This window comes from Streptomyces sp. NPDC002181 (assembly GCF_042890485.1).
Lineage (GTDB): Bacteria > Actinomycetota > Actinomycetes > Streptomycetales > Streptomycetaceae > Streptomyces.
Genome location: NZ_JBIASC010000008.1, coordinates 169,992 through 281,315 on the forward strand (window position 1 = coordinate 169,992; position 111,324 = coordinate 281,315).

The window sequence follows — 111,324 nt, forward strand, 5'->3', positions numbered from 1 at the left end:
CGACCGGGTCGCCGAGATCCGGCTGCTGGACGAGCGGGCCGAGCCGCCCGCCATCGAGCCGCGCGATCTGTCCGAGGGGCTCGTCCAGCCGGCCGCGGAGGACCCGGAGGTCGTGGTCGAGGTGGGGCCGGGCGGCCGCTGGGTCGCCGAGTACTACCCGCACGACAGCGCCGAGGAGCTGTCCGACGGCGGCCTGCGGATCACGCTGCGCAGCCCGGACCCGGCCTCGCTGCGACGGCTCGCGCTGCGGCTGGGCCGCGAGGGCCGGATCGTGGCGCCCGCGGAGCTGGCCGGCAGTGCGCGGCAGGCGGCGCGGGAGGCGCTGGCCGGCTACGGGGAACAGGGCTGAAGAAGCGGTACGAGCAGGGCTGGGCAAGGGGAGGCGGCGGGGCCGGGCGGTACGGGCCCCCTGCCGCATGGGAGCCGCGCCGTCCGCCAGGGACGGGACGGTCTGAGGGGAGCGCCGAGCGATGTCGCCAATGTCCGGGTCACGGAAGGTGCAGGCCGCGGCGGGGCCGCCGGTCTCCTTCAAAGCCGCCTGTTCGGACTGCCGGGCCCGCTTCGAACTGGACGCGGGGGCCCTGCGGCTGGTGATCGGCGGGAGCCGGCGCACCACGTTCTACTCGTTCACCTGTCCCGCCTGCGGAGCCTCGGTGCGCAAACCGGCCGGTGAGCGCATCGTGGAACTGCTGACCGGCGGCGGCGTGAGCACCCTGCGCAGCGTCTGAGGAGGCCGGTGGCCTAGGCTCGACCCATGCTGTGGCCGATGCTCGCAATCGCCCTGGGTTTCCTCGGGCTCGCCGTTCTCGCCGTCCTCGCCGTACGGGTCTTCGTGGAGGTGCGGCGGCTGGCCGGCCAGGTCGAGCTGGCCAGCCGGCGGATCGCGGACGCCTCGGGGGACCTGGAGCGCGCGGCGGGCGACCTGGCGCGTGCGGGCGGCGCCGCCCGACCGTGAAACCGGTACAACCCGCTACAAGTCACAGCATCGTGACCCGGCACATCTCTGGAAAGTGCGGGTCGGGACCCGTACCGTCGGTCCCAGCCGCACGCAAGGCGGGATACCCCCGGGGATTGCCGGGCGTTAACCCCCGGGGGTTACGATCCTTGCCTGGGTGGTCACGGATCAGCATCCGAGGCCGCCGACCCCACAACCAGCCGTTTCGGTGAGAAGGAAGTCAGACATGATCGGCAATCTGAAGCCTCTTGAGATCCTCCTGATCATCGCCGTGATCTTCCTGCTGTTCGGTGCCAAGAAGCTCCCCGACATGGCGCGCTCCCTCGGCAAGTCGGCCCGCATCCTCAAGAGCGAGGCCAAGGCCATGAAGGCGGAGAGCGCCGCGGAGGACAACGCCACCGCCGCGACGGTCGCCGACCAGGCCCCGCAGCAGGCCGCCGCCCCGCGCACCATCAAGGCCGCCCCCGGCGACGTGACCAGCTCGCGTCCGGTCAGCGAGCCGAACCACACCGCCCAGGGCTGATCGCCCGGCCGCCGGGCTGACCGCCCGCGGCCCGGATCACGCCGGTCATCTGCAACGAGACAAGGGACGTGGGTTGCTCAAGTCTGCCCGCAAGCAGGAGAAGCAAGGCAAGCAGGGCAAGGACGCCGAAGGGCGGATGCCTCTTGTCGAGCACCTGCGTGAGCTGAGAAACCGCCTGCTGAAGTCGGTCCTGGCGATCCTCGTGATCACCATCGTGGCGGCGTTCTACTACAAGGACCTGATCGACTTCATGCTGAAGCCGATGCTGGACTCCGTCGGCTGTACCAACGGGGTGGTCTCGCAGCGCAACGGCCGGCCCTGCGCCGACATGACCGTGAACGGCCTCATCGCCCCGTTCTCGATCGCCCTCAAGGTTTCGCTCACCGCCGGTGTGGTGCTCTCGGCGCCGGTGTGGCTCTACCAGCTGTGGGCCTTCGTCGCCCCGGGCCTGCACAACCACGAGAAGCGCTACGCGGTCGGTTTCGTGGCCGTCGGCGCTCCGCTGTTCGCCGCCGGCGGGGTGCTCGCCTACAAGCTGCTGCCGCAGACGGCGACGATCCTCCTCGAATTCACCCCGGACAACGCGCGCAACCTGCTGCCGGTCGACGACTACCTCGACCTGGTCACGCGCATGGTCATCGTCTTCGGCCTCGCCTTCGAGCTGCCGCTGCTGCTGATCCTCCTCAACTTCACCGGAGTCCTGACCGCGAAGCGGCTGGCGAGCTGGTGGCGGGCCATGGTGCTGGGCATCACGATCTTCGCCGCGTTCGCCACGCCCACCGGCGACCCGCTGACCATGATCTCGCTGGCCGCGCCGATCGTCGCCCTCTACTTCATCGCCCTCGGGATCTGCCTGGTCAACGACCGAAGGCGGCGCCGCGGCAACCCGGACGCGCTGCTCGACGACGACGAGGCCTCCGAGCTGGACCTCACGCCCGCGCCGATCGGCGAGATGGAGCCCGTCCAGGCCCCGACCGCCCTGCCCGAGCAGGCTGACGGCGGCCGCCGGCAGATCAACGGTTACGACGACGCGACCTGACAGGTACATTCCCCGGGTGAGTGCTGAGATCACCCTCTTCGTCAATCCCACCGCGGGACGCGGCCGGGGCGCGCACGCCGCGCAGCCGGCCGCTTCCGCGCTCCGGGCCGCCGGGTTCTCCGTACGGACGGTGCTCGGCGCCGATGCCGCGGACGCACTGTCGCGGCTGCGCGCCGCCGTCCGGGAGGGCACCGGGGCGGTGATCGCCGTCGGCGGCGACGGCGTGGTCTCCCTGGCCCTGCAGGCGCTGGCCGGGACGCTGGTGCCGCTCGGGGTGGTCGCCGCGGGCACCGGGAACGATTTCGCGCGGGCCATGGGGCTGCCCGTACGGGAGCCCGCCCGGGCGGGGCGGCTGGCCGCCGAGGCGCTCAAGGAGGGCCGGATCCGCGAGGTCGACCTCGGCCGGCTGGCGGCGGCCCCCGGGCGGGCGGAGGCCTGGTACGGGACCGTGCTGTGCTCCGGCTTCGATTCACGGGTCAACGACCGCGGCAACCGGATGCGGCTCCCGGCCGGCCGGTTCAAGTACGACCTGGCGATCCTGGCGGAGCTGGCCTCCTTCCGGCCGTTCCCGTACCGGATCACCCTCGACGACGGCCCGGTGATCGAGACCGAGGCCACGCTGGTGGCCGTCGGCAACAGCTCCTCGTACGGCGGGGGCATGCGCATCTGCGCGGACGCCGTCCCGGACGACGGGCTCTTCGACGTCGTGGTCGTGGGCGACTGCAGCCGGACCACCCTGCTGAAGGTGTTTCCGCAGGTCTACAAGGGGACGCACCTCGGCCACCCGAAGGTGACCGTCCACCGGGCCGCGAAGGTCACGCTGGAGGCCGCCGGGATCACCGCGTACGCCGACGGCGAGCCGCTGGGAGCGCTGCCGGTGACCGCGCGGTGCGTCCCCGGGGCCCTGCGGCTTCTGGTGTAGCGGCGGCCGCGCGGTCCGTATAAATGATCGCGACTGTTGTCAGGGGCGGCGGGTAGGCTCGAAGACAAGATGACCGAAGAACTCTCACCGGCGGAGCGGTACGCCGCTGCCCGGATCCGCGCCGCCGAAGAAGCCACCGCGCTGGCCCCCTTCCGCGAGATGTACGAATTCGACCTGGACGCGTACCAGGTCGAGGCCTGCAAGGCACTGGAGGCCGGCAAGGGCGTCCTCGTCGCCGCCCCGACCGGCTCGGGCAAGACGATCGTCGGCGAGTTCGCCGTGCACCTCGCCCTCGGCCAGGGCCGCAAGTGCTTCTACACGACGCCCATCAAGGCCCTGTCGAACCAGAAGTACGCCGACCTCGTCAAGCGCTACGGCGCCGACAAGGTGGGCCTGCTGACCGGTGACAACAGCGTCAACTCCGAGGCGCCCGTGGTCGTGATGACCACCGAGGTGCTCCGCAACATGCTCTACGCGGGCTCGCAGTCGCTGCGCGGCCTCGGCTACGTCGTGATGGACGAGGTGCACTACCTCTCCGACCGGTTCCGCGGAGCCGTCTGGGAGGAAGTGATCATCCACCTCCCCGAGTCGGTCACGCTGGTGTCCCTGTCGGCCACCGTGTCCAACGCCGAGGAGTTCGGCGACTGGCTCGACACCGTGCGCGGCGACACCGAGGTGATCGTCTCCGAGGAGCGGCCCGTCCCGCTGTGGCAGCACGTCATGGCCGGCCGCAGGATCTACGACCTCTTCGAGGAGGAGTCCGACCACGGAGGCCGCGGTTCCGCGCGCCGGGAGGTCAACCCCGACCTGCTGCGCATGGCGCGCGAGGAGAACACCCGTACGTACAGTCCGAAGGACCGGCGGCGCGGCAAGATGGTCCGCGAGGCCGACCGCGAGCGCGAGCGGCGCTCCCGCGGCCGGATCTGGACCCCGAGCCGGCCCGAGGTCATCGCCCGGCTCGACGGCGACGGGCTGCTGCCCGCCATCAACTTCATCTTCAGCCGGGCCGGCTGCGAGGCCGCCGTCCAGCAGTGCCTGTTCGCGGGCCTGCGGCTCAACGACGACACGGCCCGCCTGAGGGTGCGTGAGATCGTCGAGGAGCGGACCGCCTCCATCCCCGCCGAGGACCTGCACGTCCTCGGGTACTACGAGTGGCTGGAAGGCCTGGAGCGGGGCATCGCCGCGCACCACGCCGGCATGCTGCCCACCTTCAAGGAGGTCGTGGAGGAGCTGTTCGTCCGCGGCCTGGTCAAGGCCGTCTTCGCCACCGAGACCCTGGCGCTGGGCATCAACATGCCCGCGCGCACGGTGATCCTGGAGAAGCTGGTCAAGTGGAACGGCGAGCAGCACGCCGACATCACCCCCGGCGAGTACACGCAGCTCACCGGCCGGGCCGGGCGGCGCGGCATCGACGTCGAGGGCCACGCCGTGGTGCTGTGGCAGCGCGGCATGGACCCGGCGGGGCTCGCCGGGCTCGCGGGCACCCGTACGTATCCGCTGCGCTCCAGCTTCAAGCCCTCCTACAACATGGCCGTGAACCTGGTCAGCCAGTTCGGGCGGCACCGCTCGCGCGAACTGCTGGAGACCTCCTTCGCGCAGTTCCAGGCCGACCGCTCGGTCGTCGGGATCTCCCGGCAGGTGCAGCGCAACGAGGAGGGCCTGGAGGGCTACCGGGAGGGCATGACCTGCCACCTCGGAAACTTCGAGGAGTACGCGCAGCTGCGCCGCGACCTCAAGGACCGCGAGACCGACCTGGCCAAGCAGGGCGCGGCCCAGCGCCGGGTGCAGGCGGCCAGTTCGCTGGAGAAGCTCAAGCCGGGCGACATCATCCACGTGCCGACCGGCAAGTTCGCCGGGCTCGCCCTCGTCCTGGACCCGGGCGTGCCGGCCGGGCGGGTCAACGGGCACCGCGGGTACGAGTACGCCGAGGGCCCGCGCCCGCTGGTGCTGACCGCGGAGCGGCAGGTCAAGCGGCTCGCCGCGATCGACTTCCCGGTCCCGGTCGAGGCCATCGAGCGGATGCGGATCCCCAAGACGTTCAACGCGCGCTCGCCGCAGTCCCGTCGGGACCTGGCCTCCCAACTGCGGTCCAAGGCCGGGCACATCGCGCCGGAGCGGCGCGGGCGGGGCCGGGCCGCGGCCGCCGACGACCGCGAGATCGCCCGGCTGCGCGCCGAGCTGCGGGCGCACCCCTGCCACGGCTGCGACGAGCGGGAGGACCACGCCCGCTGGGCGGAGCGCTACCACCGGCTCAAGCGGGACACCCAGCAGCTGGAGCGGCGGATCGAGGGCCGGACGAACACGATCGCCCGCACCTTCGACCGGATCCACGCGCTGCTCACCGAGCTGGACTACCTGCGCGAGGACGAGGTCACCGTGCACGGCAAGCGGCTCGCCCGGCTGTACGGGGAGCTGGACCTGCTGGCGTCGGAGTGCCTGCGCGAGGGCGTCTGGGAAGGGCTCTCCCCGGCGGAACTGGCGGCCTGCGTCTCGGCGCTGGTGTTCGAGGCGCGGCAGTCCGACGACGCGGTGGCGCCGAAGGTGCCGGGCGGCGCGGCCAAGGCCGCGCTGGGCGAGATGGTCCGGATCTGGGGCCGCCTCGACGCGCTGGAGGAGGAGCACCGCATCAACCAGGCGGAGGGCGTGGGCCAGCGCGAGCCGGACCTCGGCTTCGCGTGGGCGGCCTACCAGTGGGCCTCCGACAAGAGCCTGGACGAGGTGCTGCGGGAGGCGGAGATGCCGGCCGGCGACTTCGTGCGCTGGTGCAAGCAGGTCATCGACGTGCTGGGGCAGATCGCGGCCGCGGCCCCCTCGGCCTCCGGTGACAGCGGGAGCACCGTGGCCCGCAACGCCCGCAAGGCCGTCGACGCGCTGCTGCGCGGCGTGGTGGCCTACAGCTCGGTCGGCTGACGGCTGACGGCTGACGGCTGTCGGTCTAGAGGTCCTCGGGGCCCCCGGGACCCCGCCATCCGGCGAGGTCCTCCCAGGCCCCGAGGCTCAGGCCGCTCTCGAAGCGGCGCTGGACCCCGGTGACCGGGTCGGTGAACGACACCGTACGGGCCAGGAGCTGGAGCGGCCTGCGGTAGTCGTCCGGGGCCGGATCGGTGACCCGCGGGTAGAGCGGGTCGCCCAGGATGGGCAGACCGAGGCCGTTCATGTGCACCCGCAGCTGGTGGGTGCGGCCGGTGTGCGGGGTCAGCCGGTAGCGGCCCAGCTCCCCTTTGGTGTCGAGGAGTTCGACCAGGCTCTCCGCGTTGGGCTCGGCGCCGGGGACCTCGGCCGCGGCCATCACCCCGCGGGTCTTCTCGATGTGGCTGCGGACGGTGCGCGGGAGTTCGACCGCCGGATCGTGGCGGGCCAGGGCCTCGTACCGCTTGAGCACGCGCCGCTCCTGGAACAGCAGCTGGTACGGGCCGCGGTCCTCGGGGCGGATGCTGAACATCACCAGTCCGGCGGTCAGCCGGTCCAGCCGGTGCGCCGGGCTGAGCTCGGGCAGCCCGAGCTCGGTGCGCAGCCGGGCCAGGGCGGTCTGCGTGATGTGGCTGCCGCGCGGGGTGGTGGCGAGGAAGTGCGGCTTGTCCACGACGAGCAGGTGCGCGTCGCGGTGGACGACGCGGATCGGGAACGGCACCACGGGCTCCGGCTCCATGTCCCGGTGGAACCACAGGTAGGCGCCCGGCTCGTACGGGTCCTTCGGACTCAGGACCCGCCCGCCGGGGCCGAACACCCGCCCGGCGCCGAGCAGGTGCGCGATGGACTCGGCGCCGCGGGTGCCGGCGTAGCGCGCGGCGAGGTAGCCGCCGAGATCGGGCCAGCGTCCGTCGGGGTCGGCGGGCAGCCGCAGCCGGACGGGGTCGATGCCGTCGACCTGGGGCAGGGGCGAGGGGGGTGCCTGGGTTCTGCGTCTCATCGGGTCCAGGCTATGTGCCGGTGGCTACTGCTTGGTGAAGGTGCCCAGGTGGTTGGCGTCCAGGTACTCGATGCGGACCGTACCGTCCTTGAAGACCACCCCGGTGCGGCCGACGGCGTTCTCGCCGGTGGTCACGTAGCTGAAGGTGTCCCCGTCGTAGTGGGTGAGCGGGAAGCGCATCGGCTTCGGGCCGAGGGAGAGGGTGAGACCGCCCTTGCCGCCCGTGTCCGCCGTCACGGTCAGCTTCCCGTAGTAGGGGCTCACGTAGGTGCCGGTGTACGCGCTGTCGGCGCGGGCTGGCTTGGCGCCCGCGGGCGGGTGCGCGTAGTCGGTGGCGGAGCGGCCGGTGTCGAGGGCCTGGGCGTACAGCTGGGCGAAGAGGGGGAGCCACTCGGTGGTCGGTTTGCCGTGCTCGGCGGTGTCGAAGAAGTCCATCGCGATGGCGTCGGCGACGCCGACCGGGGCGCCGTTGGTGAGGACGACGATGCCGAGCTTCTCCAGCGGGAGCATCGTGACGTTGGTGTTGGCGCCGAGTTCGAAGGCGCCGCTGTGGCTCAGGCGCAGCCGGCCGGCGTCGTCGTACGAGACGTTCCAGCCGAGCCCGTAGAAGCCGGTGTGGTCCAGGGGCGGGGTCGGGGGCTGCGACAGGATCTGCGGGAGGTGGGTGGTGGCGAGGGTGTCGGCGGGGATGATCCGCTTCCCGTCGAGGGTGCCGCCGGACAGTTGGAGGCGCAGCCAGCGGGCCATGTCGGTGGCGGTGGAGCTCACGCCGCCGGCCGGGGCCTGGGCGTCGGGGTCGCGCACGAAGCGGGGCGACCAGGTGCCGTCCGGGTTCTTGACGTGGGTGGCGGCGTGGTCGGGGGCGTCGGCGAAGGCCGAGAACCGGGTGCTGGTGCGGGTCATCCCGGCGGGCTTGAACAGTACGTCCTGGTTGAGCTTCTCCCAGGTCGTGCCGTGCTGCCGGGCGACGGCCTCGGCGGCCGCGGTGAGGCCGAAGTTGGTGTAGGCGTAGCTGGCGCGGAACGGGGAGAGGGGCTCCAGGCGCAGGTGGTCGAGGATGTACGCCTGGTCGTAGCCGAGGTCTTCGAGGAGGTCCCCGGCGTGGTCGGGGAGGCCGCTGCGGTGCGAGAACAGGTCGGCGGTGGTGACGTGGCCGGTGACCCAGGGGTCCTTCAGGGCGAAGCCGGGGAGTTCGGTGCGGCGGTCCCAGTCGGCAGGGTCCTTCAGGGTGCCCGCCACCACCGTGGAGGAGACCGGCTTGGAGAGCGAGGCGATCTGGAAGACGGTGTCGGGGCCGATGGCGCCGGGCGCGTCGGCGCGCCGGACGCCGAAGCCCTTGAGGTAGACGACCTTGTCGTCGTGGACGACGGCCACGGCGGCCCCGGGGACTCCGGTGCTGCGCATGGCGTCGGTGATGAACCCGGGCAGGCGCTTCAGCGCGGCGTCCACTTCCGCGTCGGTGATCTGGGGCTTCGGCGCGGGCGGTGGGCTGGGCGCGGCGGCGGCGCCGGTCGCGGCCGTCGCGGCGAAGACGACGGCGGCCCCGGCCGCAACGAGCATGCGGAGCGTGCGCATGGAGACATTGTCACGCCGAACGGGTGACCCCGCCCTGCGGGGGCGGGGCGGGGCGGCCCGGTGCGGTCAGGCCGCGGATTCCTGCTCGGCCAGGACCCTGGCGTTCCAGTCGCGCTTGATCGCCCGCCAGCCCTCGTCGGTCTCGCCGAGGCGCCAGTAACCGGAGATCGACAGGCGCTCCTTGGGGATGCCCCGCTCCAGACGCAGGTGGCTGCGGAGGTCCTTCACGAAACCCGCCTCGCCGTGCACGAAGGCGTGGACGTCGCGGGAGGGGAACTCCAGCGACTTGACCGCCTCGACGAGTTTTTCGCCGACCGGGCCGGAACCGCGGTGCAGCCAGACCGGGACGACGCCGTCCGGGGTGGCGACCTTCTGCTCGTCGTCCGGGCCCTCGACCTCGACGAACGCGCGCACCCGCGCGCCCACCGGCATCTGCTCCATCGCGGCCGCGATGGCCGGCAGGGCGCTCTCGTCGCCCACCAGCAGGTGCCAGTCGGCCGCCGGATCCGGAGCGTAGGCGCCGCCGGGCCCGAGGAAGCGGACGAGTTCACCCGGCTGGACGCGGGCCGCCCAGGGGCCGGCCAGCCCCTCGTCCCCGTGGACGACGAAGTCGAGCGACAGCTCCAGGTGCACCGGGTCCCACGCGCGGACCGTGTACGCCCGCTGGCGCGGCCAGGCGTCCCGCGCGTACTCGGCGCGGATCCGGTCCAGGTCCCACGGCGAGGGGTAGGTGACGCCTTCGGGGGCGAACAGGAGTTTGATGTAGTGGTCCGTGAACTCGCCCGCACTGAACCGGACCAGTCCGGCGCCGCCCAGCACGACGCGCACCATGTGCGGCGTCAGCCGCTCTGTGCGCACGACGACTGCGGTGCCGATGTTGCGGGCGCGTCCTTCTGCCACGGCGTCTCCTGTTGCTCCCCTGAAACTTAGGATTACCTAAGTTAGCACCTCAAGGGTGCAGCGCGCTGCTGAGGCGCGACACGGCTCCGCCCAGACCCCACCGGTGCGCCAGCGCTCCGACGAGTTCCGGCTGCGCCGGCGCCGCGGGAAGGGCCGGGTCGAACTCCGGAAGGGGGACGTCCGAAGCCACCTGGACCACCTTCGGGGCCACCGCCAGATACGGCCGGGATTCGTCCAGCCGCTTGCGCTGCGTGGGCGTCAGCTTCGACTTCGGGTCGTCGATCGCCGCGATGATCCCGGCCAGCGAGCCGTACGCGTCCAGCAGCTTCGCCGCCGTCTTCTCGCCGATCCCCGGCACCCCGGGCAGCCCGTCGCTCGGGTCCCCCCGCAGCAGCGCCAGGTCCGCGTACCCCGAGCCGTCCACCCCGTACTTCTCGCGCAGCCAGGCCTCGTCCGTCAGCTGGAGCGTGCCGACGCCCTTGAGCGGGTACAGCACGCGCCGCTGCCGGGCGTCGTCGACCAGCTGGTACAGGTCCCGGTCGCCGGTGACGATGTCCACGGGGCCCGTGGCGCGTGCCGTGAGCGTGCCGATCACGTCGTCGGCCTCGTACCCGGCGACGCCCACGCGGGCGATCCCGAACGCGTCCAGCGCCGCCTCGATGATCGGCACCTGCGGGGACAGGGTGTCGGGGGTCTCCTCCACGTCCGGACCGCTCTCGGTCTCCTCGGCGACCCGGTGCGCCTTGTACGAGGGGATCAGCTCCACCCGCCACGCCGGACGCCAGTCGGCGTCCATGCACGCCACCAGATCGTCGGGGCGGTGGTCCTGGACGAGGCGCCCGATGAAGTCGAGCAGCCCGCGCACCGCGTTGACCGGGGTGCCGTCCGGGGCCTTCACGGAGTCCGGTACGCCGAAGTACGCGCGGTAGTAGAGGGAGGCGGTGTCCAGCAGCATCAGGCGTCGAGTCGTCGTCACGGTGACGATGATGCCGCACCCCGGGCGGGCGCCCGCAGCCGACGGTTACGCCCGGGGGCACGGAAAGTGGCCGCAAGAGCGATCGGAAATGGCACGGGAGTTTCACCCGGGGCGTACCCTTGTCGGCTCTTGCACGCGAAACCGGGGGCGGTTGCTGCGTAAGGTGCTTACAGCACTCCGATGTGCGCCGGACGCCGACGTACGCCGACGGACCAGACAAGGGGAGGGCAGCCCCGCCATGGACGACAGGGACGGCTCGGACGACAAGGAACGGGACAAGGACGCCAAGGAACCGCTCCGGGTGGGCGTGGCCGTGCGCAAGCGGCGCCGGGCGCTCCACCTGACCCTCGCCGCGGTATCGGCGCGCAGCGGTCTGTCGGTGCCCTTCCTCAGCCAGATAGAGAACGAACGGGCCCGCCCCAGCATGCGCTCCCTGGAACGGGTCGCGGACGCGCTGGAGACCACGGCCGTCGAACTGCTGGCCGCCTCCGACACCGCGCGCACGGTCGACCTCGTACGGGCCGGCGACGACTCCGGGCTCACGCCGCTCCCCGGCGTGCGTCCCCTCGTACGCGGGCACCACCAGCTGCACGCGCTGGAGTTCACCGGGGACCAGGACGCGGGCCGCGAGTACCAGCACCGCAACGACGAGCTGATGTACGTGGTCTCGGGCGCCTGCCAGGTGGAGGCCGAGGGGCGGGCGTACCGGCTGGAGAGCGGGGACGCGCTGTTCCTGTCCGGCGGTGTGCGCCACCGCTGGCGGGCCGTCTCCGAGGACACCCGGCTCCTGGTCGTGGCGGTCGGCGAGCACATCCACGCGACCTCCGAGCCGCCCTCTCCCGGGCAGTGAGCCGCACCCGTCCGCGCGTCGTCTCGCTCGTGCCCTCGCTGACCGAGGCGGTGGCCGTGAGCGCTCCCGGGCTGCTCGTCGGGGTGACCGACTGGTGCACGCACCCCGGCGACCTCGACGGGCGCGGCGCGGTGCGCGTCGGGGGTACGAAGAACCCCGACGTGGAGCGGATCACGGCGCTGCGCCCCGACCTGGTGATCGCCAACGAGGAGGAGAACCGGGCCCCGGACCTGGCGGCGCTGCGCGCGGCCGGGGTGGAGGTGCTGGTCACCGAGGTGCGGGAGCTGCCGCAGGCGCTGACCGAGCTGTCCCGGGTGCTGGTGGGGGCCCTGGGGCTGACGCGGCCGCGGTGGCTGGACGAGGCGGAGTCCGCCTGGGCGGCCGTGGAGCCCCTCGGCTCCCTGACGGCGTTCGTGCCGATCTGGCGGCGGCCCTGGATGGTGCTCGGCCGGGACACGTTCGCCGGCGACCTCCTCGCCCGGCTGGGGATCCGCAACGCCTACGCGGACGACCCCGAGCGGTATCCGAAGGTGCCGCTCGCCGAGCTGGCGGCGAGCGGCTGCGATCTGGTGGTGCTTCCCGACGAGCCGTACGCCTTCGGCGCGGAGGACGGCCCGGAGGCCTTCCCGGGCCTCCCGGCCGCCCTGGTGAGCGGACGCCACCTGACCTGGTACGGACCCTCGCTGGCCGAGGCCCCGGCCGTCCTGTCGGAGGCGATCAGGCGGTCTTCGGCAGCAGCCGGCCGCTGAACAGCCCGCGCAGGGTGTGGAAGGCGGCCACGAGCCAGGCGGTGACCAGCCCGAGGAAGAGGGCGGCGGCGAGCCAGGCGAAGGCGTCGAGACCGGTGTGGCGGGCCAGGCCCGCGGCTCCGGTGACGCAGGTGCCGATGGGGAAGGTCAGCGCCCACCAGGTCATCGCGAACCCCATGCCGCCCCGGGCCGCCCGCAGCAGCATCGCGGCCGCGAGGGCCAGCCACAGCAGGGCGAACCCCATCACCGGCACTCCGTAGACGACCGCGAAGGCGCCGAGGGCGTGGGCGTAAGGGGCGTCGATGGCGCCGGGCGCCACGTCGGCCAGCTGGTTGACGGCGGTGGTGGACTGCCCGAGGGGGCCCAGCACCAGGAACAGCGCCGGGGTCAGGGCCAGGGGCAGGGGACCGTTCAGGATCAGCCGCCCGAAGATCAGGGGCAGCATCAGCAGGATCGCCATCAGGCTCATGCCGAACATGGCGTAGCAGGCCAGCAGCAGCGCCTCGCGGGGCTGGCCCGCGGGCAGGTGGGGTATCAGCAGGGGGCCCAGGGCGGCGGAGACCATCGGGGCGACCAGGGGCAGCAGCCACACGGGGGTGGCCTGCGCCGCCTCGACCTTGTGCCGGACCACCATCAGGTAGGGCACCACCACGGCCATGATCAGGCCGATCGCGGTGCCGGCGGTGAAGAGCACGGCGTCGGCGGCGACGGCGGCGGGTACGCCGATGAGGTCCTTGCCGACGATCAGCGTGCCGCCGCCGACGGCCAGCAGGGCCATCGACAGGCATCCGTAGAAGGGGGCCACGGCGGGGTCGAGGAGATGGGCGCGGGCCTGGTCGCGGTGGTGCAGCCAGTGTCCGGCGCGGGCGGTGAGCAGCAGGGCGAGGGCCACCGCGGACAGTGCCCAGACGATCTGGCAGGCCACGCGCTGGCCGGGCACCTGGTACGGGAGGGTCGCGCCGGCGTTGGCGATGATCGCCGTGCCCATGACGGAGGCGTACCAGTTGGGGCCGAGGTGACGGAGCGCCGGGAAGGCCTTGTGGGTCCGGGGCGCGAGGGGGGTGACGGTGCTGGGTCGCACGGTGGTGGTGACCATGGATACAGCGTCGTCCCAGGTGGAAGGGGGTGGCAGAGGGCATCCTCCTATGAGGTCATAAACTGATGTTATGGCTGATGAGGAGACGGTCCCGCTGGCGCACCGCGTACCGGACCTGGGCGCGCTGGAACTGCTGCTCGCGGTGGCCCGGGTGGGGAGCCTGAGCGGCGCCGCACGGCACCTGGGCATCACCCAGCCGGCGGCGAGCAGCCGGATCCGGGCGATGGAGACCCGGCTCGGGGTGGCCCTCGTCGACCGCTCCCCGCGGGGCTCGACCCTGACGGCCGAGGGGGCGCTCGTCACGGACTGGGCCCGCCGGGTGGTGGAGGCGGCCGAGGCCTTCGACGCGGGCGCGCAGGCGCTGCGGGGCCGCCGCGACTCGCGGCTGCGGGTGGCGGCCAGCATGACCATCGCGGAGTACCTGCTGCCCGGCTGGCTGATCGCCCTGCGCGGGGAGCGCCCGGACACGGCGGTCTCCCTGCACGCGGGGAACTCGGCGGACGTGGCCCAGCGGGTGCTCACCCACGAGGCGGACCTCGGCTTCGTGGAGGGGCTGCGGGTGCCGGAAGGCCTGGACTCGGCCGTCATCGCCCAGGACCGCCTGGTGGTGGCGGTGGCCCCGACGCACCCGTGGGCTCGGCGCTCGAAGGGGGTCGAGGCGGCGGAACTGGCCGCGGCCCCGCTGATCCTGCGGGAGCGGGGCTCGGGCACCCGCCAGGTCCTGGACGCCGCGCTCGCCCCGTCCGGAGGTCTGGCGGCGCCCCTGCTGGAACTGGCCTCGACCACGGCGGTGAAGGCGGCCGCGCTGAGCGGTGCGGGGCCGTGCGTCCTTTCGGAGCTGGCGCTGGTCGACGAGCTGGCGGGCCGCCGCCTGGTCGAGGTCCCGGTGCCGGGCGCCGCGCTGGGCCGGGCCCTGCGCGCGGTCTGGCCGTCGGGCGCCCGCCCGGCTGGCCCGGCGCGGGACCTGCTGTCGCTGACCCGGCGGCGTCCGTAGGCCGCCGTCAGCCGACCTGGGCCAGGAACGCCTCCCAGGCCCCGGCGGGCACGGCGAACGTCGGCCCGTACCCCGAGTGGAACGCGATGCACTCGGCCTCCGCGGCCACGAACTCCCCGTACCGCTGTCCGCCCGGCCCATGGAGTGCCACTTCGTCCGCAGCCCGCGCGGCGTCCGCCTCGCGCGGGCGCTGTTCGCCGTACAGGCCCGCGAGGTCTGGATGCGGGCCGAGTGGGAGGACGGCCGGCTGCGGCATCGGGAAGGTGGTGCGGTTCGAGCTGCGGACCGGGGCTCAGCGCCCGCGCCGGGTCGGGTCCTCGGTGTCCTGGGGCCGGCCGTAGCCGGTGCGCGGCATCCGCGGGGCCTCGCCGAGCGCGACCAGGTTCCGGTCGGCGGCGCGGGAGAGCAGGCCGGCCAGGTCGCGCATGGCCCGGCTCGCCGCGAGCTCGTCACCGATCGCGGCGACCTCCACGTCCTCGGGGTCGCAGCGGGCGAGGCCGCGCCCGACCAGCTGCCCCGATCCCGTGTCCAGCACGGCCCGTGCCCGGGTGGTGCCGCCCTCCTCGGTCAGCCAGACCCCGACCTTCCACTCCGCGGTGTGTGTCATGGCAGCACCCCGTCATCCGGCGATCTCGGTCCGTTCCCACCACTCGAACGTGCGCCGTGAGCCCAGCGGGCCGTCCTGGACCCGCGCCGTGGGCCGGTAGTGCTCGTACCCGCCGCGGAACGGGATCTTCAGGTCCTCGCCGGAGGACGGGGCGTCGACCACCCGGTCGGGCAGGTCGGCCGGTCCGCCCTCCAGCACGGCTTTGTCCCTCATGCCTCCAGTCTTCCGAGCCGGAGGGCGGCCCGCACGTCGGCGCGGTCAGACCCGTACGGCCGGGGCCATCGCGGCCGCTTCGACCAGCGCGGACATCACGCGGGTGTCCTTGTCGCGCTCCGGGTGCCATTGGACGCCGAGGACCCAGTGGGCGGGGTCGGGGAGTTCGATGGCCTCGACCGTTCCGTCGACCGCGTGCGCCGAGGCGATCAGGCCCTCGCCGAGCCGGTCGACGGCCTGGTGGTGGTAGGTCGGCACCTCCGCCTCCTCCGGGACCAGGGCCGCGTACCGGGTGCCCTCGACCGGCCGGACCGGGTGCCAGGACATGACGCCCGGGCCGACCGCATGGCCGTCGATGTGCTGGATCAGCGTGCCGCCGAGGGCCACGTTCAGCGCCTGCATGCCCCGGCAGATGCCCAGGACCGGCAGGCCCGCCGCCAGGGCCGCCCCGATCAGGGAGAGTTCCCACTCGTCCCGCCGGGTCGCGGGAGCGCCCGTACGCGGGTCGCGGTCGGCCCCGTAGCGGACCGGGTCCACATCGGGGCCGCCCGCGACGACCAGGCCGTCCAGCCGGCTCAGCACCTCCGCCGCCGAACCGGGTTCGTCCGGCGGGAGCAGCACGGCCGCGCCGCCCGCCGCCTGGACGAGTTCGTAGTACCCGGTGGGTACGAGGGACGCGGGGACGTCCCACACCCCGTAGCGGGTGGATTCCTCCACGTAGGTCGTGATGCCGATGAGCGGCCTGGGCACGGTTGTTACCTCCAGGGGATGGGGAACGGCGGTCAGTCCCGGGTGAGTTCGGCCTCGGCCTGGGCCAGCGCCGCGAACTCCTCCTCCGGTGCGGAGGCCACGAGGTGGTGCCGACTGTAGAACGCGAAATAGGCGAGGGCGACGGCGTACACACCGAGGGCGATGAACGCCGCGTCCTTGTCCACCAGGAAGGTGGCGACGAGGGCGGAGAGGGCGAGGACGAAGGCCACCGAGGAGGTGGCGATGCCGCCGGGCGTGCGGTACGGGCGCTCCAGCCCCGGCTCCCGCTTGCGGAGCACGATGTGGGAGAGGGCCATCAGCGCGTACGAGATCGTCGCGCCGAACACCGCGATGTTGAGCATGCGCGGGCCGTTCCCGGTGGCCGCGGCCAGCGCGAAGCCGATCGCGCCGGGGATGAGCAGGCCCAGGTACGGGGCCTTGCGCTTCGAGGTGAGCGAGAGGAAGCGCGGCAGGTAGCCGGCCCGGGAGAGGGCGAAGAGCTGCCGGGAGCCGGCGTAGATGAGGGAGAAGAAGGAGGCCACGAGGCCCGCGAGACCGGCGTAGTTGACGAAGGTCTTCAGCCAGGAGAGGCCCGGATCGCCGTCGAGGGCGACGACCAGCGGGTTGTCCGCGGCCTTGATCGCGTCGGCTCCGTGCGCCCCGGTCGAGGCGAGGAAGGTGATCAGGGCGAGCAGGACGAGGACCCCCATGGAGATCGACAGGGCGCGCGGTACGGAGCGGACCGGGTCCTTGGCCTCCTCGGCGGCCAGCGGCACGCCCTCGACGCCGAGGAAGAACCACATGCCGAAGGGGAAGGCGGCCCAGATGCCGAGGAAGCCCATCGGCAGCCAGGAGCTCGCGCCGGCGGCGGTGGTGTCGACGGCGATGTCGTTCAGGTTGGCCGGGTCGAACTCGGTGAACGCGCCGACCGCGAAGACGATCAGCGCGAACACGGCGATGGCGGTGACGACGAGGGAGAAGCTCAGGGCCTCGCCGACGCCCCACAGGTGGATCCCGATGAAGATCACGAAGCAGGCGAGGTAGACCGGCCAGCCGGAGGTGAGGCCGAAGAGGTGGAGCGACTCGACGTAGGCGCCGATGAAGATGGAGATGGCGGCCGGGGCCAGGATGTACTCGATCAGGATCGCGGCGCCGGTGAGGAAGCCGCCCCAGGTGCCGAGCGCCCGGCGGGCGAAGCCGTAACCGCCGCCCGCCGTGGGCAGGATCGCGGAGAGTTCCGCGAGGGAGAAGACGAGGCAGGCGTACATGGCGCCCATCAAGGCGGTGGCGACGGCGAGCCCGCCGAAACCGCCCTGGGCGAGGCCGCCGTTCCAGCCGGAGAAGTCGCCGGAGACGACGTACGCGACGCCGAGGCCGGTCAGCAGCAGCCAGCCGGCGCTGCCGCGGCGCAGCGTACGCCGCTCCAGATAGCCGTCGCCGCCCTCTGGCGATGTGGTGGGTTCGGGTACGGCTGCGAGCCGTGCCTCGGTGTCGTCGGCCATGTGCGCTCCTGCCTAGGGCAATGGTTGTGGGGCGTACCTTTGCCGTAGGGGAGTGGAGTGCGCAAGACCCCTGCGTTAAACAGGGGTTACGAAAAGCTCACGGGCCGCTCCGGACGCACCGCTCAGGCCAGGAATCCGCGCAGCAGGGCGGCCGTTCCGCAGCAGTGCTCGCGCATCACCTCGCGCGCCGCGTCGGCGTGGTGCTCCAGCACCGCCTCCACGAGCGCGCTGTGCTGCTGCTGGGAGTGCTCCAGGTTGCGCACCAGCAGCGGGATGCAGTCCAGCAGGTCGTTCACGGTGGCCCGGACGGCGGCGTACTGGGCCGTGAGCGTGGCCGATCCGGCGAGCTCGCACAAGGTGAGGTGGAACAGGGTGTCCTGGCGGCGGTAGTCGGTCAGGGGGGCGTCGTGGGTGGCGGCCAGGGCTCCGAGCAGCCGCTCGGAGCCCTCTTCGGTCAGCCCCTGGGAGGCGCACAGTCCGGCCGCGCCCACCTCCAGGACCTCGCGGAACCGCAGGACGTCCTCGATGTCCACCCCCACCACGCGCCGGCGAAGCTCGTCCTCGGTGCCGCCGGCCGGGGTGTCGGGGCGGGCGAGCACGAACGTTCCGCCGTACCGCCCGCGCCGGGCCTCCACCAGGCCCTGGTCCTGGAGCACCTTCAGCACCTCGCGCAGGGTGACCCGGCTGATCCCCATCCGCTCCGCCAGCTCCCGCTCGGGCGGCAGCCGTTCGCCGCCCGGCACCAGGCCCAGCCGGACCACCTGGAGGATCTGCTCCAGGGCCTCCTCGAAACCGTTGCCCGCCCGCACCTGCCGCAGTACCGGATTCAGCCGCGCGATCGCGCCGCCTTCGCTCGCCGTGTCGGTCATCTCGGCTCCTCCCCTTCCCAAGCAATGGTTCTGTTCAATACCTTAGGCCTTCTCGGCTCACCGAAGGAGAGATTCCAGTGGTAGACCGCAAGCCGCCGCTCGCGCCCGAAGAGCTCCGCGCTCTCGTGGCGAGCGGCGAGATCGACACCGTCGTCCTGGCCTTCCCCGACATGCAGGGGCGGCTCCAGGGCAAGCGGTTCGCCGCACAGTTCTTCCTCGACGAGGTCCTCGCCCACGGCACCGAGGGCTGCAACTACCTCCTCGCCGTCGACACGGACATGAACACCGTCGACGGATACGAGATGTCCTCCTGGGACCGCGGCTACGGCGACTTCGCCATGCACCCCGACCTCGCCACCCTGCGCCGGATCCCCTGGAACCCGGGCAGCGCCTTCCTCCTGGCCGACCTCGCCTGGAACGACGGCTCGCCCGTGGTCGCCGCGCCCCGCCAGATCCTGCGCCGCCAGCTGGAACGGCTCGCCGAGCACGGGTACACGGCCATGGTCGGCACCGAGCTGGAGTTCATGGTCTTCCAGGACACCTACGAGCAGGCCTGGAACTCGGGCTACCGCGGGCTGACCCCCGCCAACCAGTACAACATCGACTACTCGGTCCTCGGGACCGGCCGCATCGAACCCCTGCTGCGCCGGATCCGCAACGAGATGCAGGCCGCGGGGCTGACCGTCGAGTCCGCCAAGGGCGAGTGCAACCTGGGCCAGCACGAGATCGCCTTCCGCTACGACGAGGCGCTGACCACCTGCGACCAGCACGCCGTCTACAAGACGGGCGCCAAGGAGATCGCCTCCCAGGAGGGCGTCTCGCTCACCTTCATGGCCAAGTTCGACGAGCGCGAGGGCAACTCCTGTCATATCCACCTCTCGCTGGGCGACTCCGACGGGCACAACGCGATGGCCGGTGACGGTCCAGGCGGAATGTCACCTGTGATGCGGCACTTCCTGGCCGGCCAGCTGGCCGCGCTGCGCGACTTCTCCCTTCTCTACGCCCCGAACATCAATTCGTACAAGCGTTTCCGGCCGGGATCCTTCGCCCCGACCGCCGTCGCCTGGGGCGTGGACAACCGGACCTGCGCGCTGCGAGTCGTCGGCCACGGCCGCTCCATGCGCTTCGAGAACCGCCTCCCCGGCGGCGACGTCAACCCGTACCTGGCCGTCGCCGGCCTGGTCGCGGCCGGGCTGTACGGCATCGAGCACCGCCTCGAACTGCCCGAGGCCTGCGCGGGCAACGCGTACACCGCCGACTTCGCGCACGTTCCCACCACCCTGCGCGAGGCGGCGGAGCTCTGGGAGAACAGCGAGATCGCGAAGGCCGCCTTCGGGCCCGAAGTGGTCGCCCACTACCGCAACATGGCCCGCGTGGAACTGGACGCCTACGACTCCGCCGTCACCGACTGGGAGCTGCGGCGCTCCTTCGAACGCCTGTAGCCATCCGGTCATCCGGCCGACACCCGGCCGACCGGTCACCGCCAACCCTGCCCCCGAACATCTGTGAGGCAATACGTGTCCGATGTGCTGGCCCCCGACAAGCTGACAGTCTTGAACCCGGCCACCGAGGAGGTCGTCGCCATCGTCCCGGCCGCCACACGGGACGATGTCGACGCCGCCGTCGCGCGGGCCGCGGCGGCCCAGCGCGGCTGGGCGGCGGCCGCCCCCGCCGACCGGGCCCGGCTGCTGCGCCGCTTCGCCGCGGTCGTCGACGGGCACATCGAGGAACTCGCCCGACTGGAGGTCCGCGAGGCCGGGCACACCATCGGCAACGCCCGCTGGGAAGCCGGCAACGTCCGCGACCTGCTCGAATTCGCCGCCGGGGGAGTGGAACGGCTCTCCGGGCGGCAGATCCCCGTCGCCGGCGGCATCGACGTCACCTTCCTCGAACCCCTCGGCGTCATCGGCGTGATCGCCCCGTGGAACTTCCCCATGCCGATCGCCGCCTGGGGCCTGGCCCCGGCCCTCGCCGCCGGCAACGCCGTCCTGCTCAAGCCCGCCGAGACCACCCCGCTCACCGCGCTGCGCCTCGCCGAACTCGCCCTCGAAGCCGGGATCCCCGAGCACCTCTTCCAGGTGCTCCCCGGCCGCGGGGACGTCGCCGGAGACGCGCTCGTCGAGCACCCCGGCGTCGCGAAGATCGTCTTCACCGGGTCCACCCCGGTCGGCAAGCGGATCATGGCCAAGTGCGCCGACCGGGTGAAGCGCGTCACCCTCGAACTCGGCGGCAAGAGCCCCAACATCGTCTTCGCCGACGCCGACCTCGAAGCCGCCGCCGCGGCCGCGCCGATGTCCTTCCTCGACAACACCGGCCAGGACTGCTGCGCCCGTACGCGGATCCTCGTCCAGCGGTCCGCCTACGACCGGTTCCTGGAGCTGGTCGCCCCCGGCGTCGAGGGCGTCGTCGTCGGCGACCCCGCCGACGAGAAGACCCAGATGGGCCCGCTGATCTCCCGGGTGCAACTGGACCGCGTACGGTCCTACGTCACCGACGACCTCACCGCGATCCGCGGCACCGCCCCCGCGGGCCCCGGCTTCTGGTACCCCCCGACCCTCGTCACGGACGTCGCCCCCACCGCGCCCGTGGCGGCCGCGGAGGTCTTCGGCCCCGTCGCCGTCGTCCTCCCCTTCGAGGACGAGGAGGACGCCGTACGCCTGGCCAACGCGACCGAGTACGGGCTCTCCGGCTCCCTCTGGACCCGCGACATCGGCCGCGCGCTGCGCGTCTCGCGCGCCGTCGCCGCGGGCAACCTGTCCGTCAACTCCCACAGCAGCGTCCGCTACTGGACCCCCTTCGGCGGCTACAAGCAGTCCGGACTCGGCCGCGAGCTCGGACCCGACGCCCTCACCGCATTCACCGAGACCAAGAACGTCTTCATCAGCACGGAGGCCTGAGCCCATCATGACCACTTCTGACACCGAGATCGTCTGCCGCCGCCTGGTCGGCCGCACCGCCGTCATCACCGGAGCCGGCAGCGGCATCGGCCTCGCCACCGCCCGCCGCCTGGCCTCCGAGGGCGCCAACGTGGTCTGCGCCGACATCGACGAGAGCGCTGGCAAGGCCGCCGCCGAAGAGGTCGGCGGACTCTTCGTGAAGGTCGACGTCACCAGCCCGGAGGAGGTCGAGGCCCTCTTCAAGACCGCCTTCGACACCTACGGCTCCGTCGACATCGCCTTCAACAACGCGGGCATCTCGCCCCCGGACGACGACTCGATCCTCACCACCGGCCTGGAGGCCTGGAAGCGGGTCCAGGACGTCAACCTCACCTCCGTCTACCTGTGCTGCAAGGCCGCCCTGCCGTACATGCAGCGCCAGGGCCGCGGCTCCATCATCAACACCGCCTCCTTCGTGGCCGTCATGGGCGCCGCCACCTCGCAGATCTCGTACACCGCCTCCAAGGGCGGCGTGCTCGCGATGTCGCGCGAGCTCGGCGTGCAGTTCGCCCGCGAGGGCATCCGCGTCAACGCCCTGTGCCCGGGGCCGGTCAACACCCCGCTGCTGCAAGAGCTGTTCGCCAAGGACCCGGAGCGCGCGGCCCGGCGCCTCGTGCACATCCCGCTGGGCCGGTTCGCCGAGCCCACCGAGATCGCCGCCGCCGTCGCCTTCCTCGCGAGCGACGACTCCTCGTTCATCAACGCCACCGACTTCCTGGTCGACGGCGGCATCTCGGGCGCGTACGTGACGCCGCTGTAAGCGTTCACCCGGACTCCACCCTCCCGTCGGCCGGGCGTCGCACGACGCCCGGCCGACGTGCTCTACCGTCCGAAACGATCTTCGTAGGAACGTCAGGAAGAGTTCACCCCAGTGACCCCACGCAGCACCGTACGACGGCTCCAGGCCGTCGGCGCCGCCGCCGCCATCGCCGCCGGCACCCTCGTCGCCACCGCGCCCGCCGCCCAGGCGGCCCATTGCGCCACCCCCCGGCTCGCGGCCGGCTGGTACGGGGACAACCAGGCCCGCCTCCAGCAGCTGATCGACCAGTACGGCAAGTGCAACCCGTACCGGCCCGGCCGGGCCAAGCCCGTCGCCGTCTTCGACTGGGACAACACCGTCGTCAAGAACGACGTCGGTGACGCCACCATGTTCTGGCTGCTGCGCAACGGCAAGATACGCCAGCCCGCCCGGGGCGACTGGGCCACCACCAGCCGCTACCTGACCCCGGCCGCCGCCAAGGCGCTCGCCGACGCCTGCGGTCCGCTCGCCCGCCCCGGCTCCCCGCTGCCCACCGGCACCCCCGAGGGCACCGGCTGCGCCGACGAGCTGAGCGCCGTCTACGGCACCGCCGCCACCAAGGCCGGCGCCGCCGCCTTCGCCGGCTGGGACCACCGCACCATCGAGCCCGCGTACGCCTGGCTGCCCCAGCTGATGCAGGGGTGGACCGCCCGCGAGGTACGCGGCTTCGCGGCCGCCGCGCGCGCCGAGAACCTGACCGCGCCGATCGGCGCCACGCAGCGGGTCGGCAGCGCCTCCGTCACCGGCTGGGTCCGGTACTACGACCAGCAGAAGGACCTCGTCGACGGCTTGCGGAAGGCCGGCTTCGACGTCTGGATCAGCTCGGCCTCGCCGCAGCCGGTCGTCGAGGTCTGGGCCGAGGGCGTCGGCATCGCCGCGGACCACGTCATCGGCATCCGCAACACGACCGCGTCCGGCGGGAGGTTCACGGCGCACCTGAAGGGCTGCGGGTCGGTGAAGGACGGCGCCGACACGATGATCACGTACGTCGACGGCAAGCGCTGCTGGATCAACCAGGAGGTCTTCGGCGTGCGCGGAGCGGCCGCCGAGAAGGTCCAGCCGGCCGCCCGCCGCCAGGTGTTCGCCGCGGGCGACTCCGACACCGACGTCTCGTTCCTGCGGGACGCGACCGCGCTGCGGCTGGTCGTCAACCGGAACAAGAACGAGCTGATGTGCCGCGCGTACGACGACAGCGACGGCAAGTGGATCGTGAACCCGATGTTCATCGAGCCGAAGAAGCAGAAGACCACGCCCTACCCGTGCTCGACCACGGGCTACGTCGACCACGACGGTACGGCGGGACCCGTCCGCCGGGGCGACACGAGCGTCGTCCCCGACCAGACGGACTCCGTGTTCTAGCCGGTCACAGGAAGGTGCGGCCCTCGCCCCGGTAGGTCGGGACGGTGGCCGTCACCCGGTCGCCCTCCACGAGGTGCAACGCGTCGAAGCGCTCGCACAGTTCCCCCGCCTTGGCGTGGCGGAACCAGACCCGGTCGCCGATCAGCAGATCGTCGGCCGGGCCGCCGAGCAGCGGCGTCTGCACCTCGCCGGCCCCCTCCTGGGGGTCGTAGCGCAGGCCCTGCGGGAGGTACGGGACCGGCAGCCGGTCCGCGCCGGCCGCGCCGGAGGCGGGGTACCCGCCGCCGAGGACGGTGACCACGCCGACGCCGGGCCTGCGGACCACCGGCTGGGCGAAGAGCGCCGCCGGGCGGCCGCGGAAGGACGTGTAGTTGTCGAACAGCCGCGGCACGTAGAGCCCCGAGCCGGCGGCGATCTCCGTGACCGCATCCTCCGCGGCCGTCTGCTGGACGCTGCCGGTGCCGCCGCCGTTGACGAACTCCAGGTCCGGCACGACCGCGCGGACGGCCCGTACGGCCTCCGCGCGGCGGGCCGCGAGCTCCTTGCGGGCGGCGGCCTGCATGAGCCGGATGGCGCGGGAGCGGAAGGGCCGCCCGGCGAGGGCGTCCCCCACGCCGGCGACGTGGCCCTCGTAGCCCATGATCCCGACGACCCGGAAGCCGGGTCGGGCACGGACGGCACGGGCGAGGTCCGCGAGCTGGGCGGGCTCGCGCAGCGGCGAACGGCGGGCGCCGACGCGGAACCTGCCGCCGAGGAGGTGGAGGGCCGTGTCCAGCTCCAGGCAGACACGGATCTCCTGCGTCCCGCCTTCGCGCGCCCCGTCGATCAGCTCCAGCTGGGCGGGGTCGTCCACCATCACGGTGACGGCCGCCGCCAGTTTGGGGTCGCCGGCCAGCTCGGCGAAGCCGGTGCGGTCGGCGGAGGGGTAGGCCAGGAGCACGTCCTCGAACCCGGAGCGGGCCAGCCAGATGCTCTCCGCGAGGGTGTACGACATGATCCCGGCGAAACCGGGCCGGGCGAGGACCCGTTCGAGGAGCGCGCGACAGCGGACGGACTTGCTGGCGACCCGGATCGGCTTGCCGGCCGCGCGGCGGACGAGGTCGTCGGCGTTGGCGTCGAACGCGGCGAGATCGACGATGGCCAGGGGCGCGTCGAGGTGCGCGGTGGCCCGGTCGTAGCGGGCGCGGTCTCCACCGGCGGGAAGATTCATGGGCGGCAGCCTGCCAGAAGCTCTTACCGGTGGGTAGGGGTCCGCGGCCCCGGCCCGGTCCCGGTCCGGGCCCCGGGGCACGATCCCGGCTCGCGCCCCGGGGCACGATCCCGGCCCGGAGCCGGGGCGTTGAGGGCGCGTAGAGTACGGGGTGGCAGCCGGACGGAACGGGGGGCGGAGCCGCCGGATGAGTGCGTCTACACCGCAGACCGCGGCCTGGTCCGAGCCCGTGGCCGAATCCGGATCAGCGCGGCGCGGGACCGGCCGCGGCGTCGCCGTGGTGGTGTGCGCCGTACTGGGGGTCGCCCTGCTCGGCGGAGCCGGGGTCGGCGGATGGGCCCAGCAGCGCGACGCCCAGCGGCCCCTGGCCGCCGCGGCCGCCTACCGCGAAGCCGGGTCCCTGTGGCGCGAGACGCCCGTGGACACCCTGATCCCGCCCGTCCTGGACGGCGCCGACACCGGCCCCGGCGGGGCCGACCGGACCTGGATCCGGGTCGCGCTCGCCCCCGACTCCGACTGCGGGCCCGCGCTCGCCGCCGACTGGCAGGCGGCCCTCGCCGCCACCGGCTGCACCCGCGTCCTGCGCGCCACCTACAGCGACGCCACCCGCAGTTCCCTCGTCACCGTCGGCCTGGTCTTCACCCCCGCCGACGCCGCCGCGATGGCGACCCTGCGCGGACGCCTTCCCGCCCCTCCCGGCTACGGCTTCGCCGACAGCCAGCGCGCCGCCTGGACCACGTCCGTGGTTCCCGACGCCCCCGTCGTCGTCTACACCGTCTCCGCGTTCACCGACGGCCGCACGCTCGACTCCCCCCGGCCCGCCGAGGACATGATGCGCAAGGGCGCCACCGGAGCCGTCGCCCAGGCCGGCCTCGGCCACGAGGCCAAGGCCGTCGCCGAGCGCATGGAGCGCGCCGTACGCACCCTCGCCGCACCGCCCGCCCCCGCCGGACACCCGCGATGACCGCCTTGCGGACCGCCGCGCCCGCAACCGGCGCCCGCCCCGCCGCGGCCCGACCTGCCCGCCCGGCCCGGCCCGCCGCGCGGACCCGTTCCCGGGCCGCCGCCGCCCTCGTGCTCGGGGCCCTGTTCGCCGGCGTCGGCGCCGCCCCGGCCGCCGCCGACAACATCCGCGACCGGCAGTGGGGCCTCACCGCACTGCGGGCCGAAGAGGCCTGGGGGACCACCCGGGGCGCCGGGGTCACCGTCGCCGTACTCGACACCGGGGTCGACGCCACCCACCCCGACCTCGCCGGGCAAGTCCTCGAAGGGGCCGACCTCATCGGCATGGGCGCCGGGCGCGGCGACCGCGCCTGGGCCCGGCACGGGACGGCCATGGCCGGGATCATCGCCGGGCACGGCCACGGCGGCAATCGCCGCCAAGGCGTCTTCGGGATCGCCCCCCAGGCCAGGATCCTCCCCGTCCGCGTGATCCTCGAAGAGGGCGACCCCGGCCGGGCCAAGGCCCGCGAGAGCAAGGGCGGCGCGCTCGCCGAGGGCATCCGCTGGGCCGCCGACCACGGCGCGAACGTGATCAACCTCTCCCTGGGCGACGACAGCGACTCCGCCCACCACGAGGCCGCCGAGGACGAGGCCGTCCAGTACGCCCTCGCCAAGGGCGTGGTCGTCGTGGCGTCGGCGGGCAACGGCGGCCGGCAGGGCGACCACGCCTCCTATCCGGCGGCCTACCCCGGGGTGATCGCCGTCACCGCCGTCGACCGCGGCGGCCGCAAGGCCGACTTCTCCACCAGCAACTGGTACGCCACCGTCAGCGCCCCCGGCGTCGACGTCGTCATCGCCGACCCCGACCGCGCCTACTACGAGGGCTGGGGCACCAGCGCGGCCTCCGCCTTCGTCTCCGGCGCCGTGGCCCTCGTCAAGGCGGCCCACCCGGACCTCTCCCCGGCGCAGATCAAGAGGCTCCTGGAGGAGACCGCCTCCGACGCCCCGCCCGGCGGGCGCGACGACTCCCGCGGCCACGGCCTCGTGGATCCCGTCGCCGCCCTCCAGGCCGCCGACGCACTGCGCGCCGAGCCGCCCGTCCCCGCGCCCGTCGCCGCCGGGCAGCCGTACTTCGGCCCCGGCCCCGAGCCGGTACGGGCCGCCGACCGCGGCGCCCGCCTCGGGGTCCCGGTGGCCGCGGCCGCCGGGCTGGCCCTGCTCGTCCTGGCCGCCGTACTGGCCCGGCGCCCGCGGGGCGCCCGGCGGGACCGGGACCGGGACCGGGATAGGGTCGGGTAACTGTGGCGAACAAAAACATTCCCGACCCCGGCTTCTCCGACGACGACGGCTCCGCCGACCCCCGGCTGAGCGCGGCCCTGGCCGCCTGGTCCGAGGACCGGGCGAAGGAGCCGGAGCTGCTGGCCGCCCTCAAGGACGCCCGCCTGCTGGTCCCGGTCGTCGCCGTGCTCGGCGAGGTCGAGACCGACCCGGAGACCGGGCTGAAGCACGAGAAGACCAGCGACATGGCCGTGCCGACCCTGCGGGCGGGGGACCGGCGGGCGCTGCCCGCGTTCACCTCCATCGCCTCGCTGGCCCTCTGGGACCCGGCCGCCCGGCCGGTCGCCGTGCCGCTGCACCAGGCCCTGGCCGCCGCGGCGCACGAGAAGGCCGACACGGTGGTCCTGGACCTGGCCGGTCCCGTCACCTACCAGCTGACCGGTCCCGCCCTGCTCGCGCTCGCCGAGGGCCGCACCGACGCCGGCCCGCTGGCCGACCCCGCGGTGCGGGAAGCCGTACGGTCCGCCGTGTCCGCGGAGCCCGCCGTGCTCCGCGCCCACCTCGGCCCGGGCGGAGCGGACGCCGACGGAACCCTCGCCATCGTGCTGGCCGCCGGGGCGCAGGCCTCCGCCGCCGCCCGCCGCGTCGCCGAGGCCCTGGCAGCCGACGAGACCCTGCGGGCCCGCCTCGTACGCGGACTCGACCTGGCACTGCTTCCGCAGGAGGCCCCGGCCCCGGCCGGGGAGCCGCTCTTCACCCGCTGAGCGCCGGGAACGCGGGAAGGGCCGGGGCGGTTGCCCCGGCCCTTCGCCGTGTCGTGCGTGTGGCTCAGCGCGGCTCGGCGCGGCTCGGGCAGCTCAGCCGAAGACCGGGCCCGTGAACTTCTCGCCCGGACCCTGGCCCGGCTCGTCCGGGACGATCGAGGCCTCGCGGAAGGCGAGCTGGAGCGACTTCAGGCCGTCGCGCAGCGGGGCCGCGTGGAAGGAGCTGATCTCGGTGGCGCTCGCCGTGACCAGGCCGGCCAGGGCCGTGATCAGCTTGCGGGCCTCGTCGAGGTCCTTGTGCTCCGAGTCCGGCTTGTCCAGGCCCAGGTTGACCGCCGCGGCGCTCAGCAGGTGCACGGCCACCGTGGTGATCACCTCGACGGCGGGCACGTCCGCGATGTCGCGGGTCATGGCGTCGTAGTCGGGGGCGTCCGGCGTGCTGCCGGCCTCGGTGGCGGGGGTGGGGGTCGCGTCAGTCATGCCTCACACGATAAGCCGGGCCGCGCGGGCCGCTGACCGGGCCCTGTGCCGGGCACGGCCGTCCGCGCCGGGTGAGCGGACCCGGCGCGGAATGCTATATTGGACTGACGACCGGCCGGAGACGCATGTCCCCGGCCCACAAGTGGAGGCTCCGCTCTCCCACCCGACCACCCTCCGGGGCGGCGGGTCACCGGTCAGGTGGCATCCATCGTTCCGTACGGACGATGGAAAGCTGCCCGAGTCTGCGCCCCGCGATCGCATGCGGCGGTGCTCCGGTTGTATTGGAGCCCCTGCCTGTGCCTCGGCGGGGCATTTTTCATGTTCCGCCGCGGTTGGTCTGACGACATCAGACGTCAGCGGCTGTCTGCCAGACAGTCGTGTGGTGCTACCGAGGAGGATCCATCAGCACCGAGCCCCGCATCAACGACCGGATTCGCGTTCCCGAGGTACGACTCGTCGGTCCCAGCGGTGAGCAGGTCGGCATCGTGCCGCTTGCCAAGGCCCTTGAGCTGGCGCAGGAGTACGACCTCGACCTGGTCGAGGTCGCGGCGTCCGCACGCCCGCCGGTCTGCAAGCTCATGGACTACGGCAAGTTCAAGTACGAGTCGGCCATGAAGGCCCGTGAGGCGCGCAAGAACCAGGCGCACACGGTCATCAAGGAAATGAAGCTCCGGCCGAAGATCGACCCGCACGACTATGACACCAAGAAGGGTCACGTCGTTCGGTTCCTCAAGCAGGGCGACAAGGTCAAGATCACGATCATGTTCCGTGGTCGCGAGCAGTCCCGGCCGGAACTCGGCTACCGACTGCTGCAGCGTCTCGCTTCGGACGTCGAGGACCTCGGGTTCATCGAGTCGAACCCGAAGCAGGACGGCCGCAACATGATCATGGTCCTCGGTCCGCACAAGAAGAAGACCGAGGCGATGGCCGAAGCCCGCGAGGCGCAGGCCGCCCGCAAGGCCGAGCGCCAGGGTGTCGCCGCCGACGAGGCTCCTTCCGAGGAAGCCCCCGTCGAGGAGGGCACCGAGGTCGTCTCTGCCGAGGCCGAGGCCGAAGCCGAGACCCCTGAGGCCGCCTCTCCCGAGGCACCGGCCGAAGCCTGATTCCGAGGCAGCCTGTCTCGGATCACCGACACAACATGACGCTCCCTGGCGCCGGTCCCCAACCGGACCGGCGGGGGCGCCACCGACGAGGAGATAACGGCGCTATGCCGAAGAACAAGACGCACAGCGGTACCAAGAAGCGCTTCAAGATCACCGGCTCCGGCAAGGTGCTCCGTGAGCGCGCCGGCAAGCGCCACCTGCTCGAGCACAAGTCGTCCCGTGTCACCCGCCGCCTGACCGGCACCGCGGAGATGGCCCCCGGCGACGCCGCGAAGATCAAGAAGCTTCTCGGCAAGTGATGTTCTCCGCTCCCGCGTCAGGGAGCGGATGAGCGTCAAGACCGGGACCCCATCGAATTCGGGCCGTGTGAAGACACCCACGGCCCCGCTACAAGGAGTTAAAAAGTGGCACGCGTCAAGCGGGCAGTAAACGCCCACAAGAAGCGCCGGGCGATCCTCGAGGCGGCCTCCGGCTACCGCGGTCAGCGTTCGCGCCTGTACCGCAAGGCCAAGGAGCAGGTCACCCACTCGCTGGTCTACAACTTCAACGACCGCAAGAAGCGCAAGGGCGACTTCCGTCAGCTGTGGATCCAGCGCATCAACGCCGCTGCCCGTCAGAACGGCATGACGTACAACCGCCTCATCCAGGGTCTGAAGGCCGCCAACATCGAGGTGGACCGCAAGATCCTCGCGGAGCTGGCCGTCAACGACGCCAACGCTTTCGCCGCGCTCGTCGAGGTTGCGCAGAAGGCGCTTCCGGCCGACGTGAACGCCCCGAAGGCCGCTGCCGCCGCCTAAGCAGCGAGCAGCAAGCCCTTCACAGGCTTCAGCCCGGACCCGCAGGCCCTGTGCCTGCGGGTCCGGTGCGTTGTGGCCGATCCACCTGTTTCGACCCGCAGTACGTACGGAAGCGAGCCGACCGCCATGGGTACCCCCGCCCCCGCCGAGCTGATCTCCCCCCGATCCCCGCGGGTGGCCGCCGCCAGGCGCCTGGCGCGGCGCAACTTCCGCACCAAAGAGCGCCGGTTCATCGCCGAGGGCCCGCAGGCCGTCCGCGAGGCCGTCGAGCACCGGGGCGCGGGCGGCGCGTCGACCCTGATCGAGCTGTTCGCGACCGTGGAGGCCGCCGAGCGGTACGACGGGATCATCGAGGCGGCGCTGGACGCCGGCGCGCGCGTCCACTACGCCTCCGACGAGGTGCTCGCCGAGGTCTCGCAGACCGTCACCCCGCAGGGGCTCGTCGGCGTCTGCCACTTCCTGGACTCCCCCTTCGAGGAGATCCTGGCGGCCCGGCCCCGGCTGGTCGCCGTCCTCGCGCACGTGCGCGACCCCGGGAACGCCGGCACGGTGCTGCGCTGCGCCGACGCCGCCGGCGCGGACGCGGTCGTCCTGACCGACGCCTCGGTGGACCTGTACAACCCGAAGTCCGTACGGGCCTCCGTGGGCTCCCTGTTCCACCTGCCGGTGGCGGTGGGCGTCCCCGTGGAGCAGGCCGTCGAGGGGCTCCGGGCGGCCGGCGTACGGATCCTGGCCGCCGACGGGGCCGGCGAGGACGACCTGGACGCGGAGCTCGACGCGGGCACGATGGGCACCCCCTCGGCCTGGGTCTTCGGCAACGAGGCGTGGGGCCTGCCCGAGGAGACCCGGGCGCTCGCGGACGCCGTCGTACGCGTCCCGATCCACGGCAAGGCGGAGAGTCTGAACCTCGCCACGGCCGCCGCGGTGTGCCTCTACGCGTCCGCGCGTGCACAGCGGGCTCCCGGAGGGTGCCGCTCCGTGACCCCCAGCTAGTAGTGTGGCGGCCCGGGGGGCCCACTGCGCTACTCGGAGATGTGGGGTACGGGGACATGACCGTCGGTACGAACAGCTCGCCAGGGGCCGCGACGGCGTCCGGGACGCCGTCCCTGGCGGCCGTGCCCCCACAGGGCTCGGGCCGCGCCGCACCGGCCGCGCCCGGGGCGCACGAGCCCCGCGGGCCGCACGACCCCCGCGAGCCCCGTGAGCCGGCCGTGCTTCCGGAGTTCGAGGCCCTCGGCATCGACCCCGACGACCTCCCCGACGGGCTCGTCGTCGCCGACGCCACCGGTCGCGTGATCTGCTTCAACTCCGCCGCCGCCCGGATCACCGCTCTGGTACCCGGTGAGGCGCTCGGCGTACGGATCGACCGGGCGCTGCCGCTGGAGGACCTCGACGGCCGCCGCTGGTGGGCGCTGACCGATCCGTACGGGGGCCTCGCCACCCGGCGCGGCCAGCCCGAGCGGAACCTCCTGCTGCCCGGCGGCCGCGAGGTGCTCGTCTCCGCCCGCTACGTACGCACCCATCCCACGGGCCCGCTGCGCCACCTCGTCGTCACCCTGCGCGGCACCGAGGCGCGCCGGCGCACCGAGCGCAGCCACGCCGAGCTGATCGCCACCGTCGCCCACGAGCTGCGCTCGCCGCTGACCTCCGTCAAGGGCTTCACCGCCACCCTGCTCGCCAAGTGGGAGCGGTTCACCGACGACCAGAAGCGGCTGATGCTGGAGACCGTCGACGCCGACGCCAACCGTGTCACCCGCCTCATCGCCGAGCTCCTCGACATCTCCCGCATCGACTCCGGCCGCCTGGAGGTGCGCCGCCAGCCGGTGGACATCGCGACCGCCGTGGGCCGCCACGTCCAGGCGCTCACCGCGAACGGTCAGGCGCCCGACCGGTTCCTCGTACGGGTCGGCTGCTCGCTCCCCGATCTGTGGGCCGATCCGGACAAGATCGACCAGATCCTCGGCAACCTGCTGGAAAATGCGGTGCGCCACGGAGAGGGAACGGTCACCATCGAGGTATCGCCGACCAGCCTGACGAACGCAGCGGGCAAGACCGAGAAGGGAACCGCCGTCACCGTGACCGATGAGGGCCCCGGTATCCCCGAGGAGTCGATGGGCCGCGTCTTCACCCGCTTCTGGCGGGGCAGCAAGCGCGGCGGCACCGGTCTGGGCCTGTACATCGTCAAGGGGATCGTCGAGGCCCACGGCGGCACCATCACGGTCGGCCGCGGCCCCGGAGGCGGCGCGGAGTTCCGATTTATCCTGCCCGTGGGCGCGCCTGCCTACCTCACGCAGTAGTCCTGCGGAGCGTCTCGCCAGGCGGCCCACGGGCTCCTTCACCCCCAGCGACCTTTAGACTCGTCCTTTGGCACCTTTGTGTCCTTGTGCCGAGCGCGCCCTGCGTGTCGCGCGGGGACCCACCAGCCAGCCATCGGAAGTACGGGAAGAGATGTCGGCACCGAACAAGTCGTACGACCCTGTCGAGGTCGAGGCACTGAAACCGGAAGAGATCGAGCGCATGCGGGACGAGGCGCTCGCGGCCTTCGCCGCCGCCGGCGACCTCGACGCGCTGCGTGAGGCGAAGACCGCGCACATGGGCGACCGCTCGCCCCTGGCGCTCGCCAACCGCGAGATCGGCGCCCTGCCGCCGCAGGCCAAGGCCGAGGCGGGCAAGCGCGTGGGCCAGGCCCGCGGCGCCGTGAACAAGGCCTTCGGGGCCCGCACGGTCGAGCTCGAAGCCGAGCGCGACGAGCGGGTGCTGGTCGAGGAGGCGGTGGACGTCACGCTGCCCCACGACCGCGTCCCCGCCGGTGCCCGGCACCCCCTGACCACGCTGATGGACCGCATCGCGGACGTCTTCACGGCCATGGGCTACGAGGTGGCCGAGGGCCCCGAGGTCGAGGCGGAGTGGTTCAACTTCGACGCCCTCAACTTCACGCCCGACCACCCGGCGCGCCAGATGCAGGACACCTTCTTCGTCCAGGGCCCCGAGGGCACCGAGGGCGACGAGTCCGGCGTCGTGCTGCGCACCCACACCTCCCCGGTGCAGGCGCGCTCGCTGCTCGACCGGGAGCCGCCCGTGTACGTGGTGTGCCCGGGCCGGGTGTTCCGCACCGACGAGCTCGACGCGACGCACACCCCGGTCTTCCACCAGGTCGAGCTGCTCGCCGTCGACGAGGGCCTGACCATGGCCGACCTCAAGGGCACCCTGGACCACATGGTCCAGGCGCTCTTCGGCAAGGACATGACCACCCGGCTGCGCCCGAACTTCTTCCCGTTCACCGAGCCGTCCGCCGAGATGGACATGCAGTGCTACGTGTGCCGCGGCGAGTCGGTGGGCAACCCCGACCGCCCGTGCCGCACCTGTTCCAGCGAGGGCTGGATCGAGCTCGGCGGCTGCGGGATGGTCAACCCCAAGGTGCTCGTCGCCTGCGGTGTGGACCCGGAGAAGTACAGCGGGTTCGCCTTCGGGTTCGGCATCGAGCGGATGCTGATGTTCCGCCACAACGTCGAAGACATGCGAGACATGGTCGAGGGTGACGTCCGGTTCACCCGGCCGTTCGGGATGGAGATCTGATGCGGGTCCCGCTTTCTTGGCTGCGGGAGTACGTCGACCTGCCCGCGGGCGAAACCGGTCGTGACGTGCAGGCCAAGCTCGTAGACGCCGGCCTTGAGGTCGAGAGGGTCGAGCAGCTCGGCGCCGGCCTCAAGGGCCCCCTGGTCGTCGGCCAGGTCCTGACCATCGAGGAGCTCGAAGGCTTCCGCAAGCCGATCCGCTTCTGCACGGTCGACGTCGGCCGGGCCAACGGCACCGGGGAGCCGCAGGAGATCGTCTGCGGCGCCCGGAACTTCTCCGTCGGCGACAAGGTCGTCGTGGTCCTGCCCGGCGCCGTCCTGCCCGGCGACTTCGCGATCGCCTCGCGCAAGACGTACGGCAGGACCTCCCACGGCATGATCTGCTCCGGCGAGGAGCTGGGCATGGGCGACGACGGCACGCACGGCATCATCGTGCTGCCGCCGGAGCACGAGGTCGGCACCGACGCGATCGAGCTGCTCCAGCTCGTCGACGAGGTCCTCGACATCGCCGTCACCCCGGACCGCGGCTACTGCCTGTCGTTGCGCGGTGTGGCCCGTGAGACCGCCACCGCGTACGGCCTGCCGCTGCGCGACCCGGCGCTGCTCGACGTGCCCGCGCCGAACTCGTACGGCTACCTGGTCAAGATCGACGACCCGGCCGGCTGCGACCGCTTCACCGCCCGGACGGTGACCGGCCTCGACCCCGAGGCGAAGTCCCCGATCTGGCTGACGCGGCGCCTGCAGAAGGCCGGCATGCGCCCGATCTCGCTCGCCGTCGACGTCACCAACTACGTGATGCTCGAACTCGGCCAGCCGCTGCACGCGTACGACCGCTCCCGCCTGGACGGTGCCATCGGCGTGCGCCGCGCCGAGCAGGGCGAGAAGTTCACCACCCTCGACGGGGTCAAGCGCACGCTCGACGCCGAGGACCTGGTGATCACCGACAACAGCGGGCCGATCGGCCTCGCCGGTGTCATGGGCGGCGCCAACACCGAGATCGCCGACTCCGTGACCGACCCCGAGACCGGCGCCGTCACCGGCACCACGGACGTCGTCATCGAGGCCGCGCACTTCGACGCGCTGACGATCTCGCGCAGCGCCCGCCGCCACAAGCTGGCCTCCGAGGCCTCCAAGCGCTTCGAGCGCGGCGTCGACCCGCAGGCGGCCTCCGCGGCCGCGCAGCGGACCGTCGACCTGCTCGTGCTGCTCGCGGGCGGCACCGCCGAGGCCGGCGTCACCGAGCTCACGGCCCCGGGCGCCCCGCGCACCATCGCGATGCGCGCGGACCACCCGGACCGGGTCGCGGGCATGGACTACGGCCGCGAGACCGTCGTCCGCCGCCTCCAGGAGGTCGGCTGCGACGTCTACGGCCAGGACGAGCTCGTCGTGACCGTCCCCTCGTGGCGGCCCGACCTCGCCGAGCCCAACGACCTCGCCGAAGAGGTCATCCGGCTGGAGGGCTACGGGAACCTCCCGTCGACCCTGCCGAAGCTGCCTTCCGGACGCGGTCTGACCGCCCGGCAGCAGCTGCACCGCCGGGTCGGCCGCGCGCTGGCCGGCGCGGGCTACGTCGAGGCGCTCAGCTACCCGTTCGTCGGCGAGGGCGTCTTCGACCAGCTCCAGCTGCCCGCGCACGACGCGGCCCGCCAGGTCGTCAAGCTGGTCAACCCGCTCTCCGACGAGGAGCCGGCGCTGCGCACCACGCTGCTGCCGGGTCTGCTGGGCGCGCTGCGCCGCAACGACAGCCGGGGCAGCCACGACCTCGCCCTCTTCGAGACGGGCTCGGTCTTCCGGGCCGGCCCGCGGCCGGGTGTCGCCGTACGGCTGCCCGTCGACCGGCGTCCCACGGCCGAGGAGATCGCCACGCTGAACGCCGCCCTGCCGGCCCAGCCGCGGTACGCCGCGGTCGTGCTGGCCGGTGCGCGCGAGCAGGCCGGCTGGTGGGGCAAGGGCCGCCCGGCCGACTGGGCGGACGCGGTCCAGGCCGCGCGCTCGCTGGCCGCCGAGGCCGGTGTCGACCTCGTCGTGCGCCAGGGCCAGTACGGGCCGTGGCACCCGGGTCGCTGCGCCGAGCTGATCGTCACCCTGAACGGGGTGGAGACGGTCATCGGGCACGCCGGCGAGCTGCACCCGCGCGTCGTCAAGGCGATGGGCCTGCCGGCCCGCACCAGCGCCATGGAGCTCGACCTGGACCGCCTCGCGGCGGCCGGCGGCGAGGCCGTGGAGGCGCCCCGGATCTCCACCTTCCCGGTGGCGACCCAGGACGTCGCGCTGATCGTCGACGCATCGGTCCCGGCGGCCGACGTCGAGACCGCGCTGCGCAAGGGAGCCGGCGAACTGCTGGAGTCCCTGCGGCTGTTCGACGTGTTCACCGGCGAGCAGGTCGGCGAGGGCAAGAAGTCCCTGGCGTACGCGCTGCGCTTCCGCGCGGCCGACCGCACGCTGACCGCGGAGGAGTCCACGGCCGCGCGCGACGCGGCGGTGGCGCTGGCGGGCGAGCGCACGGGCGCGGTGCTGCGCGGGGCGTGACCGCGCAACCGGTCCGCCGCTGAGGCGGATTGAGGCACTGAGGGGCGTATCCGGTGGTCCGGATACGCCCCTCACTCATTAGGGTGAGAAGCCCGGTGACCCGTGTCCATGGATGCGGCCGGTCGACAGAATCGTGGCGGCCCAGGGCGTCCGATCCCGATCCGTCGGACGCCCCCGAGGGGAGGCCGGAGCGATGATCACGTGCGGGGAGATGTCCCGGGTGCGCCGGGTGTGCGTCCTCGCATGGGGCGGCGCCGCGGTGTCCTGGGAGCTGTCCACCCCCGGGCGGCTCGGTGCCAGCCTGGCCAGCTGTGCGGCGTTCCTCTTACTGGCCACCGGGTGTGCGCTGCACATCCGGCACGCCCTGATGGCCGAGTTGCGGCGCATGCGGGAGATCGCGGGCGCGGCGCAGCGGGCCCTGTTGCGGCCGCCGCCGGGACGGATCGGGGGCCTGACGCTGGCCGCGGCGCAGCTGTCGGCGAGCCGCGGCGCGGTGGTGGGCGGGGACCTGTACGAGGCCGTGCCGACGGGGTACGGGGTGCGGGTGGTCATCGGGGACGTACGGGGCCACGGGCTGCCGGCGCTGGGCGCGGCGGCGGCGGTCCTCGGGGCCTTCCGTGAGGCGGCGTACGACGAACCCGCGCTGGGCGGGGTGCTGGTCCGCATGGAACGCGCCCTGGCCCGGCACGTCCTGGCACAGGACGCCGCCGAGGAGTTCGTGACGGTGCTGCTCCTCCAGATCGGGGAGGACGGCACCGTACTGGCCCTGAACTGCGGGCATCCGTGGCCGTACCTCCTGCGCGAACCGCGGCCGCTGGAACCCTGCGGGGCGCCGCCCCGCCCCGCCCTCTCGGCGCCCGCGGTACGGAGAAGGGGCGGAGCGGGGAGGGACCGCGTTCGGCGGGGCTCGGAGGTGCGGACCCTCGACGGGGGCGAGACGTTCCCGCCGCTCGGGGTGGTGCCCGTACGGCCGGACGTCCAGCCACAGGACTGCGGGCAACTGTGGCCCGGCGACGTCCTGTTCCTGCACACCGACGGCGCCGAGGACGCCCGCGACGCCGCAGGGCGGTTCTTCCCCCTGCGCAGCGTGCTCGCGGAGCGGGGGGCCGACACGCCCGCGCGGCTGGTCGCGGGCGTGCACGCCGAACTGCTGCGTCATACCGGCGGGCAACTCACCGACGACGTCGCCCTGTTGGTGCTGCGCAGCGACCGCAGCCCCTGAACCGGAGGGGACCGCACACCGGGCCCGGTGGGAGGGCCCGGCGCGCGTTCCACGGCCCCTGCCGGGGCCCGGCGACCAACCGGGCGCCGGCGGAGCCGGAGCGCGCCGCCCGCCTGCCATGGAGTGTCGGGCAGACAGCAAGGCGGGCGGCGCGGTGCGGGTCGTCGCACTGTACGAGGGGGAGCCGACGACCCGGGCTGCCTCTTTGGCGAGGCCCTTAAGTGAAGCGTCCCAGGGGCTCGTTGCGGCAGGGTGCGTATCGCATTTATGCGCGTTCTCGATTCACACCCTGTGTGAATCGAAAGGAGTACACCCCGTGTGAACCGCGCACCCACTAGCCTGAGACCGAAGAGCCCTTGGAGGGGCCCATGCAGCCCAACGCCCTTCTCGACGCCCTCCTCGCCGAGGCGGGCATGTCCCACGCCGGACTCGCGGCGCATGTCAACCAGGCGGGCCGCTCCCGCGGACTGGCCCTGCGCTACGAACACACCGCCGTCACCCGGTGGTTGAAGGGGCAGCGGCCGCGTGGCCAGGTGCCCGACCTGATCTGCGAAGTGCTCGGCGGCCGGCTCCGGCGCCCGGTGTCGCTGGACGACGTCGGGCTCGGCCTGCCCGGCCAGCCGGGGTCCCCGCACGGCTCCCCGCTCAGCGGTTTCGTCGACCGGGCCGCCGCCCTGTGGCGCTCCGACGAGCAGGGCCGCGTCCAGCTCCTCACCGCCGAGGCCGTCACCGGGACTCCCGCCGTGATCCCGGTCTGGGAGTGGGAGAACCCGCCCGAGGACGCCGACGTCTCCCGTGACGGGCCCAACCGGATCGGCCCCGAGCACATCGAGATCCTGCGGGCGGCCCGCGCCCACTACGAGCTGATGTACCGCCGGGCCGGCGGGGTGGCCACCCGGGCCCGGATCATTCGCTTCCTCGGCAGCGAGACCGCGCCGATGCTCCGGGGCGGATACCCCGACGGCCTCGGCCGCCAGCTGCACCGGGCCACCGGGTCCCTGGTGGCGGTGGCCGGGATCTGCGCGTACGACTCGGACGCCCACGGGCTCGCCCAGCGCTACTTCCACCAGGCGCTGCGGCTGGCGAAGGCCAGCGGGGACCGGGGGCTCGGCGCGTACGTCATCGCGCTGATCGTCAACCAGTCCCTGCACCTGCGGGAGTACCGCCAGGCCGTCGCCTTCGCCGAGGCCGCGCTGCGCGCCGCGGGCCCGCAGACCACCCCGGCCCTGACCGCCGACCTGTACGCCATGCAGGCCAAGGCCTACGCCCAACTCGGGGACACCGCCGCCGCGCTGGCCTGCATCCGCCGTGCCGAGGCGGCCGCCGAGCGGATCCGGCCCGGCAAGGAGCCGGACGAGACGGGGTACGTGCAGCCGGGGCTGGTCAACGTACAGGTGGCCGAGGCGCTCCTCAGCCTCGGCGACCTGCGCGCCGCCCACGAGCAGGCGACGGCGGCGGTGGGGACTCCGGCGCACGACCGCGGGCGGGTCCACCGGCTGGCGATGCTGTGCGAGATCCAGCTGCGCCAGGGCGAGGCGGACCGGGCGGTGGCGGCCGCCGCCGAGATGGCCGAGCGGGCCAAGGGCATGGAGTCGCTGCGACTGCGGGACCGGCTCCGGGCGGTCCGCGAACAGCTGCTGACCAGCGGATGTTCCGGCGCGGAGGAGACCGCGCAGCTGATCGAAGGGGCGCTGCGCGTTCCCCTGTGAGCGCGTGAACTGCTGCCATGTTGCCACCTACTCGAACGGAAGGTGGCACAACCGTGCAGTGGACGAACCTGAGTGAGCAGACCGTGTACAAGAACCGCTGGTTCGATGTGAACCTCGCCGATGTGGAACTTCCCGACGGCCGGCACCTGGACCATTTCGTGATCCGGCTGCGGCCGGTCGCCGTCGCCACGGCCGTCAACGAGGCCAACGAGGTGCTGCTGCTGTGGCGGCACCGGTTCATCACCGACAGCTGGGGCTGGGAACTGCCCGCCGGCGTGGTCGAGGACGGCGAGGACATCGCGGCGGCAGCGGCCCGGGAGATGGAGGAGGAGTCGGGCTGGCGGCCCGGGCCCCTCCACCACCTGATGACCGTCGAGCCGGCCAACGGGCTGACCGATGCCCGCCACCACCTCTACTGGGCGGACGGTGCGACGTACATCGGACATCCCGAGGACGACTTCGAGTCCTCGCGCCGCGAGTGGGTGCCGCTCAAACTCGTGCCGGACATGATCGCGCGCGGCGAGATCCCGGCCGCCAACATGGCGGCCGGGCTGCTGCTCCTGCACCATCTGCGGCTCGGCTGACCGCGTCGGCCGCGGGCCGCGGCGGTACGGGACCGGCCGCAGGGGCGGATCAGCCGTAGGGGTAGAAGCCCGAGCCGGTCTTGCGGCCGAGGCGGCCGGCGTCGACCATCCGCTGGAGCAGCGGGGGCGCGGCGTACAGCGGCTCCTTGTACTCCGCGTACATCGAATCGGCGATCGAGGCGATCGTGTCGAGGCCGATCAGGTCGGAGAGCTTGAGCGGACCCATCGGGTGGGCGCAGCCCAGCTCCATGCCGTTGTCGATGTCCTCGCGGCTCGCGATGCCGGACTCGAACATCCGGATCGCCGACAGGAGGTAGGGGACCAGGAGCGCGTTGACGACGAAGCCGGACCGGTCCTGGGCGCGGATCGCGTGCTTGCCCAGGACCTTCCCCACCAGGGCCTCGGCCCGCTTGATGGTCTCCTCGCTCGTGGTCAGCGCCGGGATCAGCTCGACGAGCTGCTGCACCGGCGCCGGGTTGAAGAAGTGGATGCCGATGACCTGGTCGGGCCGCGAGGTCGTGACGGCCAGCTTGACCAGCGGGATCGAGGAGGTGTTGGAGGCGAGGATCGCGTCCGGCCGGGTGATCACCTGGTCGAGGACCTGGAAGATCTCCGTCTTGACCTGCTCGTTCTCGACGACGGCCTCGATGACGAGGTCGCGGTCGGCGAACTCGCCGAGATCGGTGGTGAAGGTGAGGCGGGCCAGGGTCGCGTCCCGCTCCTCCTCGCTGATCTTGCCGCGTTCGGCGGCCTTGGTCAGGGAGTTGTGCAGCCGGGTGCGCCCGATCTCCAGGGCCTCGCCGGTGGTCTCGGCGACCTTCACCTCAAGGCCGCTGCGCGCGCACACCTCGGCGATGCCCGCGCCCATCTGGCCACAGCCCACTACGCCGACCCGGGTGATGTCGGAAGGGAGGTCAGTCACTTCGTGCCTTTCGCTGCATCCGTCGGCGGGTCCCCCGTGCTGCGCAGTGTCACTGCGTCCCGGCGCCCGCCACGCCCCACGACGTTACCCCCGACCTTCACCCCGGCGGGGGGCCGGGGCGGGCATGCTGTCAGATGCAGGGGACTGTCACGCAAAGGAACGGAGTCGTCACATGGCGTACATCGGGCGTCGGGGGCTGCTGGCGGGGGCCGCCGGGCTGCTGGCCGCGACGGGCGGAGCGGCCCCCGCGCGGGCGGCGCGCGGGCGCGGTCCGCGCGGGAAGGCGGCCGCCGAGTTCCGCGCGATGTGGATCGCCTCTGTGGAGAACGTCGACTGGCCCTCCGAGAGCGGGCTGGACGCCGGGGACCAGCGCGACGAGCTGATCCGGCTCCTCGACACCGCCGTCGCCCGCCGCCTGAACGCCGTGATCCTCCAGGTCCGGCCGGCCGCCGACGCGATGTGGCCCGGGGCCCGCGAGCCCTGGTCGCAGTGGCTGACGGGGGAACAGGGGGAGGACCCGGGCTGGGACCCGCTGGGCACGGCGGTCACCGAGGCCCATGCCCGCGGGCTGGAGCTGCACGCCTGGTTCAACCCCTACCGGGTGGCCAACCACACCGATCCCGACCGGCTGGCCGCGACCCATCCGGCCCGGCGCAATCCCGGCTGGACGGTCGCGTACAACAAGAAGCTGTACTACAACCCCGGGCTGCCCGAGGTGCGCGCCTTCGTGCAGGAGGCCATGCTCGACGCGGTCTCCCGGTACGAGGTGGACGGGGTGCACTGGGACGACTACTTCTACCCGTACCCCGTCGAGGGGGAGGCGTTCGACGACGACGACGCGTACGCACGTCACGGCGCCGGCTTCGCCTCCCGCGCGGACTGGCGGCGCGCGAACACCGACGCGCTGGTCCGCGAGATGTCCGAGCGGGTGCGGACGGTCCGCCCGGCGGCGCGGTTCGGCATCAGCCCGTTCGCGGTCTGGCGCAACAGCGGGCGGGACCCGCTGGGTTCGCCGACGCAGGCCGGGGTGGAAACGTACGACGACCTGTACGCCGACACCCGCAAGTGGGTGCGGGAGGGCTGGATCGACTACATCGTGCCGCAGGTGTACTGGCAGATCGGCCATCCGACCGCCGATTACGCCAAGCTCGTTCCCTGGTGGGCGAAGACGGTGGCCGGCACCGGCGTGGCGCTGTACGTGGGCGAGGCGCTGTACCGCTGCGACCGGAACAGCGCGACCGCCGCCTGGCGCGATCCCAAGGAGCTGTCCAAGCACCTGACGTTCGCCCGCGATTACCCCGAGGTCCGCGGCCACGTCTACTTCTCGGCGAAGCAGGTGGTCGCGGACCCCAATGGTGCGATGGCCAGGGTCGTCGCCGACCATTACCCGACGGCCGTGCCGCCGAGGTGACGCGGGGCCCCGCGGTGCCGGGGCGGCCGCGTCGTGCGGGTGCGGTCAGTGCGTGGGCTCCGACGGGTGCTTGACGACGCAGTCGGGGCCCGGGGACATGACTGCCTCGTGACCGTCGGCGAAGCGGACCCGGTAGGGCGGGGTGCCGTTGTCGCCGAGTACCTGAGTGATTTCACCGACCTTGTCGTGCTGGCCCACGATCCTGCCGTGCTGCACCAGCTGGTCGCCCTCGGTCGCGCGCATGGTTGACCTCCTCGGAGGCGGTCCGTATCGGTGACAGCAGTTTACGGCGGTTTGCCCGCTTTAGGCCCGCTGGGTCACGGCGATGCAGACCAGGACCGCGCAGGCGGCGGCCGGGGCGGCGGGGGAGAGGTGCTCGCCGAGCAGCGCCACGGACCAGACCAGGGTCAGCAGCGGCTGGGCGAGCTGGAGCTGACTGGCCCGCGGTGCGCCGATCTCCGCCATCCCGCGGTACCAGACGTACAGTCCGAGGAAGGTGGAGCCGGCCGCCGCCCAGACGAGCCCGGCCACCCCGTGGCCGCTCAGGTGGACCGGCTCGTACGCGAGCCCCAGCGCGGAGCCGGCCAGGCTGAGCGGCAGGCAGAGCACCAGCGCCCAGCCGATGACCTGCCAGCCGGGCAGGACGCGGGCCAGGCGCCCGCCCTCGGTGTACCCGGCCGCGCAGACCAGCAGGGCCCCGAAGAGGTACCCGTCGCCGGCCGAGAGGGCGCCGCCGCTCTGGGTCAGGGTGAAGCCGAGCACGACGGCGGCCCCGGCGACGGCCGCGCCCCAGAACCGGCGCGAAGGGCGGGCGCCCGTGCGCAGCGCCGACACGGCGGCCGTGGTCAGTGGGAGCAGGCCCACCACGACGGCGGCGTGCGAGGTGGTGGAGGTGGTCAGCGCCAGGGTGGTGAGCAGCGGGAAGCCGACGACGACTCCGGCGGCGACCACGGCGAGGCCGGCCCAGTGCGCGCGGGCGGGCAGCGGCACGCGCCCGGCCAGCAGGAAGGCCCCGGCGATGAGCGCGGCGAGGAGGCTGCGCACGGCGACGAAGGACCAGGGGCCGAAGCTCTCCAGGCCCCAGGCGGTGGCGGGGAAGGTCAGGGAGAAGGCGATGACGCCGAGCCCGGCGAGTGCGGTACCGCCGGTGGCCCGGCCGCCGAGACCGCCGCGGCGCCCGCTGGTGGCGGACCGGTCGGCAGGATCCCCGACCGCTATCGCCCTGTGGGTAGTAGCGCTATTCTGTGCTGTCATGTACGAGCGTAGCAGCGTGGCGGAACTGGCGGAATCCTTGCGGTCGGAGCTCGACCGCTACTCGGAGGGTGGAAAGCTCCCGTCGAGCCGGGCCCTGGTCGAGCGCTACCGGGTCAGCCCCGTCACCGTCTCCCGCGCCCTCGCGCAGCTGGCCGCCGAGGGGCTCGTCGTCACCCGGCCCGGCGCCGGGGTGTTCCGGGCCCGGCCCCGTGCGGCGGTGCCCGTGCCCGGGGACACCTCCTGGCAGGAGGTCGCCCTGAGCGCGGAGGGCGCGGGCGAGGTGGTCCCGCGTTCGGTGGACGCCTCCGGGGTGCTGGCCTGCCTGGCCGCGCCGCCGCCCGGGGTGATCGGGCTCAACAGCGGCTACCTGCACCCCTCCATCCAGCCCGAGCGGGCCATGGCCGCCGCGCTGGCCCGGGCCGGGCGGCGCCCCGGGGCATGGGAGCGGCCGCCCATGGAGGGGCTGCCCGAGCTGCGCGACTGGTTCGCCCGGGAGATCGGCGGGGCGGCCGGGGCCGTCGGAGCCGCCGACGTCCTGATCACCGCGGGCGGGCAGAGCGCCCTCACCACCGCCCTGCGGGCGCTGGCCCCGCCCGGGGCGCCGATCCTCGTGGAGTCCCCGACCTACCCCGGGCTGCTCGCCATCGCCCGCGCCTCCGGATGCCGCCCGGTGCCCGTCCCGGTGGATGCCGAGGGGGTCCGGCCGGAACTGCTGGCCGCCGCCTTCGAAGCGACGGGCGCGCGGGTGTTCGTATGCCAGCCGCTGTTCCAGAACCCGACGGGTGCGGTGCTGGCTCCCGGGCGGCGGGCCGAGGTGCTGCGGATCGCCCGGTCCGCCGGGGCCTTCGTGGTGGAGGACGACTACGCCCGGGCCCTCGCCCACGAGGACGCCGGCCCGCTGCCCCCGGCGCTGGCCGCCGAGGACCGGGACGGGGTCGTCGTCCACGTCCGCTCCCTGACCAAAGCCACCTCGCCCAGCCTGCGGGTGGGCGCGCTCGCCGCCCGCGGCCCGGTGCTGGACCGGCTGCGGGCGATTCAGGTCGTGGACTCCTTCTTCGTGTCCCGGCCGCTCCAGGAAGCCGCCCTGGAGCTGGTCGGCGCCCCCGCCTGGCCCCGCCACCTGCGCTCCGTCGCCGCCGAGCTGCGTCACCGGCGGGACCTGCTCGCCGGCGCCCTGCGGCGGGAACTGCCCTGGCTGACCCTGCCCCATCTGCCCGCGGGCGGCTACCAGCTGTGGGTGCGCATGGCCGAGGGCGAGGACGACGCGGGCTTCGCGGCGGCGGCCCTGCGCGCGGGGGTCGCGGTCGCCGGGGGCCGCCCGTACTTCTGCGCGGAACCGCCCGGTCCGTACGTACGGCTCAGCTTCGCCGGGGTCTCGGGCGCGGCGGAACTGGGCGAGGCCGTACACCGGCTGCGCTCGCTCGCGACCCCCTAGCGGGTGCCCCCCAAAACCGGTGGAGCCGCGCCGCCGCGCCGCCCTACCCTGCGGCCATGGACGGCATCGAGATCACCACGCTCGCGCAGCGCCCCGAACTGGCCGGGCGGCTCTGGGACATGAAGGACACCTGGCCCGAGTTCGCGCGGTACGACTCGACGGCAACGCTCCTCTACCCCCGCATGGTCGAGGAACTGGCCGACCACGTCCTCGTCGCCACCGACGGCGATGCGGTGATCGCCCGCGGGTTCAGCGTGCCGTTCGCGCAGCACGAGCCCGGCCGCGACGGGAAGCTGCCCGCGCGGGGCTGGGACCAGGTCCTCCTGTGGGCCTTCTCCGACCTGCGGCGCGGGATCGCCCCCGACACGGTGAGCGCCATCGAGATCACCATCGCCGCCGACCGCCTCGGCCAGGGCCTGTCCGGGCGGATGCTGGGCGCGATGCGGGACGACGCCCGCGCCCGCGGCTTCGCCGAGGTGGTGGCTCCCGTGCGGCCCAGCGGCAAGCCGGCCGAGCCGCAGACCCCGATGGAGGAGTACGCGTACCGCACGCGCGGGGACGGGCTGCCGTACGACCCGTGGCTGCGGGTCCACGTCCGCGCGGGGGCGGTGATCGACTCGGTGGCCCCGCTGTCGATGACGATCACCGGCTCGCTCGCGGAGTGGCGGGAGTGGACCGGGCTGCCGTTCGACACGACGGGTCCGGTGCTGGTCGAGGGGGCCCTGGCGCCCGTCCGCTGCGAGGCCGCACAGGGTTACGCGGCGTACGTGGAACCGAACGTCTGGGTCCGCCACGCGCTGGACACCCCCTAAGGAGCGCCTCAGGGCGTGACGATCGCGAAGTCGGGGTCGGGCTCGGTGAGGTGGGCGGTCAGCTCGGCGAGCCGGGCCGGGTCGCCCGAGACCTCGGCCCGGCCCCGGGCCACCAGGTCCGCGAGCGCGGCCCGGCCGAGCAGGAGGGCGCGCAGGGCCGGCTCGTCCAGGGAGATTTCGACGTCCGGTTCGCCGGCGGCCGGGCCGAGCCCCCGGACATGGGTGAGCACGCCGTTCTTCAGGCGCAGGGTGCTGGGATCGCGGCCGTCGGTGAACCGCCACCGGACGGTGACGTCCGCGTCCCAGCTGCTCGGGCCGTCGACGCGGATCGCCAGGGAGTCGAAGAGCTGGTCGAGGGTCAGGGTGTTGATCAGGTCCTCGGAGGCGGTGGTCGCGGAGGTGCCGACCGGGCCGTGGCGCAGTTCGTGGGCGCCGGTGAGGAAGAAGTTGCGCCAGGTGCCGTTCTCGCTGCCGTAGCCGAGCTGCTCCAGGGCGTCGGCCTGGAGGGCGCGGGCCTCGGCGTGGCCGGGGTCGGCGAACACGACGTGGCCGACGACCTCCGCCACCCAGCGGAAATCGCCCTGCGCGTAGGACTGGCGGGCACGGCGCAGCACCTCGTCCGCGCCGCCCATGAAGTCCACGTAGCGGGTGGCGGCCTCCGTGGGCGGGTGGGCCCACAGACGGGCCGGGTTGCCGTCGAACCAGCCCATGTACCGCTGGTAGACGGCCTTGGCGTTGTGGCTGACGGAGCCGTAGTAGCCGTGGGTGTGCCAGGCGCGTTCCAGCGCGGGCGGCAGCCGCATCTCCTCGGCGATCTCCGGACCGGTCAGCCCCTGGTTGATCATGCGCAGCGTCTGGTCGTGCAGGTAGGCGTACAGGTCGCGCTGCTCGGAGAGGAAGGCGAGCGCGTCCTCGCGGCCCCAGACCGGCCAGTGGTGCGAGGCGAAGACGACGTCGGTGGCGGCGCCGAAGAGCTGGACCGTCTCGGTCAGGTACCGGGCCCACGCGTGAGGGTCGCGGACCTGGGCGCCGCGCAGCGTGAGCAGGTTGTGCAGGGTGTGGGTGGCGTTCTCGGCGGTGCACAGGGCGGCGTGGTCGGGGAAGTGGATGTTGAGTTCCGCCGGGGCCTCGGTGCCCGGGGTCAGCTGGAACACCATGCGGATGCCGTCGACGGTTTCGCACTGCCCGGTGCGGGTGACGGAAAGGGTCGGCGGGATGAGGGTGACCGTGCCGGTCGACGTCGTGGGGCCCAGCCCCGAGCCGATCTGCCCGCGGGGTCCCTTGGGCAGGGCGGACCCGTACATGTACGTGGCGCGCCGGCTCATGGCGGTGCCGGCGTACACGTTCTCGCTGACGGCGTGCTCCAGGAAACCCTCCGGGGCGAGCACGGGCACCCCGGCCGCGGCCTCATCGACGCTGATCACGCCCTTGACCCCGCCGAAGTGGTCGGCGTGGCTGTGGGTGTAGAGGACGCCGGTGACGGGGCGCTCGCCGCGGTGGCGGCGGTACAGCGCGAGCGCGGCGGCGGCGGTCTCCGTGGAGATCAGCGGGTCGATGACCAGGATGCCGCGCTCGCCCTCGACCACCGTCATGTTGGACAGGTCGAAGCCGCGCACCTGGTAGATCCCCGGGACCACCTCGAACAGTCCGTGGCCCCGGGCCAGTCTGCTCTGGCGCCACAGGCCCGGATGGGCGGTGGGCGGGCAGTCCCGGTCGAGGAACCCGTACGCGTCCAGGTCCCACACCACGCGGCCCTCCGCGTCCCGGACGGCTCCTTCCCCGACCGTGCCGAGGAAGCCGCGGCGCTCGTTCTCCAGATCGCGGGTGTCCTCGAAGGCGGCGCCCCGCCGCACGGCGCCGTTGGCCTCCGCCACGACGGCTTCGGCGTCTGCGGAACCGGCATTCATCCTGTTGCCTCCCCATCGGGACGCGGGACCACCCCTCACCGCCATCCTCCCGTGCACCGGCGGGGCCCGCAGCGCGGCCCTCCCGCAGCTTTGCATAAAACTGCGGGAGTACGTATAGTCATGCCATCGAGGAGGAGGGTCCGATGGTGGTACGTGTAGCGGTGGCAGGAGCGAGCGGGTACGCGGGCGGAGAAGTCCTGCGCCTGCTGCTGTCCCACCCCGAGGTGGAGATCGGCGCGCTGACCGGCAACTCCAACGCCGGACAGCTCTTCGGCGGCCTCCAGCCGCACCTGGTGCCGCTCGCCGGCCGGACCCTTGAGGCGACCACGCCCGAGGTCCTCGCCGGCCGGGGCCGTCGGCACGACGTGGTCTTCCTGGCACTGCCCCACGGACAGTCCGCCGCCGTCGCCGCCGAGCTCGGCGAGGACGTCCTCGTCATCGACATGGGCGCCGACCACCGGCTCAAGGACTCCGCCGACTGGGACGCCTTCTACGGAGCCCCGCACGCCGGCACCTGGCCGTACGGGCTCCCCGAGCTGCCCGGCGGCCGCGCCGCGCTGGAGGGGGCCAAGCGCATCGCGGTTCCGGGATGCTTCCCGACCGCCGTCACCCTCGCCCTCTTCCCGGCGTACGCCGCGCAGCTGGCCGAGCCCGAGGCCGTGATCGTCGCCGCGACCGGCACCTCGGGCGCGGGCAAGGCGCTCAAGCCGCACCTGCTCGGCTCCGAGGTCATGGGCTCCGTCAGCCCGTACGGGGTGGGCGGCGGGCACCGGCACACCCCCGAGATGGTGCAGAACCTGAGCCCGATCGCCGGGCAGAAGGTCTCCGTCTCCTTCACGCCCACCCTCGTGCCGATGTCCCGCGGCATCCTGGCCACCTGCTCGGCCAAGGCCCTGCCCGGCACCACCGCCGACGCGGTGCGCGCCGCGTACGAGAAGGCGTACGCGGACGAGCCCTTCGTGCACCTGCTGCCCGAGGGGCAGTGGCCCGCGACCTCGTCCGTCCACGGTTCCAACGCCGTTCAGATCCAGGTCGCGTACGACGGGTCCGCGCAGCGGATCATCGCGATCAGCGCCATCGACAACCTGACCAAGGGCACCGCCGGTGGCGCGGTGCAGAGCATGAACATCGCCCTCGGGCTCCCCGAAGAACTCGGGCTTTCCACGATCGGAGTCGCGCCGTGACCGTTACGGCAGCACAGGGGTTCACGGCCGCCGGCATCGCGGCCGGGATCAAGGCCAACGGCAATCCGGACCTGGCCCTCGTGGTCAACAACGGTCCGCGGCTGGCCGCCGCCGGCGTCTTCACCTCCAACCGCGTCAAGGCGGCGCCCGTGCTCTGGTCCGAGCAGGTCCTGCGCGGCTCCGCCGTCAGCGCGGTCGTCCTCAACTCCGGCGGCGCCAACGCCTGCACCGGCCCCAAGGGCTTCCAGGACACCCACGCCACCGCCGAGAAGGTGGCCGAGGCCCTCGGCGGCGAGCACAACGCGGGCGAGGTCGCCGTCGCCTCCACCGGCCTGATCGGCGTCCTGCTCCCCATGGACAAGCTGCTGCCCGGCATCGACACCGCCGTCGCCGCCCTCTCCGCCGACGGCGGCGAGGACGCGGCCATCGCCATCAAGACCACCGACACCGTGCACAAGACGTCCGTCGTGGCGCAGGACGGCTGGACGGTCGGCGGCATGGCCAAGGGCGCGGGCATGCTCGCCCCGGGCCTGGCCACCATGCTCGTGGTCCTCACCACCGACGCCGACGTGGACGGCGCCACCCTCGACCAGGCGCTGCGCTCCGCCACCCGCACCACCTTCGACCGGGTCGACTCCGACGGCTGCATGTCCACCAACGACACCGTCCTGCTGCTCGCCTCCGGGGCCTCCGGCCGGGTGCCGTCGTACGAGGCCTTCGCGGAGGCCGTACGGACCGTCTGCGACGACCTCGCCCGCCAGCTGATCGGCGATGCCGAGGGCGCCAGCAAGGACATCCGCATCGAGGTCGTCGGCGCGCTCACCGAGGGCGACGCGGTCGAGGTCGGCCGGTCCATCGCCCGCAACAACCTGCTCAAGTGCGCCATCCACGGCGAGGACCCCAACTGGGGCCGGGTGCTCTCCGCGATCGGCACCACCCGGGCCGCCTTCGACCCGGACCGGCTGAACGTGGCCATCAACGGCGTCTGGGTCTGCAAGAACGGCTCGGTCGGCGAGGACCGCGACCTGGTCTCCATGAAGGACCGCGAGGTCCGCATCACCGCCGACCTGGCCACCGGCTCCGAGTCCGCCGTGATCTGGGCGAACGACCTGACCGCCGAGTACGTCCACGAGAACAGCGCGTACAGCTCATGAGCGACGAGAAGGCCGGCCAGCCCGGCACCGGGACCGCGCGCAAGCACACCGCGCTGCCCAAGGCGCAGATCCTCATCGAGGCCCTGCCCTGGCTCACCCGCCACAACGGCAAGGTCGTCGTCGTCAAGTTCGGCGGCAACGCCATGATCGACGAGGACCTCAAGGCCGCCTTCGCCCAGGACGTGGTCTTCCTGCGCCAGGCGGGCCTCAAGCCCGTCGTGGTGCACGGCGGCGGCCCCCAGATCAATGCCCAGCTCGACAAGCAGGGCCTGGTCAGCGAGTTCAAGGCCGGCCTGCGCGTCACGACCCCCGAGGCGATGGACGTCGTACGGATGGTCCTGGCGGGCCAGGTCCAGCGCGAGCTGGTCGGGCTGCTCAACCAGCACGGGCCGCTGGCCGTCGGCATGACCGGCGAGGACGCCCACACCATCACCGCCACCCGGCACACCCCGGAGATCGAGGGTGAGCTCGTCGACATCGGCCGGGTCGGCGAGATCACCGCCATCGACACCGGCGCGATCGAGGCGCTGCTGGCGGACGGCCGGATCCCGGTCATCTCCTCCATCGCGCGCAGCGCCGACGACCACCACGTGTACAACGTCAACGCCGACACGGCCGCCGCGGCGCTCGCCGCCGCGCTGGGCGCCGAGACGCTGATGGTGCTCACGGACGTCGAGGGCCTCTACGCGGACTGGCCGAGCAGCGACGAGGTCATCAGCCGGCTCACCGTCAGCGAGCTGGAGAAGCTGCTGCCCGAGCTGTCCAGCGGCATGGTGCCCAAGATGGAGGGCTGCCTGCACGCCGTACGGGGCGGGGTGAGCACGGCCCGCGTGATCGACGGCCGGGTGCCGCACTCGATCCTGCTGGAGATCTTCACCGACGAGGGAATCGGCACGATGGTCGTGCCCGACGCACAGGGAGGGGAACCCGCGTGACCGGCAACCAGGAGACGGCCAGTCAGGAGACGGCCAACCAGCGGTACGCGGCCCGCTGGCAGGGTGCGCTGACCGACAACTACGGCACCCCCGCGCTGGCCCTCGTACGCGGCGAAGGCGCCCGGGTCTGGGACGCGGACGGCAAGCAGTACACCGACTTCGTCGGGGGCATCGCGGTCAACGCCCTCGGCCACGCCCATCCGGCGATCGTCGGGGCCGTGACCGCGCAGATCTCCACCCTCGGCCACGTCTCGAACCTCTACGCCTCCGAGCCGGTCCTCGCGCTCGGCGAGCGGCTGCTCCAGCTCTTCGGCCGCCCCGGCCGGGTCTTCTTCTGCAACTCCGGCGCCGAGGCCGTCGAGGCCGCCTTCAAGATCGGCCGGCTGACCGGGCGGACCCACATGGTGTCCACCGACGGCGGTTTCCACGGCCGGACGATGGGCGCCCTCGCGCTCACCGGCCAGCCGAAGAAGCAGGATCCGTTCCTGCCCCTGCCCGGCGAGGTCACGCACGTGCCGTACGGCGACGTCGAGGCCCTGCGGGCCGCCGTGACCGAGGAGACGGCCCTCGTGATCATCGAGCCGATCCAGGGCGAGAACGGCGTCGTCGTGCCCCCGGCCGGATACCTGACGGCCGCCCGCGAGATCACCCGGGCCACCGGCACCCTGCTCGTCCTGGACGAGGTGCAGACCGGGATCGGGCGCTGCGGCCACTGGTTCGAGCACCAGGCCCACGAGGGCGTCGAGCCCGATCTCGTCACGCTCGCGAAGGGCCTGGGAGGCGGTCTGCCGATCGGCGCCGTGGCCGCCTTCGGGCCGGCCGCGGAGCTGCTCCGGCCCGGCCAGCACGGCACCACCTTCGGCGGGAACCCCGTCGCGTGCGCCGCCGGCCTCGCCGTCATCGACACCATCGCCGCCGAGGGCCTGCTCGATCGGGTCAAGGCGCGCGGGGAGCGGCTGCGCTCCGGAATCGAGGCTTCCGGGCACCCGCTGGTCTCCCGTGTCCGTGGTGAGGGCCTTCTCCTGGGTATCGTGCTGACCGGGCCGCTCGCACCGCAGGTGCAGCAGGCGGCCCAGGACGCCGGCTTCCTGGTCAACGCGCCCGCCCCCGACGTCGTACGGCTGATGCCCCCGTACGTACTCTCCGAGGCCGAGGCGGACGCGTTCGTCCGGGCCCTGCCCGGCATCCTCGACGCAGCCAATGGGGACGGACACACCGGGGAATGAGACGACGATGAGCCAGGCGCAGGACCACGAGGAGTGGGGCTCCCCCCGGACCGAGTCCGGGGGCGGGCCGTCCGTTCCGCAGACCCGCACCGCCCGCCACCGCCGGATCGTGGACATCCTCAACCGGCAGCCGGTCCGCTCGCAGAGCCAGCTGGCGAAGCTGCTGGCCGACGACGGGCTGAGCGTCACCCAGGCGACGCTCTCCCGCGACCTCGACGAGCTGGGCGCGGTGAAGATCCGCAACACCGGCGGCGAGCTGATCTACGCGGTACCCAGCGAGGGCGGTTTCCGCACCCCGCAGGCGCCGCTCGGCGAGTCGGCGAAGGAGGAGCGCATGCGGCGCCTCTCCGGGGAGCTGCTGATCTCGGCGGAGGCCTCCGCGAACCTCGTCGTCCTGCGCACCCCGCCGGGCGCGGCCCAGTTCCTCGCCTCCGCGATCGACCAGGCCGAACTCCGCGAGATCCTCGGCACGATCGCCGGGGACGACACGCTGATGCTGATCAGCCGTGACCCCTCGGGCGGCCAGGCCCTCGCGGACCACCTGCTGAGGCTGGCCCAGAAGGAGGGCTGACCGCCCCCCGGCGCGCTCCACGGCCCGTCAGGTCCCGTGCGGCGGGGCGGATATCCGCTGTACCGCCCGCGGCGGAGCCGCCTAGGCTCGGCGCGTGCATGCCCACACCCTCGCCAGTGTCGCCGTGCCCGTCACAGCCGCGCTGTACGGGGGCTGCGTCGTGCTCCGGCGCCGCACCGCGGCCCGGCACCGCCGCGCCCTCGACCGGTGGGCCGCCGCCCTGGCCGACCCGTACCAGGCCGCCGCGGGGCGCTGGTGGCCGGACGACGCGGTCCAGGCCGCAGCCGCCCGGCTGGTCCTGGACGGGCTCGTCACCGTCAACCACCGCGGCAACCTGAGCCCCGCCCCGGCCGCCGCCGACCCCGCCCGCAGCCCCGGGCATCCGCTGCCCGAGGCGCTGCTGGCCGCCCTGCTGCGCCGCACCGCCCCCGCCACCCTCGGCGGCATCGTGCTGCGGGACGCGGAGTTCGAGGCGGCCCGCCGGGAGTTCGGCAAGGCCCGCCCGGAACTCCTCACGGTCGGCGAACCCGCCGGCCCGGCAAGACTCGTGCTGTACCTGGTCATGGCCGAGATGCTCTTCTGCGTCTTCGGCCTGATGTCGGCGCAGCCGGACGGCGGCGCCGAACGGGCGGCCGCCTGGGCCGCGTGGACCGCGGTGATCGCCCAGATCTTCTGGTTCCCCGTCTACGACCGGGCCCGCGGGGCCGGCTGGAAGGGGGATGCCGACGTGGTGGCGGCCACGCACCACGCGGCCCCCCATCCGGCGCTCCAGGCCCTGGACGTCCGCGATCCGGAAGCCTTCCGCCGGCTGCGCGTGAGCCGCCTGCGGACCCGGCGCGGCCGCAACCGGGGCCGTCCGCGCCGGCGGACACCCGCCGGGAGCGGCCCGCCCGTCAGTAGCGGGTGACGGCGAGCGGTCCCTCCTGTGTCCCGATGGCGATGTGCGGGCGGCGGCGCGGGTCCGCCCAGCGCAGGATCGCGCGCATCGACCGCTCCGGCACGGACACGCAACCGGCCGTCGCGCCCTTGCCGTTGACGTGCAGGAAGATGCCCGCGCCCCGGCCCCGGACGGGCTGCTCGTAGTTGAACCCGATGACCAGCGCGTGCGCGTACTGCTTGTCGTACGTGACCAGGTGCTCCGCCTCGCCCGGTGCGCAGTGCGCCGGCAGCGGCTCGGTCCACCGGTTGTACGCGGGCGACGCGTTGTCCTGGCACCACCAGGAATCGGCGGTCACCCGGCGGTAGCGGAACTCCGTCCCGGCCGGTGCGCGGCGGATCCCGAAGGCGTACGGGAGCTCGTACAGGCCGGACGGGGTCGTGTTCGTGCCCTGGGTGCGGCTCGCGCCCTCGGTCAGGCCGTTCGAGCCGAAGCGGGCCTCGGCGCTGCCGGCCTCGTACCAGCGCCCCGCCCGGCGGTCCCACCAGGTCAGCCGCCCGGTGGTGGAACCGGGCGCGGGGGCGACGGCCGTGATGAGCTGGCTGCCGCCGCCGGTGTCGGCGAGGCGGGCCGGCAGCGGATCGGACCCGTACGGGCCCTGCGCGAGCAGGCTGGTGACGATCAGTGAGCCGGTGACGAGAGCGGTACGCAGCACATGTCAGACGGTACGGGGTGGAAGGGGCGGCGGCAGCGCAGGCAGGCCGTCAAGGCTCGCGGGGGTCGTCGCGGAAGACGGCCTCGCCCTCGCCGTGGATGCGCACGATCATCCGGCGGGGTCGGAGGGCGCACGGGGAATTCCGAGCCGTGAGCGCATCCGCCCCATGACGTACTCGCTGAACAGCCCGGTGCAGCGGTCCAGCAGGGTGCCCACCTCGGGGTCGCGCACCGGCAGCGCGGGCGGCCGGTCGGGGGACCACAGGCTCTGCACGCGCCGGGCGGAGATGCGGCGCAGTGCCGGGTCGGCGTCCGTCAGCAGCTCGGTGGAGGCGCGCAGCCCGACGACCCCGCCGCGGGCGTGCAGCACCCGGTAGGCGGCCCGGCGGGTGTGCGCGGGGCGGTCGGGGGCGATCCGCTCCAGCAGCCACTCGGCGGGCAGCCGGCCGGCGACCCCGGCCAGGCTCAGGGAGACCTCCCGGGCCACCGCGGCCGACGGGTCGTCGAGCAGGGGCCGCAGCAGGTCCACGTCGGTGGAGTCCAGCCCGCGCAGCCCGGCGACCGCCGCCGCCCGCACGGCCCCGGCGGGGTGGTCCAGCAGCGCGCGCACCAGCGGCGCGTCCGCCCGCCGGGCACACTCGGCGAAACCGGTGACGGCGTACGGGGTCACCCGGGCCGGGTCCCCGACCAGGGCGCGGTAGTGCTCGTAGGGGTCGCCCCCGTCCTGCCTGACGAGCCAGCGCGCGCAGGCCCGGACCAGCCCGGAGCGGTCGGTCAGGTGGCCGGGCGCCTCGGCGAAGCGCCCGGCCCGGCGCAGCGCCGTGACCCCGCCGGCCCGGACCACGGGCAGGTGTCCGTGCAGCAGGGCGTCGATCGCGTCGTCGTCGGGCCCGTCGCAGGCCATCGCGGCCAGTGCCGCGTCGGCCCACAGCCGGGCCGTCGCGGGATCGTGCTCCCGGGCCGCCCGCCGGGCCAGCTCCCGTACGCCGAGCAGCCCGCGGGAGAGGGTGATGCGGGTGGCGAACCGCCGGGTGGGCAGGTCCGCGCTGCGCCGCAGCCAGCCGAGTACGGTGTCGGGCTGCTCGCCGGTCATCGAGACCGCCTCCCGGGCCGGGCGCCACCACTGGGCGTCCCGCGCCGGGCGCCACCACGGGGTGAGGACCGGGTCCTCGGCGGCGAGGGCCTCCTCGAACAGGCCGCTCGCCCAGCCGCCCTGCTCGCGCCGGGCCAGCCGCAGGACGAGCGGGGTGAGGTCGATCAGCGTCCGCGCCGGGTCGGCGGCCAAGGCGTCCGCGAGCACCTGCCGGGCGCGCTCGCGCACGGCGGGCACCCAGTCGGTGCAGCGGATCGCGACGAGCGGGAGCGGCGGCTTCGGATCCCGCAGCGCGGCCTCGCGGACCCGGCCGTCGGGGTGGCACAGGCGCTCTTCGACGCGCCCGGCGCCGCGGGGCCCCGAGAACCAGAGGAGGTGACTGCGGCGGATCTCCGCGTCGAAGGCCATCCACGAGACGGGCAGGACGGGGCGGCGGGCGCCGCCGATCCCGAAACGTCCGCCGCGCAGCAGGGCGACCGCCGCGGCGCGCCCCTCCTCGGCCTGCCGCTGTGCCTCGACTCCCATGTGCCCCCCCCCGATACGGCGCAGGCCAACGATCGTAGGCTGCCGCCGCCCGGAGGCGCCCCTCATATTCGCGCTGGTCAGCGGGGCACACCCGCGCTTCAATTGACGAAACATACGGACCAGTGCATAGTTATGCCAAGACGCGGCCTGTGGTTCCCCCCGCTCAAGCGGGCCCCGGACGGCTTCGTGGACGGGTCCGCCGCGACCTGGCCCGAGCCCGGCTCGTTGAGCCGGTACCACGTCGGCCTCCCCGTGACCTCCGCGACGGGGAGGCCGAAGCACATCCACGCACACGTTCATGAGGAGCAGCAGCTGTGAGCAGCAACAACGGTGGCGACGTCCGGCTCTGGGGCGGCCGGTTCGCCGACGGCCCCGCCGAGGCCCTCGCGAAGCTGTCCGCGTCGGTCCACTTCGACTGGCGCCTCGCGCCGTACGACATCGCCGGATCCCGTGCCCACGCCCGGGTGCTCGCCAAGGCGGGCCTGCTCACGGCGGACGAGCTCGACCGCATGATCGCGGGTCTGGACCGGCTCGAAGCCGACGTCGCAGACGGCTCCTTCACCGGGACCATCGCCGACGAGGACGTGCACACCGCCCTGGAGCGGGGCCTGCTGGAGCGGCTCGGCGCCGACCTCGGCGGCAAGCTGCGCGCCGGCCGGTCCCGCAACGACCAGGTGGCCACCCTCTTCCGCATGTACCTGCGCGACCACGCCCGGATCGTCGGCGGCCTGATCGCGGAGCTCCAGGACGCGCTGGTCGGCCTCGCCGAAACGCACCACGACGTGGCCATGCCGGGCCGGACCCACCTCCAGCACGCGCAGCCGGTGCTCTTCGCCCACCACGTACTCGCCCACGTGCAGGCGCTGTCCCGGGACGCCGAGCGGCTGCGGCAGTGGGACACCCGGACCGCGGTCTCCCCGTACGGCTCGGGCGCGCTGGCCGGCTCCTCGCTGGGGCTGGACCCGGAGGCGGTCGCCGCCGACCTCGGCTTCGAGCGGGGCTCGGCGGGCAACTCGATCGACGGCACGGCCTCGCGCGACTTCGTCGCCGAGTTCGCCTTCATCACGGCGATGATCGGGATCAACCTGTCCCGGATCGCCGAGGAGATCATCATCTGGAACACGAAGGAGTTCTCCTTCGTGACCCTGCACGACGCCTTCTCCACCGGCTCGTCGATCATGCCGCAGAAGAAGAACCCGGACATCGCCGAACTGGCGCGCGGAAAGTCGGGCCGGCTCATCGGCAACCTGACGGGCCTCCTCGCCACGCTGAAGGCGCTGCCCCTGGCCTACAACCGGGACCTCCAGGAGGACAAGGAGCCGGTCTTCGACTCCTGCGACACCCTCGAAGTCCTGCTCCCGGCCTTCACCGGGATGATGGCCACCCTCACGGTCAACCGGGAGCGGATGGAGGAGCTGGCCCCGGCCGGGTTCTCCCTCGCCACGGACATCGCGGAGTGGCTGGTCAAGCAGGGCGTGCCGTTCCGCGTCGCGCACGAGGTGGCCGGCGAGTGCGTCAAGGAGTGCGAGGCGCTCGGGATCGAGCTGGACGAGCTCACGGACGAGCAGTTCGCGAAGATCTCGGAGCACCTGACCCCCGAGGTCCGCACCGTCCTCAACGTGCCGGGCGCCCTCGCCTCCCGCAACGGCCGCGGCGGCACCGCCCCCTCGGCGGTCGCGAAGCAGCTCGCGGAGCTGAAGGCGGACCTGGTCATCCAGCACGCCTGGGCCACCCACAAGCAGTAGCCGCACGGCGCTGCCCACCCACGTCCGCGGCCTTGCGGCCCGCACGCCCGAGCCCTCCGGGGCCCGGGCCCTGCACCTCCGCACGCCGCGGGACGCCCGCAGGGGCGGCCGGAGCCCACGCTCCGGCCGCCCCTTCGTCGTTCACCCCGCCCAGCGGGCCAGTGCGTCGAAGTCCGGGCGGGTCAGGCCGATCTGCTCGTCGACGCGCATCAGCAGGGCCCGCGCCGGGTGGCGCTGGTCCGCGTACTCCCGGTCCGGTTCCCCGATGTCGTCGTCGATCCAGGCGAACTCGCGGGTGCCCGCGTACTCCAGGACGTACTGCGTCTTCCAGAAGGTGCCGCGCGGGGCCCGGCCGTGCATCTGCGGCCAGTCGACGTAGGGCAGCCGCGGCAGGCCCAGGTGCGGTCCTATCCAGTCGTTCGCCTCGTCCTTCCAGGTGGTGGCCCACACCAGCTCGTACGCGTCCGCCAGCGCGAGCAGCTCCGTGCCGTGGGAAGGGTTCAGCCACACCCGCAGCGGCTTGCGGCTCTCGGCCTCCGTCCAGCCGGTCGGGCGCATCCGGTGGGTGGTGTACCCCTGCGGGCGGCGCTGGGCCCGGGCGGCGTACGGGTTCAGCGGACCGTCCACGTCGATCAGCAGCAGTGGCTTCATGGGCTGAGGATTCCTCTCCGGCTGCCCTTCGGCAGCTCATTTTTGCCCCGCGTGAGACATTGGCGTCTCATTCGGGGTATGCTTGTCTCATGGCCATGGATCGTGACCAGGTGCTCCGCGACGCCGCGGCCCTTCTCTCCCGCAAATCGACCGCCACGATGGACGAGGTCGCCCGCGCCGCAGGCATCGGGCGCGCGACCCTCCACCGGCACTTCGCCGGGCGCGACGCCCTCGTACGGGCCCTCGAAGAGCTCGGCATCCGCCGGTTCGAGGCGGCCTTCGACAACGCCCGTCTCGACGAGGGCACCGCGGTCGAGGCCCTGCGCCGGCTCGTCGCCGAGGCCGAGCGCGACGCCCAGCTGCTGGCCTTCCTCGTCACCGAGAACCAGCTCTTCGAGGGCGACCAGGTCAACGAGGGATGGGCCCGGCTCGACGCCCGGGTGGGCGCGCTCTTCCGGCGCGGCCAAGCGGAGGGCGACATCCGGATCGACCTGAGCCCCGCCTGGCTCACCGAGGCCCTCTACGGGCTCATCGGCACCTGCGCCTGGGCCGTCATGGACGGCCGGGTGGCCGCGAAGGACTTCCAGTACATGATCATCGAGCTGCTGCTCGGTGGCGCACGACGGAGCGTGGAGAAATGAGCCGCACAGCACAGCTGACCAAGGGACAGGGGACGGAGGCGAGCGGGGCCAAGGGGAGCAAGGGGCGCTGGCTGGCGCTCTCGGTGCTCGTCCTGGCGGTCCTGCTGGTCGCGGTGGACGCCACCGTACTCGGTCTCGCCACACCCTCCATCAGTGAAGACCTCAAGCCGTCCGGCACCCAGCTGCTGTGGATCGGCGACATCTACTCGTTCGTCATCGCCGGCCTGCTCGTCTCCATGGGCTCGCTCGGCGACCGCATAGGCCGCAAGAAGCTGCTCCTGGTCGGCGCCACCGCCTTCGGCGCCGTCTCCGTCCTCAACGCCTACGCCACCAGCCCCGAGATGATGATCGTGGCCCGGGCCCTGCTCGGCGTGGCCGGCGCGACGCTGATGCCCTCGACCCTCGCGCTGATCCGGAACATCTTCCACGACCCCAGGGAGCGCAGCCTCGCCATCGGCATCTGGGGCGCCACCGCCTCGGCCGGCGCGGCCGTCGGGCCCGTCGTCGGCGGAGTCCTGCTCCAGCACTTCTGGTGGGGCTCGGTCTTCCTCATCAACGTGCCCGTGATGATCGCCCTGGTCCTCGTCGGCATCAGGCTGCTGCCCGAGTCGAAGAACCCGGTCGCCGGCCCCTGGGACCTGACCAGCGTCGCCCTCTCGCTCGTCGGCGTCATCGGAGTCGTCTACGCCGTCAAGGAAATGGCCACCCACGGCATGACCTGGGGTGTCGCGGTCTCCGCCGGGCTCGGTGGCGCGGGCCTGTACGGGTTCGTGCGCCGCCAGTTCAGCCTGCCCTCGCCGCTCCTGGACATGAGGCTCTTCAAGCACCGCGGTTTCTCCGGGGCGGTCCTGGCCGACCTCCTGACCGTCTTCGGCCTCTCCGGCCTCGTCTTCTTCCTCTCCCAGTTCCTCCAGCTCGTCCAGGGCCGCGACACCCTGGAGGCGGGTCTGGCCGAACTGCCCGCCGCCATCGGCGCGGTGGTCACCGGCCTGGTCGCCGGGCGCTACGCCCGCCGGTACTCGGTACGGTCGATCGTCACCGGCGGCCTCGCGGCCATCGGGCTCGCGCTCGGCGCGCTCACCCTGATCCACAAGGAGAGCGGCTACCCGCTGCTCGGAGCGGCCCTGCTGGTCGTCGGCCTCGGCGCCGGCTTCTCCTTCACGGTCACCGCCGACGTGATCCTCTCCAGCGTCCCCAAGGAGCAGGCGGGCTCGGCCTCGGCCGTGTCCGAGACCGCGTACGAACTCGGCGCGGCCCTCGGCATCGCCCTGCTCGGCTCCATCGTCACCGGTGTCTACCAGGGCTTCACCGCCCCTGCCTCGGTCCCCGGACCGGTCGCCGACGCCGCGCACGAATCGCTGGGCGGGGCGGTCGAAGCCGCCAAGGCGCTGGACCCCGCGACGGCGCAGACGATGGTCCACGCCGCGCAGGACGCCTTCGTGGACGGGCTGCGGTTCGCCTCCGGCGTGGGTGCGGTCGTCCTGCTCGCCACCGCAGCGGCGGCCTGGTTCCTGCTCAGGGGCCAGCGGCTCCAGGACGGCATCGAGCACTGACGTACCGCCAAGGGGTGGTTTCGCGACCCGAGTTGACAGTTGATCACGGTCGCGACACCATCCCGGCGATGGAGATCAACGAGCTGACCCCGGCGGAGCGCCGCGTGTGGGAGGCCTTCCCGCGCGGGGAGGGCGTCGACTTCCGTGAAGGCCCCGGCGAGGACCCGGCCGACGGAGCCTCCTGGGGGCCCGAGCGCACCGTGCGCGCCGAGGTGATCGCCGCACTCCTGCTCGGCAACCCCGCCCCGTCCCGGCAGGTCCCCGGGATCAACGTGCGCGGCATCCGCATCACCGGGAAGCTGGACCTCAAGTACGCGGTCATCGAGCATCCGATCCGGCTCCGCGGCTGCTGGTTCGAGCGCAAACCCCAGCTGTACGGGGCCCGGCTGCGGGCACTGGTCCTGACCGACTCGGCGCTGCCGGGGCTGACGGCCTCCACCCTCAGCGTCGACATCACCCTGCGGCTCAACTGCTGTCGCGTCACGGGTCCGATCCGGCTCACGGGGGCCCGGATAGCCGGCGGCCTCTTCCTCCAGGGAGCGGTGATCCGGCAGGGCACCCTCGCCGACGAGGACGGTGAACCCCCGCTCCAGCTCAACCACGCCGAAATAGGCACCGACATCATCGCCGACGAGCTCACCGTCCACGGCCAGCTCCGGATCAACGGCGCCACCATCGCCGGCCAGATCAGCCTGGACCGGGCCCGGCTCATCAACCCCGGCGGGATCGCCCTCCACGCCGAGACCGTCTCCGTCGGAACCGACCTGCGCGGCCACCGGCTGGAGGCCGAAGGGACGGTCAACCTCACCGGCGCCCGCATCCCCGGTCAGCTGATCCTCACCCGCGCGCGCCTGGCCAACCGCGACGGAGTGGCCCTGCGGGCCAGCAGCTGCACGATCGGCGAGTTCTGGCTCAGGCTGTGCCCGCCCATCGAGGGCATCGTCAACCTGCGCCGAAGCCAGCTGGACATGCTCTACGCCGAACCCGGCGTCTGGCCGCCCGTGATCCGCACCGACGGGCTCACCTACCGGGTCCTGCACCCGCACCTGCCCGCCGAGGAGCGGCTGCCCGCGCTGGAGCGCGAGGAGTCCGGCTACCTCCCGTACGCGTACGAGCAGCTCGCGGCGGCCTACCGCACGGTCGGGGACGAGGCGGGCGCGCGCACCGTGCAGCTCGCCAAACTGCGCCGGCACCGGGGCACCCTGCCCCGGCACGCCCGGCTCTGGGGGCTGCTCCAGGACGCCACCGTCGGCTATGGGTTCCGGCCGCTGCGCGCGACCGGCTGGCTGGGGGCGCTGCTGCTGACGGGCTCGATCGCGTACGGCCTGCACCCGCCGAGGGAGCTCAAGGCCGGGGAGGCGCCGGAATTCAATCCGGTGTTCTACACGATCGACCTGATGCTGCCGATCGTCGGCTTCGGGCAGGAGTCCGCCTTCGCGCCGGGCGGCTGGTACCAGTGGCTCTCGTACGTGCTGATCGTGACCGGCTGGGTCCTCGCCACGACGACCGCCGCGGGCGTCAGCCGGTCACTCCAGCGCCAGTAGGAGCTACGCCGCCTTCGCCTTGGTGGCGTACATGTCCACGTACTCCTGGCCCGAGAGCCGCATGACCTCGGCCATCACCGAGTCCGTGACGGCGCGCAGCACGTAGCGGTCGCGGTCCATGCCCTCGTAGCGGGAGAACTCCATCGGCTCGCCGAAGCGGATGGTGACCCGGCCCGGGCGCGGCATGCCCTTGCCGCCGGGCTGGAGCTTGTCGGTGCCGATCACCGCGAAGGGGACCACGGGGGCGCCGGTCATCAGGGTCAGGCGGGCGATGCCGGTGCGGCCGCGGTAGAGGCGGCCGTCGGGGGAGCGGGTGCCCTCGGGGTAGATGCCGAAGATCTTGCCCTCTTCGAGGATGCGGCGGCCGGTCATCAGGGCGGCGACGCCGCCGTTGGCGCCGTCACGGTCGACCGGGATCATGCCGGACCCGGTGAAGAACCAGGCCATGGCGCGGCCCTTGATGCCCTTGCCCGTCACGTACTCGTCCTTGCCGATGAAGTGGACCGTACGGTCGCACACCAGCGGAAGGATCATGGAGTCGATGAAGGTGAGGTGGTTGCCCGCCAGGATCACCGGACCGGTGCCCGGGATGTTCTCGATGCCCTCCACACGGGTGCGGAACATCATGCGCATGACCGGTCCGACAGTGGCTTTGATGAGCGATGTACGGAACAACGTGAGCCCTCCGGCATCGAAACGCGATTTTCGCACCACACGGGGGTAGTGCAGGTGAGGACGATACTCGCGGGTCAGCTCCGAGTGCACATCGGGTTCACGAGGTGGATACGCAGTGTTGACGCACGTTTCCGCCATGTTCCCCGCACGCCCACCCCTTCGCCACCGGCCGCTGCCTACGATCGGCACGCCGAACCGGGCCGCCGGTGGCCCGGAGACCCCGGGTGCCGCCCGGCCCCTCAGACGACTGGAGTGGCACTCATGACGCAGGGTGGGGCAGCACGGCGCACGGTCCTGGGGGCGGCCGTCCTGGCGGCGGGCGGCGGCATGACCGGACTCTCGGCGGGATCCGCCGCCGCGGCCCCGGCGCCGTCATCGGCCGGGCAGGCGGCGGAGGAGGCCTACGCGGCCGACGTACGGCACGGCGGCGGGTACCGGGACCTCCCCGTCCCGCTGGTCATCGGCCACCGCGGGGCCAGCGGCTACCGGCCCGAGCACACCCTCGGCTCGTACCAGCTGGCCCTCGACCTGGGCGCGGACGTCGTCGAGCAGGACCTGGTGCCCACCAAGGACGGCCATCTGGTGTGCCGCCACGAGAACGAGATCGGCGGCACCACCGACGTCGCCGACCACCCCGAGTTCGCCGCGCGGCGTACGACCAAGTCGGTCGACGGGGTCGCGATCACGGGCTGGTTCACCGAGGACTTCACCCTCGCCGAACTGAAGACCCTGCGGGCGAAGGAGCGCATTCCCGCCGTCCGCCAGCGCAACACCCTCTACGACGGCCGCTGGGACGTGCCCACCTTCGAAGAGGTGCTGCGCTGGGCCGACCGCGAGGGCAAGCGGCGCGGCAAGCGCGTCTGGCTGCACGTCGAGACCAAGCACCCCACGTACTTCCGCTCCCTGGGTCTCGGCCTCGAAGAGCCCCTCGCCAAGCTGCTGCGCCGCTACGGCCGCGACGGGCGCAACGCCCCGCTCTTCCTTCAGTCCTTCGAGCCCTCCAGCATCCAGCGGCTCTCCCGGCTGGTCTCCGCCCCGCGGGTGGTCCTGCTCTCCGCCGCCGGCACCCGGCCCTGGGACTTCGAACAGGCCAAGGACCCGCGTACGGTCTCGGACCTGGTCAAGCCCGAGGGCCTGAAGTGGATCTCCGGGTTCGCCCAGGGCATCGGCCCCACCATGGACCTGATCCTCCCGCGCGACGCGTCCGGCAAGCTGTCCGCGCCGACCACGCTGGTCAGGGACGCCCACGCCCGCGGGCTGGTGCTGCACCCCTACACCGCGCGCAACGAGAACACCTTCCTGCCGGCGGAGTACCGCAAGGGCACCGACCCGAACGCCTACGGGGACGCCTTCGGCGCCTTCAAGGCGTACTTCGAACAGGGCATCGACGGCATCTTCACCGACAACGCGGACACCGGACTGCTGGCCGCCGAGGCCTTCCGCCCGGGCCGCGGCCGGTAGGCAGGGGTGGACGGCTTTCGGCCGACGCCGATGGCGGGAGCCGTCAACAGATAAGCGGAACATCACGTACGGGTGGGCTGCGCCGGGTGGGGAAACCGCCGGGCACGGCCCGCGCGTCCCGCCCGGCATGGACCTGCTGAAGGACTCCGACCTCCTGAACGAACTGGGCCCGCTGCTCTCCGCCGAGGCGGCGGCGGAGGCCCCGGGTGCGGGAGTCGAAGCCGCCGACCTGGAGCAAGCCGTCTGGGTCAGGCTGCTGGAGCACGACCCCGCCCCCGTCGAGCCGGCCCGCTGGCTGCGCCGCGCGGTACGCGCGGAAGCCCGGCTCGCCCGGCGCCGCGCCCGCCGCGAGATCCCGTACGGCTGCCGGCCCGGAAGCGCGGGCGCCGAACCCGAAGACGCCCTGCTGCACGGGGAGGAGAACCGGGCCCTCCGATCGGCCGTCGCCCGATTGCCCGGACGGTGTCCGGAGCTGATGGGGGCACTTCTTTCGCCCAGAGACCTCACCTACCGTGAAATCGCAGGAGAGTTGGGTATCTCACAAGGAAGTTTGGGACCCGTCCGTTCCCGTTGCCTGGGATGTCTGCGCAGAATGCTCGCGTCAGAGGTTGCGGCTCCTCGCCTTCGGGGAAGGGAGCGGTAGACCAACGGGCTACCAGGTGAGCGGGAGGCATGCGCACATGGGCATGAGCGTGACCATTTCGGCGGCAGCTGCCGAGGACACTGAGCAGATCCTCAAACTGCAGTACCTGGCGTTCCAGCGTGAGGCCGAGCTGTACGGCAACTACCGCATCCAGCCGCTCACCCAGACCCTGGACTCCCTCAAGGCGGAGCTGGAGTCGGACACGGTGCTCGTGGCCCGGCTCGGCGACGAAGTGGTCGGCACCGTGCGCGGCAGCGTCGACGAGGACGGCACCGGCAAGATCGCCAAGCTCTGCGTCCACCCGCGCCTGCAGGGCCACGGGCTCGGCGCCCGGCTGCTGCGCGCGGTCGAGGAGGCCCTCGCGGGCCACGCCGAGACCACGCGCTTCCGCCTGCACACCGGCCACAAGAGCGAGTCGAACCTGCGCCTGTACCGCAAGGCCGGTTACGTCCAGGTCGGCGGCCGCACCGCCTCCGACGGCGTACGCCTGGTCATCCTGGAGAAGGAGGCCGACGCGGCCGACTTCGCGGTCAGCGCCTGAAGCTCCTGACCACGCTGCCCCCGGTCGCCGGGCTCAGCGCTTGGCGCGCAGCCAGAGCATCCCGGTGATCGGCAGGATCACCGGGATGAACAGGTAGCCCATCCCGAAGTCCGACCACACGGTGGCGTCCGGGAAGGCCTCGGGGCGCACCAGCGTCCAGGCGCCCACCGCCAGTACTCCGGCCAGCTCGGCGGCGCAGCAGATCAGTGCCGCCCTGCGGGCCGTCTCCCCGCCGCGGACCAGCGAGTACGTGATGAACGCGTAGACCAGGGCCGCCGCGCCGGACAGGGAGTACGCCAGCGGCGCCCGGTCGAACTCGGTGGAGATCTGGTAGGCCGAGCGCGACAGCGCGCCCACCACCATCACCCCGTACAGCCAGACCAGCAGCAGTCCGGGTCCGGAGACCAGCCGCTTGCGTTCGCCCGGAGCGGCGCTCGTCGTGTCAGGCACCGGGAGTCCCCCAGATGTCGTAGAGGCGTACTTCGAGGACCGCGAGGACGAGTGCGCCCGCGGCCACCGTCACCGAACCCCACCTGGTCCGCTCGCTCAGCGAGAGCAGCCCGGCCGCCGGGACCGCCGCGAACGCGCCGATCAGGTAGGCCACGAAGATCACCGTGCCCTCGTCGGGCTTGCCGCCCCGGGCCAGCTCGACCACGCCGACCACCAGCTGGGCCAGGGCCAGCAGGGTCACCACGCCCATGCCGATGAAGTGCCAGTCCTTGGTGGGCTGGTCCCGCAGGGCGGCGAATCCGCACCAGGCGGCGAGGGCGAGTGCGGCCGCGCCGAGGGCGACCGTCAGGGCGTCGAGCATGCAGCGAGGGTATTACGGGCCGAAAGACCCGGTGCGCGCGCCCCTGGGGGCGGGCTTTGCCGGAAGGTATGGACCTGCACGCAGAAGCCCTGCTCTTCGACAACGACGGCACCCTCGTCTCCTCCATGGAATCCGTCGAGCGCTGCTGGAGCCGCTGGGCCCGGGAGTACGGGATCACCGGGGAGGCCCTCTCCCGGGTGGAGCTGCACGGACGCCCCGCCGCCGACGACGTCACCTGCGGCAAGCCCGACCCGGAGCCCTTCCTGCTCGCTGCCGCCCGGCTCGGGGCGGACCCGGCGCGCTGCGTGGTCTTCGAGGACGCCCCGGCGGGTCTGGCGGCCGGCCGCGCCGCCGGGATGCGGACCGTGGCCTTGACCACAACGCACACCGCCGCCGAGCTCGACGCGGACGTGGTCGTACGGGACCTTTCGGCGGTGTCCGTGCAGGTCAGCGAGGGCGGATTGGTGGTGCCCACGGATGGCCCGAGCTGACCGAAGCGTCCGGTATGCGGCCGGAATCCGTCCGCTATTCGGACAGCTTTGATCGGTGACGGGATACGTCTGCTTTACTGGGGCCCATGACCACGACGAGCAGCCGCACCCTTGCGACCGAGGCGACGATGACGCCCGGTGCTCGTTGTATGTGTCGAATGTGCGCCTTCTGAGGGCCCCTCTCCTGCGTTTCGCGCCCCGAAGCGAGACCCGGCCGAGCCCGTCCACACACCACGGACCGCTCCTGCCCCGCGCATGCGTTGACGCCGCCTCTTTGTGACGGTTCGACCCGTATCGCGTCCCCAGATGTTTGCCCCGTGCCGGCAGCCCGCTGCGCCGTGCACTCGACAGCGACGGAATTCCTGTGATCACCACATCGGGCCTCACGAAGGTCTACCAGTCCCGTGGCCGCGAGGTCACCGCCCTGGACGGCGTCGATCTGCACGTCCGCGAGGGCGAGGTCTACGGAGTCATCGGCCAGAGCGGCGCCGGCAAGTCCTCCCTGATCCGCTGCGTGAACCTGCTGGAGCGCCCCACCACCGGCACCGTGACCGTGGACGGCGTCGACCTCACCGCGCTCGCCGGCCGCGGCCGCCGCGCCGGCAAGGAGCTGCGCGAGGCCCGCAGCCGCATCGGCATGGTCTTCCAGCACTTCAACCTGCTGTCCTCGCGCACCGTCCAGGGCAACATCGAGCTGCCGCTGGAGATCCTCGGCGTCTCCAGCCGCGAGCGCTCCCGCAAGGCCCTCGAACTCCTCGACCTCGTCGGCCTGTCCGACAAGGCCAAGGCCTACCCCGGCCAGCTCTCCGGCGGCCAGAAGCAGCGCGTCGGCATCGCCCGCGCCCTCGCGGGCGACCCCAAGGTGCTCCTCTCCGACGAGGCCACCAGCGCCCTGGACCCCGAGACCACCCGCTCGATCCTCCAGCTGCTGCGCGACCTCAACCAGCAGCTCGGCCTGACCGTCCTGCTCATCACCCACGAGATGGACGTCGTCAAGACGGTCTGCGACTCGGCCGCGCTCATGAAGCGGGGCCGCATCATCGAGTCCGGCACCGTCTCCGAACTGCTCGCCACCCCCGGTTCCGAACTCGCCGGCGAGCTGTTCCCCGTCAGCGGCGCCGCCACCGGCCCCGACCGCACGGTCGTCGACGTCACGTTCCACGGCGAGGCCGCCACCCAGCCGGTCATCTCCCAGCTGTCGCGGACGTACAACATCGACATCTCGATCCTCGGCGCCGCGATGGACACCGTCGCCGGCCGCCAGATCGGCCGCATGCGCATCGAGCTGCCCGGCCGCTACGAGGACAACGTCGTGCCCGTCGGCTTCCTGCGCGAACAGGGCCTCCAGGTGGACGTCGTCGAGGAAGAGGACGCCGCCGGCTCGATCGAGAACGAACTGGCCGCACTGGTCGAGGATGGTGCCAAGTGACCTGGTCCGAGATGCAGCCCCTGCTCACCCAGGGCACGTACGACACCCTCTACATGGTGCTGTGGTCCACCCTGGCGACCGTGGCCGGCGGACTGCCCATCGGCATCCTCCTCGTCCTCACCGACAAGGGCGGCCTCCTGCAGAACCGGCCGCTCAACAAGGTCCTCGGCGTGATCGTGAACATAGGCCGCTCGCTGCCGTTCATCATCCTGCTGATCGCCCTGATCCCGGTCACCACCGCCGTCGTCGGCACCTTCATCGGCCCCACCGCCATGATCGTCCCGCTCGCCATCGGCGCCATCCCCTTCTTCGCCCGCCTCGTCGAGACGGCCGTCCGCGAGGTGGACCACGGTCTCGTCGAGGCCGTCGAGTCCATGGGCGGCGGAGTCCCCACCCTCGTCGGCAAGGTGCTCCTGCCGCAGGCCCTGCCCTCGCTGGTCGCCGCCGTCACCACCACCCTGATCACCCTGATCGGGTACTCGGCCATGGCCGGCGCGGTCGGCGGCGAAGGCCTCGGCTCCAAGGCCATCACGTACGGCTTCCAGCGCTTCGAGACCGGCTTCATGCTCGCCACCGTCGTGGTCCTGATCGCCATCGTCACGGTGATCCAGCTGATCGGCGACGGCGTGGTACGCCTGCTCGCCCGCCGCGGCCGGACAGCCTGAACCGGGCCCACCGCACCCCTGAACCCCCTTCCCGAAAGCCCGCACTTGTCGTGCTTGGGCCTCCATCCGGAAAAAGCAAGAAAGGCACTCTTCGTGCGTAAGAACATCAAGGTCACCGCCTTCGCCGCCGCCTCCGCCGCGCTCGCCCTCGGCCTCACCGCCTGCGGCAGCTCCTCGGACCCGTCCTCCACCAAGGCCGACGGCGGCAAGGTCGACGAGAGCAAGCCGCTCGTCATCGCCGCCTCCCCGAGCCCGCACGCCGACATCCTGAACTTCGTCAAGGACAAGCTGGCGGCCAAGGAGGGCCTCAAGCTGGAGGTGAAGGAGTTCACGGACTACGTGCTCCCCAACACCGCCACCGAGCAGGGCCAGGTCGACGGCAACTACTTCCAGCACAAGCCGTACCTCGACGACTTCAACAAGAAGAACGGCACCCACATCGTGCCCGTCGTGAACGTGCACCTGGAGCCGCTCGGCCTCTACTCCAAGAAGGTCAAGGCCCTCACCGACATCAAGGCCGGCCAGACGATCGCCGTCCCCAACGACACCACCAACGAGGGCCGCGCGCTCCAGCTGCTCGCCGCGAACAACCTGATCACCCTCAAGGAAGGCGTCGGCACCGCCGCCAAGCTGTCCGACATCACCGACAAGAAGGGCCTGGAGTTCAAGGAGCTGGAGGCCGCCACGGTCCCGCGCGCCCTGAACGACGTGGACGCCGCGGTCATCAACGGCAACTACGCCCTGGAGGCCAAGCTCGCGCCCGCCAAGGACGCGCTGGCCCTGGAGAAGGCCGAGGGCAACCCGTACGCCAACTTCCTCGCGGTGAAGGCCGGCAACGAGAAGGACCCGCGGATCGAGAAGCTCGCCAAGCTCCTCAACTCCGACGAGGTCAAGAAGTTCATCGAGGACAAGTACCAGGGCTCGGTCGTCCCGGCCTTCGGCGCCCCGAAGGCCTGATCCCGAACCGCTGATCGGCCCCGTACGCCCGCGGGCGTACGGGGCCGAGCGCTGCCCGCTTCCGGGCAACCCGGCCGCCACATCACACCGCCGATGCTGCATGCTGTGCCTACGGCCCGCACAAAGGTCCAGCAACGGCATGGAGCTGCGCATGACTACCACCTTCCCGGACGTCACCATCAGCACGGACCGGCTGGTGCTGCGCCCCTTCGACGGGGAGGACGTCACCGCGCTCGCCGAGATGATGAACGACGAGCACATCACCGCCTGGACCTCCGCGCCGCACCCCTACACCCATGCCGACGCCCACGCCTGGGCCACCGCGCACTCCCACGCGGAGCGCACCGAAGGCAGAGGCATCGTTTTTGCCGTCACCGAATTCCTCACCCAGCGCCTCGTCGGCATCGTGCACCTGAAGAACACCAACTGGCGCACCCGCAGCACCGAGGTCGGCTACGTCACCGCCCCCTGGGCCCGCGGCGAGGGCTACGCCAGCGAATCCGTACTCGCCGTCGCCCAGTGGCTCTTCGACGACCAGCGCTTCGAGCGCCTCGAACTGCGCACCGCCGCCGACAACACCGCCTCCCAGCAGGTGGCCCAGAAGATCGGCTGCATCAGCGAAGGCGTCCTGCGCAACGCGTGGCTGGTGCGCACCCGGTCCGAAAACGGCACCGAAGGCTCCTGGACGGAGACCCGCACCGACCTCATCGTCTGGAGCCTGCTCCCCGAGGACATCGAGGACATGGCGGAGTCGGACGGCTACAACGGCTACAACGGCCACGACGACTACGGATACGGCCGCGGCGCCCAGGCGGGCGCGAGCGGCTACGCCGTCGGCGCCGACTGGAGCTGACCGGGCCGACCCTATGACCAGGTAGTCTCACCGTGCCTGGCGCCCCGCCCGCCGGCTCCTGCCGACGAAGCTCCGCCCGCCCCCACCCCTGGAGACTGACGACGATGGCCGACCGGGTCACGGTGATCGGCTGGGACGGCTCGCCCCTGACCGCGGCCGCCCGGTCCGCGCTCTCCGCAGCCACCCTCGTGGCCGGCGCCGCCCACCACCTCGCCCTGCCCGAGGTGCCGCCCGCCGCCGAGCGCATCCGCCTGGGCAGCCTCGGACTCGCCGCCCGGCGCATCGCCGGCCACCGCGGCACCGCCGTCGTCTTCGCCGACGGGGACCCCGGCTTCTTCGGCGCCGTACGCACCCTGCGCGCCCCCGAGCACGGCCTTGAGGTCGAGGTCGTCCCCGCCGTGTCCGCCGTCGCCGCGGCCTTCGCCCGCGCCGGGATGCCCTGGGACGACGCCCAGGTCGTCGTCGCCCACCCCCGTACGCTGCGCCGCGCCGTCAACGTCTGCCGCGCGCACGGCAAGGTCGCCGTCCTGACCTCGCCCGGCGCCGGGCCCGCCGAACTCGCCCTGCTGCTCGGCGGGGTCCACCGCACCTTCGTCATCTGCGAGGAGCTCGGCACCGTCAAGGAACAGGTGACCGTCCTGACCTCCGACCGGGTCGCCGACCACAGCTGGCGCGACCCCAACGTCGTCATCGTCATCGGCGGACAGGCCGCCGCCCCCGCCGCACCCTCCGCCGCGGCCGCCGACCCGGCCTGGCTCCTCGGCCAGAACGCCGCCCACACCGGCGGACGCGGCTGGGCCCTGTCCGGGGGCGACGGAGGCGAGGGGGAGTCGGCGCCGCTGCGCGCCGCCCAGCTCGCCCGCCTCGGCCCGCGCGCCGGCGACCTCGTCTGGGACATCGGCACCGGATCCGGCGCCCTCGCGGTCGAGGCCGCCGCGTTCGGTGCCGCCGTCATCGCGGTCGACGCCGACCCGCGCGCCTGCGAACGCGCGACCGCCGCCGCCCGCAAGCGGGGCGTACAGCTCCAGGTGGTCGCCGGACGCGCACCGCACGTGCTGGAGGACCTGCCCGAACCCGACGTCGTCCGCGTCGGCGGCGGGGGAGCCGCGGTCGCCCGGGCCGTCGCCGACCGCCGCCCCGAACGGATCGTCAGCCACGCCTCCACCCGAGACGAGGCGGAGGCCATCGGCCGCGCGCTCACCGAGGGCGGCTACACCGTCGAGTGCGCGCTGCTCCAGTCGGTGGGCCTGGACACCCGCACATGGAGCGAACAGGACCGTTCCGTCGTCTTCCTCCTGGCAGCCGAACGCCCCGTGAACCGCTGAGCGGTCCCCGAGACCGCCCGGCGAGGAGCCCGGGGTAGGCTGGCCGATCGTCGTACCGCCCTGGCATCTCCGGGGGTGACGGCACCGCCGGACGCGCGACGTGGCGCAGTCCACAGCGCACCATGCCGGTTATGGCCGCCATGGTGGCTAACGAGCGCGACAATGCTTACGGGTTGTCGTGCGGGGCGTGCGCGTGACGGACACGTCGTACGGCAACCCCGCTCGGGCGCCGGGCGATCGAAGACGCACAACCGATGGGCGAGGGGTACGCATGACTGACACCGGCCAGGTACCGGGCGAGGGTCTCCCGGACAGCGCGGGCATGGTGGATCAGCAGGGCATTCCCGCTCCGGTCCAGCATCCGGGCACTGCCCCCGCCCCCGCTACCGTCCAAGGCGGCTACGCCTTCCAGGACCTCCTGGACAATCCGGCCGAGCCGGAGGACGAGGAACTGCTGCTGATGCCGAGCGGCCAGGGCGCGTGGAGCGACCCGCAGGTCGTCCCGCCGGCGCCGGTCTTCCCGGTCGACACCTCCTACGGAGACGCGCCCTACGCCGAGTACCCCGAGGCTCCGGCCGCCTACGCCGAGCCCGCCTACCCCGCGTTCCCCGACCCGTCCTACGGCGACGCCTCGTACAGCGCCGGTGCGCACGAGGCCGGCGGCCGCGATTCCGGTGCGCTCGACCTCGGCGGTCTCGTGGTCCCGCCTCCGGCCGCTGCCCCGGTCGCTCCGCCCGCGACCCCGCCCGCGCCCGCCCGCCGGCCGCTGCACATGGGCCCGCCCGTGCCCGAGGCCACCGGCGGAGTCGTACGTTCCCTCGCCGACCGGGGTCCGGCCGCGGCTCCGGTGGCGCCCGTCGTGCCCCTGGCACAGGTGGCGGCTCCCGCCGCCGCCCCGGTCGCCGCTCCGGTGGTGCCCATCCCGGTCCAGGTGGCCGGTCCGCCGACGCTGGGCCCCGAGTACCTGGACGTCCCGCGCCCCGAGGCCGCCGCCGAGGCCGTGCCGCAGCCGGGCGAGATCGCGCCGCAGGCCGGAGCCCCGTGGACGGCGGAGCCGGCGCCGGAGCCCCTGGCGGTCCCGGAGCCCGTCATGGCGCCCGAGCCCGTCATGGCGCCCGAGCCCGTCGTCGTTCCCGAGCCCGAGGTCGTTCCCGAGTCCGCCGTGGCGGTCGAGCCCGCTGTGGCGCCGGAGGCCGCTGTGGCGCCGGAGCCCGTCATGGCCCCCGAGCCCGTCATGGCCCCCGAGCCCGTGGTGGCCCCCGAGCCCGTGGTGGTGCTCGCGCCCGTCATGGCGCCCGGGGCGCCGGCGGCCGCCGAGGTCCCCGCCGTCCCGGAGGCGCCCCAGCCGGAGCCGGTCGCCGTGCCGGAGCCCGAGCAGGTCGTGCCCGCCGCTGCGGAGCCGGCGCCGGAGGCCCTCGCCGAGGCGCCCGTCGCCGCGGAACCCGTCGAGGCCCCGGCAGCGCCCGTAGCGGAGCCCGAGCCCGTCGTGGCCGCGCCCGCGGAGGCACAGGCCGCCGAGCCCGAGCCCGCGGCCCTGCCCGCGGAAGCGCCGGTCCCGGCCCCCGAGGCCGTCGAGGCCGTCGAGGTCGCCGAGCAGTCCGCCCCCGAGACCCCTGCGGCCCCCGTCGCCCTGGAGCCCGCACCGGAGACCGCCCCTGAGCCCGAGGCGGCTGCCGAGGCCGCGCCCGAGCCGCTCGCCGCGCCGGAGCCCGAGCCGGTCGCCGTACCGGCCGCCGAGCCGGCGGCCGACGCCGCCTCCGAGGCCGCCCCCGAGCAGTTCCTCGCCCTCGCACCCGTGCCGGAGCCCTCTCTGGGCGAGGCGGCCCCCGCGTACGCGGACGCCGAGCGCGAGGCCGTGCTGCGCGTCATCCGCGAGCGCCGCGACATCCGCAACGGCTTCCGCACGGACCCGATCCCGCACGAGGTGCTCCTTCGCGTCCTGGAGGCCGCGCACCACGCGCCCAGCGTGGGCCACTCCCAGCCCTGGGACTTCGTCGTCATCCGTTCGGCCGAGACCCGCCGGACCATGCACGAGCTCGCCCAGCGCCAGCGCGAGGCCTACGCGAAGTCGCTCCCCAAGGGCCGGGCGAAGCAGTTCAAGGAACTCAAGATCGAGGCCATCCTCGACACCCCGGTGAACATCGTCGTCACCGCCGACCCCACCCGGGGCGGGCGCCACACCCTCGGCCGGCACACCCAGCCGCAGATGGCCCCGTACTCCTCGGCCCTCGCCGTCGAGAACCTCTGGCTCGCCGCGCGCGCCGAAGGCCTCGGCGTCGGCTGGGTCAGCTTCTTCGACGAGCGCGAGATGGTCCGCGAGCTCGGCCTGCCGGAGCACCTGGAAGTCGTCGCGTACCTGTGCGTCGGCTACGTGGACGAGTTCCCGGAGGAGCCCGAGCTGGCGCAGGCCGGCTGGTCGCAGCGCCGGCCGCTGGCCTGGGTCGTCCACGAGGAGACGTACGGGCGCCGTGCGCTGCCCGGCGAGGCTCCGCACGACCTGCTCTCGGAGACCGTCGCCGGAATCCGCCCGCTCGACGCGAAGGCGCTGGGCGAGGCGTGGGAGCGCCAGAAGCGCATGACCAAGCCCGCCGGGGCCCTGGGCATGCTCGAAATCATCTCCGCACAGCTGTCCGGCCTCTCCCGGGTCTGCCCGCCGCCGATCCCGGAACCGGCCGCGGTCGCGATCTTCGCGGGCGACCACGGGGTGCACGCCCAGGGCGTCACCCCGTGGCCCCAGGAGGTCACCACGCAGATGGTGGCCAACTTCCTGGGCGGCGGCGCGGTCTGCAACGCGTTCGCCAACCAGGTGGGCGCCGAGGTCTGCGTGATCGACGTCGGCGTGGCCGGGGACCTCCCCGCCACCCCCGGCCTGCTCCCGCGCAAGGTCCGTCCCGGCACCGCCGATCTCTCCACGGGCCCGGCGATGACCCGCGAGGAGGCGATCGCGGCCATCGAGGTGGGCATCGAGACGGCCCGCGACCTCGTCGCGGCGGGCAACAAGGCCCTGCTGACGGGCGAGATGGGCATCGCGAACACGACGGTGTCGGCGGCCCTGATCTCGGTCTTCACCGGGGTCGACCCGGCGGAGGTCACCGGCCGGGGCACGGGCATCAACGACGAGACCCACGCCCGCAAGGTCGAGGTCGTACGCCGCGCACTGGAGCTCCACCAGCCGGACCCGGCGGACCCGATCGGCGTCCTCGCGGCCATCGGCGGCCTGGAGCACGCGGCCATCGTCGGCCTGCTCCTCGGCGGAGCCTCGCTGCGCACCCCCGTCATCCTGGACGGCGTCAGCGCGGGAGCCGCCGCCCTGGTGGCCCGGGCCATCGCCCCGGAGTCCCTCTCGGCGTGCATCGCGGGCCACCGCAGCGCGGAGCCGGGCCACGTGGCGGCCCTGAACAAGCTGGGCCTGCGTCCGCTGGTCGACCTGGACCTGCGCCTCGGCGAGGGCACGGGCGCCCTGCTGGCCCTCCCGCTGGTCCAGAGCGCGGCCCGCGCCATGCACGAGGTCGCCACCTTCGACTCGGCAGGAGTCACCGAGAAGTAGCCGGGACCCGCTGCGCGGGGCGGGTGGGGAAAGGCCCCGCGCAGCGGCGGACGTGCCGGGTCGTATCGTGGACCCGGACAGCAAAACCGCACGTCACACCCAAAGCCGCTCCAGCGCAGCAGCGGCCTGCACACACCGCCGCACCGGGAGCCGCACCGCCATGGCCGAACACTCCGCCTACCCCGTAGGACTCCGTCTCGCCGGCCGCCGCGTCGTCGTCATCGGCGGCGGCCAGGTCGCCCAGCGCCGGCTGCCCGCGCTCGTCGCGGCCGGCGCCGAGGTCCTGCTCGTCTCGCCCTCGGCCACGCCCTCCGTGGACGCCATGGCCGAGACCGGCGAGATCCGCTGGGAGCGCCGCCGCTACCGGGACGGGGACCTGGACGGTGCCTGGTACGCGCTGATCGCGACCCGCGACCGCGCCGCCAACGACGCCGCCTCCGCCGAGGCCGAGCGCCGCCGCGTCTGGTGCGTGCGCGCCGACGACGCCGAGGCGGCCACCGCCTGGACCCCGGCCACCGGCCGCGTCGAGGGCGTCACCGTAGCGGTCCTGAGCGGCAACGACCCCCGTCGCTCCGCCGCCGTCCGCGACGCGGTCGTCGAGGGCCTGCGCGACGGCTCCCTCACCAGGAACCGGCCCCGCACCCCCGGCGTCGCCCTCGTCGGCGGCGGCCCCGGCGACCCCGACCTGATCACCGTCCGCGGGCGCCGCCTCCTCGCCGAGGCGGACGTGGTCATCGCGGACCGGCTCGGCCCGCGCGACCTCCTCGACGAACTCCCGCCGCACGTCGAGGTCATCGACGCCGCGAAGATCCCGTACGGCCGCTACATGGCCCAGGAGGCCATCAACAACGCCCTGATCGAGCACGCCAAGGCCGGCAAGGCCGTGGTCCGGCTCAAGGGCGGGGACCCGTACGTCTTCGGCCGCGGCATGGAGGAGCTCCAGGCCCTCGCCGAGGCGGGCATCCCCTGCACCGTGGTCCCCGGCATCTCCAGCTCGATCTCGGTGCCCGGCGCCGTCGGCATCCCGGTCACCCACCGCGGTGTGGCGCACGAGTTCACGGTGGTCAGCGGCCACGTCGGCCCCGACGACCCGCGTTCCCTGGTGGACTGGGCCTCCCTCGCCAAGCTCACCGGCACCCTGGTGATCCTCATGGGCGTGGACAAGATCGGCCTGATCGCCGAGGCCCTGGTGCGGCACGGCCGCCCCGCCGGCACCCCCGTCGCGGTCGTCCAGGAGGGCACCACGGCCACTCAGCGCCGCGTGGACGCCACCCTCGCCACCGTCGGCGAGACCGTACGGGCGGCGGAGATCCGTCCGCCCGCGGTCATCGTGATCGGCGAGGTCGTCAACGTCGCGGCCTCCGCCGCGCCCACCGCCTGAAACACCCGCGGCCCGCACGGCCGTTGGCACCACACCCCGGACAAGGCAGTATCACCCTGTGGCTGATCTCATCACCGTCGAAGACCCCGACGACCCGCGCCTGCGCGACTACACGGGCCTGACCGACGTCGAACTCCGGCGCCGGCGCGAGCCCGCGGAAGGCCTGTTCATCGCCGAGGGCGAGAAGGTCATCAGACGCGCCAAGGACGCCGGGTACGAGATGCGCTCGATGCTGCTCTCCGCCAAGTGGGTCGACGTCATGCGCGACGTCATCGACGAGCTCCCGGCGCCGGTCTACGCCGTCACCCCGGAGCTCGCCGAACGCGTCACCGGCTACCACGTGCACCGCGGAGCCCTCGCCTCCATGCAGCGCAAGCCGCTGCCGGCGGCCGACGAGCTGCTCGCGGCGGAAGGGGCGGCCGCGGGCCACCGCATCGCCGTCTTCGAGGGCTTCGTCGACCACGCCAACCTGGGCGCCGCCTTCCGCAGCGCCGCGGCCCTCGGCATCAGCGCGATACTGCTCTCCCCGGACTGCGCGGACCCCCTCTACCGGCGCGCCATCAAGGTCTCGATGGGCTCGGTGTTCTCGGTTCCGTACGCGCGCCTGGAGCAGTGGCCCGCCGACCTGGAGAAGGTCCGCGAGGCGGGCTACCGGATCCTGGCGATGACGCCGAGCGAGAAGGCCACGCCGCTGGACCAGGTGCCGCCGGAGCGCTTCGAACGCTCGGCGATCATGCTCGGCTCCGAGGGGCACGGCCTGTCGACGTACGCGCTGCGCGCGGCCGACGAGTGGGTACGGATCCCGATGGCGGAGGGGATCGACTCCCTGAACGTGGCCGCGGCCTCGGCGGTGGCCTTCTACGCGACCCGCCCGCCCCGGACGCCGGCCCCGGCAGCCCCGGAGCTCTAGGGCTCTAGAACTTCTGGGCGGCGGCGATGCCCAGCGCCACGATCAGCGTCACCACGACGAACACGATCAGGCGCTGCCGCATCAGCCGGGGGTCCGGCCGCGAGGGGCGCCGGCCCGCTCCCGTCGTACGGGGGGCCTGCCGGCCGCCCGTACGCCCGGCCGTCGGCCGCGAGGAGGGACCGCCCGGGTTCCGCGAGGACGAGGGGCGCGGGGAAGAGGGCCGGGAGTTCGAGGGCCGCGCGTGCCCGCCGCTGTTCGGACCGCCCTGGCCCTGGCCCTGTCCATGCCCGTGGCCCTGGTCCGGTCCCTGGGGCGCGGGGGTGCCGCCCGTACGCCGCTCCGTGCGCTGGTCCGCGTACGCGTCGGCCAGCCGTCCCGTCGGCCGCTCGGCGCCCCGCGCCCGCTGCGCCGGCGGGCGCCCGTCGGACAGCCCCTGCGCCTCGCGGGCCGCGATCTCCTTCAGCCGCATCGACAGCTGGAGCGTGGTGGGCCGCTCCTCGGGATCCTTGGCCAGGCAGGCCTGTACGAGGGGCGCCAGCGCGTCCGGGACCCCGATCAGATGCGGCTCCTCGTGCACCACGCGGTACAGCATCACCTCGGAACTGCCGTGTCCGAAGGGCGAGTCGGCGGTAGCCGCGTAGGCGAGGGTGGCCCCCAGCGCGAACACGTCGGTCGCCGGGGTGACGGCGGCCCCGCGCACCTGTTCGGGAGCGAGGAAGCCGGGGGAGCCGACGGCCGTGCCCACGTGCGTGAGCGTGCTCGCACCGGTGGCCCAGGCGATGCCGAAGTCGATGATCCGGGGACCCTTGGGGGACAGAAGAATGTTCGAGGGCTTGAGATCGCGGTGGACGACCCCCGCCTCGTGCACGGCGACCAGTCCCTCGGAGAGCGCGGCCCCGATCGCGGCGATCTGCGCGGCCGTGAGGGGGCCCTCCTCGGCCACCTTGTCGTGCAGGGACGGGCCGGGCACGTACTGCGTTGCGAACCACGGGCGCTCCGCCTCCAGGTCCGCGGCCACCAGACGCGCGGTGCACCCGCCGCGGATGCGCCGGGCGGCGGACACCTCGCGCGCGAAGCGCGAGCGGAACTCCTGGTCCTCGGCCAGGTCGGGCCGGATCACCTTGAGCGCGACCCGCTGGCCGCGCCGGTCCGACCCCAGGTAGACCACGCCCATGCCGCCGGCGCCGAGCCGTCGGTGCAGCCTGAATGAGCCGACGACACGCGGGTCCTCGCGCCGGAGCCGCATCATCGCCATGTCCACCCCGCTGACCGGTCGTCCTGTTGACGTGCCACAGCTTACGGACCATCCGCCACGAGCGCTCAGAGGCCGCGCCCTCGCCGGAAGATTCGATTGTCAGTGCGGGGCAACCCACTTGAGGGTTCCTCACCCGCACGGACCCCTGTCCGTACGGCACTTGTCGGTGCGGCCAAACGGCCCTCGGACCAAGGGGATTGGGCATGCGGCGGGGGTCGTGCGCGGGGCGCGCGGAGGCCCGGAGCGCGCGCGCCGGGCGGGCGGCGCGGGGTGATCTTGTGCCTACCCCGCCGGCGGACACGCATGCGCGGGGAGTGACGGAAGTGAGCGAACTCACTACCCTCCGGTCATCCCCTCCGGGATGACCCCCACAACGGGGGAGCGGTCTCCACCCAGGGGAGTACACGCGTCGCGGTCCGTCATCCTCTTGGAGGCCTGCCAAAGGGTACGAGGGCAGGACGCCGGGGAACTTCCCCGCACCTAGTGTTGAGGACAAGCGGCGGGTGGAGCACTCGTCCCCCGAGGTCACAAGCCCGCCGCTGTCAACCGACAGGGAGAGGACCATGGCGGACATCACGCGGCACGGACGCAAGGCATTCGCGTTCAACGGCCATGAGTCCGGCACGCGCCACCCGCTGGTGGCCGCGGCCATGGTGCTCCCCCTGGCCGCCCTCCTGCTCTTCCTCTTCGGAGGATTCGACCAGGTGGCGGCACAGGCGTCGTCCGTGGGCGTGATGCTGGGGCGCTGAGCGGCGCCCCGGGTCCGGGAGAGCGGCCCGGGCCGGGACATCGGCCTGTCGAACCCCGTGGGGACGGGGGCGCGACGGACGGCAGGTGAAGGGTGCTGCCCGTACGACTGGGGAGTCGGACGGGCAGCACCCTTTTTCATGTCCACCCACGCGGCCGTCCGCCGCTTCACGCGCCCCCGGGGTTCCGTAATCTGCTTCCGAGAAGCCAGCGACGGGAGCCGTGGAGCCGCGATGAACCAGGAGCCACTGCCCGCCGCCCTCGCGGCGTACGCCGGTGCGGGGGAGCGGGGCACCCCTTACGAGCTGCTCGCCGAGCGCGAGGACGGGACCGTCGTGCGCTGCGGCGAGATCGTCGCCAAGGCGCACGCCGAGGACAGCGACCGTGCGGGCCTGGCCGTACGGATGCGGATCGCCGCGGACGAGGCGCTGGCCGGGGTGCTGCTGGCCCCGCTGCGCCCCGAGGTCGGCGACCTCGGCGGCCGGCCGGTCTCCCTGTGGCCGTACGGGGCTCCGGTCGACCCGGAGCGGCCCGAGGACGCCCCCTGGGAGGCGGCCGGGCGGCTGCTGGCGGCCCTGCACCAGATCCCCCTGCACCGGCTGCCCGGCCCGGTCCCCCCGATGCGGGGCCCGGCCAAACTCGCCCGCGCCCTGCGCCGCCTGTCCCGGGCCACGGCTTCCGGCGCGGTCCGGGGCCGGGACGCCGTCCGGAGCGCCGACGGCGCCCGGAGCGCCGGCGGGACGCGGCCCGGGACCGCGCTCGTGCCCGGCCCCGCCGAGGGGCGGCCGGCCGGCGACCTCGTACGGGCCGCCGCGCGGACCCTGCCGGCCTGGGTGCGGGGAGAGGCCCCGGCGCCCCGGGGCGGGGCCCTGTGCCACGGGGACCTGCACCTGGGGCAGTTGGTGAGGGGGCCCGGCCCGGACGGGGGCTGGCGGCTCATCGACGTGGACGACCTCGGCATCGGGACCCCCGCCTGGGACCTGGCCCGGCCGGCCGCCTGGTATGCCGCCGGGCTGCTGGACACCGGCGCCTGGGTCCGCTTCCTCGACTCCTACCGCGCCGCGGGCGGCCCCGCGGCCGGGCCGCCCGGCTCCGACCCCTGGCCGGAACTGGACCTCGCCGCCCGGGCCCTGACCGTGCAGACCGCCGCCCTCGCCCTGGCCAAATCGGCAGAAAGCCGACGTCGACTGGAGGACGTGGAGCGGCTGATGGTGGAGTCCTGTGCCCGAATTGCGTCCCTCCCGCCCGACTTGGAGCCGCAGGCTCCGTCGTAGGGTGAGCTTCACGCCACCGGGCATGCATCCGGTGTCGAAGCAGACGGCGAGGAGTTGATCCGGTCATGCAGTGTCCGAAGTGTCACGCGATGATGCACACCTACAACCGCAACGGTGTCCAGATCGAGCAGTGCAGCAACTGCCGCGGCATCTTCCTCGACTACGGCGAGCTGGAGGCGCTGACCCGCCTGGAATCCCAGTACACCGGCGGCCAGTACGGCCAGGTCCCGCCGCCCGCCGCGCCCCCGGCCCCCTACCCGGCCGCGCACGCCCCCGCCCCCGCCTGGGGCGCCCCGCACCACGGCGGTCACGGCCACGGCCACCACGGCCACCACAAGGGCGGCTTCGGCCGGATGCTCTTCTCCTCCTGAGCCGCGGCCGGTGCGGCCCGGGCCGCACCGGCAACGCGGAAGCCCCGGCCGTGGGAACGGCCGGGGCTTCCGGAGGTGGTGCGCGATACTGGGATTGAACCAGTGACCTCTTCCGTGTCAGGGAAGCGCTCTCCCGCTGAGCTAATCGCGCGGGACCGCGGTGCAAGACCGCAGTTCAAGCAGGTGGTGCGTGTACTGCGTGCGCGATACTGGGATTGAACCAGTGACCTCTTCCGTGTCAGGGAAGCGCTCTCCCGCTGAGCTAATCGCGCGGGGGTCCTTGCGGACCAGTGGACGATACTGGGATTGAACCAGTGACCTCTTCCGTGTCAGGGAAGCGCTCTCCCGCTGAGCTAATCGTCCTTGGAGGTGGAGACGGGATTTGAACCCGTGTAGACGGCTTTGCAGGCCGTTGCCTCGCCTCTCGGCCACTCCACCTGGAGCTGCAGGGGTTCTCGGGAAGATCCCCCACTTCGAGCGGACGACGAGACTCGAACTCGCGACATCCACCTTGGCAAGGTGGTGCTCTACCAACTGAGCTACGTCCGCAGGTCACCGTGTTCGCTCCGGGGTTTTCCCCCTTCGCTCCCTGGCGACGTGTTGAACTCTAGCGGATTCCCGGGCCAGCTCAAAAACGCGTTTCCGCAGCGTGCTGCCGCTCGATCACCACCGGTCACCCGGCAGTCACCTCTCCGGCGCCGAGGCGTCACCGGTCATAGACTCGCAGCCGTGCACGACCTGCTTCCCCTGGCCCGCTTCGGCGGCCTCCTCGCGACCGACCTCCGAGACGTCACCAGCGACCCCTCCGCCCTCGACTCGACGGGCTTCTGGGCGGTCGCCGCAGACTTCGAGGGCCGGCTGGTCTGCGCCCGCTTCGGCGACATACGCCCCGACCCCGTCCCGGCGCCCGTCCCGGGGGCCTGGCGCGGCCCCGCCGCCGACCAGTGGTCCTCCTCCCTCGACCGCACGGCCTACACGGCCGGCGTACGCCGCATCCGCGAGCACATCGCCGCCGGGGAGGTCTACCAGGCCAACCTCTGCCGCGTGATGTCCGCGCCGCTGCCCGACCCCGACCGGGCCGACGTCGACGCCCTCACGGCGCTGCTCGCCCGCGGCAACCCGGCCCCGTACGCAGGAACGATTCGGCTCCCGGCCCACGGGGTGGAGATCGCCACCGCCTCCCCCGAGCTGTACCTGCGCCGGGCCGGCCGCCACGTGGAATCGGGCCCGATCAAGGGGACAGGCCGGACCGCCGCCGACCTCCTGCCCAAGGACCACGCCGAGAACGTCATGATCGTGGACCTCGTACGCAACGACCTCGGACGGGTCTGCGCCACCGGATCCGTCACCGTGCCCGAGCTCTGCGCCGTCGAGGAGCACCCGGGCCTGGTCCACCTCGTCTCCACCGTCAGCGGCGAACTCGCCGCGGGCGCCGGATGGCCCGAGCTCCTCGCCGCCACCTTCCCGCCCGGCTCCGTCACCGGCGCCCCCAAGTCCTCGGCGCTGCGGATCATCGAGGCCCTGGAGACCGCGCCCCGCGGCCCCTATTGCGGGGGCATCGGCTGGGTCGACGCCGACCGCGGCACCGCCGAGCTCGCCGTCGGCATCCGCACCTTCTGGATCGACCGCCGCCGGCCCGGCGGCCCGAGCCTGCTCTTCGGCACCGGCGCCGGCATCACCTGGGGCTCCGACCCCGACCGCGAATGGGCCGAGACGGAACTGAAGGCCGCCCGGTTGCTCCGGGTAGCGTCGGGAACCCATGAGGTGACCGGCACCCCTGGGTGAGCGGAGGGATCGTACGGTGAGGATCTGGCTCGACGGCGCGCTGCGGAACGCCGACAGCGCACAGGTGTCCGTCTTCGACCACGGGCTGACCGTGGGCGACGGAGTGTTCGAGACCGTGAAGGCGGAGCGCGGCACTGCCTTCGCGCTCACCCGGCACGTGGACCGGCTGACCCGCTCGGCCCGCGGCCTCGGACTGGCCGACCCCGACCCGGACGAGGTGCGCCGGGCCTGCGCGGCCGTCCTGGAGGCCAACCCGCTGCCGCTCGCCCGCATGCGCATCACCTACACCGGCGGTGTGTCACCGCTCGGCTCCGACCGCGGGGACCGCGGCCCCACCCTCGTGGTGGCCGTCGCCGAGGAGGTCCGCAGGCCGGACACCACCGCCGTGATCACCGTGCCCTGGGTGCGCAACGAGCGCTCCGCCGTGGCGGGCCTGAAGACCACCTCGTACGCGGAGAACGTCGTCGCGCTGGCCGCCGCCCACCGGGCCGGGGCCTCCGAGGCCCTGTTCGCGAACACCGTCGGACGGCTCTGCGAGGGCACCGGCTCCAACGTGTTCGTCGTCCTCGACGGGGAGCTGCACACCCCGCCCCTCGCCTCCGGCTGCCTCGCCGGAATCACCCGGGCCCTCGTTCTGGAGTGGGCCGGGGCCAAGGAGACGGACCTGCCCTTCGAGGCACTGGAACAGGCCGAGGAGATCTTCCTGACCTCCACGCTGCGCGACGTGCAGGCCGTCCACCGGGTCGACGGACGCGCCACCGTCGCGGCCGTGCCGGGACCCGTCACGGCCGAGGCCATGCGGATCTTCGAGGCGCGCGCCGGCGCGGACCTCGACCCCTGAGCCGGTCGATCCGCCCGCATATCGGCTGTCGCAGGGGGCCGCCGAGCGGGTAGAACTCGATTGATGACCACCACCCTGCGGCCGAGCGGGCCGCTTCAGCAGAGCAGTGGGGGCGCGCGGTCGCGCCCGTACGAGATCCGGGTCAACAGCAGGCGCGTCGGTGCGCTGCTGGTCGCCTGCGACACGGCCTTCGGGCCGACCGTGGGCGAGATACGCGACCTCGCGGTCGACGAACCGGACCGGCGGCGCGGGCGCGCCACCGTCGGGGCGCTGGCCGCCGAGGAGGTGCTGCGCGGCTGGGGCTGCCGCCGGGTCCGCGTCAGCGTACCCGCGGCCTCGGCGGGCGGCCTGCGGATGGCGCAGGCGCTCGGGTACGCCGAGTACAGCCGGTACATGGCCAAGGACCTCCCGGCGGAGCCGCCCGAGCTCCGCGCGGGGGCGCTCGGCCGCCCCATGACGGCGGCCGAGTACGAGGTCTGGCTCGTCGGGGCGATCGAGGGCTACGCCGAGGACTGGACCAGCCGCGGCATGCCGCAGGAGGCGGCGCGGGCGAAGTCGGTGGCCGACCACGAGCGCGCGCTGCCCCGCGGACTGGCCACCGAGGGCGCCACCCTCTCCGTCCTGGAGGCGGACGGCGTCCCCGTCGGCCACGTGTGGACGGCGCCCCACGGCGAGGGCTCGTACGTCTTCGACGTCGCCGTCGCCGAGGAGCACCGGGGCCGTGGGCACGGGCGCGACCTGATGCTCCTCGCCGAGCGCACGGCCCTCGCCGGGGGCCACCGCGTCCTCGGCCTCCAGGTCTTCGCGGGCAACACCCCGGCCCTGAGGCTGTACGAGTCCCTCGGCTACCGGACGGCGAACGTCAACTACGCCAAGGACCTGCTCTAGGCGGCGCCTACGCGCCGTCGGCGGACAGCAGGCGGTCCGCGATCTCCTCGATCCGGGCGCGCAGGCCCTCCTGGCTCTTGCCGCCGTCGAGGCGCTCGCCGCCGATGACGTACGTCGGGGTGCCGGTCACGCCGATGGCCTTGCCCTCGGCCTGGTCGGCGTCGACGATCAGGATGTGCCGTCCGTCGATCAGTGCGGTGTCGAGCTCCTCGGCGTCGAGGCCGAGTTCGCGCGCCACGTCCAGCAGGACGGCCTCGCCGCGCTCGCCGAGCTCCGCGGTGCGGGCCAGGACGGCCTCCACGTACGGCCAGGCCTGCCCCTGCTCCGCGGCCTCCTCGGCGGCCTGCGCGCCCGCGAAGGCGTGCTTGTGCTTCTCCAGCGGGAAGTGGCGCAGCCGGATGTCCAGCCGGTCGCCGTAGCGGGCCCGCAGGGCGCGTACGTCGTCCAGGGCGCGGTGGCAGTCCGGGCACTGGAGTTCGCACCAGACGTCGAGGATCACGGAATCGGTCATGGGCCCAGTGTCCCAGTCACCGGGCGCCGCCATCGAAACGCACCCCTTGGGGAGGAGGCGCGACCCCTAGATCTCCCGGAGATCCGGTCCGGACCGGCCCGGGGCGTGGCCTCCGCGGTCGTGCCCGGTGCAGGATGGAGGGGACCGATCGCCCACCCCTGGAGGACCGCATGCTGGCCGAGACCATATGTTCCGCGGTGTCCGCGGCGGGCCTGGGCATCGCCGCGGTGGCCGCCTACCGCAAGCGCTTCCTCGCCGCCACGCGGATCACGGCGTACGCGCTGGTGCCGGTCGCCCTGGTGCTGACGGGCGTCGTGGAGTGGGTGTCCGGGATGGTCTTCAAGCCGGCCGTCTGGTTGGGCTTCGGGCTGCTCGGGCTCTCCTGGGTGCTGTTCATGACCACGCGCGCCATCGAGCGGCGCGGGCGGGGCGCGGGGGAGGGGCCCGCCGAGGCGGTCAGGCCCTCGAAGGCCGCGAAGGCGGCCAAGGGGCGCCCCGCGCAGGAGGCCGTGGCCCCGGCCGCTTCCGCCCCCTCGCTGGGCCAGGGCTCCCGCCCGCAGCCGGGATCCCGCCAGGCGCCCGCCGCTCCCGCGGACGACTTCTCCGACATCGAGGCGATCCTGAAGAAGCACGGAATCTGAAGCACGGAATCCGAACACGGCATCTGAAGCACGCCGCCCGGGGGTCGCGCACGGTATTGCCGCAACTCTGACGAGAAGGGGTGAACTCCCGCGTAAAGGCTGGCGTGTTGGGGGCCGTCTGCGCGCGCCCTGCGCGATCATCGCCCCGACATGCTCGACACATCGCAGGGCGACCCGCCGGCTTCCGTCCCGGCCCCGGTCCCCGTCCCCGTCGCCCAGGAGCCGCGAGGCTGCCTCTTCGCGCTCTCCCAGCCGCCCCTGATGATCTTCCTAGGGGTGATCGGCACCCTGTTGCTGCTGGCCGCCGTGCACGACCTCTTCCTGCTGTGAGCCCGGCTGCGCGCCCTGCCGCGCGTCCTGCCGCGCGTCCTGCTCCGGCGGTCCCGCGTCGGCCTCCTTGCGCCGGGCCCGGTACGCCGCCACGTGCAGCCGGTTCCCGCAGGTACGGCTGTCGCAATAGCGCCGCGAGCGGTTGCGGGAGAGGTCCACGAAGGCCCGCCGGCAGTCGGGGGCCTCGCAGCGGCGCAGCCGCTCCTGTTCGCCGGAGACCACGATGAAGGCCAGCGCCATGCCGCCGTCGGCGGCCAGGTGGTCGCCCAGCGAGGCGCCGGGCGCGAAGTAGTGGACGTGCCAGTCGTAGCCGTCGTGGTCGGTCAGCTGCGGGGTGGTGCCCGCGGTCGCCACCAGCTCGTTGATCAGTCCGGCCGCCGTCCGGGGGTTGGGCGCCCCGAAGACCTGGGCGAACTTGCCGCGGACCGTCCGCACCCCGGCGAGGTCGCGGGCGCCGAGCTCGCCGATGTCGCTGATCTTGTACTCGCGCACGAACTCGCGCAGCGAGCCGACGTCCGCCAGTCCGTCGGGCTGCTCCGCCTCGGCCGCGGTGTTCACCAGCGCGACGACGACGTCGAGCGCGCGACGGGTGTCGTGGGGAATCTGCACGGGGTTGCTCCCTGGGGGCCGGGCCTGCGGCGACGGACCAGTGCCGCCGATGGGGGCCGACTCTAGCCGTGCCCGGGCCGAACCGGGAGGGACCTCTGTGGCGGCCGCGTCACAAGGGACGGGATGGGCCGCGCCACGCACACCGGCGCCGCCCTCGCGGACGGCTTCCGCGAGAACAGCGCCGGCACTGCCGTATGTGGTTTTCGTCCAGCCCGCACCGTCGCCCCGAGTCGGACGGTGCGGAGTGGCCCCCGGCGCGTGCCGGGAGGTGCTCCCTGAGGGCCTGGCTCAGCTTTCGGCCAGGATGTGGGAGAGCTCCTTGTCGAGGTCGAAGTGCCGGTGTTCGGTCCCGGGTGGAACCGCGGCGTCCGTCCGCTTGAGGAACGATTCGAGTGCGCGGGCGGGTGCTTCGAGCAGCGCTTCTCCCTCCGGTGAGCTCAGGGCGATGCAGACGACGCCCTGACCGTGGCTGCGGGACGGCCAGACGCGGACGTCTCCGGTTCCGGTGGGCCGGTGGAGGCCCTCAGCGAGGAGGTCTCGGGCGAAAACCCACTCGACCGTCTCCTCGGCGCCGGTGTGGAAGGTGGCGTGCACGGCGTAGGGATCGGCCGTGTCATACCGCAGGCCCGCCGGGACAGGCAGTGAAGACTCGCTCGACACAACGAGGCGCAGGTGCAGCTCGCAGCTGACCGTGGTGTTCATAAGCGCCAGGGCCTTTCGCTCAGTGTGCGCTCGGGGATTCGCACGTCGGCGAAATCGACATGCCACCTACGGTGCCGTTGTAAACCCCTCTGACCGTTTTGCGGACCTCTGGGTCCCTCGGACGGCGGATCCAAAGCTGCATTCACGTGTGCTTCCGGCTCCGGTAGATTCGGGCTCATGAATACGGGGAGTGACCGCGGGGCCCAAGGGCCCGCAGCCGAGTCCGGAGTCGAGTCCGCAGCCGATGACGCCACTCAGCAGACCACGGAAGAAGCGCCGCACGTATCGAAGGCTCCCGCCTTCATCAAGTCGCGCCGCACCCTGCACCTGAGCTGGCAGGTCGGCGTCTTCGTCGTGGGGCTGGCCGTCATCGGCGCGGGCATCGCCATGCTCGTCCTGCCCGGCCCCGGCTGGGTCGCGATCTTCGCGGGCCTGGCGATCTGGGCCACCGAGTTCGCCTGGGCCCACCTGGTGCTCCGCTGGACCAAGCGCAAGGTGACCGAGGCGGCCCAGAAGGCGCTGGACCCCAAGGTCCGCCGCCGCAACATCATCCTGACCAGCGTCGGGCTCGTGATCGCCGGCGCGCTGGTCGGCTTCTACCTGTGGAAGTACGGGCTCACGCTGCCCTGGAACCTCAAGGACCAGTGACCGGCCGGTGATGGTCGGGAACCACCGCTGACATGGGGTAATGTTTGCGGTGCGTCCGGGCGATTAGCTCAGTGGGAGAGCACTTCGTTCACACCGAAGGGGTCACTGGTTCGAACCCAGTATCGCCCACCCGGACCGAGGGCCCGGAGACTTTCGAAGTCTCCGGGCCCTCGGCGTTCCCCCGCTCCCGCCGCTACCGCAGCCGGCCGAGCGCGTCCCGAAGCCGGCGCGCGTCCCGCAGCCGCTTCTCGTACGTCGCCCCCACCACCAGGAGCAGCAGCCCGGCCAGCGCCGGGGGCAGCCAGCGCGGCAGCGCGTCGGCGACCTGGACCACGTACGGGGCCAGCTCGTGCAGGGCCACCGCGGCCAGGGTGGCGCCGCCCAGCAGCAGCGGGGCCTGGAGCCGCCGGTGCGCGCCGAGCAGGGTGACCGCCAGCGCCGCCAGCCCCAGCAGCAGCGGCCGCAGCCAGTGGGGGTCGCCCCAGGCCGCGAGCAGGCTCGGCAGCAGCGTGGCGCCCAGCCCCGGCCCGTACGCCGTCCACGACGAAGCCCCCGCGTCCCGGCGCCGTCGTACGAAGCCCACCGCCAGCGCGGGCACCGTGACCGGCAGCGTGTACGCCTCCGGGACCTGGACCCCCGACGCCGACAGCCGGATCCACGCCGCCGCCAGGAACAGGGCCCCGGCCGCCCAGCCGAGCGCGCGCCGCTCCCCCCGCACCGCCGCGCCCGCGCAGACCACCCCGGCCAGCGCGCACACCAGCGCCGCCCTCGCCGGCTCCCACGGCCGGCACACGAGCAGCAGCGCCACCGCGCCGACCGCGCCCGCCGCGAGCTCCGCCGGGAGCCGCACCCGGCCCAGCCGCGGGCCGGCCGCCACCGCCGCCGGGATCGCCAGCAGCGGCAGCGCCCACCAGGACACCGCGAGCCCCCACAGCGCCCCCAGCGCCGCCGCCACGGCCGCCGCGTACCCGACGGCCAGCACCGCGGCGCCGGCCCGTACGGGCAGCGGAGCCGGCCGCAGCGCCGCCCCCGCCGCGCAGCCCGCGCCCAGCAGCCCGAACACGGCGAAGGTGGCCGTACGGCCGTCCAGCGCGGCCACCGACAGGTTCAGCGCCCCCACCAGCGCGCACACCGCGGCCGCGTACCCCGGCCCGCGCCCGAGCCGCAGCGCGCACACCCCGGCCGCCGCCGTCACCGCCAGCTGCGCCGCGAGCACCGCCGCCACCGGCAGCCCGTACAGCAGCGGCGCCGTGAACAGCCCGGCCCAGCCGAGCACCACCGCGAGCACGCCCGGCTCGGGACGCGGCAGCACCCGGGCCACCCACCCGGCCGCCCCCGCCGCCACCAGCAGGGTCACGGTGGCCGCGGGGCCCGGCCCGTAGGCCTCCCGGGCCGGGGTCGTCGCCGCCCACACCTCGCCCAGCACCCGGACCCGCAGCCCCAGCGAGGCCACCGCCGGCAGCAGTGCCGACAGCGCCGCCAGGGCGGCCACCCCCGCCCCTGCCAGGGCCAGGCCGCGCCGGGCCGCTGCCGGGATCCCGCTCGCCCGTACCGCCGCCAGCAGCGGCAGGGCGAGCAGCAGGAAGACCACCACGGCCCAGTCCGGCGCGAGGGCCGGCCGCAGCGTGCCGCCCAGCGCCGCGACCCCCGCGAGCCCGCCCGCGACCGAGGCCGCCATCGCCGAGGGCTCCCGCCAGGCCACCGCGACGCCCAGCGCGGCACCCGCCGCCAGCAGCAGCGCCGGACCCGCCGCCGCCCCCGCCGAACCGGCCCGTGCCAGCTCCGCCAGCCCGGTCAGCAGCGCCGCCGCCGCCAGGACGGCCGCGCTCACCGCCGCCGGACCGGACACCGCCGCCCGCGCCCGGACCCCGGGCACCAGCAGCACCAGCGCCGCGTCCAGCGCCGCCGTCGCCAGCAGCGCCCAGCCGGTCCCCGCCGGGCCCGCCGCCGCGGCCACCGCCGCCAGCGGCAGCGGCAGCTGCGCCGTCAGCACCGCCGCGGGCAGCGGGAGCGCCAGCCGGGGGAGGGTCCGGGCGTACCCCGCCCAGAGCGCCGCCAGCACGGCCGCCGCCCCCGCCGCGTACGCCGTGCCGCCGGTGTCCGGGGTGGCGACCGCGTACACCGCGTACGCGTCCAGCACCGTCAGCAGCAGCCCCACGGCCGCCACCGACTCGGCCGTCGACCGCAGCCCGCGGCGCAGCAGCGGCGCGGGCGCGCCCAGCGCCGCCGCCGTCACCACGGCCAGCACCGCGCTGCGCCCGGCGATCCCCAGGGACCCCCAGCTGACCAGCGTGAACGCCAGCGCGGCCACCGCGAGCAGCACCGCGCCCAGCGTCAGCAGCACGTTCTGCGCCCCCGGGCCCGAGGCCTCCTTCGGGCGGGCGGGGGAACCCGTCGCCCGCGCGCCCCGGCCGTCCGGAGCCGGAGCCGGCAGCCGCAGCAGCCAGTCCCGCCGCGCCAGCAAGTACGTGCGCCGGACATCGAGTTGAGCCAGTTCCCGGTCGATGAGCGCCAGCTCGTGGGCGGGTGGCAGGGGGATGCCGGGTGGAGGAGTCGCCATGCTCCGGAGTGTGGCGGCCGTCACGCCGTCAGGACATGGGCGCGCGTACTCAGATCCCCGCTGAGTAGCACCGGAGTACACGGGAGTACACGGGAGTACGCACTCATGTCCCGTGCGTGCGCATCCGTACGCACGGAAGAGTGGATGCGCGGGAGCGGGCCCCGCACGCCGTCCCGCCGATCCAGACTGGGGCCATGGACCGCAGCCGCATGGACCACCACAGCCGCCTGGACCGCTGGAACCGCTACCGCTTCCGCAGCGTGTGGGACCTCGACGCCCCGCCCGCGCGGGTGTACTCCGTACTGGAGCGGACCGGCGACTACCCGCACTGGTGGCCCCAGGTCCGCGAGGCCGAGCGGACCGGCGACCACAGCGGCGCCCTGCTCATCCGCTCCCTCCTCCCGTACGAGATCCGGATGACCGCCACCGAACTGCTGCGCGACCCCGGCCGGGGGCTCCTGGAAGCGGCCCTGCACGGGGACGTCGAGGGCTGGGCGCGGTGGACCGTACGGGCCCGCCGGGGAGCCGGCGGACGCGGGACGCGGGCGCTGTACGAGCAGGAGGTCGAGGTGCGCAGCCCCCTGCTGCGGCGCCTCGCGGTGCCGGTGCGGCCCGCGTTCCGGCTCAACCACGCCCTGATGATGCGGGCCGGACGGCACGCGCTCGCGGCCCGGCTGGCCCTCTCACCGGAAGCGGTTTGAACCAGACCCCGTGCCTCTTGTATTGTTCAACCCGTTCCCGGGCGATTAGCTCAGCGGGAGAGCACTTCGTTCACACCGAAGGGGTCACTGGTTCGATCCCAGTATCGCCCACCGGGTCAGGCCGGTCCGTCTCACGACGGGCCGGCCTTCCGCACGTCCGGGGCCCGTTGCCGCCGCCGGCCTACGCCGCCGCCCCCATCTCCGGCCGCAGCGGCCAGTGCGGGTCCACCGCCTCCGGCGTCCCCTGCCGCGCGAACCACGCCTGCAGCCCGCGCGCCTGCGCCGCGTGCCACACCGCCTGGAGCGTGTGCAGCTCCGCCGGGGTCAGCCGCTCCAGCCGGGCCGCGAACCGGCGCCCCACCGCCCGTACGAGCTCCAGCGACGCCAGCGCGTCCGCCGCCGCGTCATGCGCCCCCTCCAGCTCTATCCCGTAGTGCGCGCACAGGTCCGTCAGCGTCCGGCGGCCTTTGCGGTACCGGTCCAGGTGCTTGTCCAGCACCCGGGGGTCCAGCACCGTCAGCGGCCGGTTGTCCAGGTACCGCGCCAGCGTCGACGCCCGGTGCCGGCGCAACTCCCGGTCCAGCAGCGTCAGGTCGAACGGCGCGTTCATCACCACCACCGGCCGGCCCGCCACCAGCTGCTCCCCGAGCGAACGGGCTATCTCCTCCACCACCGGCGCCGGCCACCGCCCGTTGCGCTGGAGGTGCTCATCGGTCAGACCGTGCACTTCCGTGGCGCCCGGGGGCACCGGAATACCGGGATTGACCAGCCAGCGGGTGGAGCGGACCCGGCCGCCCGCACACTCCTGCACGATGAGAGCGGCGGACACGATCCGGTCCTGCTCCACGTCCACCCCGGTCGTCTCCGTGTCGAATGCGGCCAGCGGCCCCTCATACCAGCGCGTCATGGCGAACTCCTCGTTCCCGATCGGCAGTCGGGGCGCACCCGGGCACCGCCGCCTCGGAACGTGCCACCCCTGCCCGCATCGGTGATACCCGGCCTGTTTGCGCCGTACGCCGTTTGCGGACCTTCCGCTACGGAGACAACTTCCCTGGGGGACCGCACACATGACCGGTCATCACCCCACCCACCACACCACCCTCATTCGGCAGAGCCCGGAAGGCATGGGGAGCCGGCCATGGCGCTCGCGCAGCCCGAACCGGGCGGGGTGCTGGCGGGGCGGACCGGACCGCGCGACGCGGACCGGACCGGGCCCCTGCGCGGCACGCTCGCCACCACCGCCTGCATGGAGACCCTCCAGGTGGGATACCTGCACGCCGTCGCGGCCGCGGCCGGCTGCTCGCTCTCCCAGCCCTTTCCGGACAACGGCATCGACTGGCAGGTCAACCACGGCGCGCCCGAGCACCTCGTCGACGACGAGGTCACCATCAAGGTGCAGCTGAAGGCGACCTACCAGGTACCGCCCAGACCGGCGGGGCCCACCTTCGCGTTCACGCTCGACAACGAGCACCTGGTGAAGCTGGCCCGCACACCGGTCGCCGTCCACAAGATCCTCGTCGTGATGCTCGTCCCGCGAGAGCGCGACCAGTGGCTCGCCGCCGGCCACGACCGGCTCGACCTGCGGCACTGCTGCTACTGGACCAACCTCGCCGGGCACCCCGTGACCGGCCGGCGCCGGACCACCGTGAGGATCCCGACCACGCGGATCTTCGACGACCGGGCGCTGTGCGAGATCATGACCCGGGTCGGGTCGGGAGGGACACCTTGATGCACTGGCACTCACCGAACCTGGAACCGCTGACGTCCCCGCCGGAGTACGGGGACTTCTCCGACTCCGGGACGCCCGATCCCGCGCACGTCGACCCCGCCGTGCTGGGGGCCCTGCTGCACCGGCACGGCTGGCAGCGCCGGGGCGGGGCCGCGGGGCGGTACGGGCGCTGGACGCCGCCCGCCCTCCACGGGCCGGGCGGCGCGGGCGCCAGCCTCCTCGTCCCGGAGAGCCGGGCCTTTCCCGACTGCGCCGACCTGCTGGAGGAGGCGCTGACGGCGCTCTCGCGCAGCGCGCTGCCCTCCGCGCGGGAGGTGCTGTACGGACTGAGCGTGCCCAGCGACGAGATCCGCTGGGAGCGGCGCATCCCGGAGGGCCCCGAGGGACCGTACGGACCGCAGGGCTCGGCGGCCTGGACCGTGCAGGAGCAGCTGCGCTCGGCCGCCCGGCAGCTGCTGCTGGCCGGAGCCCTCGCGGACCGGGCCAGGGCCGGGTACTACGGCGCCCGCCATCGCGGCCAGGCCGAACGCGCCCTGGACGGGGTCCTGGTGGGGCCGGTACCCGGCGGGCGCACGCTCACCGCGTACGTTCCGGTGGACGGCGGCCGGGGCACCGTGACCCGGCTGCACCACGCGCTGCACGCGGCGCGGGAGGCCGTCGACTACCGGCGGGCCACCGGCGGCATGGAGGCCTTCGACGCGGCCGTCGAGGCCGGGGTCAGCCGGGAGCTGGCGGACGCGCTGATCGCGCTGGTGCGCGGCTCGGAGGGGGCCCGGATCGCGTTGGCCTGGGCGCCGGCGGCGGGGGTGCCGGCGGGGTGCGCGGCGCGCCCCGAGCCGGTGGAGTTCTCGCCGGGGGACCTGCCGGTGCTCCGGGAGGCGGCGGCGCGCTACACCCGGGACGAACCGGCGGTGCCGGTGCGGGTGGCGGGGGCGGTGGTCCGGATGCGGCGCTCCGCGCCGGGCGGCGGGGGCACGATCCGGCTGCGGGTGCTGGCGGGGGCGGAGGTGCCGTACGTACGGGCGGTGCTGGACGAGGAGGCGTACCGGGTGGCGGGGCACGCGCACCTCGTCGGCGTCCCGATCCGGGTGAGCGGGCGGCTCCAGCGCCGGGGCGGCTTCCGGCGGCTGACCGGCGCCACGGACGTGTCGCCGGTGCCGATGGACGAGGTGGAGCGGGACCGGCTGATGAAGTCGCTGGACGAAGCACTGGACCCCGCGGACGTCCTCCCCACCGACGATTAGCGGACGTCCTGCCCGCCGGCGATCAGGGGAGGAGCCCGTCGAAGCACGCGGGGTGGCGGGTGCGGACGGCGGCCATCGCCGGCAGGAAGCGGCGCAGCGCCGACAGGACCGGGTGGTTCGAGCCCTCCCTGATCTCCATCCGTTCTCCCCCGAACCGCAGGGTCGTCGTGTAGATGAGCACGTCCTCGGCGATTCCCGCCTGATCGGTGACGGTCACCACGCGTTCCTCATGGGTCTCGACGGACAGCGAGAGGGCCGCGAGCCGGGAGTACGGGACCCTCAGGAGGTCCTGGAAGTTGCGGACGCACAGGTGGGTGTCGGTGAACACGACGGCGCGGGACGCGCCGTCCGCGGCACGGCCCACCAGCCGCTCGCCCTCCGCCATGCCGTAGCGCGACCTCTGCACCGAGGCCGGCAACCCCGGCCGCCAGCCGTCCCGCAGGAACGTGAAGCGCTGGAGCAGCAAGACGAGGCGCAGGGCGTCCGCGAAGGTGGTGGGCGGACGGCGGTGGCCGTCGATGTAGGCGTCCACCTCCGTGACCTCGTACCCGTGGTACTTGCGGCCCGACTCGGTCCGGAAGTAGGGCGGGCCCTCCCGCGACCAGAGGACGGGGTCGGCCACCGCGGCGACGACCTCGGCCAGTCGGGCGTTGACCTCCCGAATGCGGTAGCCGCCGGCCTGGACGGTGGTGAAGGAGGGCCCGTCCGGGTGCGTGGCGGCCCGCGGAACCGGCGGGGTCCCCGGGGCCGGCCGCCGGCCCGCGGCGGGCGGTGGGGCGGTGGCCGGCGGCGGGGGCGGGGCGGACTTCGGGGCCGGCGGGCTGAAGGCCCGGTTGTGCAGGAAGGGGAGGGCTCCCGCGCCCGTCTTCCCGCACTCCTCCGGCAGCGCGGAGTCCGAGGACCACATCCGCCGGCGTACCTGCTCGTAGAGGTCGCTCAGGGTCAGCACCGGCCCGCCGCCCGCGACCCCCTCGCGCGCGACGGCCAGCAGGCAGCCGGTGAACGTGCTGTGGACGGCCCCCGGCGGAGCCTTCGAGGTCCGGTGCCCCGGAGCCGAGGTCAGGGAGTACACGCCCTTGAACGCGGACAGCTGGTCCCGCACCAGCCGGGACTCGGCGCCCATGAGGTCGGAGTGCGCGCGACCGCTGTAACAGGCGTCGAGGATCACGATCTTGACGTCCGCGCGCGACTGCTTGACGGCGCCCGCCAGGTAGGAGAACGGCAGGCTGGTCCACTCCTGGCCGGGCTCGCTCGCCATGAGGCTGAGGTGGAGGTCGCCGGCGGTCGTCAGCAGTCCGTGGCCGCTGTAGTAGACCAGCAGGACGTCCCGCGCCTGTTCGGCGGCGGCCGTCACGGGGTCCATGACGTCGTGGGGCTTGTGGGGATCGTCCACCAGACACACGTCCGCCGCCGCGAAGCCGCCCAGCGTCCGGTCCGTGATGACGCCCTCAAGGGCGCGGATGTTGCGCGCGGAGTGGGGGATCGCCGTGAGGCCCCGCGACTCGTACGTGCCGGAGCCGATCAGTACGGCGCGCGCGGACGCGTACGGCGGGAAGGAGGGCCCGGTCACCGACCGTCCAGCTCGCGCACGATCCGCACGGCCACCTCGTCCGGGTCCTGGAGCCGGGAGGCGTCGATCTCGACCTCTTTCTCGCCGCTGCGCACGCGGATGCGCACCGGCCGGCGCCGCACCCCCGCCCAGGTGCCGAGGGAGGCGGCCACGGCGGTGAGCACTCCCTGCGGTTCGAGCAGCAGCTGGAGGGCCTCCGTGACCGGGCCCATGTCACCCTCGCCGGCCGGCGCGGCCCGGGCGGTGATGGTGACCCGCCCGAGGTCCGGGTCCTGGCGCAGCCACTGCTCCAGCCGGCGCATCTCGTCGCCCGCCTCGTCGCCGATCAAACCCACCCGCACGATCATGGAACACCCCCGGGAATCGCAACTCGCCGGCCGCTCATGCTAGTCACGCGCGGCGGCCGCCGACGGCGATATCGGCGAGAGTCACCGCATCCCCCTCTCCGACCGCGACGGGCTCGCGCCCCCGCGCGGACAGCGGCCGTAACCGTTTCGCGGCGAGGCCCCTCGGCTCGGTACGATTCAGGCGCGCGGCGTTCGCTCGCGCACCCCCTGAGTCAGGAGAGACCGGTGTCAGACGTCCGTGTGATCATCCAACGCGATTCCGAGCGGGACGAGCGCGTGGTGGCCACGGGCACTACGGCGGCCGAGCTCTTCGCCGGCGAGCGCACCATCGTCGCCGCGCGGGTCGCGGGCGAGCTCAAGGACCTCTCGTACGAGGTGAAGGACGGCGAGACCGTCGAGCCGGTGGAGATCTCCTCCGAGGACGGCCTGAACATCCTGCGCCACTCGACCGCGCACGTCATGGCGCAGGCCGTGCAGGAGCTCTTCCCCGAGGCCAAGCTCGGCATCGGCCCGCCGGTCCGGGACGGCTTCTACTACGACTTCGACGTGGCCCGGCCCTTCACCCCGGAGGACCTGAAGGCCGTCGAGAAGAAGATGCAGGAGATCCAGAAGCGCGGCCAGCGCTTCTCCCGCCGCGTGGTCACCGACGAGGCGGCCCGCGAGGAGCTCTCCGACGAGCCGTACAAGCTGGAGCTCATCGGCATCAAGGGTTCGGCGTCGACCGACGACGGTGCGAACGTCGAGGTGGGCGGCGGCGAGCTGACCATCTACGACAACCTCGACGCCAAGACCGGCGAGCTGTGCTGGAAGGACCTCTGCCGCGGTCCCCACCTGCCCACCACCCGCAACATCCCGGCGTTCAAGCTGATGCGCAACGCCGCCGCCTACTGGCGCGGCAGCGAGAAGAACCCGATGCTCCAGCGCATCTACGGCACCGCCTGGCCCTCGAAGGAAGAGCTGAAGGCCCACCTCGACTTCCTCGCCGAGGCCGAGAAGCGCGACCACCGCAAGCTCGGCAACGAGCTCGACCTCTTCTCCGTCCCCGACGAGATCGGCTCCGGCCTCGCCGTCTTCCACCCGCGCGGCGGCATCATCCGCCGGACCATGGAGGACTACTCGCGCCGCCGGCACGAGGAGGAGGGCTACGAGTTCGTCTACTCCCCGCACGCCACCAAGGGCGCCCTCTTCGAGAAGAGCGGCCACCTGGACTGGTACGCGGAGGGCATGTACCCCCCCATGCAGCTCGACGGTGGTACCGACTACTACCTCAAGCCCATGAACTGCCCGATGCACAACCTGATCTTCGACGCGCGCGGCCGCTCGTACCGTGAGCTCCCGCTGCGCCTGTTCGAGTTCGGCACCGTGTACCGGTACGAGAAGTCGGGCGTCGTGCACGGCCTGACCCGTGCCCGCGGGTTCACCCAGGACGACGCGCACATCTACTGCACCCGCGAGCAGATGGCCGACGAGCTCGACCGGACCCTCACCTTCGTGCTGAACCTGCTGCGCGACTACGGTCTGACCGACTTCTACCTGGAGCTGTCCACCAAGGACCCGGAGAAGTTCGTCGGCTCGGACGAGGTCTGGGAGGAGGCCACCGCGGTCCTCCAGCAGGTCGCCGAGAAGCAGGGCCTCCCGCTGACCCCCGACCCGGGCGGCGCGGCCTTCTACGGCCCGAAGATCTCGGTGCAGGCGCGCGACGCCATCGGCCGTACCTGGCAGATGTCGACCGTGCAGCTGGACTTCAACCTGCCGGAGCGCTTCAACCTGGAGTACACCGCCCCGGACGGCTCGCGCCAGCGCCCGGTCATGATCCACCGTGCGCTGTTCGGCTCCATCGAGCGGTTCTTCGCCGTACTGCTGGAGCACTACGCGGGCGCCATGCCGCCGTGGCTGGCCCCGGTCCAGGCCGTCGGCATCCCGATCGGCGACGGGCACGTGGAGTACCTTCAGGAGTTCGCCGCCGAGGCGAAGAAGAAGGGCCTGCGGGTCGAGGTGGACGCCTCCTCCGACCGCATGCAGAAGAAGATCCGCAACCACCAGAAGCTCAAGGTCCCGTTCATGATCATCGTCGGTGACGAGGACATGGCCGCGGGCACCGTCTCCTTCCGCTACCGCGACGGTTCGCAGGAGAACGGCATCGCCAAGGACGAGGCCCTGGCCAAGCTGGCCAAGGTCGTCGAGGACCGCGTCCAGGTCTGACCGGCGCCGTCAGCTCCGTGAGGGGCCCCCGGGGGGAGGTTCGTCCCCCGGGGGCCCCTCCTCGTCGTCCTGGCGGAAGATCTGGATCAGCCAGGACGAGAAGGAACCCGTGACCGCCCCCAGCAGGCCCAGGCCGAACATCATCAAGGTGGTCGCGATCAGACGCCCCGACACGGTCACGGGGGCCACGTCTCCGTAGCCGACCGTCGTCAGCGTCTGGACCACGCACCACAGCGAGTCCCCGAACGTCTGGATCGGGGACTGAGGGTCCCGCCGCTCGGAGTCGTACAGGCCCAGCGAGCCGGAGAAGCCGAGCAGCAGCGACGAGAGGCCGGCGTACGTGATCACGCGCGGGTACAGGCTGCGGTGCGGGCGGTCCCGCCTCTTGTTCATGACCGCGTCGTGGACCTTGACCATGCGCAGCGCCCGCAGCGTCGGCAGGATGACGATCAAGGTGTCCAGCCAGTGGCGGCGGATGAACCGCAGCGGCCGCTGGCGGCTCAGGACCAGGCGCACCACGTAGTCCACGATGAAGCAGAGCCAGGTCAGCACGACGGTGATCGCGGCGATGTCGCGCCAGAGGGTGTGGGTGTGGGCGAGCACGCGGATCGCGTACCCGGCGAGGAAGACCAGCGAGAGGTAGAAGAGCGGGATCTCGGTACGGCGCTCCCAGGCGACGTCGGGGGTCTCGGCTTCAACGTGCATGGGGCCAGCATCGCGTCCCGCCCACCGGTCCCCGCCCCGGCGACACGCCGCCGAGGGGCAAGGTCATATGCTGCATCCCATGACGACTGAGCCGGAGCAGCAGATCGGTGTGGGCACGCAGGACGCGTTCCAGCGTCTGTGGACGCCCCACCGGATGGCCTACATCCAGGGGGAGAACAAGCCGACCGGCCCGGAGGCCGGAGACGGCTGTCCCTTCTGCGGGATTCCGGAGATGTCCGACCAGGACGGCCTGGTCGTGGCCCGGGGCAAGCACGTCTACGCCGTGCTGAACCTCTACCCGTACAACGGCGGTCACCTGATGGTCGTTCCGTACCGGCACGTCGCCGACTACACGGAGCTCGACGCCGCCGAGACGGCCGAGCTGGCCGATCTCACCAAGCGGGCGATGGTCGCACTGCGCAAGGCCTCCGGGGCGCACGGGTTCAACATCGGCATGAACCAGGGCACGGTCGCGGGAGCCGGCATCGCGGCTCACCTGCACCAGCACATCGTGCCCCGCTGGGGCGGGGACACGAACTTCATGCCGGTCGTCGGCCACACGAAGGTGCTGCCCCAACTCCTCGCGGACACCCGCCAGATGCTCGCCGACGCCTGGCCCGTCGGCTAGGGCGGGGCCGAAACCAGGAGAACGGCCGGGAGGTCCCGGGGCCGCGCACCGGATCCGGGACCTCTTCGTCTAGGCGTCGTACGCGTCCGCCTTGCGCGGGGCGGCGTCCTGGACGAGTCCGCTGACGATCATCGAGCGGTTGCTGAAGCGGTCGATGTCGGCGCCGTTCTCCTCCAGCACCCGCAGCGCCGCCGCGTGCACGGCCCGCAGGACCGGGGTCGCGGCGCGCAGGGCGTCGTCCGCCATGAAGCGGTGGCGCCAGGGCTGGCCCGCCCAGACGTGGCGCAGGCCGAAGGGCTCGGGCAGGACCAGCTTGCCCCCGAAGAAGTCGAGGATCGGCGGGAACCAGGTCAGCGGGGCGCGGACGGCGAGGCGGACCACCTCCTGGGCGTCCACCAGCGGCAGGGGCCGCTCGACGGTCTCCCAGAACCGGACGGACTTCGGGACCTCGACCTTCGGTGCCGCCGACTTGCTGGTGAACAGGCCGTGCACCGGCCCGAGCGCGTGGCCGGTCACCTCGACGCGCAGGGTCTTGTACAGCACGGTGACCGTCACCAGCATGGTGATCACCAACTGGCCGTCCCAGAGCGGGTACTGGATGCCGAGGTAGTGCCGGTTGCCGCCGCTGAACTGCTGCTCGTTGCAGATCCGGGTGATCTCGTGCGGCTTGACGAGGAAGGTGTCCACGTCGGCTCCGGTGGGACGCGCCACCTCCCCGGCGCCTTCGCCGACCGGGGTGACGATCCAGTGCTGGATCACGGCGGGCGGCAGGCCGCCGGTGTGCAGCGGGCCGCGCTCCAGCTTGCGCAGTTCGGTGTCGACCGCGCGTATGACGTCCCAGCTGCGGAACGGGTGGATCTCCATGCCCTCGGTCTTGGGCACGAGCTCCTCGGCCATCTGCCAGCTGCCCCAGCGGGTGCCCATGCCGAGGATGCCCTTGGGGCCGGCGTAGAAGACGGAGTTGCTGCGGTCCTCGGCCGTGAGTTTGGCGAGCGAGTGCCGCAGGTCCTCGCGGGCCTTCTCGTCGGGGTTTCCGGGCACCGCCTCCGGGATCTTCGCGCCGATGCCGCTGCCGGCCAGCAGTCCGTCCCAGCGCGAGCGCAGGTCGGCGGCGGTGGCCTCGCAGATCCGACGGGCGAGGAGCCAGCCCACGGCCGGGGCGATGATCATGCCGCGCAGGTAGAGGCCGAGGAAGCCGGTGAACGGCAGCCGGAACATCAGCACGGCCGCTATGACGGCGACGCCCACGAGCAGCAGGGTGCCCAGCCACGACCGCTTGCCGTCCCCCTTGGACAGCGTCTTGCGGAGCTGGAAGAGGCCCAGCCACAGCAGGAGGCCGGGCAGGAAGAGCACCCCGGCGACGAGCATGATCAGGCGCAGCTTGCGGTCGCGCTCCTTGCGGATGCGCGAGGCTGCCAGGCAGTGCTCGACGACGGTCTGCGGGTCGAGGCCGAAGGACTGGATGAGCGGTTTGCGGCCGGAGCCGAGGGTGCGGGCCTCGACGGCACGGCAGAACGCCTCGCCCAGGTTGGGCTCGAAGAGCGAGATCTTCGGGGGCTTGACCGTGGACTTGTGGTACTCGTTGTCGGCCTTGAGTATGTCGGACAGCTTCGTGTCGTTGCCGCCGTCCCGGTACGCGGCCGACGCGAGGGCGTTGGTCGCCGCGGTCTGCCCGCCGCCCCCCTGGAGGGGGATCTGCGCCCCGGGCCTGAAGTCGAATCCGTCGTCCGCCACCGTTGCCCCCATCGCTGTGCGTTGTGCTCTTTTGCCGCGCAGATGAGCCTATCGGCGTATCTCTTCCCATGGTCATGGGACAGGGAAATGCCGCCCACCGCAAGCGGCTTGGGTGGGCGGCCGCCGGGAAGGCCCCGGCGCTGTGCCGATCAGGTTCCCTTCTCGGCCTGTTCCCGCACCTTGTCGGCGATCTGGGGCGGCATGGGCTCGTGGCGGGCGTAGGCGCGGGTGAACCGGCCCGTGCCGTGCGACACCGAGCGCAGTTCGACGGCGTACCGGCCGATCTCGATCTCGGGGATCTCGGCGCGGACCTCCGTGCGGCCGGCGCCCGCCTGTTCGGTGCCGACGACGCGGCCGCGGCGGCCCGCGAGGTCGCTCATGACCGGGCCGACGTACTCGTCGGGCACGAGGACGCAGAGCTCGGCCACCGGTTCGAGGAGGTGGATGCGGGCCTCGGCGGCCGCCTCGCGCAGGGCGAGCGCCCCGGCGGTCTGGAAGGCGGCGTCGGAGGAGTCCACCGAGTGCGCCTTGCCGTCGAGCAGGGTGATGCGCACGTCGACCAGCGGATGGCCGGCCGCGACCCCGCGGGCGGCCTGCGTGCGCACGCCCTTCTCGACGGACGGGATGAACTGGCGGGGCACCGCGCCCCCGACGACCTTGTCGACGAACTCGATGCCGCTGCCCGGCGGGAGCGGTTCCACCTCGATCTCGCAGATGGCGAACTGGCCGTGCCCGCCGGACTGTTTGACGTGCCGGCCGCGTCCGGCCGCCTTGGCGCCGAAGGTCTCGCGCAGGCTCACCTTGTGCGGGACGGGGTCGACCTGGACCCCGTAGCGGCTGCGCAGGCGTTCGAGGGCCACGTCCTGGTGGGCCTCGCCCAGGCACCACAGGACGAGCTGGTGGGTGTCCGGGTTCTGCTCCAGCCGCATCGTGGGGTCCTCGGCGACGAGCCGGGCCAGGCCCTGGGAGAGCTTGTCCTCGTCGGCCTTGCTGTGGGCGGCGATGGCGAGGGGGAGCAGCGGGTCGGGCATCGGCCAGGGCTCCATGAGCAGGGGCCGGTCCTTGGCCGAGAGGGTGTCGCCGGTCTCGGCGCGGGTGAGTTTGGCCACGCAGGCGAGGTCCCCGGCGATGACCCGGGTGAGGGTGCGCTGCTGTTTGCCGAAGGGCGAGGTGAGGGTGCCGATCCGCTCGTCGACGTCGTGGTCCTCGTGCCCCCGGTCGGCCAGGCCGTGCCCGCTGACGTGCACGGTCTCCTCGGGGCGCAGGGTGCCGGAGAAGACCCGGACGAGGGAGACGCGCCCGACGTAGGGGTCGGAGGAGGTCTTGACCACCTCGGCGACCAGCGGGCCGTCGGGATCGCAGGTGACGTCCGGGCGCTCGCCGCCGTCGGGGGCGGTGACGGCCACGGCGGCCCGCTCCAGCGGGGTGGGGAAGCCGCCGGTGATCAGTTCCAGCAGTTCCACGGTGCCGAGGCCCTGGCGGGCGCCGTCGGCGGCGGGGGCGGCCATCAGGACGGGGTGGAAGGTGCCGCGGGCGACGGCGCGCTCCAGATCGTCGACGAGGGTCTTGAAATCGATGTCCTCGCCGCCGAGGTAGCGGTCCATGAGGCTCTCGTCCTCGCTCTCCGCGATGATCCCCTCGATCAGGCGGGAGCGGGCGTCGGAGATGAGGTCGAGCTCGGCGGGCTCGGGGTCGCGCTCCACGCGCTCCCCGGAGGTGTAGTCGTACACGCGCCGCGAGAGCAGGCCGAGGAGGCCGGCGACCGGCGCGTGCCCGTCGGGGCCGGGGGGTCCGTACAGGGGCAGGTAGAGCGGGATGACGGCGTCGGGGTCCTCGGCTCCGAAGATCTCGCCGCAGACCGTGGTCATCTGCGCGTAGTCGGCGCGGGCCGCCTCCAGATGGGTGACGACGATGGCGCGGGGCATGCCCACGGCCGCGCACTCGTCCCAGAGCATGCGGGTGGCGCCGTCGATGCCGTCCGAGGAGGAGACGACGAAGAGGGCCGCGTCCGCCGCGCGCAGACCGGCCCTGAGTTCGCCGACGAAATCGGCGTATCCGGGGGTGTCCAGGATGTTGATCTTGATCCCGGCCCATTCGACGGGGACCAGGGACAGCTGTACGGAACGCTGCTGCCGGTGTTCGATCTCGTCGTAGTCGGAGACGGCGGTGCCGTCCTCGACCCGGCCGGCCCGGTTGACGGCGCCCGCGGTCAGGGCGAGGGCCTCGACCAGCGTGGTCTTGCCGGATCCGGTGTGGCCGACCAGCACGACGTTGCGGAGCGACGACGGGCGGTCGGCCGTCGGTGCCCTGCCGGCGGCTCCGGCTTGGTGTGATGTGGCTCCCATGATGCTCGTGCCTCCCGGTGCGACGGTGAGGAGGTGGAATCGGGGTCCTTCGAGCTTTGCACCGGCGTCACACTGCGTCCATACGTAGTACTCGCCGCTGTCCGGAGCACGACAGGAGGACGGACAGGCGATTGCCCGGCCCCAACCGGTGGGTGCGCGGCGCCGGGGGCCCGGGGCGCTGGCTACGATGGGCCAGCCGGTGGCCGATGTGGCCGCGCGGCCCAGCGACCCTCCGGGAAGGCCATGCTGAACAAGTACGCGCGTGCTTTCTTCACGCGTGTTCTCACGCCATTCGCCGCGTTCCTCCTCCGGCGGGGGGTGAGCCCGGACGCGGTCACCCTGATCGGCACGGCCGGAGTGGTGGCGGGAGCACTGGTCTTCTTCCCCCGGGGGGAGTTCTTCTGGGGCACCATCACCATCACCCTGTTCGTGTTCTCCGACCTGGTGGACGGGAACATGGCCCGCCAGGCGGGCGTCTCCAGCCGCTGGGGCGCCTTCCTCGACTCCACGCTCGACCGGGTGGCCGACGCGGCGATCTTCGGCGGCCTCGCGCTCTGGTACGCGGGCAACGGGAACGACAACGTGCTGTGCGCGGTGGCGATCTTCTGCCTGGCCAGCGGCCAGGTGGTCTCGTACACGAAGGCCCGCGGCGAGTCGATCGGGCTGCCGGTGGCCGTCAACGGGCTCATCGAGCGTGCCGAGCGACTCGTGATCTCGCTGGTCGCGGCCGGTCTGTCCGGGCTCCAGACCTTCGGGGTGCCCTCGTGGATCGGGGTGCTGCTGCCGATCGCGCTGTGGGTCGTCGCGGTGGGCTCGCTCGTCACGCTGGTCCAGCGGGTGGTCACCGTACGCCGTGAGGCGGCGGAGGCCGACGCCGCGGCCGCCGTGTCCGAAGGCGGCGCGGCCTGATGGCCGGCCGGGTGCAGGACAGGCTGGTCGACGCCGTGTACGGCCTCGGCTGGGCCGGGGTGAAGAAGCTGCCGGAGCCCGCCGCGGTGGCCCTCGGGCGCCGGATCGCCGACTACGCGTGGAAGAAGCGCGGCAAGAGCGTGCTGCGGCTGGAGTCGAACCTCTCCCGCGTCGTACCGGACGCCGGGCCGGAGCGGCTGCGCGAGCTCTCGAAGGCCGGCATGCGCTCGTACATGCGCTACTGGATGGAATCCTTCCGGCTGCCGACGATGGAGACCAGCCGCTTCGGCCAGGACGTCCAGATGAAGGACGAGCACATCCTGCGCGAGGCCCTCGCCTCCGGCCGCGGGGTCGTCGTGGCCCTGCCGCACCTGGCCAACTGGGACCTCGCCGGCGCGTGGGCCGTCGGCCACCTCGGCGTCCCCTTCACCACGGTCGCCGAGCGGCTCAAGCCCGAGAGCCTCTTCGACCGCTTCGTGGCCTACCGCGAGAGCCTCGGCATGGAGGTCCTGCCGCACACGGGCGGCGCCGCCTTCGGCACCCTCGCCCGCAGGCTCCGCTCCGGCGGGCTGGTCTGCCTGGTGGCGGACCGCGACCTGTCCGCCTCCGGCGTGGAGGTGGACTTCTTCGGCTCCGCGGCGCGGATGCCGGCCGGTCCCGCGCTGCTGGCCCAGCAGACGGGGGCGGTGCTGCTCCCGGCAACGCTGTACTACGGGGACACGCCCAAGATGTACGGCCGGATCCACCCCGAGGTGACGGTGCCGCAGGCCGGTACCCGGACCGAGAAGACCACCGCCATGACCCAGGCGCTGGCGGACGCCTTCGCGTCGGGCATCTCCGAGCACCCGGAGGACTGGCACATGCTGCAGCGGCTGTGGCTGGACGACCTGGAGGAACGCGCTCAGTGAAGATCGGCATCGTGTGCCCGTACTCCTGGGACGTACCGGGCGGCGTCCAGTTCCACATCCGCGACCTCGCCGAGCACCTGATCCGCCTCGGCCACGAGGTGTCGGTGCTGGCCCCGGCGGACGACGAGACGCCGCTGCCGCCGTACGTGGTCTCGGCGGGGCGGGCGGTGCCGGTGCCGTACAACGGGTCGGTGGCCCGGCTGAACTTCGGCTTCCTGTCGGCGGCGCGGGTACGGCGCTGGCTGCACGACGGCGTCTTCGACGTGATCCACATCCACGAGCCGGCCTCGCCCTCGCTGGGCCTGCTGTCCTGCTGGGCGGCCCAGGGCCCGATCGTCGCCACCTTCCACACCTCGAACCCGCGCTCGCGGGCCATGATCGCCGCGTACCCGATCCTCCAGCCGGCGCTGGAGAAGATCAGCGCGCGGATCGCGGTGAGCGAGTACGCGCGCCGCACGCTCGTGGAGCACCTGGGCGGGGACGCCGTGGTCATCCCCAACGGCGTCGACGTGGACTTCTTCGCCAAGGCCGAGCCGAACCCCGACTGGTCCGGGCAGACCCTCGGCTTCATCGGCCGGATCGACGAGCCGCGCAAGGGCCTCCCCGTGCTCATGGCGGCGTTCCCCAAGATCGTGGAGGCCTGCCCCGGCGTACGGCTGCTCGTGGCGGGCCGCGGCGACGAGGAGGAGGCCGTCGCCTCCCTCCCCGCGGACCTGCGCGGACGGGTGGAATTCCTCGGCATGGTCTCCGACGAGGACAAGGCGCGGCTGCTGCGCAGCGTCGACGTGTACGTGGCCCCGAACACGGGCGGCGAGAGCTTCGGCATCATCCTGGTCGAGGCCCTGTCGGCGGGCGCCGCGGTGCTGGCCTCCGACCTGGACGCGTTCGCGCAGGTCCTCGACCAGGGCTCGGCGGGGGAACTGTTCTCCAACGAGGACGCCGACGCGCTGGCCGCCGGCGCGGTGGCCCTGCTCGGCGACCCGGAGCGGCGCGCGGAACTCAGCGCCCGCGGCTCGGCTCACGTACGCCGCTTCGACTGGTCGACGGTCGGCGCGGACATCCTCGCGGTCTACGAGACGGTGACGGACGGCGCGGCGGCGGTGGCCACGGACGAGCGCGTGCGCCTGCGCACCCGCCTGGGCCTGACCCGGGACACGTAGCCGCGCGAGGGGCACCTCCGGGAGGAGGGTATTGTCGCGGGCCGTGATCGAAACCCTTGTCTGGACCGTCCTGGCGCTCGGCGCCATCGGGGTCTACCTCAGCTGGACCGCCGGACGGCTGGACCGGCTCCACTCGCGGATGGACGCCGCCCGCGCCGCCCTCGACGCGCAGCTCGTACGGCGCGCCTCGGTGGTGCTCGAAGTGGCCACCTCCGGAGTGCTCGACCCCGCTTCCTCGATCGTCCTGTACGAGGCCGCCCACGCCGCCCGCCAGGCCGAGGAGGAGCAGCGCGAGGTCGCCGAGAGCGAGCTGAGCCAGGCGCTGCGCGCGGTGTTCGCCGACGCCGACCAGGTGGACCTGCTCAAGGCCGCCCCCGGCGGCGAGGCGGCCGCCGAGGAGCTGGCCGCGGCCGTCCGCCGGGTGCCCATGGCGCGCCGGTTCCACAACGACGCCGTACGGGCCGCCCGCGCGCTGCGCAGGCACCGCAAGGTCCGCTGGTTCCGGCTGGCCGGCCACGCCCCGTTCCCGCTCGCCTTCGAGATGGACGACGAGCCGCCGGCGGATCTCGCCGACCGGCCGTAGCGACGTCCCTGAGCGGAACGCGTCACCCCCACTTGTACCCAAAGGCCAAGTTGAAAGGAGCCACCGGCTCCTCATTGGCCCTTGCGGTGGACTGGTCGGGAGCGGTTTGCTCGGCGAGTACCACCGCAGCACTTGCGCGGCGTACCACTGCAGCGCCCGTCTTCCCTTCGAGTGAGGTCAATCCGTGAGCACGCTTCCCTCCACCCCGCAGTCCGCTGAGTCCGCGATCGGCACCTCCCGCGTCAAGCGCGGCATGGCCGAGCAGCTCAAGGGCGGCGTGATCATGGACGTGGTCAACGCCGAGCAGGCGAAGATCGCCGAGGACGCCGGCGCCGTGGCCGTCATGGCCCTGGAGCGGGTCCCCGCCGACATCCGCAAGGACGGCGGCGTGGCGCGCATGTCGGACCCGAACATGATCGAAGAGATCATCGAGGCCGTCTCCATCCCCGTCATGGCCAAGTCCCGCATCGGCCACTTCGTCGAGGCCCAGGTCCTGCAGTCCCTCGGCGTCGACTACATCGACGAGTCCGAGGTCCTGACCCCGGCAGACGAGGTCAACCACTCCGACAAGTGGGCGTTCACCACCCCCTTCGTCTGCGGTGCCACCAACCTGGGCGAGGCCCTGCGCCGCATCGCCGAGGGCGCGGCCATGATCCGCTCGAAGGGCGAGGCCGGCACGGGCAACGTCGTCGAGGCCGTCCGCCACCTGCGCCAGATCAAGAACGAGATCGCCCGCCTGCGCGGCTACGACAACAACGAGCTGTTCGCCGCCGCCAAGGAGCTGCGCGCCCCGTACGAGCTCGTCAAGGAGGTCGCCGAGCTCGGCAAGCTCCCGGTCGTGCTGTTCTCCGCCGGTGGCGTCGCCACCCCGGCCGACGCCGCGCTCATGCGCCAGCTCGGTGCCGAGGGCGTCTTCGTCGGCTCCGGCATCTTCAAGTCGGGCGACCCGGCCAAGCGCGCCGCCGCCATCGTGAAGGCCACCACCTTCTACGACGACCCGAAGATCATCGCGGACGCCTCCCGCAACCTGGGCGAGGCCATGGTCGGCATCAACTGCGACACCCTCCCCGAGGCCGAGCGCTACGCCAACCGCGGCTGGTAGTCATGACCAACCCCGTGATCGGTGTCCTGGCCCTCCAGGGCGATGTACGGGAGCACCTGATCGCCCTGGCCGCGGCGGACGCCGTGGCCAGGCCGGTCCGGCGCCCCGAGGAGCTCGCCGAGGTCGACGCCCTGGTGATCCCCGGCGGCGAGTCCACGACGATGTCGAAGCTCGCCGTCCTGTTCGGCATGCTGGAGCCGCTGCGCGAGCGGGTGAAGGCCGGCATGCCGGTGTACGGCACCTGCGCAGGCATGATCATGCTCGCCGACAAGCTGCTCGACGGCCGTGACGACCAGGAGACCCTGGGCGGCATCGACATGATCGTGCGCCGCAACGCCTTCGGCCGGCAGAACGAGTCCTTCGAAGCGAAGATCGATTTCGCGGGCATAGGGGGAGGCCCCGTCGAGGGCGTCTTCATCCGCGCCCCGTGGGTGGAGTCGGTCGGCGCCGCCGCCGAGGTGCTCGCCACGTACGACGGCCACACCGTCGCCGTGCGCCAGGGCAACGTCCTCGCCACCTCGTTCCACCCCGAGCTGACCGGAGACGACCGGGTTCACGCCTACTTCGTCGACATGGTGCGCGCGGGGCTGTAAACAGGTCCCGGTAGGATCTCAGGTGCACACTGTTGGTTACGCGAAGGAGACAGGCGGATGTCCGGCCACTCTAAATGGGCTACGACGAAGCACAAGAAGGCCGTGATCGATGCCAAGCGCGGCAAGCTCTTCGCGAAGCTGATCAAGAACATCGAGGTCGCGGCCCGTATGGGCGGTGCCGACATCGACGGCAACCCGACCCTTTTCGACGCCATCCAGAAGGCCAAGAAGAGCTCGGTCCCGAACAAGAACATCGACTCCGCGGTCAAGCGCGGCGGCGGTCTCGAAGCCGGCGGCGCCGACTACGAGACGATCATGTACGAAGGCTACGGCCCGAACGGTGTCGCGGTGCTCATCGAGTGCCTCACCGACAACCGCAACCGCGCCGCGTCCGACGTCCGCGTCGCCATGACCCGCAACGGCGGTTCGATGGCCGACCCGGGCTCGGTCTCGTACCTGTTCAACCGCAAGGGCGTCGTCCTGCTGCCCAAGGGCGAGCTCTCCGAGGACGACGTCCTGGAGACCGTGCTCGAAGCCGGTGCCGAAGAGGTCAACGACAACGGTGACACCTTCGAGATCATCAGCGAGCCCACCGACATGGTCGCGGTGCGCACCGCGCTCCAGGAGGCGGGCATCGACTACGACTCGGCCGACTCCAGCTTCGTCCCGACCATGCAGGTCGAGCTGGACGAAGACGGCGCGCGCAAGATCTTCAAGCTGATCGACGCGCTGGAGGACAGCGACGACGTGCAGAACGTCTTCGCCAACTTCGACGTCTCCGACGAGGTCATGGAGAAGGTCGACGCCTGATCGGGCATCAGCGGCGGGCCGGCGGGGACACACCCCGCCGGCCCGCCGCTTTGTCAGTGCCACCGGTTAGCCTGCACGCACTGGCAACCGACGGACTGTGGGGGGTGGTGAAGTGCGCGTACTCGGCGTGGACCCGGGACTGACCCGGTGCGGTGTCGGCGTGGTCGAGGGGGTCGCCGGCCGCCCGCTGACGATGCTCGCGGTGGGGGTCGTACGGACGCCCGCGGACGCGGAGTTGGGACACCGGCTCGTCGCGATCGAGCAGGGCATCGAGGAGTGGCTGGACCTCCACCGGCCCGAAGTCGTCGCCGTGGAGCGGGTGTTCAGCCAGCACAACGTGAGCACCGTGATGGGCACCGCCCAGGCGAGCGCCGTCGCCATGCTGTGCGCGGCGCGCCGCGGGATACCGGTCGCCCTGCACACCCCCAGTGAGGTCAAGGCCGCCGTCACCGGCTCCGGCCGGGCCGACAAGGCGCAGGTCGGAGCGATGGTGACCCGGCTGCTGCGGCTGTCCGCCCCGCCCAAGCCCGCCGACGCCGCGGACGCCCTCGCCCTCGCCATCTGCCACATCTGGCGGGCCCCCGCCCAGAACCGCCTCCAGCAGGCGGTCGCCCAGCACGCCCTGCACGCCTCGAAAGGCCGCCCCTCATGATCGCCTTCGTCAGCGGCCCGGTCGCCGCGCTCGCCCCCACCCTGGCCGTGATCGAGGTCGGGGGAGTGGGCATGGCCGTGCAGTGCACGCCGAACACCATCGCCGGCCTGCGGATGGGGGAGACGGCGCGCCTCGCCACGTCGCTGGTCGTACGGGAGGACTCGCTGACGCTGTACGGCTTCGCGGACGACGACGAGCGGCAGGTCTTCGAGCTGCTCCAGACGGCGAGCGGGGTCGGACCGCGCCTCGCGCAGGCGATGCTCGGGGTGCACAGCCCGGACGCGCTGCGCCTGGCCGTCGAGTCGGGGGACGAGAAGGCCCTGACGGCCGTGCCCGGCATCGGGAAGAAGGGCGCGCAGAAGCTGCTGCTGGAGCTCAAGGGGAAGCTGGGGGCGGCGACCCGGGTGGTCGGGGCCCAGCGCGCCGCGGCATCCGGACCGGCCCCCTGGACGGAGCAGCTCACGGCCGCGCTCATCGGGCTCGGCTACGCGGCGAGGGACGCGGAGGACGCCGTCGACGCCGTGACGCCGCAGGCGGAGGCGGCCATCGCCGCCGGCGGCAGCGCCCCCGTACCGCAGCTGCTGCGCGCCGCCCTCCAGTCCCTGAACCGCACCCGCTGACCCCCTCGGGGTCCCGGACGGGGAACGACCAACCGCAATGACGCAGAAGGCAGACTGAGC

General features: G+C 73.1%; 108 protein-coding genes, 7 tRNA genes and 1 pseudogene (1 of these 116 cut by a window edge). 77 read left to right on the plus strand and 39 right to left on the minus strand.

Annotation, left to right across the window (positions count from 1 at the left end):
* The 7 genes from ACFYXV_RS21015 to ACFYXV_RS21045 all read left to right on the plus strand — a co-directional run.
* Positions 1-349: the 3' end of a helix-turn-helix transcriptional regulator gene (locus ACFYXV_RS21015; protein WP_385474168.1), read on the plus strand. It extends 620 nt beyond the left edge of the window; only the last 349 of its 969 coding nucleotides appear in the window; its start codon lies beyond the left edge, outside the window; its stop codon occupies positions 347-349.
* Positions 350-479: 130 nt separating this feature from the next.
* Complete coding sequence (locus ACFYXV_RS21020) at positions 480-728, plus strand: hypothetical protein (RefSeq protein WP_376011342.1); 249 nt, start codon at positions 480-482, stop codon at positions 726-728.
* A gap of 26 nt (positions 729-754) precedes the next feature.
* Positions 755-955 (plus strand): hypothetical protein, encoded by a 201-nt coding sequence (locus ACFYXV_RS21025; protein ID WP_383492925.1) that lies wholly within the window; start codon positions 755-757, stop codon positions 953-955.
* A gap of 226 nt (positions 956-1,181) precedes the next feature.
* Positions 1,182-1,478, plus strand: a complete 297-nt coding sequence (tatA, locus tag ACFYXV_RS21030; RefSeq protein WP_383341504.1) for a Sec-independent protein translocase subunit TatA — start codon at positions 1,182-1,184, stop codon at positions 1,476-1,478.
* Between the two features lie 73 nt (positions 1,479-1,551).
* Entirely contained in the window at positions 1,552-2,517 is a 966-nt protein-coding gene (gene tatC / locus ACFYXV_RS21035) for a twin-arginine translocase subunit TatC (RefSeq protein WP_385474171.1), read from the plus strand.
* A 16-nt stretch (positions 2,518-2,533) separates the two neighbouring features.
* Complete coding sequence (locus tag ACFYXV_RS21040) at positions 2,534-3,439, plus strand: diacylglycerol kinase (RefSeq protein WP_385474173.1); 906 nt, start codon at positions 2,534-2,536, stop codon at positions 3,437-3,439.
* 69 nt (positions 3,440-3,508) lie between these two features.
* The gene (locus ACFYXV_RS21045) at positions 3,509-6,349 is read left to right on the plus strand and encodes a DEAD/DEAH box helicase (protein ID WP_389383732.1); all 2,841 of its coding nucleotides are present in this window, start codon (positions 3,509-3,511) and stop codon (positions 6,347-6,349) included.
* Positions 6,350-6,374: 25 nt separating this feature from the next.
* Here the strand turns inward: ACFYXV_RS21045 and ACFYXV_RS21050 are convergent, their stop codons facing one another.
* The 4 genes from ACFYXV_RS21050 to ACFYXV_RS21065 all read right to left on the minus strand — a co-directional run bounded on the left by ACFYXV_RS21050 (position 6,375) and on the right by ACFYXV_RS21065 (position 10,779).
* Positions 6,375-7,349 carry a pseudouridine synthase gene (locus ACFYXV_RS21050; protein ID WP_389383733.1) on the minus strand — a complete coding sequence of 325 codons (975 nt, stop codon included), beginning with the start codon at positions 7,347-7,349 and terminating at the stop codon, positions 6,375-6,377.
* Positions 7,350-7,373: 24 nt separating this feature from the next.
* The gene (locus ACFYXV_RS21055) at positions 7,374-8,924 is read right to left on the minus strand and encodes a serine hydrolase (protein WP_389383734.1); all 1,551 of its coding nucleotides are present in this window, start codon (positions 8,922-8,924) and stop codon (positions 7,374-7,376) included.
* A gap of 66 nt (positions 8,925-8,990) precedes the next feature.
* Positions 8,991-9,824 carry a siderophore-interacting protein gene (locus ACFYXV_RS21060; RefSeq protein WP_385474181.1) on the minus strand — a complete coding sequence of 278 codons (834 nt, stop codon included), beginning with the start codon at positions 9,822-9,824 and terminating at the stop codon, positions 8,991-8,993.
* Positions 9,825-9,873: 49 nt separating this feature from the next.
* Complete coding sequence (locus ACFYXV_RS21065) at positions 9,874-10,779, minus strand: 5'-3' exonuclease H3TH domain-containing protein (protein ID WP_385474200.1); 906 nt, start codon at positions 10,777-10,779, stop codon at positions 9,874-9,876.
* Positions 10,780-11,038: 259 nt separating this feature from the next.
* On the opposite strand from ACFYXV_RS21065, the gene ACFYXV_RS21070 reads away from it, so the two are divergent.
* A complete protein-coding gene (locus ACFYXV_RS21070; RefSeq protein WP_383341523.1) occupies positions 11,039-11,650 on the plus strand; it encodes a helix-turn-helix domain-containing protein in 612 nt (203 codons plus the stop codon).
* Complete coding sequence (locus ACFYXV_RS21075) at positions 11,647-12,399, plus strand: helical backbone metal receptor (protein ID WP_389383735.1); 753 nt, start codon at positions 11,647-11,649, stop codon at positions 12,397-12,399. Before ACFYXV_RS21070 ends, ACFYXV_RS21075 begins: the two co-directional genes overlap by 4 nt.
* Here the strand turns inward: ACFYXV_RS21075 and ACFYXV_RS21080 are convergent.
* A complete protein-coding gene (locus tag ACFYXV_RS21080; RefSeq protein WP_385474184.1) occupies positions 12,368-13,495 on the minus strand; it encodes a TDT family transporter in 1,128 nt (375 codons plus the stop codon). The two genes, ACFYXV_RS21075 and ACFYXV_RS21080, sit on opposite strands and share 32 nt — an antisense overlap.
* Before the next feature lie 70 nt (positions 13,496-13,565).
* Between ACFYXV_RS21080 and ACFYXV_RS21085 the strand changes: the two genes are divergently transcribed.
* Positions 13,566-14,489: a LysR family transcriptional regulator gene (locus tag ACFYXV_RS21085; protein WP_385474186.1), complete on the plus strand. Its 924-nt coding sequence runs from the start codon at positions 13,566-13,568 to the stop codon at positions 14,487-14,489.
* Between the two features lie 7 nt (positions 14,490-14,496).
* On the opposite strand, the gene ACFYXV_RS21090 is transcribed toward ACFYXV_RS21085, so the two are convergent.
* The 6 genes from ACFYXV_RS21090 to ACFYXV_RS21115 all read right to left on the minus strand — a co-directional run bounded on the left by ACFYXV_RS21090 (position 14,497) and on the right by ACFYXV_RS21115 (position 18,430).
* Complete coding sequence (locus tag ACFYXV_RS21090) at positions 14,497-14,745, minus strand: hypothetical protein (protein WP_389383736.1); 249 nt, start codon at positions 14,743-14,745, stop codon at positions 14,497-14,499.
* A 36-nt stretch (positions 14,746-14,781) separates the two neighbouring features.
* Positions 14,782-15,096: a dsRBD fold-containing protein gene (locus ACFYXV_RS21095; RefSeq protein WP_385474189.1), complete on the minus strand. Its 315-nt coding sequence runs from the start codon at positions 15,094-15,096 to the stop codon at positions 14,782-14,784.
* A 12-nt stretch (positions 15,097-15,108) separates the two neighbouring features.
* Positions 15,109-15,309 carry a DUF5988 family protein gene (locus ACFYXV_RS21100; RefSeq protein WP_385474191.1) on the minus strand — a complete coding sequence of 67 codons (201 nt, stop codon included), beginning with the start codon at positions 15,307-15,309 and terminating at the stop codon, positions 15,109-15,111.
* A gap of 45 nt (positions 15,310-15,354) precedes the next feature.
* A complete protein-coding gene (locus tag ACFYXV_RS21105) occupies positions 15,355-16,059 on the minus strand; it encodes a gamma-glutamyl-gamma-aminobutyrate hydrolase family protein (RefSeq protein ID WP_385474193.1) in 705 nt (234 codons plus the stop codon).
* Positions 16,060-16,091: 32 nt separating this feature from the next.
* The gene (gene eat, locus ACFYXV_RS21110) at positions 16,092-17,561 is read right to left on the minus strand and encodes an ethanolamine permease (RefSeq protein ID WP_389383737.1); all 1,470 of its coding nucleotides are present in this window, start codon (positions 17,559-17,561) and stop codon (positions 16,092-16,094) included.
* A 122-nt stretch (positions 17,562-17,683) separates the two neighbouring features.
* On the minus strand, positions 17,684-18,430 hold the full coding sequence (locus ACFYXV_RS21115; RefSeq protein ID WP_389383738.1) for a FadR/GntR family transcriptional regulator: 747 nt from the start codon (positions 18,428-18,430) through the stop codon (positions 17,684-17,686).
* A 77-nt stretch (positions 18,431-18,507) separates the two neighbouring features.
* Between ACFYXV_RS21115 and ACFYXV_RS21120 the strand changes: the two genes are divergently transcribed.
* The 4 genes from ACFYXV_RS21120 to ACFYXV_RS21135 all read left to right on the plus strand — a co-directional run bounded on the left by ACFYXV_RS21120 (position 18,508) and on the right by ACFYXV_RS21135 (position 23,524).
* Positions 18,508-19,872, plus strand: coding sequence for a glutamine synthetase family protein (locus ACFYXV_RS21120; protein WP_389383739.1), 1,365 nt, complete (start codon positions 18,508-18,510; stop codon positions 19,870-19,872).
* Positions 19,873-19,974: 102 nt separating this feature from the next.
* Positions 19,975-21,327: an aldehyde dehydrogenase family protein gene (locus ACFYXV_RS21125; protein ID WP_389383778.1), complete on the plus strand. Its 1,353-nt coding sequence runs from the start codon at positions 19,975-19,977 to the stop codon at positions 21,325-21,327.
* A 7-nt stretch (positions 21,328-21,334) separates the two neighbouring features.
* The gene (locus ACFYXV_RS21130) at positions 21,335-22,126 is read left to right on the plus strand and encodes a 3-oxoacyl-ACP reductase (protein WP_389383740.1); all 792 of its coding nucleotides are present in this window, start codon (positions 21,335-21,337) and stop codon (positions 22,124-22,126) included.
* A gap of 111 nt (positions 22,127-22,237) precedes the next feature.
* Positions 22,238-23,524, plus strand: coding sequence for a haloacid dehalogenase-like hydrolase (locus ACFYXV_RS21135; RefSeq protein ID WP_389383741.1), 1,287 nt, complete (start codon positions 22,238-22,240; stop codon positions 23,522-23,524).
* A 4-nt stretch (positions 23,525-23,528) separates the two neighbouring features.
* Here the strand turns inward: ACFYXV_RS21135 and ACFYXV_RS21140 are convergent, their stop codons facing one another.
* A complete protein-coding gene (locus ACFYXV_RS21140) occupies positions 23,529-24,734 on the minus strand; it encodes an amino acid deaminase/aldolase (protein WP_385470475.1) in 1,206 nt (401 codons plus the stop codon).
* A 187-nt stretch (positions 24,735-24,921) separates the two neighbouring features.
* Between ACFYXV_RS21140 and ACFYXV_RS21145 the strand changes: the two genes are divergently transcribed.
* From ACFYXV_RS21145 to ACFYXV_RS21155, 3 genes are read left to right on the plus strand one after another with little or no spacing between them, the layout of a single operon-like run.
* The gene (locus ACFYXV_RS21145; protein WP_389383742.1) at positions 24,922-25,698 is read left to right on the plus strand and encodes a hypothetical protein; all 777 of its coding nucleotides are present in this window, start codon (positions 24,922-24,924) and stop codon (positions 25,696-25,698) included.
* A complete protein-coding gene (gene mycP / locus ACFYXV_RS21150) occupies positions 25,695-26,975 on the plus strand; it encodes a type VII secretion-associated serine protease mycosin (RefSeq protein ID WP_389383743.1) in 1,281 nt (426 codons plus the stop codon). The genes ACFYXV_RS21145 and mycP overlap by 4 nt, the downstream gene beginning before the upstream one ends.
* 2 nt (positions 26,976-26,977) lie before the next feature.
* Entirely contained in the window at positions 26,978-27,718 is a 741-nt protein-coding gene (locus ACFYXV_RS21155) for an SseB family protein (RefSeq protein WP_389383744.1), read from the plus strand.
* A gap of 93 nt (positions 27,719-27,811) precedes the next feature.
* On the opposite strand, the gene ACFYXV_RS21160 is transcribed toward ACFYXV_RS21155, so the two are convergent.
* On the minus strand, positions 27,812-28,198 hold the full coding sequence (locus ACFYXV_RS21160) for a DUF1844 domain-containing protein (protein ID WP_053688768.1): 387 nt from the start codon (positions 28,196-28,198) through the stop codon (positions 27,812-27,814).
* A 377-nt stretch (positions 28,199-28,575) separates the two neighbouring features.
* Between ACFYXV_RS21160 and infC the strand changes: the two genes are divergently transcribed.
* From infC to ACFYXV_RS21210, 10 genes are all read left to right on the plus strand, one after another.
* Positions 28,576-29,301 (plus strand): translation initiation factor IF-3, encoded by a 726-nt coding sequence (gene infC, locus ACFYXV_RS21165; RefSeq protein WP_389383745.1) that lies wholly within the window; start codon positions 28,576-28,578, stop codon positions 29,299-29,301.
* 104 nt (positions 29,302-29,405) lie between these two features.
* A complete protein-coding gene (gene rpmI, locus ACFYXV_RS21170) occupies positions 29,406-29,600 on the plus strand; it encodes a 50S ribosomal protein L35 (protein ID WP_030157249.1) in 195 nt (64 codons plus the stop codon).
* A 105-nt stretch (positions 29,601-29,705) separates the two neighbouring features.
* The gene (rplT, locus tag ACFYXV_RS21175) at positions 29,706-30,098 is read left to right on the plus strand and encodes a 50S ribosomal protein L20 (protein ID WP_030860181.1); all 393 of its coding nucleotides are present in this window, start codon (positions 29,706-29,708) and stop codon (positions 30,096-30,098) included.
* Positions 30,099-30,224: 126 nt separating this feature from the next.
* The gene (locus tag ACFYXV_RS21180; protein ID WP_383341578.1) at positions 30,225-31,091 is read left to right on the plus strand and encodes a TrmH family RNA methyltransferase; all 867 of its coding nucleotides are present in this window, start codon (positions 30,225-30,227) and stop codon (positions 31,089-31,091) included.
* A gap of 56 nt (positions 31,092-31,147) precedes the next feature.
* Entirely contained in the window at positions 31,148-32,395 is a 1,248-nt protein-coding gene (locus tag ACFYXV_RS21185; RefSeq protein ID WP_385470466.1) for an ATP-binding protein, read from the plus strand.
* A gap of 151 nt (positions 32,396-32,546) precedes the next feature.
* A complete protein-coding gene (gene pheS, locus ACFYXV_RS21190; RefSeq protein ID WP_385470464.1) occupies positions 32,547-33,674 on the plus strand; it encodes a phenylalanine--tRNA ligase subunit alpha in 1,128 nt (375 codons plus the stop codon).
* On the plus strand, positions 33,674-36,202 hold the full coding sequence (gene pheT, locus ACFYXV_RS21195) for a phenylalanine--tRNA ligase subunit beta (protein ID WP_385470462.1): 2,529 nt from the start codon (positions 33,674-33,676) through the stop codon (positions 36,200-36,202). The genes pheS and pheT overlap by 1 nt, the downstream gene beginning before the upstream one ends.
* Positions 36,203-36,395: 193 nt before the next feature.
* A complete protein-coding gene (locus tag ACFYXV_RS21200) occupies positions 36,396-37,424 on the plus strand; it encodes a PP2C family protein-serine/threonine phosphatase (RefSeq protein WP_389383746.1) in 1,029 nt (342 codons plus the stop codon).
* Between the two features lie 368 nt (positions 37,425-37,792).
* Positions 37,793-39,133 (plus strand): transcriptional regulator, encoded by a 1,341-nt coding sequence (locus ACFYXV_RS21205; protein ID WP_389383747.1) that lies wholly within the window; start codon positions 37,793-37,795, stop codon positions 39,131-39,133.
* A 53-nt stretch (positions 39,134-39,186) separates the two neighbouring features.
* Complete coding sequence (locus tag ACFYXV_RS21210; RefSeq protein ID WP_030157262.1) at positions 39,187-39,717, plus strand: NUDIX hydrolase; 531 nt, start codon at positions 39,187-39,189, stop codon at positions 39,715-39,717.
* Positions 39,718-39,766: 49 nt separating this feature from the next.
* Here the strand turns inward: ACFYXV_RS21210 and ACFYXV_RS21215 are convergent, their stop codons facing one another.
* Positions 39,767-40,639 (minus strand): 3-hydroxybutyryl-CoA dehydrogenase, encoded by an 873-nt coding sequence (locus ACFYXV_RS21215; RefSeq protein WP_030157264.1) that lies wholly within the window; start codon positions 40,637-40,639, stop codon positions 39,767-39,769.
* Between the two features lie 172 nt (positions 40,640-40,811).
* On the opposite strand from ACFYXV_RS21215, the gene ACFYXV_RS21220 reads away from it, so the two are divergent.
* A complete protein-coding gene (locus tag ACFYXV_RS21220) occupies positions 40,812-42,050 on the plus strand; it encodes a glycoside hydrolase family 10 protein (protein ID WP_385470454.1) in 1,239 nt (412 codons plus the stop codon).
* A 45-nt stretch (positions 42,051-42,095) separates the two neighbouring features.
* Here ACFYXV_RS21220 and ACFYXV_RS21225 read toward each other — a convergent pair whose 3' ends face one another.
* Positions 42,096-42,293, minus strand: coding sequence for a DUF1918 domain-containing protein (locus ACFYXV_RS21225; RefSeq protein ID WP_383341598.1), 198 nt, complete (start codon positions 42,291-42,293; stop codon positions 42,096-42,098).
* Between the two features lie 60 nt (positions 42,294-42,353).
* A complete protein-coding gene (locus tag ACFYXV_RS21230; protein WP_385470452.1) occupies positions 42,354-43,304 on the minus strand; it encodes a DMT family transporter in 951 nt (316 codons plus the stop codon).
* Between ACFYXV_RS21230 and ACFYXV_RS21235 the strand changes: the two genes are divergently transcribed.
* Together ACFYXV_RS21235 and ACFYXV_RS21240 are read left to right on the plus strand one after the other, a co-directional pair.
* On the plus strand, positions 43,303-44,739 hold the full coding sequence (locus tag ACFYXV_RS21235) for a PLP-dependent aminotransferase family protein (RefSeq protein WP_385470450.1): 1,437 nt from the start codon (positions 43,303-43,305) through the stop codon (positions 44,737-44,739). The genes ACFYXV_RS21230 and ACFYXV_RS21235 overlap by 2 nt on opposite strands.
* A gap of 56 nt (positions 44,740-44,795) precedes the next feature.
* Complete coding sequence (locus ACFYXV_RS21240) at positions 44,796-45,551, plus strand: N-acetyltransferase (protein WP_385470448.1); 756 nt, start codon at positions 44,796-44,798, stop codon at positions 45,549-45,551.
* A gap of 8 nt (positions 45,552-45,559) precedes the next feature.
* On the opposite strand, the gene ACFYXV_RS21245 is transcribed toward ACFYXV_RS21240, so the two are convergent.
* Positions 45,560-47,458 carry an alkyl/aryl-sulfatase gene (locus ACFYXV_RS21245; RefSeq protein ID WP_389383748.1) on the minus strand — a complete coding sequence of 633 codons (1,899 nt, stop codon included), beginning with the start codon at positions 47,456-47,458 and terminating at the stop codon, positions 45,560-45,562.
* A 143-nt stretch (positions 47,459-47,601) separates the two neighbouring features.
* On the opposite strand from ACFYXV_RS21245, the gene argC reads away from it, so the two are divergent.
* From argC to ACFYXV_RS21275, 6 genes are all read left to right on the plus strand, one after another.
* Positions 47,602-48,642, plus strand: coding sequence for an N-acetyl-gamma-glutamyl-phosphate reductase (argC, locus tag ACFYXV_RS21250; RefSeq protein WP_385470444.1), 1,041 nt, complete (start codon positions 47,602-47,604; stop codon positions 48,640-48,642).
* Positions 48,639-49,796 carry a bifunctional glutamate N-acetyltransferase/amino-acid acetyltransferase ArgJ gene (argJ, locus tag ACFYXV_RS21255; protein WP_385470442.1) on the plus strand — a complete coding sequence of 386 codons (1,158 nt, stop codon included), beginning with the start codon at positions 48,639-48,641 and terminating at the stop codon, positions 49,794-49,796. Before argC ends, argJ begins: the two co-directional genes overlap by 4 nt.
* Positions 49,793-50,731 carry an acetylglutamate kinase gene (argB, locus tag ACFYXV_RS21260; RefSeq protein ID WP_383492972.1) on the plus strand — a complete coding sequence of 313 codons (939 nt, stop codon included), beginning with the start codon at positions 49,793-49,795 and terminating at the stop codon, positions 50,729-50,731. Before argJ ends, argB begins: the two co-directional genes overlap by 4 nt.
* Positions 50,728-51,957: an acetylornithine transaminase gene (locus ACFYXV_RS21265; protein ID WP_389383749.1), complete on the plus strand. Its 1,230-nt coding sequence runs from the start codon at positions 50,728-50,730 to the stop codon at positions 51,955-51,957. The genes argB and ACFYXV_RS21265 overlap by 4 nt, the downstream gene beginning before the upstream one ends.
* A gap of 7 nt (positions 51,958-51,964) precedes the next feature.
* Positions 51,965-52,528: an arginine repressor gene (locus ACFYXV_RS21270; protein ID WP_030157281.1), complete on the plus strand. Its 564-nt coding sequence runs from the start codon at positions 51,965-51,967 to the stop codon at positions 52,526-52,528.
* Positions 52,529-52,622: 94 nt separating this feature from the next.
* Positions 52,623-53,435 (plus strand): hypothetical protein, encoded by an 813-nt coding sequence (locus ACFYXV_RS21275; protein WP_389383750.1) that lies wholly within the window; start codon positions 52,623-52,625, stop codon positions 53,433-53,435.
* On the opposite strand, the gene ACFYXV_RS21280 is transcribed toward ACFYXV_RS21275, so the two are convergent.
* Positions 53,422-54,117, minus strand: coding sequence for a L,D-transpeptidase (locus ACFYXV_RS21280; protein ID WP_385470479.1), 696 nt, complete (start codon positions 54,115-54,117; stop codon positions 53,422-53,424). The two genes, ACFYXV_RS21275 and ACFYXV_RS21280, sit on opposite strands and share 14 nt — an antisense overlap.
* A gap of 111 nt (positions 54,118-54,228) precedes the next feature.
* Positions 54,229-55,737: a hypothetical protein gene (locus ACFYXV_RS21285; RefSeq protein ID WP_385470436.1), complete on the minus strand. Its 1,509-nt coding sequence runs from the start codon at positions 55,735-55,737 to the stop codon at positions 54,229-54,231.
* Between the two features lie 314 nt (positions 55,738-56,051).
* Here ACFYXV_RS21285 and argH point away from each other — a divergent pair, with 314 nt between their 5' ends.
* Positions 56,052-57,482, plus strand: a complete 1,431-nt coding sequence (argH, locus tag ACFYXV_RS21290; RefSeq protein ID WP_383341630.1) for an argininosuccinate lyase — start codon at positions 56,052-56,054, stop codon at positions 57,480-57,482.
* A gap of 141 nt (positions 57,483-57,623) precedes the next feature.
* Here argH and ACFYXV_RS21295 read toward each other — a convergent pair whose 3' ends face one another.
* Positions 57,624-58,133: an HAD domain-containing protein gene (locus tag ACFYXV_RS21295; RefSeq protein WP_385470432.1), complete on the minus strand. Its 510-nt coding sequence runs from the start codon at positions 58,131-58,133 to the stop codon at positions 57,624-57,626.
* Between the two features lie 89 nt (positions 58,134-58,222).
* Here ACFYXV_RS21295 and ACFYXV_RS21300 point away from each other — a divergent pair, with 89 nt between their 5' ends.
* The 3 genes from ACFYXV_RS21300 (at position 58,223) to ACFYXV_RS21310 (ending at position 61,871) form a co-directional block, all read left to right on the plus strand.
* Complete coding sequence (locus ACFYXV_RS21300; RefSeq protein WP_385470430.1) at positions 58,223-58,774, plus strand: TetR/AcrR family transcriptional regulator; 552 nt, start codon at positions 58,223-58,225, stop codon at positions 58,772-58,774.
* A complete protein-coding gene (locus tag ACFYXV_RS21305; RefSeq protein ID WP_385470428.1) occupies positions 58,771-60,327 on the plus strand; it encodes an MFS transporter in 1,557 nt (518 codons plus the stop codon). Before ACFYXV_RS21300 ends, ACFYXV_RS21305 begins: the two co-directional genes overlap by 4 nt.
* 68 nt (positions 60,328-60,395) lie before the next feature.
* Positions 60,396-61,871: a membrane-associated oxidoreductase gene (locus ACFYXV_RS21310; protein ID WP_389383751.1), complete on the plus strand. Its 1,476-nt coding sequence runs from the start codon at positions 60,396-60,398 to the stop codon at positions 61,869-61,871.
* 3 nt (positions 61,872-61,874) lie between these two features.
* Here the strand turns inward: ACFYXV_RS21310 and ACFYXV_RS21315 are convergent, their stop codons facing one another.
* Positions 61,875-62,504 carry a lysophospholipid acyltransferase family protein gene (locus ACFYXV_RS21315; RefSeq protein WP_376135529.1) on the minus strand — a complete coding sequence of 210 codons (630 nt, stop codon included), beginning with the start codon at positions 62,502-62,504 and terminating at the stop codon, positions 61,875-61,877.
* 303 nt (positions 62,505-62,807) lie between these two features.
* Here ACFYXV_RS21315 and ACFYXV_RS21320 point away from each other — a divergent pair, with 303 nt between their 5' ends.
* From ACFYXV_RS21320 to ACFYXV_RS21330, 3 genes are all read left to right on the plus strand, one after another.
* Positions 62,808-64,007 (plus strand): glycerophosphodiester phosphodiesterase, encoded by a 1,200-nt coding sequence (locus ACFYXV_RS21320; RefSeq protein ID WP_389383752.1) that lies wholly within the window; start codon positions 62,808-62,810, stop codon positions 64,005-64,007.
* Positions 64,008-64,134: 127 nt separating this feature from the next.
* Entirely contained in the window at positions 64,135-64,650 is a 516-nt protein-coding gene (locus tag ACFYXV_RS21325; RefSeq protein ID WP_383341651.1) for a sigma-70 family RNA polymerase sigma factor, read from the plus strand.
* A gap of 37 nt (positions 64,651-64,687) precedes the next feature.
* Positions 64,688-65,191: a GNAT family N-acetyltransferase gene (locus tag ACFYXV_RS21330; RefSeq protein ID WP_048479512.1), complete on the plus strand. Its 504-nt coding sequence runs from the start codon at positions 64,688-64,690 to the stop codon at positions 65,189-65,191.
* 33 nt (positions 65,192-65,224) lie between these two features.
* Here the strand turns inward: ACFYXV_RS21330 and ACFYXV_RS21335 are convergent, their stop codons facing one another.
* Both ACFYXV_RS21335 and ACFYXV_RS21340 read right to left on the minus strand, forming a co-directional pair.
* Positions 65,225-65,641: a hypothetical protein gene (locus ACFYXV_RS21335; RefSeq protein WP_383341654.1), complete on the minus strand. Its 417-nt coding sequence runs from the start codon at positions 65,639-65,641 to the stop codon at positions 65,225-65,227.
* A complete protein-coding gene (locus tag ACFYXV_RS21340) occupies positions 65,634-66,002 on the minus strand; it encodes a hypothetical protein (RefSeq protein WP_385470421.1) in 369 nt (122 codons plus the stop codon). Before ACFYXV_RS21340 ends, ACFYXV_RS21335 begins: the two co-directional genes overlap by 8 nt.
* 68 nt (positions 66,003-66,070) lie before the next feature.
* On the opposite strand from ACFYXV_RS21340, the gene ACFYXV_RS21345 reads away from it, so the two are divergent.
* From ACFYXV_RS21345 to ACFYXV_RS21385, 9 genes are all read left to right on the plus strand, one after another.
* Complete coding sequence (locus ACFYXV_RS21345) at positions 66,071-66,493, plus strand: HAD-IA family hydrolase (RefSeq protein WP_389383753.1); 423 nt, start codon at positions 66,071-66,073, stop codon at positions 66,491-66,493.
* A gap of 364 nt (positions 66,494-66,857) precedes the next feature.
* Positions 66,858-67,922: a methionine ABC transporter ATP-binding protein gene (locus ACFYXV_RS21350; protein ID WP_389383754.1), complete on the plus strand. Its 1,065-nt coding sequence runs from the start codon at positions 66,858-66,860 to the stop codon at positions 67,920-67,922.
* The gene (locus tag ACFYXV_RS21355) at positions 67,919-68,587 is read left to right on the plus strand and encodes a methionine ABC transporter permease (RefSeq protein ID WP_382989274.1); all 669 of its coding nucleotides are present in this window, start codon (positions 67,919-67,921) and stop codon (positions 68,585-68,587) included. Before ACFYXV_RS21350 ends, ACFYXV_RS21355 begins: the two co-directional genes overlap by 4 nt.
* Positions 68,588-68,680: 93 nt before the next feature.
* Complete coding sequence (locus ACFYXV_RS21360) at positions 68,681-69,544, plus strand: MetQ/NlpA family ABC transporter substrate-binding protein (protein WP_382989276.1); 864 nt, start codon at positions 68,681-68,683, stop codon at positions 69,542-69,544.
* A gap of 151 nt (positions 69,545-69,695) precedes the next feature.
* Entirely contained in the window at positions 69,696-70,397 is a 702-nt protein-coding gene (locus ACFYXV_RS21365) for a GNAT family N-acetyltransferase (protein WP_389383755.1), read from the plus strand.
* Positions 70,398-70,501: 104 nt separating this feature from the next.
* Complete coding sequence (gene cbiE / locus ACFYXV_RS21370; protein ID WP_389383756.1) at positions 70,502-71,722, plus strand: precorrin-6y C5,15-methyltransferase (decarboxylating) subunit CbiE; 1,221 nt, start codon at positions 70,502-70,504, stop codon at positions 71,720-71,722.
* A gap of 271 nt (positions 71,723-71,993) precedes the next feature.
* Positions 71,994-75,269, plus strand: coding sequence for a nicotinate-nucleotide--dimethylbenzimidazole phosphoribosyltransferase (gene cobT / locus ACFYXV_RS21375; protein WP_389383757.1), 3,276 nt, complete (start codon positions 71,994-71,996; stop codon positions 75,267-75,269).
* Positions 75,270-75,429: 160 nt separating this feature from the next.
* Complete coding sequence (gene cobA, locus ACFYXV_RS21380) at positions 75,430-76,650, plus strand: uroporphyrinogen-III C-methyltransferase (protein ID WP_385470407.1); 1,221 nt, start codon at positions 75,430-75,432, stop codon at positions 76,648-76,650.
* Positions 76,651-76,708: 58 nt separating this feature from the next.
* Entirely contained in the window at positions 76,709-77,560 is an 852-nt protein-coding gene (locus ACFYXV_RS21385; RefSeq protein ID WP_385470405.1) for a TrmH family RNA methyltransferase, read from the plus strand.
* Between the two features lie 4 nt (positions 77,561-77,564).
* On the opposite strand, the gene ACFYXV_RS21390 is transcribed toward ACFYXV_RS21385, so the two are convergent.
* Positions 77,565-78,815, minus strand: a complete 1,251-nt coding sequence (locus ACFYXV_RS21390; protein ID WP_389383758.1) for a serine/threonine-protein kinase — start codon at positions 78,813-78,815, stop codon at positions 77,565-77,567.
* 563 nt (positions 78,816-79,378) lie between these two features.
* Here ACFYXV_RS21390 and ACFYXV_RS21395 point away from each other — a divergent pair.
* The 3 genes from ACFYXV_RS21395 to ACFYXV_RS21405 all read left to right on the plus strand — a co-directional run bounded on the left by ACFYXV_RS21395 (position 79,379) and on the right by ACFYXV_RS21405 (position 81,207).
* Complete coding sequence (locus ACFYXV_RS21395) at positions 79,379-79,564, plus strand: hypothetical protein (RefSeq protein ID WP_030157329.1); 186 nt, start codon at positions 79,379-79,381, stop codon at positions 79,562-79,564.
* Between the two features lie 231 nt (positions 79,565-79,795).
* Complete coding sequence (locus tag ACFYXV_RS21400) at positions 79,796-80,836, plus strand: phosphotransferase family protein (protein ID WP_385470400.1); 1,041 nt, start codon at positions 79,796-79,798, stop codon at positions 80,834-80,836.
* A gap of 65 nt (positions 80,837-80,901) precedes the next feature.
* Positions 80,902-81,207 carry a zf-TFIIB domain-containing protein gene (locus ACFYXV_RS21405; RefSeq protein WP_030157333.1) on the plus strand — a complete coding sequence of 102 codons (306 nt, stop codon included), beginning with the start codon at positions 80,902-80,904 and terminating at the stop codon, positions 81,205-81,207.
* 76 nt (positions 81,208-81,283) lie between these two features.
* On the opposite strand, the gene ACFYXV_RS21410 is transcribed toward ACFYXV_RS21405, so the two are convergent.
* The 5 genes from ACFYXV_RS21410 to ACFYXV_RS21430 all read right to left on the minus strand — a co-directional run bounded on the left by ACFYXV_RS21410 (position 81,284) and on the right by ACFYXV_RS21430 (position 81,756).
* A tRNA-Val gene (locus tag ACFYXV_RS21410) sits at positions 81,284-81,358 on the minus strand.
* Positions 81,359-81,407: 49 nt separating this feature from the next.
* A tRNA-Val gene (locus ACFYXV_RS21415) sits at positions 81,408-81,479 on the minus strand.
* A 19-nt stretch (positions 81,480-81,498) separates the two neighbouring features.
* Positions 81,499-81,570 (minus strand) — tRNA-Val (locus ACFYXV_RS21420).
* Position 81,571: 1 nt separating this feature from the next.
* Positions 81,572-81,645, minus strand: a tRNA-Cys gene (locus ACFYXV_RS21425).
* A gap of 38 nt (positions 81,646-81,683) precedes the next feature.
* Positions 81,684-81,756, minus strand: a tRNA-Gly gene (locus tag ACFYXV_RS21430).
* Between the two features lie 180 nt (positions 81,757-81,936).
* On the opposite strand from ACFYXV_RS21430, the gene ACFYXV_RS21435 reads away from it, so the two are divergent.
* From ACFYXV_RS21435 to ACFYXV_RS21445, 3 genes are all read left to right on the plus strand, one after another.
* Entirely contained in the window at positions 81,937-82,992 is a 1,056-nt protein-coding gene (locus ACFYXV_RS21435) for a chorismate-binding protein (RefSeq protein WP_385470398.1), read from the plus strand.
* A 16-nt stretch (positions 82,993-83,008) separates the two neighbouring features.
* Positions 83,009-83,833 carry an aminotransferase class IV gene (locus tag ACFYXV_RS21440; protein ID WP_385470396.1) on the plus strand — a complete coding sequence of 275 codons (825 nt, stop codon included), beginning with the start codon at positions 83,009-83,011 and terminating at the stop codon, positions 83,831-83,833.
* A gap of 63 nt (positions 83,834-83,896) precedes the next feature.
* Positions 83,897-84,721, plus strand: coding sequence for a GNAT family N-acetyltransferase (locus ACFYXV_RS21445; protein WP_389383759.1), 825 nt, complete (start codon positions 83,897-83,899; stop codon positions 84,719-84,721).
* A 7-nt stretch (positions 84,722-84,728) separates the two neighbouring features.
* Here ACFYXV_RS21445 and ACFYXV_RS21450 read toward each other — a convergent pair whose 3' ends face one another.
* On the minus strand, positions 84,729-85,232 hold the full coding sequence (locus tag ACFYXV_RS21450) for a DsbA family protein (RefSeq protein ID WP_385470392.1): 504 nt from the start codon (positions 85,230-85,232) through the stop codon (positions 84,729-84,731).
* A gap of 170 nt (positions 85,233-85,402) precedes the next feature.
* Here ACFYXV_RS21450 and ACFYXV_RS21455 point away from each other — a divergent pair, with 170 nt between their 5' ends.
* Together ACFYXV_RS21455 and ACFYXV_RS21460 are read left to right on the plus strand one after the other, a co-directional pair.
* The gene (locus ACFYXV_RS21455; RefSeq protein WP_385470390.1) at positions 85,403-85,873 is read left to right on the plus strand and encodes a hypothetical protein; all 471 of its coding nucleotides are present in this window, start codon (positions 85,403-85,405) and stop codon (positions 85,871-85,873) included.
* A gap of 150 nt (positions 85,874-86,023) precedes the next feature.
* Positions 86,024-86,203: a hypothetical protein gene (locus tag ACFYXV_RS21460; RefSeq protein ID WP_385470388.1), complete on the plus strand. Its 180-nt coding sequence runs from the start codon at positions 86,024-86,026 to the stop codon at positions 86,201-86,203.
* A 54-nt stretch (positions 86,204-86,257) separates the two neighbouring features.
* Here the strand turns inward: ACFYXV_RS21460 and ACFYXV_RS21465 are convergent.
* A pseudogene (locus tag ACFYXV_RS21465) lies at positions 86,258-86,812 on the minus strand (CGNR zinc finger domain-containing protein); the annotation flags it as partial.
* Positions 86,813-87,100: 288 nt separating this feature from the next.
* Positions 87,101-87,514, minus strand: coding sequence for an SsgA family sporulation/cell division regulator (locus tag ACFYXV_RS21470; protein WP_030011909.1), 414 nt, complete (start codon positions 87,512-87,514; stop codon positions 87,101-87,103).
* 177 nt (positions 87,515-87,691) lie between these two features.
* Between ACFYXV_RS21470 and ACFYXV_RS21475 the strand changes: the two genes are divergently transcribed.
* Positions 87,692-88,162, plus strand: coding sequence for a TIGR02611 family protein (locus tag ACFYXV_RS21475; protein WP_385470386.1), 471 nt, complete (start codon positions 87,692-87,694; stop codon positions 88,160-88,162).
* Positions 88,163-88,219: 57 nt separating this feature from the next.
* A tRNA-Val gene (locus tag ACFYXV_RS21480) sits at positions 88,220-88,291 on the plus strand.
* A 64-nt stretch (positions 88,292-88,355) separates the two neighbouring features.
* Here ACFYXV_RS21480 and ACFYXV_RS21485 read toward each other — a convergent pair.
* Positions 88,356-90,722 (minus strand): SCO7613 C-terminal domain-containing membrane protein, encoded by a 2,367-nt coding sequence (locus tag ACFYXV_RS21485; RefSeq protein ID WP_389383760.1) that lies wholly within the window; start codon positions 90,720-90,722, stop codon positions 88,356-88,358.
* A gap of 194 nt (positions 90,723-90,916) precedes the next feature.
* Here ACFYXV_RS21485 and ACFYXV_RS21490 point away from each other — a divergent pair, with 194 nt between their 5' ends.
* Together ACFYXV_RS21490 and ACFYXV_RS21495 are read left to right on the plus strand one after the other, a co-directional pair.
* On the plus strand, positions 90,917-91,423 hold the full coding sequence (locus ACFYXV_RS21490) for an SRPBCC family protein (protein ID WP_385470382.1): 507 nt from the start codon (positions 90,917-90,919) through the stop codon (positions 91,421-91,423).
* Positions 91,424-91,462: 39 nt separating this feature from the next.
* Positions 91,463-91,534 (plus strand) — tRNA-Val (locus tag ACFYXV_RS21495).
* Positions 91,535-91,604: 70 nt separating this feature from the next.
* Here the strand turns inward: ACFYXV_RS21495 and ACFYXV_RS21500 are convergent.
* Positions 91,605-92,330 carry a 3'-5' exonuclease gene (locus tag ACFYXV_RS21500; protein WP_383341720.1) on the minus strand — a complete coding sequence of 242 codons (726 nt, stop codon included), beginning with the start codon at positions 92,328-92,330 and terminating at the stop codon, positions 91,605-91,607.
* 231 nt (positions 92,331-92,561) lie between these two features.
* Here ACFYXV_RS21500 and ACFYXV_RS21505 point away from each other — a divergent pair, with 231 nt between their 5' ends.
* Positions 92,562-93,152, plus strand: coding sequence for a DUF4365 domain-containing protein (locus ACFYXV_RS21505; protein WP_389383761.1), 591 nt, complete (start codon positions 92,562-92,564; stop codon positions 93,150-93,152).
* A complete protein-coding gene (locus ACFYXV_RS21510; protein ID WP_385470378.1) occupies positions 93,152-94,396 on the plus strand; it encodes a hypothetical protein in 1,245 nt (414 codons plus the stop codon). Before ACFYXV_RS21505 ends, ACFYXV_RS21510 begins: the two co-directional genes overlap by 1 nt.
* Positions 94,397-94,418: 22 nt before the next feature.
* Here ACFYXV_RS21510 and ACFYXV_RS21515 read toward each other — a convergent pair whose 3' ends face one another.
* Complete coding sequence (locus tag ACFYXV_RS21515; RefSeq protein WP_389383762.1) at positions 94,419-95,966, minus strand: caspase domain-containing protein; 1,548 nt, start codon at positions 95,964-95,966, stop codon at positions 94,419-94,421.
* Positions 95,963-96,301: a hypothetical protein gene (locus ACFYXV_RS21520; RefSeq protein WP_385476812.1), complete on the minus strand. Its 339-nt coding sequence runs from the start codon at positions 96,299-96,301 to the stop codon at positions 95,963-95,965. Before ACFYXV_RS21520 ends, ACFYXV_RS21515 begins: the two co-directional genes overlap by 4 nt.
* A gap of 237 nt (positions 96,302-96,538) precedes the next feature.
* Here ACFYXV_RS21520 and thrS point away from each other — a divergent pair, with 237 nt between their 5' ends.
* Positions 96,539-98,515, plus strand: coding sequence for a threonine--tRNA ligase (gene thrS, locus ACFYXV_RS21525; RefSeq protein WP_383341735.1), 1,977 nt, complete (start codon positions 96,539-96,541; stop codon positions 98,513-98,515).
* Positions 98,516-98,524: 9 nt separating this feature from the next.
* Here the strand turns inward: thrS and ACFYXV_RS21530 are convergent, their stop codons facing one another.
* Positions 98,525-99,220, minus strand: a complete 696-nt coding sequence (locus ACFYXV_RS21530; RefSeq protein ID WP_385476814.1) for a potassium channel family protein — start codon at positions 99,218-99,220, stop codon at positions 98,525-98,527.
* 67 nt (positions 99,221-99,287) lie between these two features.
* On the opposite strand from ACFYXV_RS21530, the gene ACFYXV_RS21535 reads away from it, so the two are divergent.
* Positions 99,288-99,848, plus strand: a complete 561-nt coding sequence (locus tag ACFYXV_RS21535; protein WP_385476817.1) for an HIT family protein — start codon at positions 99,288-99,290, stop codon at positions 99,846-99,848.
* Between the two features lie 69 nt (positions 99,849-99,917).
* Here ACFYXV_RS21535 and ACFYXV_RS21540 read toward each other — a convergent pair whose 3' ends face one another.
* Complete coding sequence (locus ACFYXV_RS21540; protein WP_385476820.1) at positions 99,918-101,582, minus strand: hypothetical protein; 1,665 nt, start codon at positions 101,580-101,582, stop codon at positions 99,918-99,920.
* Between the two features lie 149 nt (positions 101,583-101,731).
* Positions 101,732-103,927: an elongation factor G-like protein EF-G2 gene (locus tag ACFYXV_RS21545; RefSeq protein ID WP_385476823.1), complete on the minus strand. Its 2,196-nt coding sequence runs from the start codon at positions 103,925-103,927 to the stop codon at positions 101,732-101,734.
* Between the two features lie 243 nt (positions 103,928-104,170).
* On the opposite strand from ACFYXV_RS21545, the gene pgsA reads away from it, so the two are divergent.
* The 9 genes from pgsA to ruvA all read left to right on the plus strand — a co-directional run bounded on the left by pgsA (position 104,171) and on the right by ruvA (position 111,264).
* A complete protein-coding gene (gene pgsA, locus ACFYXV_RS21550) occupies positions 104,171-104,836 on the plus strand; it encodes a phosphatidylinositol phosphate synthase (protein WP_385476826.1) in 666 nt (221 codons plus the stop codon).
* Positions 104,836-105,744 (plus strand): phosphatidylinositol mannoside acyltransferase, encoded by a 909-nt coding sequence (locus tag ACFYXV_RS21555; protein ID WP_385476830.1) that lies wholly within the window; start codon positions 104,836-104,838, stop codon positions 105,742-105,744. Before pgsA ends, ACFYXV_RS21555 begins: the two co-directional genes overlap by 1 nt.
* A complete protein-coding gene (locus ACFYXV_RS21560; protein WP_383341756.1) occupies positions 105,741-106,904 on the plus strand; it encodes a glycosyltransferase family 4 protein in 1,164 nt (387 codons plus the stop codon). The genes ACFYXV_RS21555 and ACFYXV_RS21560 overlap by 4 nt, the downstream gene beginning before the upstream one ends.
* Positions 106,905-106,947: 43 nt before the next feature.
* The gene (locus ACFYXV_RS21565) at positions 106,948-107,487 is read left to right on the plus strand and encodes a hypothetical protein (protein ID WP_383341759.1); all 540 of its coding nucleotides are present in this window, start codon (positions 106,948-106,950) and stop codon (positions 107,485-107,487) included.
* 184 nt (positions 107,488-107,671) lie between these two features.
* Positions 107,672-108,589, plus strand: coding sequence for a pyridoxal 5'-phosphate synthase lyase subunit PdxS (gene pdxS, locus ACFYXV_RS21570; RefSeq protein WP_008740483.1), 918 nt, complete (start codon positions 107,672-107,674; stop codon positions 108,587-108,589).
* A 2-nt stretch (positions 108,590-108,591) separates the two neighbouring features.
* On the plus strand, positions 108,592-109,182 hold the full coding sequence (gene pdxT, locus ACFYXV_RS21575) for a pyridoxal 5'-phosphate synthase glutaminase subunit PdxT (protein ID WP_385476835.1): 591 nt from the start codon (positions 108,592-108,594) through the stop codon (positions 109,180-109,182).
* Between the two features lie 57 nt (positions 109,183-109,239).
* On the plus strand, positions 109,240-109,992 hold the full coding sequence (locus ACFYXV_RS21580; protein WP_383341765.1) for a YebC/PmpR family DNA-binding transcriptional regulator: 753 nt from the start codon (positions 109,240-109,242) through the stop codon (positions 109,990-109,992).
* A gap of 112 nt (positions 109,993-110,104) precedes the next feature.
* Positions 110,105-110,644 carry a crossover junction endodeoxyribonuclease RuvC gene (gene ruvC / locus ACFYXV_RS21585; RefSeq protein WP_385474688.1) on the plus strand — a complete coding sequence of 180 codons (540 nt, stop codon included), beginning with the start codon at positions 110,105-110,107 and terminating at the stop codon, positions 110,642-110,644.
* Complete coding sequence (gene ruvA, locus ACFYXV_RS21590) at positions 110,641-111,264, plus strand: Holliday junction branch migration protein RuvA (protein ID WP_383349888.1); 624 nt, start codon at positions 110,641-110,643, stop codon at positions 111,262-111,264. Before ruvC ends, ruvA begins: the two co-directional genes overlap by 4 nt.
* Positions 111,265-111,324 lie beyond the last annotated feature (60 nt).

Bases quoted from the DNA above. Each gene is read 5' to 3' on its own strand.
- ACFYXV_RS21345 (WP_389383753.1), top strand. From the start codon at position 66,071: ATGGACCTGCACGCAGAAGCCCTGCTCTTCGACAACGACGGCACCCTC.
- ACFYXV_RS21475 (WP_385470386.1), top strand. From the start codon at position 87,692: ATGAATACGGGGAGTGACCGCGGGGCCCAAGGGCCCGCAGCCGAGTCC.
- ACFYXV_RS21505 (WP_389383761.1), top strand. From the start codon at position 92,562: ATGGCGCTCGCGCAGCCCGAACCGGGCGGGGTGCTGGCGGGGCGGACC.
- ACFYXV_RS21160 (WP_053688768.1), bottom strand. From the start codon at position 28,198: ATGACTGACGCGACCCCCACCCCCGCCACCGAGGCCGGCAGCACGCCG.
- ACFYXV_RS21460 (WP_385470388.1), top strand. From the start codon at position 86,024: ATGCTCGACACATCGCAGGGCGACCCGCCGGCTTCCGTCCCGGCCCCG.
- ACFYXV_RS21025 (WP_383492925.1), top strand. From the start codon at position 755: ATGCTGTGGCCGATGCTCGCAATCGCCCTGGGTTTCCTCGGGCTCGCC.
- ACFYXV_RS21100 (WP_385474191.1), bottom strand. From the start codon at position 15,309: ATGAGGGACAAAGCCGTGCTGGAGGGCGGACCGGCCGACCTGCCCGAC.
- ACFYXV_RS21185 (WP_385470466.1), top strand. From the start codon at position 31,148: ATGACCGTCGGTACGAACAGCTCGCCAGGGGCCGCGACGGCGTCCGGG.
- rpmI (WP_030157249.1), top strand. From the start codon at position 29,406: ATGCCGAAGAACAAGACGCACAGCGGTACCAAGAAGCGCTTCAAGATC.
- ACFYXV_RS21530 (WP_385476814.1), bottom strand. From the start codon at position 99,220: ATGCACGTTGAAGCCGAGACCCCCGACGTCGCCTGGGAGCGCCGTACC.
- ACFYXV_RS21050 (WP_389383733.1), bottom strand. From the start codon at position 7,349: ATGAGACGCAGAACCCAGGCACCCCCCTCGCCCCTGCCCCAGGTCGAC.
- ACFYXV_RS21320 (WP_389383752.1), top strand. From the start codon at position 62,808: ATGACGCAGGGTGGGGCAGCACGGCGCACGGTCCTGGGGGCGGCCGTC.
- pgsA (WP_385476826.1), top strand. From the start codon at position 104,171: ATGCTGAACAAGTACGCGCGTGCTTTCTTCACGCGTGTTCTCACGCCA.
- pdxT (WP_385476835.1), top strand. From the start codon at position 108,592: ATGACCAACCCCGTGATCGGTGTCCTGGCCCTCCAGGGCGATGTACGG.
- ACFYXV_RS21235 (WP_385470450.1), top strand. From the start codon at position 43,303: ATGTACGAGCGTAGCAGCGTGGCGGAACTGGCGGAATCCTTGCGGTCG.
- ACFYXV_RS21220 (WP_385470454.1), top strand. From the start codon at position 40,812: ATGGCGTACATCGGGCGTCGGGGGCTGCTGGCGGGGGCCGCCGGGCTG.
- tatA (WP_383341504.1), top strand. From the start codon at position 1,182: ATGATCGGCAATCTGAAGCCTCTTGAGATCCTCCTGATCATCGCCGTG.
- ACFYXV_RS21285 (WP_385470436.1), bottom strand. From the start codon at position 55,737: ATGGGAGTCGAGGCACAGCGGCAGGCCGAGGAGGGGCGCGCCGCGGCG.
- cbiE (WP_389383756.1), top strand. From the start codon at position 70,502: ATGGCCGACCGGGTCACGGTGATCGGCTGGGACGGCTCGCCCCTGACC.
- ACFYXV_RS21325 (WP_383341651.1), top strand. From the start codon at position 64,135: ATGGACCTGCTGAAGGACTCCGACCTCCTGAACGAACTGGGCCCGCTG.
- ACFYXV_RS21055 (WP_389383734.1), bottom strand. From the start codon at position 8,924: ATGCGCACGCTCCGCATGCTCGTTGCGGCCGGGGCCGCCGTCGTCTTC.
- ACFYXV_RS21080 (WP_385474184.1), bottom strand. From the start codon at position 13,495: ATGGTCACCACCACCGTGCGACCCAGCACCGTCACCCCCCTCGCGCCC.
- ACFYXV_RS21240 (WP_385470448.1), top strand. From the start codon at position 44,796: ATGGACGGCATCGAGATCACCACGCTCGCGCAGCGCCCCGAACTGGCC.
- ACFYXV_RS21450 (WP_385470392.1), bottom strand. From the start codon at position 85,232: ATGACCGATTCCGTGATCCTCGACGTCTGGTGCGAACTCCAGTGCCCG.
- cobT (WP_389383757.1), top strand. From the start codon at position 71,994: ATGACTGACACCGGCCAGGTACCGGGCGAGGGTCTCCCGGACAGCGCG.
- ACFYXV_RS21395 (WP_030157329.1), top strand. From the start codon at position 79,379: ATGGCGGACATCACGCGGCACGGACGCAAGGCATTCGCGTTCAACGGC.
- ACFYXV_RS21310 (WP_389383751.1), top strand. From the start codon at position 60,396: ATGGAGATCAACGAGCTGACCCCGGCGGAGCGCCGCGTGTGGGAGGCC.
- ACFYXV_RS21390 (WP_389383758.1), bottom strand. From the start codon at position 78,815: ATGGCGATGATGCGGCTCCGGCGCGAGGACCCGCGTGTCGTCGGCTCA.
- argB (WP_383492972.1), top strand. From the start codon at position 49,793: ATGAGCGACGAGAAGGCCGGCCAGCCCGGCACCGGGACCGCGCGCAAG.
- ACFYXV_RS21545 (WP_385476823.1), bottom strand. From the start codon at position 103,927: ATGGGAGCCACATCACACCAAGCCGGAGCCGCCGGCAGGGCACCGACG.
- cobA (WP_385470407.1), top strand. From the start codon at position 75,430: ATGGCCGAACACTCCGCCTACCCCGTAGGACTCCGTCTCGCCGGCCGC.
- ACFYXV_RS21365 (WP_389383755.1), top strand. From the start codon at position 69,696: ATGACTACCACCTTCCCGGACGTCACCATCAGCACGGACCGGCTGGTG.
- ACFYXV_RS21205 (WP_389383747.1), top strand. From the start codon at position 37,793: ATGCAGCCCAACGCCCTTCTCGACGCCCTCCTCGCCGAGGCGGGCATG.
- ACFYXV_RS21510 (WP_385470378.1), top strand. From the start codon at position 93,152: ATGCACTGGCACTCACCGAACCTGGAACCGCTGACGTCCCCGCCGGAG.
- ACFYXV_RS21095 (WP_385474189.1), bottom strand. From the start codon at position 15,096: ATGACACACACCGCGGAGTGGAAGGTCGGGGTCTGGCTGACCGAGGAG.
- ACFYXV_RS21130 (WP_389383740.1), top strand. From the start codon at position 21,335: ATGACCACTTCTGACACCGAGATCGTCTGCCGCCGCCTGGTCGGCCGC.
- ACFYXV_RS21305 (WP_385470428.1), top strand. From the start codon at position 58,771: ATGAGCCGCACAGCACAGCTGACCAAGGGACAGGGGACGGAGGCGAGC.
- ACFYXV_RS21225 (WP_383341598.1), bottom strand. From the start codon at position 42,293: ATGCGCGCGACCGAGGGCGACCAGCTGGTGCAGCACGGCAGGATCGTG.
- ACFYXV_RS21245 (WP_389383748.1), bottom strand. From the start codon at position 47,458: ATGAATGCCGGTTCCGCAGACGCCGAAGCCGTCGTGGCGGAGGCCAAC.
- ACFYXV_RS21115 (WP_389383738.1), bottom strand. From the start codon at position 18,430: ATGACCGACACGGCGAGCGAAGGCGGCGCGATCGCGCGGCTGAATCCG.
- ACFYXV_RS21085 (WP_385474186.1), top strand. From the start codon at position 13,566: ATGGCTGATGAGGAGACGGTCCCGCTGGCGCACCGCGTACCGGACCTG.
- mycP (WP_389383743.1), top strand. From the start codon at position 25,695: ATGACCGCCTTGCGGACCGCCGCGCCCGCAACCGGCGCCCGCCCCGCC.
- ACFYXV_RS21065 (WP_385474200.1), bottom strand. From the start codon at position 10,779: ATGCTGCTGGACACCGCCTCCCTCTACTACCGCGCGTACTTCGGCGTA.
- ACFYXV_RS21270 (WP_030157281.1), top strand. From the start codon at position 51,965: ATGAGCCAGGCGCAGGACCACGAGGAGTGGGGCTCCCCCCGGACCGAG.
- ACFYXV_RS21535 (WP_385476817.1), top strand. From the start codon at position 99,288: ATGCTGCATCCCATGACGACTGAGCCGGAGCAGCAGATCGGTGTGGGC.
- ACFYXV_RS21330 (WP_048479512.1), top strand. From the start codon at position 64,688: ATGGGCATGAGCGTGACCATTTCGGCGGCAGCTGCCGAGGACACTGAG.
- ACFYXV_RS21140 (WP_385470475.1), bottom strand. From the start codon at position 24,734: ATGAATCTTCCCGCCGGTGGAGACCGCGCCCGCTACGACCGGGCCACC.
- ruvA (WP_383349888.1), top strand. From the start codon at position 110,641: ATGATCGCCTTCGTCAGCGGCCCGGTCGCCGCGCTCGCCCCCACCCTG.
- ACFYXV_RS21045 (WP_389383732.1), top strand. From the start codon at position 3,509: ATGACCGAAGAACTCTCACCGGCGGAGCGGTACGCCGCTGCCCGGATC.
- ACFYXV_RS21405 (WP_030157333.1), top strand. From the start codon at position 80,902: ATGCAGTGTCCGAAGTGTCACGCGATGATGCACACCTACAACCGCAAC.
- ACFYXV_RS21445 (WP_389383759.1), top strand. From the start codon at position 83,897: ATGACCACCACCCTGCGGCCGAGCGGGCCGCTTCAGCAGAGCAGTGGG.
- ACFYXV_RS21070 (WP_383341523.1), top strand. From the start codon at position 11,039: ATGGACGACAGGGACGGCTCGGACGACAAGGAACGGGACAAGGACGCC.
- ACFYXV_RS21295 (WP_385470432.1), bottom strand. From the start codon at position 58,133: ATGAAGCCACTGCTGCTGATCGACGTGGACGGTCCGCTGAACCCGTAC.
- ACFYXV_RS21400 (WP_385470400.1), top strand. From the start codon at position 79,796: ATGAACCAGGAGCCACTGCCCGCCGCCCTCGCGGCGTACGCCGGTGCG.
- ACFYXV_RS21455 (WP_385470390.1), top strand. From the start codon at position 85,403: ATGCTGGCCGAGACCATATGTTCCGCGGTGTCCGCGGCGGGCCTGGGC.
- ACFYXV_RS21090 (WP_389383736.1), bottom strand. From the start codon at position 14,745: ATGCCGCAGCCGGCCGTCCTCCCACTCGGCCCGCATCCAGACCTCGCG.
- pheS (WP_385470464.1), top strand. From the start codon at position 32,547: ATGTCGGCACCGAACAAGTCGTACGACCCTGTCGAGGTCGAGGCACTG.
- ACFYXV_RS21485 (WP_389383760.1), bottom strand. From the start codon at position 90,722: ATGGCGACTCCTCCACCCGGCATCCCCCTGCCACCCGCCCACGAGCTG.
- ACFYXV_RS21490 (WP_385470382.1), top strand. From the start codon at position 90,917: ATGGACCGCAGCCGCATGGACCACCACAGCCGCCTGGACCGCTGGAAC.
- ACFYXV_RS21020 (WP_376011342.1), top strand. From the start codon at position 480: ATGTCCGGGTCACGGAAGGTGCAGGCCGCGGCGGGGCCGCCGGTCTCC.
- ACFYXV_RS21580 (WP_383341765.1), top strand. From the start codon at position 109,240: ATGTCCGGCCACTCTAAATGGGCTACGACGAAGCACAAGAAGGCCGTG.
- ACFYXV_RS21230 (WP_385470452.1), bottom strand. From the start codon at position 43,304: ATGACAGCACAGAATAGCGCTACTACCCACAGGGCGATAGCGGTCGGG.
- ACFYXV_RS21500 (WP_383341720.1), bottom strand. From the start codon at position 92,330: ATGACGCGCTGGTATGAGGGGCCGCTGGCCGCATTCGACACGGAGACG.
- ACFYXV_RS21180 (WP_383341578.1), top strand. From the start codon at position 30,225: ATGGGTACCCCCGCCCCCGCCGAGCTGATCTCCCCCCGATCCCCGCGG.
- ACFYXV_RS21300 (WP_385470430.1), top strand. From the start codon at position 58,223: ATGGCCATGGATCGTGACCAGGTGCTCCGCGACGCCGCGGCCCTTCTC.
- ACFYXV_RS21145 (WP_389383742.1), top strand. From the start codon at position 24,922: ATGAGTGCGTCTACACCGCAGACCGCGGCCTGGTCCGAGCCCGTGGCC.
- ACFYXV_RS21470 (WP_030011909.1), bottom strand. From the start codon at position 87,514: ATGAACACCACGGTCAGCTGCGAGCTGCACCTGCGCCTCGTTGTGTCG.
- ACFYXV_RS21340 (WP_385470421.1), bottom strand. From the start codon at position 66,002: ATGCTCGACGCCCTGACGGTCGCCCTCGGCGCGGCCGCACTCGCCCTC.
- argC (WP_385470444.1), top strand. From the start codon at position 47,602: ATGGTGGTACGTGTAGCGGTGGCAGGAGCGAGCGGGTACGCGGGCGGA.
- ACFYXV_RS21555 (WP_385476830.1), top strand. From the start codon at position 104,836: ATGGCCGGCCGGGTGCAGGACAGGCTGGTCGACGCCGTGTACGGCCTC.
- pheT (WP_385470462.1), top strand. From the start codon at position 33,674: ATGCGGGTCCCGCTTTCTTGGCTGCGGGAGTACGTCGACCTGCCCGCG.
- ACFYXV_RS21200 (WP_389383746.1), top strand. From the start codon at position 36,396: ATGATCACGTGCGGGGAGATGTCCCGGGTGCGCCGGGTGTGCGTCCTC.
- ACFYXV_RS21315 (WP_376135529.1), bottom strand. From the start codon at position 62,504: ATGCGCATGATGTTCCGCACCCGTGTGGAGGGCATCGAGAACATCCCG.
- eat (WP_389383737.1), bottom strand. From the start codon at position 17,561: ATGGCCGACGACACCGAGGCACGGCTCGCAGCCGTACCCGAACCCACC.